The 112,684-nt window shown below is 71.6% G+C and carries 105 protein-coding genes, 1 tRNA gene and 1 pseudogene; 69 read left to right on the forward strand and 38 right to left on the reverse strand.

Annotated features, from left to right (window positions below):
* Window positions 1-118 (forward strand): annotated as a pseudogene (locus ACIOD2_RS08925) (3-oxoacyl-ACP reductase); the annotation flags it as partial.
* A gap of 197 nt (window positions 119-315) precedes the next feature.
* On the opposite strand, the gene ACIOD2_RS08930 reads toward ACIOD2_RS08925, so the two are convergent.
* From ACIOD2_RS08930 to ACIOD2_RS08945, 4 genes are read right to left on the reverse strand one after another with little or no spacing between them, the layout of a single operon-like run.
* Window positions 316-1,500: a PQQ-dependent sugar dehydrogenase gene (locus ACIOD2_RS08930; RefSeq protein WP_400536108.1), complete on the reverse strand. Its 1,185-nt coding sequence runs from the start codon at window positions 1,498-1,500 to the stop codon at window positions 316-318.
* A 17-nt stretch (window positions 1,501-1,517) separates the two neighbouring features.
* Complete coding sequence (locus ACIOD2_RS08935; RefSeq protein ID WP_400536111.1) at window positions 1,518-2,369, reverse strand: alpha/beta fold hydrolase; 852 nt, start codon at window positions 2,367-2,369, stop codon at window positions 1,518-1,520.
* 45 nt (window positions 2,370-2,414) lie between these two features.
* Window positions 2,415-3,071: a response regulator gene (locus ACIOD2_RS08940; protein WP_400536113.1), complete on the reverse strand. Its 657-nt coding sequence runs from the start codon at window positions 3,069-3,071 to the stop codon at window positions 2,415-2,417.
* On the reverse strand, window positions 3,068-4,171 hold the full coding sequence (locus tag ACIOD2_RS08945) for a sensor histidine kinase (RefSeq protein WP_400537961.1): 1,104 nt from the start codon (window positions 4,169-4,171) through the stop codon (window positions 3,068-3,070). The genes ACIOD2_RS08940 and ACIOD2_RS08945 overlap by 4 nt, the downstream gene beginning before the upstream one ends.
* A 146-nt stretch (window positions 4,172-4,317) precedes the next feature.
* Between ACIOD2_RS08945 and ACIOD2_RS08950 the strand changes: the two genes are divergently transcribed.
* Window positions 4,318-4,914, forward strand: a complete 597-nt coding sequence (locus ACIOD2_RS08950) for a class I SAM-dependent methyltransferase (protein WP_400536115.1) — start codon at window positions 4,318-4,320, stop codon at window positions 4,912-4,914.
* Complete coding sequence (locus ACIOD2_RS08955) at window positions 4,886-5,374, forward strand: DedA family protein (protein WP_400536117.1); 489 nt, start codon at window positions 4,886-4,888, stop codon at window positions 5,372-5,374. Before ACIOD2_RS08950 ends, ACIOD2_RS08955 begins: the two co-directional genes overlap by 29 nt.
* Here ACIOD2_RS08955 and ACIOD2_RS08960 read toward each other — a convergent pair.
* A complete protein-coding gene (locus ACIOD2_RS08960; RefSeq protein ID WP_400536119.1) occupies window positions 5,350-6,126 on the reverse strand; it encodes a helix-turn-helix domain-containing protein in 777 nt (258 codons plus the stop codon). The two genes, ACIOD2_RS08955 and ACIOD2_RS08960, sit on opposite strands and share 25 nt — an antisense overlap.
* Before the next feature lie 74 nt (window positions 6,127-6,200).
* On the opposite strand from ACIOD2_RS08960, the gene ACIOD2_RS08965 reads away from it, so the two are divergent.
* Both ACIOD2_RS08965 and mfd read left to right on the forward strand, forming a co-directional pair.
* Window positions 6,201-7,124: an LLM class flavin-dependent oxidoreductase gene (locus ACIOD2_RS08965; RefSeq protein ID WP_400536121.1), complete on the forward strand. Its 924-nt coding sequence runs from the start codon at window positions 6,201-6,203 to the stop codon at window positions 7,122-7,124.
* A gap of 52 nt (window positions 7,125-7,176) precedes the next feature.
* A complete protein-coding gene (gene mfd, locus ACIOD2_RS08970) occupies window positions 7,177-10,734 on the forward strand; it encodes a transcription-repair coupling factor (RefSeq protein WP_400537963.1) in 3,558 nt (1,185 codons plus the stop codon).
* Window positions 10,735-10,787: 53 nt separating this feature from the next.
* Here the strand turns inward: mfd and ACIOD2_RS08975 are convergent, their stop codons facing one another.
* A complete protein-coding gene (locus tag ACIOD2_RS08975; protein ID WP_400536124.1) occupies window positions 10,788-11,195 on the reverse strand; it encodes a hypothetical protein in 408 nt (135 codons plus the stop codon).
* Between the two features lie 86 nt (window positions 11,196-11,281).
* Here ACIOD2_RS08975 and ACIOD2_RS08980 point away from each other — a divergent pair, with 86 nt between their 5' ends.
* The 8 genes from ACIOD2_RS08980 to ACIOD2_RS09015 all read left to right on the forward strand — a co-directional run bounded on the left by ACIOD2_RS08980 (window position 11,282) and on the right by ACIOD2_RS09015 (window position 18,514).
* A complete protein-coding gene (locus ACIOD2_RS08980) occupies window positions 11,282-12,331 on the forward strand; it encodes a hypothetical protein (protein ID WP_400536126.1) in 1,050 nt (349 codons plus the stop codon).
* A complete protein-coding gene (locus tag ACIOD2_RS08985) occupies window positions 12,328-13,260 on the forward strand; it encodes a MazG family protein (protein WP_400536129.1) in 933 nt (310 codons plus the stop codon). The genes ACIOD2_RS08980 and ACIOD2_RS08985 overlap by 4 nt, the downstream gene beginning before the upstream one ends.
* 54 nt (window positions 13,261-13,314) lie before the next feature.
* Window positions 13,315-13,872: an RNA polymerase sigma factor gene (locus ACIOD2_RS08990; protein ID WP_400536131.1), complete on the forward strand. Its 558-nt coding sequence runs from the start codon at window positions 13,315-13,317 to the stop codon at window positions 13,870-13,872.
* Window positions 13,869-14,678, forward strand: a complete 810-nt coding sequence (locus ACIOD2_RS08995; RefSeq protein ID WP_400536133.1) for a zf-HC2 domain-containing protein — start codon at window positions 13,869-13,871, stop codon at window positions 14,676-14,678. Before ACIOD2_RS08990 ends, ACIOD2_RS08995 begins: the two co-directional genes overlap by 4 nt.
* A gap of 10 nt (window positions 14,679-14,688) precedes the next feature.
* The gene (locus tag ACIOD2_RS09000) at window positions 14,689-15,492 is read left to right on the forward strand and encodes an ABC transporter ATP-binding protein (protein WP_400536136.1); all 804 of its coding nucleotides are present in this window, start codon (window positions 14,689-14,691) and stop codon (window positions 15,490-15,492) included.
* The gene (locus ACIOD2_RS09005; protein WP_400537965.1) at window positions 15,492-16,850 is read left to right on the forward strand and encodes a hypothetical protein; all 1,359 of its coding nucleotides are present in this window, start codon (window positions 15,492-15,494) and stop codon (window positions 16,848-16,850) included. Before ACIOD2_RS09000 ends, ACIOD2_RS09005 begins: the two co-directional genes overlap by 1 nt.
* Before the next feature lie 380 nt (window positions 16,851-17,230).
* Entirely contained in the window at window positions 17,231-17,794 is a 564-nt protein-coding gene (locus tag ACIOD2_RS09010) for a hypothetical protein (RefSeq protein ID WP_400536138.1), read from the forward strand.
* 309 nt (window positions 17,795-18,103) lie between these two features.
* Window positions 18,104-18,514, forward strand: coding sequence for a hypothetical protein (locus ACIOD2_RS09015; protein ID WP_400536141.1), 411 nt, complete (start codon window positions 18,104-18,106; stop codon window positions 18,512-18,514).
* 41 nt (window positions 18,515-18,555) lie between these two features.
* Here the strand turns inward: ACIOD2_RS09015 and ACIOD2_RS09020 are convergent, their stop codons facing one another.
* From ACIOD2_RS09020 to efeU, 6 genes are read right to left on the reverse strand one after another with little or no spacing between them, the layout of a single operon-like run.
* A complete protein-coding gene (locus tag ACIOD2_RS09020) occupies window positions 18,556-18,966 on the reverse strand; it encodes a PPOX class F420-dependent oxidoreductase (RefSeq protein ID WP_400536143.1) in 411 nt (136 codons plus the stop codon).
* Window positions 18,967-18,999: 33 nt separating this feature from the next.
* On the reverse strand, window positions 19,000-20,142 hold the full coding sequence (locus ACIOD2_RS09025) for a GDSL-type esterase/lipase family protein (RefSeq protein WP_400536146.1): 1,143 nt from the start codon (window positions 20,140-20,142) through the stop codon (window positions 19,000-19,002).
* A complete protein-coding gene (locus ACIOD2_RS09030) occupies window positions 20,139-20,708 on the reverse strand; it encodes a TetR/AcrR family transcriptional regulator (RefSeq protein WP_400536149.1) in 570 nt (189 codons plus the stop codon). Before ACIOD2_RS09030 ends, ACIOD2_RS09025 begins: the two co-directional genes overlap by 4 nt.
* A gap of 48 nt (window positions 20,709-20,756) precedes the next feature.
* Window positions 20,757-22,013 (reverse strand): iron uptake transporter deferrochelatase/peroxidase subunit, encoded by a 1,257-nt coding sequence (gene efeB, locus ACIOD2_RS09035; RefSeq protein WP_400536152.1) that lies wholly within the window; start codon window positions 22,011-22,013, stop codon window positions 20,757-20,759.
* Complete coding sequence (efeO, locus tag ACIOD2_RS09040) at window positions 22,010-23,170, reverse strand: iron uptake system protein EfeO (RefSeq protein ID WP_400536154.1); 1,161 nt, start codon at window positions 23,168-23,170, stop codon at window positions 22,010-22,012. The genes efeB and efeO overlap by 4 nt, the downstream gene beginning before the upstream one ends.
* Window positions 23,167-24,012 (reverse strand): iron uptake transporter permease EfeU, encoded by an 846-nt coding sequence (gene efeU / locus ACIOD2_RS09045; protein WP_400536157.1) that lies wholly within the window; start codon window positions 24,010-24,012, stop codon window positions 23,167-23,169. Before efeU ends, efeO begins: the two co-directional genes overlap by 4 nt.
* Before the next feature lie 370 nt (window positions 24,013-24,382).
* On the opposite strand from efeU, the gene ACIOD2_RS09050 reads away from it, so the two are divergent.
* The gene (locus tag ACIOD2_RS09050) at window positions 24,383-25,129 is read left to right on the forward strand and encodes a murein transglycosylase (protein WP_400537967.1); all 747 of its coding nucleotides are present in this window, start codon (window positions 24,383-24,385) and stop codon (window positions 25,127-25,129) included.
* A gap of 304 nt (window positions 25,130-25,433) precedes the next feature.
* Here ACIOD2_RS09050 and ACIOD2_RS09055 read toward each other — a convergent pair whose 3' ends face one another.
* Entirely contained in the window at window positions 25,434-25,835 is a 402-nt protein-coding gene (locus ACIOD2_RS09055) for a tetratricopeptide repeat protein (protein ID WP_323323632.1), read from the reverse strand.
* A gap of 72 nt (window positions 25,836-25,907) precedes the next feature.
* Here ACIOD2_RS09055 and ACIOD2_RS09060 point away from each other — a divergent pair, with 72 nt between their 5' ends.
* The gene (locus ACIOD2_RS09060) at window positions 25,908-26,354 is read left to right on the forward strand and encodes a VOC family protein (RefSeq protein ID WP_400536159.1); all 447 of its coding nucleotides are present in this window, start codon (window positions 25,908-25,910) and stop codon (window positions 26,352-26,354) included.
* Window positions 26,355-26,450: 96 nt separating this feature from the next.
* Window positions 26,451-27,737 carry a phosphopyruvate hydratase gene (gene eno, locus ACIOD2_RS09065; RefSeq protein ID WP_323323628.1) on the forward strand — a complete coding sequence of 429 codons (1,287 nt, stop codon included), beginning with the start codon at window positions 26,451-26,453 and terminating at the stop codon, window positions 27,735-27,737.
* On the opposite strand, the gene ACIOD2_RS09070 is transcribed toward eno, so the two are convergent.
* The gene (locus ACIOD2_RS09070) at window positions 27,721-27,945 is read right to left on the reverse strand and encodes a hypothetical protein (protein WP_400536162.1); all 225 of its coding nucleotides are present in this window, start codon (window positions 27,943-27,945) and stop codon (window positions 27,721-27,723) included. The genes eno and ACIOD2_RS09070 overlap by 17 nt on opposite strands.
* Here ACIOD2_RS09070 and ACIOD2_RS09075 point away from each other — a divergent pair.
* From ACIOD2_RS09075 to ACIOD2_RS09140, 14 genes are all read left to right on the forward strand, one after another.
* Entirely contained in the window at window positions 27,944-28,306 is a 363-nt protein-coding gene (locus tag ACIOD2_RS09075) for a septum formation initiator family protein (protein WP_400536165.1), read from the forward strand. The genes ACIOD2_RS09070 and ACIOD2_RS09075 overlap by 2 nt on opposite strands.
* Window positions 28,307-28,359: 53 nt before the next feature.
* Complete coding sequence (locus tag ACIOD2_RS09080; RefSeq protein WP_400536167.1) at window positions 28,360-28,869, forward strand: DUF501 domain-containing protein; 510 nt, start codon at window positions 28,360-28,362, stop codon at window positions 28,867-28,869.
* 151 nt (window positions 28,870-29,020) lie between these two features.
* On the forward strand, window positions 29,021-30,184 hold the full coding sequence (locus ACIOD2_RS09085; protein WP_400536169.1) for a lytic transglycosylase domain-containing protein: 1,164 nt from the start codon (window positions 29,021-29,023) through the stop codon (window positions 30,182-30,184).
* A 27-nt stretch (window positions 30,185-30,211) separates the two neighbouring features.
* On the forward strand, window positions 30,212-31,165 hold the full coding sequence (locus ACIOD2_RS09090; protein ID WP_400536171.1) for an exopolyphosphatase: 954 nt from the start codon (window positions 30,212-30,214) through the stop codon (window positions 31,163-31,165).
* A gap of 398 nt (window positions 31,166-31,563) precedes the next feature.
* Window positions 31,564-33,192, forward strand: coding sequence for an ABC transporter substrate-binding protein (locus ACIOD2_RS09095; protein WP_400536174.1), 1,629 nt, complete (start codon window positions 31,564-31,566; stop codon window positions 33,190-33,192).
* A 91-nt stretch (window positions 33,193-33,283) separates the two neighbouring features.
* Window positions 33,284-34,213, forward strand: a complete 930-nt coding sequence (locus ACIOD2_RS09100) for an ABC transporter permease (RefSeq protein WP_400536176.1) — start codon at window positions 33,284-33,286, stop codon at window positions 34,211-34,213.
* Entirely contained in the window at window positions 34,206-35,159 is a 954-nt protein-coding gene (locus ACIOD2_RS09105; protein WP_400536178.1) for an ABC transporter permease, read from the forward strand. The genes ACIOD2_RS09100 and ACIOD2_RS09105 overlap by 8 nt, the downstream gene beginning before the upstream one ends.
* A gap of 6 nt (window positions 35,160-35,165) precedes the next feature.
* Window positions 35,166-36,170 (forward strand): ABC transporter ATP-binding protein, encoded by a 1,005-nt coding sequence (locus tag ACIOD2_RS09110; RefSeq protein WP_400536180.1) that lies wholly within the window; start codon window positions 35,166-35,168, stop codon window positions 36,168-36,170.
* Window positions 36,157-37,194, forward strand: coding sequence for an ABC transporter ATP-binding protein (locus tag ACIOD2_RS09115; protein ID WP_400536182.1), 1,038 nt, complete (start codon window positions 36,157-36,159; stop codon window positions 37,192-37,194). Before ACIOD2_RS09110 ends, ACIOD2_RS09115 begins: the two co-directional genes overlap by 14 nt.
* A gap of 73 nt (window positions 37,195-37,267) precedes the next feature.
* Window positions 37,268-38,989, forward strand: a complete 1,722-nt coding sequence (locus ACIOD2_RS09120; protein WP_400536185.1) for a S8 family serine peptidase — start codon at window positions 37,268-37,270, stop codon at window positions 38,987-38,989.
* A gap of 102 nt (window positions 38,990-39,091) precedes the next feature.
* Window positions 39,092-39,511, forward strand: a complete 420-nt coding sequence (locus ACIOD2_RS09125; RefSeq protein ID WP_400536188.1) for a hypothetical protein — start codon at window positions 39,092-39,094, stop codon at window positions 39,509-39,511.
* Window positions 39,508-40,326, forward strand: a complete 819-nt coding sequence (locus ACIOD2_RS09130; protein WP_400536191.1) for a hypothetical protein — start codon at window positions 39,508-39,510, stop codon at window positions 40,324-40,326. Before ACIOD2_RS09125 ends, ACIOD2_RS09130 begins: the two co-directional genes overlap by 4 nt.
* Window positions 40,323-41,144 (forward strand): hypothetical protein, encoded by an 822-nt coding sequence (locus ACIOD2_RS09135; protein WP_400536193.1) that lies wholly within the window; start codon window positions 40,323-40,325, stop codon window positions 41,142-41,144. Before ACIOD2_RS09130 ends, ACIOD2_RS09135 begins: the two co-directional genes overlap by 4 nt.
* Before the next feature lie 4 nt (window positions 41,145-41,148).
* Entirely contained in the window at window positions 41,149-41,922 is a 774-nt protein-coding gene (locus ACIOD2_RS09140; RefSeq protein WP_400536196.1) for a hypothetical protein, read from the forward strand.
* Here the strand turns inward: ACIOD2_RS09140 and ACIOD2_RS09145 are convergent.
* A complete protein-coding gene (locus ACIOD2_RS09145; RefSeq protein WP_400536199.1) occupies window positions 41,900-43,399 on the reverse strand; it encodes a S10 family peptidase in 1,500 nt (499 codons plus the stop codon). The genes ACIOD2_RS09140 and ACIOD2_RS09145 overlap by 23 nt on opposite strands.
* Here ACIOD2_RS09145 and ACIOD2_RS09150 point away from each other — a divergent pair.
* The 8 genes from ACIOD2_RS09150 to ACIOD2_RS09185 all read left to right on the forward strand — a co-directional run bounded on the left by ACIOD2_RS09150 (window position 43,398) and on the right by ACIOD2_RS09185 (window position 51,293).
* Complete coding sequence (locus tag ACIOD2_RS09150; RefSeq protein ID WP_400536201.1) at window positions 43,398-44,099, forward strand: endonuclease V; 702 nt, start codon at window positions 43,398-43,400, stop codon at window positions 44,097-44,099. The genes ACIOD2_RS09145 and ACIOD2_RS09150 overlap by 2 nt on opposite strands.
* The gene (locus ACIOD2_RS09155) at window positions 44,096-44,779 is read left to right on the forward strand and encodes a uracil-DNA glycosylase (RefSeq protein WP_400536203.1); all 684 of its coding nucleotides are present in this window, start codon (window positions 44,096-44,098) and stop codon (window positions 44,777-44,779) included. Before ACIOD2_RS09150 ends, ACIOD2_RS09155 begins: the two co-directional genes overlap by 4 nt.
* 84 nt (window positions 44,780-44,863) lie before the next feature.
* Window positions 44,864-46,198: an NAD(P)/FAD-dependent oxidoreductase gene (locus ACIOD2_RS09160; RefSeq protein ID WP_400536206.1), complete on the forward strand. Its 1,335-nt coding sequence runs from the start codon at window positions 44,864-44,866 to the stop codon at window positions 46,196-46,198.
* Between the two features lie 474 nt (window positions 46,199-46,672).
* Entirely contained in the window at window positions 46,673-48,016 is a 1,344-nt protein-coding gene (locus ACIOD2_RS09165; RefSeq protein WP_400536208.1) for a ricin-type beta-trefoil lectin domain protein, read from the forward strand.
* 95 nt (window positions 48,017-48,111) lie between these two features.
* Window positions 48,112-48,188, forward strand: a tRNA-Leu gene (locus ACIOD2_RS09170).
* A 199-nt stretch (window positions 48,189-48,387) separates the two neighbouring features.
* Window positions 48,388-49,320 carry an NAD-dependent epimerase/dehydratase family protein gene (locus tag ACIOD2_RS09175; protein WP_400536211.1) on the forward strand — a complete coding sequence of 311 codons (933 nt, stop codon included), beginning with the start codon at window positions 48,388-48,390 and terminating at the stop codon, window positions 49,318-49,320.
* A gap of 93 nt (window positions 49,321-49,413) precedes the next feature.
* Window positions 49,414-50,292 (forward strand): MBL fold metallo-hydrolase, encoded by an 879-nt coding sequence (locus ACIOD2_RS09180; protein ID WP_400536213.1) that lies wholly within the window; start codon window positions 49,414-49,416, stop codon window positions 50,290-50,292.
* Between the two features lie 128 nt (window positions 50,293-50,420).
* Window positions 50,421-51,293, forward strand: coding sequence for an AraC family transcriptional regulator (locus tag ACIOD2_RS09185; RefSeq protein ID WP_400537969.1), 873 nt, complete (start codon window positions 50,421-50,423; stop codon window positions 51,291-51,293).
* Window positions 51,294-51,299: 6 nt separating this feature from the next.
* Here ACIOD2_RS09185 and ACIOD2_RS09190 read toward each other — a convergent pair whose 3' ends face one another.
* Window positions 51,300-52,343, reverse strand: a complete 1,044-nt coding sequence (locus ACIOD2_RS09190) for an aldo/keto reductase (protein WP_400536215.1) — start codon at window positions 52,341-52,343, stop codon at window positions 51,300-51,302.
* Between the two features lie 74 nt (window positions 52,344-52,417).
* On the opposite strand from ACIOD2_RS09190, the gene ACIOD2_RS09195 reads away from it, so the two are divergent.
* From ACIOD2_RS09195 to ACIOD2_RS09205, 3 genes are all read left to right on the forward strand, one after another.
* Complete coding sequence (locus tag ACIOD2_RS09195) at window positions 52,418-52,975, forward strand: TetR/AcrR family transcriptional regulator (RefSeq protein WP_400536217.1); 558 nt, start codon at window positions 52,418-52,420, stop codon at window positions 52,973-52,975.
* 97 nt (window positions 52,976-53,072) lie between these two features.
* Complete coding sequence (locus tag ACIOD2_RS09200; RefSeq protein WP_400536219.1) at window positions 53,073-53,810, forward strand: hypothetical protein; 738 nt, start codon at window positions 53,073-53,075, stop codon at window positions 53,808-53,810.
* Entirely contained in the window at window positions 53,807-55,159 is a 1,353-nt protein-coding gene (locus tag ACIOD2_RS09205) for a hypothetical protein (RefSeq protein WP_400536221.1), read from the forward strand. Before ACIOD2_RS09200 ends, ACIOD2_RS09205 begins: the two co-directional genes overlap by 4 nt.
* Before the next feature lie 47 nt (window positions 55,160-55,206).
* Here ACIOD2_RS09205 and ACIOD2_RS09210 read toward each other — a convergent pair whose 3' ends face one another.
* The 4 genes from ACIOD2_RS09210 to ACIOD2_RS09225 all read right to left on the reverse strand — a co-directional run bounded on the left by ACIOD2_RS09210 (window position 55,207) and on the right by ACIOD2_RS09225 (window position 58,840).
* Window positions 55,207-55,602: a hypothetical protein gene (locus ACIOD2_RS09210; protein WP_400536224.1), complete on the reverse strand. Its 396-nt coding sequence runs from the start codon at window positions 55,600-55,602 to the stop codon at window positions 55,207-55,209.
* Window position 55,603: 1 nt separating this feature from the next.
* Entirely contained in the window at window positions 55,604-56,389 is a 786-nt protein-coding gene (locus ACIOD2_RS09215; protein ID WP_400536226.1) for a hypothetical protein, read from the reverse strand.
* An 82-nt stretch (window positions 56,390-56,471) separates the two neighbouring features.
* Window positions 56,472-57,125: a winged helix-turn-helix domain-containing protein gene (locus ACIOD2_RS09220; protein WP_400536229.1), complete on the reverse strand. Its 654-nt coding sequence runs from the start codon at window positions 57,123-57,125 to the stop codon at window positions 56,472-56,474.
* 20 nt (window positions 57,126-57,145) lie between these two features.
* Window positions 57,146-58,840, reverse strand: a complete 1,695-nt coding sequence (locus ACIOD2_RS09225) for a BTAD domain-containing putative transcriptional regulator (protein WP_400536232.1) — start codon at window positions 58,838-58,840, stop codon at window positions 57,146-57,148.
* Window positions 58,841-58,865: 25 nt separating this feature from the next.
* On the opposite strand from ACIOD2_RS09225, the gene ACIOD2_RS09230 reads away from it, so the two are divergent.
* Window positions 58,866-59,531 (forward strand): response regulator transcription factor, encoded by a 666-nt coding sequence (locus ACIOD2_RS09230; RefSeq protein ID WP_400536235.1) that lies wholly within the window; start codon window positions 58,866-58,868, stop codon window positions 59,529-59,531.
* Entirely contained in the window at window positions 59,528-60,778 is a 1,251-nt protein-coding gene (locus ACIOD2_RS09235) for a sensor histidine kinase (protein ID WP_400536237.1), read from the forward strand. Before ACIOD2_RS09230 ends, ACIOD2_RS09235 begins: the two co-directional genes overlap by 4 nt.
* On the opposite strand, the gene ACIOD2_RS09240 is transcribed toward ACIOD2_RS09235, so the two are convergent.
* Window positions 60,765-61,205 (reverse strand): hypothetical protein, encoded by a 441-nt coding sequence (locus ACIOD2_RS09240; protein WP_400536240.1) that lies wholly within the window; start codon window positions 61,203-61,205, stop codon window positions 60,765-60,767. The genes ACIOD2_RS09235 and ACIOD2_RS09240 overlap by 14 nt on opposite strands.
* 131 nt (window positions 61,206-61,336) lie before the next feature.
* Between ACIOD2_RS09240 and ACIOD2_RS09245 the strand changes: the two genes are divergently transcribed.
* The 4 genes from ACIOD2_RS09245 to ACIOD2_RS09260 are packed head-to-tail and all read left to right on the forward strand — an operon-like array spanning window position 61,337 to window position 67,243.
* Complete coding sequence (locus tag ACIOD2_RS09245; RefSeq protein ID WP_400536243.1) at window positions 61,337-63,178, forward strand: fibronectin type III domain-containing protein; 1,842 nt, start codon at window positions 61,337-61,339, stop codon at window positions 63,176-63,178.
* Window positions 63,175-64,131 (forward strand): AAA family ATPase, encoded by a 957-nt coding sequence (locus ACIOD2_RS09250; protein WP_400536246.1) that lies wholly within the window; start codon window positions 63,175-63,177, stop codon window positions 64,129-64,131. The genes ACIOD2_RS09245 and ACIOD2_RS09250 overlap by 4 nt, the downstream gene beginning before the upstream one ends.
* On the forward strand, window positions 64,128-65,258 hold the full coding sequence (locus ACIOD2_RS09255) for a DUF58 domain-containing protein (RefSeq protein WP_400536249.1): 1,131 nt from the start codon (window positions 64,128-64,130) through the stop codon (window positions 65,256-65,258). Before ACIOD2_RS09250 ends, ACIOD2_RS09255 begins: the two co-directional genes overlap by 4 nt.
* Window positions 65,255-67,243, forward strand: a complete 1,989-nt coding sequence (locus ACIOD2_RS09260; protein WP_400536251.1) for a transglutaminaseTgpA domain-containing protein — start codon at window positions 65,255-65,257, stop codon at window positions 67,241-67,243. The genes ACIOD2_RS09255 and ACIOD2_RS09260 overlap by 4 nt, the downstream gene beginning before the upstream one ends.
* Here ACIOD2_RS09260 and ACIOD2_RS09265 read toward each other — a convergent pair.
* On the reverse strand, window positions 67,240-68,622 hold the full coding sequence (locus ACIOD2_RS09265; RefSeq protein ID WP_400536254.1) for a serine/threonine protein kinase: 1,383 nt from the start codon (window positions 68,620-68,622) through the stop codon (window positions 67,240-67,242). The genes ACIOD2_RS09260 and ACIOD2_RS09265 overlap by 4 nt on opposite strands.
* 304 nt (window positions 68,623-68,926) lie before the next feature.
* Here ACIOD2_RS09265 and ACIOD2_RS09270 point away from each other — a divergent pair, with 304 nt between their 5' ends.
* The 3 genes from ACIOD2_RS09270 to ACIOD2_RS09280 all read left to right on the forward strand — a co-directional run bounded on the left by ACIOD2_RS09270 (window position 68,927) and on the right by ACIOD2_RS09280 (window position 71,986).
* Window positions 68,927-70,078 carry a thioester domain-containing protein gene (locus ACIOD2_RS09270; RefSeq protein ID WP_400536256.1) on the forward strand — a complete coding sequence of 384 codons (1,152 nt, stop codon included), beginning with the start codon at window positions 68,927-68,929 and terminating at the stop codon, window positions 70,076-70,078.
* Window positions 70,079-70,292: 214 nt separating this feature from the next.
* Window positions 70,293-71,117: a helix-turn-helix domain-containing protein gene (locus ACIOD2_RS09275; protein ID WP_400536259.1), complete on the forward strand. Its 825-nt coding sequence runs from the start codon at window positions 70,293-70,295 to the stop codon at window positions 71,115-71,117.
* Window positions 71,118-71,167: 50 nt separating this feature from the next.
* A complete protein-coding gene (locus ACIOD2_RS09280; RefSeq protein ID WP_400536262.1) occupies window positions 71,168-71,986 on the forward strand; it encodes a carbohydrate-binding protein in 819 nt (272 codons plus the stop codon).
* A gap of 15 nt (window positions 71,987-72,001) precedes the next feature.
* Here the strand turns inward: ACIOD2_RS09280 and ACIOD2_RS09285 are convergent, their stop codons facing one another.
* Window positions 72,002-73,024, reverse strand: a complete 1,023-nt coding sequence (locus ACIOD2_RS09285; protein WP_400536265.1) for a chitinase — start codon at window positions 73,022-73,024, stop codon at window positions 72,002-72,004.
* A gap of 238 nt (window positions 73,025-73,262) precedes the next feature.
* On the opposite strand from ACIOD2_RS09285, the gene ACIOD2_RS09290 reads away from it, so the two are divergent.
* Window positions 73,263-73,967, forward strand: coding sequence for a PP2C family protein-serine/threonine phosphatase (locus ACIOD2_RS09290; protein ID WP_400536268.1), 705 nt, complete (start codon window positions 73,263-73,265; stop codon window positions 73,965-73,967).
* 10 nt (window positions 73,968-73,977) lie between these two features.
* Here the strand turns inward: ACIOD2_RS09290 and ACIOD2_RS09295 are convergent, their stop codons facing one another.
* A complete protein-coding gene (locus ACIOD2_RS09295; RefSeq protein WP_400536271.1) occupies window positions 73,978-74,955 on the reverse strand; it encodes a sigma-70 family RNA polymerase sigma factor in 978 nt (325 codons plus the stop codon).
* Between the two features lie 133 nt (window positions 74,956-75,088).
* Here ACIOD2_RS09295 and ACIOD2_RS09300 point away from each other — a divergent pair, with 133 nt between their 5' ends.
* The gene (locus ACIOD2_RS09300; protein WP_400536273.1) at window positions 75,089-75,667 is read left to right on the forward strand and encodes a dihydrofolate reductase family protein; all 579 of its coding nucleotides are present in this window, start codon (window positions 75,089-75,091) and stop codon (window positions 75,665-75,667) included.
* A gap of 45 nt (window positions 75,668-75,712) precedes the next feature.
* Here the strand turns inward: ACIOD2_RS09300 and ACIOD2_RS09305 are convergent, their stop codons facing one another.
* Window positions 75,713-75,964, reverse strand: coding sequence for a hypothetical protein (locus ACIOD2_RS09305; protein WP_400536276.1), 252 nt, complete (start codon window positions 75,962-75,964; stop codon window positions 75,713-75,715).
* Between the two features lie 313 nt (window positions 75,965-76,277).
* Here ACIOD2_RS09305 and ACIOD2_RS09310 point away from each other — a divergent pair, with 313 nt between their 5' ends.
* Window positions 76,278-76,448, forward strand: a complete 171-nt coding sequence (locus ACIOD2_RS09310) for a zf-HC2 domain-containing protein (RefSeq protein ID WP_323323560.1) — start codon at window positions 76,278-76,280, stop codon at window positions 76,446-76,448.
* 45 nt (window positions 76,449-76,493) lie between these two features.
* Window positions 76,494-77,126: a class I SAM-dependent DNA methyltransferase gene (locus tag ACIOD2_RS09315; RefSeq protein ID WP_400536279.1), complete on the forward strand. Its 633-nt coding sequence runs from the start codon at window positions 76,494-76,496 to the stop codon at window positions 77,124-77,126.
* A 91-nt stretch (window positions 77,127-77,217) separates the two neighbouring features.
* On the opposite strand, the gene ACIOD2_RS09320 is transcribed toward ACIOD2_RS09315, so the two are convergent.
* Window positions 77,218-78,162: an Lrp/AsnC family transcriptional regulator gene (locus tag ACIOD2_RS09320; RefSeq protein WP_400536282.1), complete on the reverse strand. Its 945-nt coding sequence runs from the start codon at window positions 78,160-78,162 to the stop codon at window positions 77,218-77,220.
* Between the two features lie 81 nt (window positions 78,163-78,243).
* On the opposite strand from ACIOD2_RS09320, the gene ACIOD2_RS09325 reads away from it, so the two are divergent.
* Window positions 78,244-79,545, forward strand: a complete 1,302-nt coding sequence (locus ACIOD2_RS09325) for an MFS transporter (RefSeq protein ID WP_400536285.1) — start codon at window positions 78,244-78,246, stop codon at window positions 79,543-79,545.
* Here ACIOD2_RS09325 and ACIOD2_RS09330 read toward each other — a convergent pair.
* From ACIOD2_RS09330 to ACIOD2_RS09340, 3 genes are read right to left on the reverse strand one after another with little or no spacing between them, the layout of a single operon-like run.
* Window positions 79,523-79,930, reverse strand: a complete 408-nt coding sequence (locus ACIOD2_RS09330) for a hypothetical protein (protein WP_400536288.1) — start codon at window positions 79,928-79,930, stop codon at window positions 79,523-79,525. The two genes, ACIOD2_RS09325 and ACIOD2_RS09330, sit on opposite strands and share 23 nt — an antisense overlap.
* On the reverse strand, window positions 79,930-80,799 hold the full coding sequence (locus tag ACIOD2_RS09335; RefSeq protein WP_400536290.1) for an oxidoreductase: 870 nt from the start codon (window positions 80,797-80,799) through the stop codon (window positions 79,930-79,932). Before ACIOD2_RS09335 ends, ACIOD2_RS09330 begins: the two co-directional genes overlap by 1 nt.
* Window positions 80,800-80,847: 48 nt before the next feature.
* Window positions 80,848-82,026, reverse strand: coding sequence for a glycoside hydrolase family 3 N-terminal domain-containing protein (locus tag ACIOD2_RS09340; RefSeq protein WP_400536293.1), 1,179 nt, complete (start codon window positions 82,024-82,026; stop codon window positions 80,848-80,850).
* Between the two features lie 180 nt (window positions 82,027-82,206).
* Between ACIOD2_RS09340 and ACIOD2_RS09345 the strand changes: the two genes are divergently transcribed.
* The 5 genes from ACIOD2_RS09345 to ACIOD2_RS09365 are packed head-to-tail and all read left to right on the forward strand — an operon-like array spanning window position 82,207 to window position 87,157.
* Window positions 82,207-82,785: a LuxR C-terminal-related transcriptional regulator gene (locus tag ACIOD2_RS09345; protein ID WP_323323546.1), complete on the forward strand. Its 579-nt coding sequence runs from the start codon at window positions 82,207-82,209 to the stop codon at window positions 82,783-82,785.
* A gap of 15 nt (window positions 82,786-82,800) precedes the next feature.
* Window positions 82,801-84,057, forward strand: a complete 1,257-nt coding sequence (locus ACIOD2_RS09350) for an extracellular solute-binding protein (RefSeq protein WP_400536296.1) — start codon at window positions 82,801-82,803, stop codon at window positions 84,055-84,057.
* A 6-nt stretch (window positions 84,058-84,063) separates the two neighbouring features.
* On the forward strand, window positions 84,064-84,969 hold the full coding sequence (locus ACIOD2_RS09355; protein ID WP_400536299.1) for a carbohydrate ABC transporter permease: 906 nt from the start codon (window positions 84,064-84,066) through the stop codon (window positions 84,967-84,969).
* Window positions 84,966-85,790 (forward strand): carbohydrate ABC transporter permease, encoded by an 825-nt coding sequence (locus tag ACIOD2_RS09360; protein WP_400536300.1) that lies wholly within the window; start codon window positions 84,966-84,968, stop codon window positions 85,788-85,790. Before ACIOD2_RS09355 ends, ACIOD2_RS09360 begins: the two co-directional genes overlap by 4 nt.
* Complete coding sequence (locus tag ACIOD2_RS09365; protein ID WP_400536303.1) at window positions 85,787-87,157, forward strand: GH1 family beta-glucosidase; 1,371 nt, start codon at window positions 85,787-85,789, stop codon at window positions 87,155-87,157. The genes ACIOD2_RS09360 and ACIOD2_RS09365 overlap by 4 nt, the downstream gene beginning before the upstream one ends.
* Before the next feature lie 294 nt (window positions 87,158-87,451).
* Here ACIOD2_RS09365 and ACIOD2_RS09370 read toward each other — a convergent pair whose 3' ends face one another.
* Together ACIOD2_RS09370 and ACIOD2_RS09375 are read right to left on the reverse strand one after the other, a co-directional pair.
* On the reverse strand, window positions 87,452-91,087 hold the full coding sequence (locus tag ACIOD2_RS09370) for a BTAD domain-containing putative transcriptional regulator (RefSeq protein ID WP_400536306.1): 3,636 nt from the start codon (window positions 91,085-91,087) through the stop codon (window positions 87,452-87,454).
* Window positions 91,088-91,457: 370 nt separating this feature from the next.
* On the reverse strand, window positions 91,458-94,727 hold the full coding sequence (locus ACIOD2_RS09375; RefSeq protein WP_400536309.1) for a BTAD domain-containing putative transcriptional regulator: 3,270 nt from the start codon (window positions 94,725-94,727) through the stop codon (window positions 91,458-91,460).
* A 177-nt stretch (window positions 94,728-94,904) separates the two neighbouring features.
* On the opposite strand from ACIOD2_RS09375, the gene ACIOD2_RS09380 reads away from it, so the two are divergent.
* From ACIOD2_RS09380 to ACIOD2_RS09390, 3 genes are all read left to right on the forward strand, one after another.
* Complete coding sequence (locus ACIOD2_RS09380) at window positions 94,905-95,177, forward strand: WXG100 family type VII secretion target (protein WP_400536312.1); 273 nt, start codon at window positions 94,905-94,907, stop codon at window positions 95,175-95,177.
* A 2-nt stretch (window positions 95,178-95,179) separates the two neighbouring features.
* The gene (locus ACIOD2_RS09385; RefSeq protein WP_400536315.1) at window positions 95,180-95,446 is read left to right on the forward strand and encodes a WXG100 family type VII secretion target; all 267 of its coding nucleotides are present in this window, start codon (window positions 95,180-95,182) and stop codon (window positions 95,444-95,446) included.
* 67 nt (window positions 95,447-95,513) lie between these two features.
* On the forward strand, window positions 95,514-96,116 hold the full coding sequence (locus ACIOD2_RS09390) for a LuxR C-terminal-related transcriptional regulator (RefSeq protein ID WP_400536318.1): 603 nt from the start codon (window positions 95,514-95,516) through the stop codon (window positions 96,114-96,116).
* Here ACIOD2_RS09390 and ACIOD2_RS09395 read toward each other — a convergent pair.
* Window positions 96,089-97,024 carry an NmrA/HSCARG family protein gene (locus ACIOD2_RS09395; protein WP_400536320.1) on the reverse strand — a complete coding sequence of 312 codons (936 nt, stop codon included), beginning with the start codon at window positions 97,022-97,024 and terminating at the stop codon, window positions 96,089-96,091. The genes ACIOD2_RS09390 and ACIOD2_RS09395 overlap by 28 nt on opposite strands.
* A 119-nt stretch (window positions 97,025-97,143) precedes the next feature.
* Window positions 97,144-97,671: a MarR family winged helix-turn-helix transcriptional regulator gene (locus tag ACIOD2_RS09400; RefSeq protein ID WP_400536323.1), complete on the reverse strand. Its 528-nt coding sequence runs from the start codon at window positions 97,669-97,671 to the stop codon at window positions 97,144-97,146.
* 41 nt (window positions 97,672-97,712) lie between these two features.
* Here ACIOD2_RS09400 and ACIOD2_RS09405 point away from each other — a divergent pair, with 41 nt between their 5' ends.
* Complete coding sequence (locus ACIOD2_RS09405) at window positions 97,713-99,032, forward strand: amidase family protein (RefSeq protein WP_400536326.1); 1,320 nt, start codon at window positions 97,713-97,715, stop codon at window positions 99,030-99,032.
* Between the two features lie 75 nt (window positions 99,033-99,107).
* On the opposite strand, the gene ACIOD2_RS09410 is transcribed toward ACIOD2_RS09405, so the two are convergent.
* The 4 genes from ACIOD2_RS09410 to ACIOD2_RS09425 form a co-directional block, all read right to left on the reverse strand.
* Window positions 99,108-100,292 carry a cell division protein DivIVA gene (locus tag ACIOD2_RS09410; protein WP_400536327.1) on the reverse strand — a complete coding sequence of 395 codons (1,185 nt, stop codon included), beginning with the start codon at window positions 100,290-100,292 and terminating at the stop codon, window positions 99,108-99,110.
* Between the two features lie 116 nt (window positions 100,293-100,408).
* On the reverse strand, window positions 100,409-102,400 hold the full coding sequence (locus ACIOD2_RS09415; RefSeq protein WP_400536329.1) for an SDR family oxidoreductase: 1,992 nt from the start codon (window positions 102,398-102,400) through the stop codon (window positions 100,409-100,411).
* Between the two features lie 100 nt (window positions 102,401-102,500).
* Window positions 102,501-103,205 carry a class F sortase gene (locus tag ACIOD2_RS09420; RefSeq protein WP_400536331.1) on the reverse strand — a complete coding sequence of 235 codons (705 nt, stop codon included), beginning with the start codon at window positions 103,203-103,205 and terminating at the stop codon, window positions 102,501-102,503.
* 4 nt (window positions 103,206-103,209) lie between these two features.
* Window positions 103,210-104,673: a SpaA isopeptide-forming pilin-related protein gene (locus ACIOD2_RS09425; RefSeq protein WP_400536333.1), complete on the reverse strand. Its 1,464-nt coding sequence runs from the start codon at window positions 104,671-104,673 to the stop codon at window positions 103,210-103,212.
* A 334-nt stretch (window positions 104,674-105,007) separates the two neighbouring features.
* Between ACIOD2_RS09425 and ACIOD2_RS09430 the strand changes: the two genes are divergently transcribed.
* The 4 genes from ACIOD2_RS09430 (at window position 105,008) to ACIOD2_RS09445 (ending at window position 109,818) form a co-directional block, all read left to right on the forward strand.
* The gene (locus tag ACIOD2_RS09430) at window positions 105,008-105,841 is read left to right on the forward strand and encodes a Bax inhibitor-1/YccA family protein (RefSeq protein ID WP_400536334.1); all 834 of its coding nucleotides are present in this window, start codon (window positions 105,008-105,010) and stop codon (window positions 105,839-105,841) included.
* 156 nt (window positions 105,842-105,997) lie between these two features.
* Window positions 105,998-106,780 carry a hypothetical protein gene (locus ACIOD2_RS09435; protein ID WP_400536336.1) on the forward strand — a complete coding sequence of 261 codons (783 nt, stop codon included), beginning with the start codon at window positions 105,998-106,000 and terminating at the stop codon, window positions 106,778-106,780.
* A gap of 163 nt (window positions 106,781-106,943) precedes the next feature.
* Complete coding sequence (locus tag ACIOD2_RS09440) at window positions 106,944-108,212, forward strand: YeeE/YedE family protein (protein ID WP_400536337.1); 1,269 nt, start codon at window positions 106,944-106,946, stop codon at window positions 108,210-108,212.
* 67 nt (window positions 108,213-108,279) lie between these two features.
* Window positions 108,280-109,818: a DHA2 family efflux MFS transporter permease subunit gene (locus ACIOD2_RS09445; protein ID WP_400536339.1), complete on the forward strand. Its 1,539-nt coding sequence runs from the start codon at window positions 108,280-108,282 to the stop codon at window positions 109,816-109,818.
* A 404-nt stretch (window positions 109,819-110,222) separates the two neighbouring features.
* Here the strand turns inward: ACIOD2_RS09445 and ACIOD2_RS09450 are convergent, their stop codons facing one another.
* The gene (locus tag ACIOD2_RS09450) at window positions 110,223-111,443 is read right to left on the reverse strand and encodes an acetyl-CoA C-acetyltransferase (RefSeq protein ID WP_400536341.1); all 1,221 of its coding nucleotides are present in this window, start codon (window positions 111,441-111,443) and stop codon (window positions 110,223-110,225) included.
* A 116-nt stretch (window positions 111,444-111,559) separates the two neighbouring features.
* On the opposite strand from ACIOD2_RS09450, the gene ACIOD2_RS09455 reads away from it, so the two are divergent.
* Complete coding sequence (locus ACIOD2_RS09455) at window positions 111,560-112,504, forward strand: pentapeptide repeat-containing protein (RefSeq protein WP_400536343.1); 945 nt, start codon at window positions 111,560-111,562, stop codon at window positions 112,502-112,504.
* Window positions 112,505-112,684: the final 180 nt, after the last annotated feature.

A 112,684-nucleotide genomic window follows, 5' to 3' on the forward strand; every position in this document is an offset into this window, starting at 1 on the left:
TCGTGCGCACGTGACCGTTCGCGTCACCGCTGTGGTGACGTTTCTGGCGAGCTCCGCCGCCGGGCACGTCACCGGGCAGGTGGTGCACGTCAACGGCGGGGCTCACCCCGGCAGATAGCTGGAAGCCGGTCCCCGGACGCCAGGTCGGCGGTGGCGTCCGGGGACCGGCGCGGTGCTGCCGCGGGAACGCTTTCTTCGGACCGCGTCCAACACTCGTCGGTGGCGGGCGAAAACTCCTGGTGCACACCATGTTCCGCGCTCGCATCGCGGCACGACAGTGTTCCCGGCACCGACCGGGTGTGTCTTTTGCACGCCTCAGGCGGGCGTGACCTTCAGCAGCTTGTCGTTCGTCCCGTCCGAGGTGGTCACGTACAGCGCGCCGTCCGGGCCACTGCGGACCGCCCGCAACCGGCCGAACTTGTCGTCGAACTCGGGCGGCAGGGAGACGTCGAGGACCTTGCCCGCGGGGTCCAGGTGGAACAGCAGCAGCTTCTGTCCCTTGAGGGCGACGACGACGAGCGCGCCGTCGTTCGGGCCCCACTGGGCGCCGGTCAGGAACGCGTCGCCGCTGATCGCCTCGGTGATCTTGCCGGACGTCCACAGTGGACTCACCGCGTCCGGGAAGCGCTTGAGGTCGGTCATCGGCACGCTCTCGTCGTAGTCCGAGTCCGTGCCGCCCTTCGAGGGGTCCCAGCCGTAGTTCGCGCCCGGCTTCAGCAGGTTGACCTCGTCGTCGAACGTCGGGCCGTGCTCCGCGGTGATCACCTGGCCGCTGCCCGGCCGGATCGCCACGCCCTGCAGGTTGCGGTGCCCGTAGGTGTAGATGAGCTGCTCACGCGGATCCGATGAGGTGATGAACGGGTTGTCCGGCAACGGTTTCCCGGTCTTCGCATCCAGCCGCAGCACCTTGCCGCCCAAGGCGTGACGGTCCTGCGAGACGGTCGACTTCGCCGTGTCGCCGGTGCCGACCAGCAGTGCGCCGTCCGGCGCGAACGTCGGACGGCAGCCGGAGTGCCGGCCGCTCGGGTTGACCGGCAGCCCGGTGAGCAGGTTCTTGACCTTCGCCGCGCTCGCGCCGTCGTCGGCCAGCCTCCAGGTGACCAGCCGGATGTCGACGGCCTTGCCGCCCTCCTGGTGGTCCTGGCAGGTGATGAACTCGCGGCTGGTCGTGAAGTCCGGGCTGATCACCATGCCGAGCAGTCCGCCCTCACCCTGCACGAGGACGTCGGAGAAGTCCGCCTTGACGTCGGTGGCCTTGCCGTCGCGGACCAGCGCGAGCTTGCCGGGCCGCTGCGGCACGAGGTAACCGCCGTCGGGCAGGAAGCCGATGTCCCAGCCGTGCTCGAGGCCTTCGGTGACCGTCTCGACCTTGAACTTCCCGCTGGTCGCCGCGGGTGTGGACGCGGGTGGCGGGACGCTCTGCACCGGGGCGCTCGACGCCCCCGAACAGCCCGCGACCAGCAGGGACACCACACCGATGAGACCCAGCACACACCGCATAACGGCTCATCCTGCCATCAAGCGGTGAAATCGCCGTTCGCTGCGGCGCGCGTGAGGAACTCCAGGTCCGCGTCGCCCGGGAGGTAGTGCCCGGTGCCGGGAACGAGGTCGACGACGGCGTCCGGCGCGACGGCCTCGAGCCGCCGCTTGGTCGTCGCGGAGTCGACCATGACGTCGTCCGCGCCGGCGACGGCGTACACCGGCATGGTCAGCCCGGCCAGCGCGGCGTCGTCGAACGCCGGGAACGGCCCGGTGCGGTAGCGGTAGTTCGCCGACACGAGCAGCTGGTGCTCGACGACCGGCGACGATCCCGCGTCACCGAGCACGCCGGCCACGGACCTGCGGCGCCCCCATTCGCCCAGCATCGCCAGGAGTACGGCCTTGACCAGGAACCCCTTTTTCATCGGGCCTAGGCCGATCGGGGACCGCAGCGCCAGCGCCGTGACGCGCCCGGGCCGCCGGGTCGCGTAGTCGAGCGCGAGCCAGCTGCCGAGCGACGACGTCAGGAAGGCCGCCGACGCGACCCCGAAGTGGTCGAGCACGGCGTCCAGCCAGGTCGCGTACCGGTCCGTGCCGAGCGGCGGGCGCGTCTCGGCGCTCAGTCCCGGCTCGCCGATGACGTCGACGGCGTACACCCGGAACCGCCCGGCCAGCTCCGGGAGCCGGTGGGCCCACTCGCCGGAGTTGCTGCCGGAACCGTGCAGCAGCACGAGGGCCGGGGCGCCGGCCGGGCCGGAGACGAGCACGAACGTCTCGCCCTCGGGGGTCGGCACCCGCACCTGCTCGTGGGGGACGGGCCACGCCTTCAGGACGTCGAGGTAGCGCTCGCGCAGCAGCCGGGCGCCGGCTTCGGACTTGTATATCGTCATGCAAAGTACTCTAACCTTCCCTATCAAGGGGTTAAATAGGGAGTATTAGGTCCCTGGTCGGACGAGGCCAGATTCGTAGGCGAACACCACCGCGTGCACCCGGTCGCGCAGCCGCAGCTTGCCCAGGATCCGCCCGACGTGCGTTTTCACCGTCGTCTCGCCGATGTACAGCTTCGCCGCGATCTCGCCGTTCGACAGCCCGCGCGCGATCAGCCCCAGCACGTCCTTCTCGCGCTCGGTCAGCACGCCGAGCTTCGCCACGTCCACCGGGTCGCGGTCGTCGTCGAGGTAGCGGTCGAGCAGCCGCCGCGTGACCGAGGGCGAGACCATCGCGTCACCGCGCAGCACCCCGCGGACCGCGACGAGCATCTCCTCCGACGGCGCGTCCTTCACCAGGAACCCGCTGGCCCCGGCGCGCAACGCGGCGTAGGCGTACTCGTCGAGGTCGAACGTCGTGATGATCAGGACCCGCACGTCCGGCAACTCGGCGCAGATCCGCCCGGTCGCCGTGACGCCGTCGAGCACCGGCATCCGGACGTCCATCAGGACCAGGTCCGGCCGCAGCTCCCGGGCCTTCTCGACGGCTTCCGCGCCGTTCGCGGCCTCGCCGACGACGGCGAGGTCGTCCTGGCTCTCGACGATCATCCGCAAGCCGACTCGCACCAGCTCCTGGTCGTCGCAGAGCAGCACCCGGACGCTCACGGCCCGACCACCAGGCTCGCGCACACCCGGTAGCCGCCGCCGGGGAGTGGCCCGGTGGCCAGCTCGCCGTGGTACATCTCGACGCGCTGGCGCATCCCTTCCAGCCCCCGGCCGGACGACGGCAGCACCGGCGAAGGTGCCGCTTCACCGCCGGTGTTCGTCACCTCGATCCGGGTCTCGCGGGGCCCGAAGGCGACTTCGACGCGGCCGGTCGCGTCGGCCGGGGCGTGCTTGATCATGTTGGTCAGTGCCTCCTGGACGATCCGGTACGCCTGCAGCGCGGCGCTCGCGGGCAGGCCGCCCGGGTCGCCGGTGACGTCGAGCGTCACCTCGCGCCCGGACTGCCCGACGAGCTGCCGCAGCTCCGCGACCGTCGGCTGCGGGCTGCGCGCGGCCTGGCCGGCGTGCAGGACGTCGAGGAGCCGCCGCAGCTCGGCGAGCGCGTCGCGGCCGGTGCGGCCGATGGTGTCGAGCGTGCGGTCGACGACGGCGGGGTCGCGATGACGGGCCAGCTTCGCGCCCTCGGCGTTCAGCACGATCACGCTCATGCTGTGCGCCAGCACGTCGTGCAGCTCCCGCGCGATCCGCGCGCGTTCCTCGGCGGCGACCGCGCGGGCCTGGGCGTCGGTGCGCTTCTCCTCTTCCGCGGTGAGCTGTTCCTTGGCGTGGAAGAACTCCCCGAGCGCCCAGGCGGCGATGTGCAGCGGGAGGGTCCCGACGATCGTGATGGTCGGGTTGTCGGAGTAGGTGCCCCAGGAGAAGCCCCACAGGAGGTCGAGGGCGACGACGCAGGCGGCGATCAGCGCGCCGAACCGCCGGTCGCCCAGCTTCACGAGGGTGAACAGCACCACGGCCATGCTCAGCTCGGCGCGGCCGCGGTCGAACGCCCAGATCTCGTTCGTGTACCCCACGGTCGCCCCGGCGATGATCAGCACCGCGGCGATCCGCGGGTAGCGGCGGCGCACGAGCAGCGGCAGCAGGAACAGCATCGGGATCGCGCGGGTGCTCCACGGCGCGTCACCGTTCCAGTTGGGTGCCAGGGAGACGAACACGGCGTACAGCGGCAGGTCCACCGTCCACCGGTGCCTCCGCACCCACATCACCAGTCGTTCCACGGACCGAACGTAACGCGGCGGCCGGGCCGGTGGCGTCATTCCTCCGGTCGGACCTTGTCCTCCTTCGGGAGGACAAGGTGGGCCGGACCGGCGGATCCGCGGCCACCCCGGCGGTTCCTAGCGTCGGGATCATGTCGATCACCAGCGAATTCCTTCGCCACCCGATGCTGACGGGCGCGATCGCGGCCAGCTCGCCACGGCTCGCCGTGACGATGACGGCCGGCCTCGGCCTGGAACGCGCGTCGCGCGTCGCCGAGCTGGGTCCGGGCACCGGCGTCTTCACCGAAGCCGTCCTCGCGCTGCTACCCGTCGAAGCGCGCTTCACGGCCGTAGAGATCAACCCGCGTTTCGCGGACGCGCTGCGGGACCGGTTCCCGCGGGCCGACGTCGTGACGGGCTCGGCGGAACACCTTGCGCCCGAACAGTTCGACGTCGTCGTGTCCGGTCTGCCGTGGACCGCCATGACCGCGGACCGGCAACGTTGCATCCTCGACGCGGTCACGGCTTCGCTCGCCGCGAACGGCCGGTTCACGACGTTCGCGTACGCCCACGCGGCCTGGACACCACCCGCGCGACGCTTCGCCGCTTCACTGCGAAGCCGCTTCGCTGTCGTAGAGCGGACTTCGGTCGTCTGGGGGAACCTGCCGCCGGCGTTCGTCTACCGCGCGGCGCTGCCGGTGAGCGTGGGGAGGACCTGGCGTGGACAGCCTGCTGCGGCCTCTGCTTGACGCGCCAGCGGCGGTCGTCTACCTGGTCTGCGGCCTGCTGATCACGGCGGAAACCGCGCTGCTGCCGGGAATCGTGCTGCCGACGCTGTCGGCGTTGCTGCTGATGGGTTTCCTCGCCGAACGCGGCACGCTCCACCTGGGACTCGCGTTCGCGGTGGCCGTGGTGGCGGCCGTGCTGGGGGACCAGCTCGCGTACCTCGAAGGACGGCGGTGGGGACGCCGGTTGGCGCGCCGCGTCGGCCAGGACCGCTGGGACCGCGCGGAATCGGCCGTCGCACGCCACGGCGTCCCGGCGGTGATCGCCGGGCGCTGCCTGGTCGGCGTGCGCACGCTCATGCCGCGGGTGGCGGGGTCGGCGGCGATGCCGTACCGGCGGTTCGCGGCGGGCAGCGTGTGCGCGGCCGTGCTGTGGGCTGGCGCGGAACTGCTGGTGGGTCACTTGACGGCATTGGTCGTCTGAAGCAGGGCTTCTGCGGTTTCCGCGTCCGCGGGCAGGAAGGTCTCCAGCTTCAGCTCCGACACCGTGACGTCCGCCGCGGTCGCGAACGTCGTGATCGCGGTGATCAGCCGCAGCTCACCGACCGAAGTGGACAGTCGGACCGGCACCGCGAAACCCAGGTGGTCCGGGGCCGGCGGGGGTGCCGGCGGCAGGTACGACTCGAGTTCGGCGAGCTGGGCGGCCAGCCGGTCGTCGGGGGTGCGGGCCAGGTCGTTGCGGATGCGCTCGAGGATGTGGCGCGCCCAGTCGTCCAGGTTGCGCACGCGCGGCGCCATGCCCTGCGGGTGCAGCGCGAGCCGCAGCGTGTCCACCGGCTCCTCCAGCAGCTCCGGCGCGACGCCCTCGGTGAGCAGGCCGAACGCGTCGTTGCTCGCGACCAGCACGCCGTAGCGGTCGACGACGATGGCCGGGTAGGGGCGGTGGCCGTCGAGCAGCCGCCGCAGGCCGTCGAGGACCGGCTTGATCGCCGGGTCGTCGAGCTTCGTCTCGGGGTACGACGGTGCGAAACCGGCGGCGTAGAGCAGGCCGTTGCGTTCGCGCAGCGGCAGTTCGAGGGACTCGGCGACGCGCAGCACCATCGCGCGCCCGGGCAGCGAGCGCCCGCTCTCCATGAAGCTCACGTGCCGCTGCGTCGTCCCGGCCCGCAAGGCCAGGTCGAGCTGGCTGATGTGGCGCCGTACGCGCCAGTCCTTGAGCGCCGTTCCGAAGTTCACCCGCCCATCATCTCGGCCCGCGCCATTCCCCGCGAGGAATTGAGCGCATACCCCGCCGCGGCGAGGCTGGCGGCATGACGAACTACGGCCTGGTCGTACCGACCTACCAGCCCATCCTCGACGCCGGGCGGACCGCGCCCGAGCTGGTCGAGACCGCCGTCGAGGCCGAGCGGCTCGGCCTCGACTCGGTGTGGGTGGGCGACACGCTCGCCCGCGCCCCGATCGACGCGCTGGCGATCCTGAGCGCGTTCGCCGCGCGCACCTCCCGCGTCACGCTCGGGACGGCGTCGCTGCTCCCGGCGCTGCGGAACCCGGTTCTCACGGCGAACCAGCTGCTGAGCATCGACCTGCTCAGCGGCGGACGGCTCACCGTGGCGGTCGGCGCCGGGTTCACCGGGCGGAGTGAACCGGAGTTCGCGTTCGCGGGTGTCCCGTGGGCGCGGCGCCGGGCGCGGCTGGACGACATCGTCGCGCTGTGGCGGGCCGCGTGGGGCGGCGCGTCGTCGTTCCACGGGCCGGTCCTGCAGTACGACTCCCTGCCGGTCTTCCCGGCGCCGTCCCGTCCGGGCGGCCCGCCGGTGTGGCTGGCGGCGCACACGCCGACGGCCCTGGAGCGCGCCGGGCGGCTGTACGACGGCTGGCTGCCCTACCCGCCGGACCCGGCGGACTACGTCTCGGGGCTGGCCACGATCCGGTCGACGGCGACCCGCCCGGTGACGCCGGCGCTGTTCGCGACGGTCCTGGTCGAGGACGACGCCGAGCGCGGGAAGGTGCTGCTGGACGAGTACTGCCGGCGGAACTACGGCATGCCGCCGGAGTTCGTCCAGCGGATCCAGATGCAGGTCACGGGCACGGTCGCGGAGGTGGCCGCACAGCTGCGCGAGTACGCCGGGGCGGAGCACGTGCTGCTGCGCATCGCGAGCACCGAGCCGAAGGTCTTCGACGAGCAGCTGCCGCGGCTCGCGGAGCTGGCGGAGCACCTGCGCGCCCAGCGGTGACCGGAAATGTGTCGGGGGTGGCACGTAGGCTGGGACCGTGACCGACGCTTCACTGTCCGGACTCCTCACCGCCACCCTTCCCGACCCGGCCCTGCGCGGAGTGGTCGAGCGCGCCGGCGCGCCGCTGCTCGAACTCCAAGGGCCGATCGCCGCGCGCCAGCTCGTCGCGGCCGCCCTCGCCAGTGACGACGGTGCCGGGAAACCCGTGCTCACCGTGACCGCCACCGGCCGCGAGGCCGACGAGCTGACCGCGTCGCTGGGCGCCCTGCTCGGCAAGGGCCGGGTCGCCGACTTCCCCTCCTGGGAGACGCTGCCCCACGAGCGGCTCTCGCCCCGCGCCGACACCGTCGGGCGGCGGCTGGAGGTGCTCCACCGGCTCAAGACCGGCGACGACGAGCTGCGCGTCGTCGTCGCCACCGTCCGGAGCCTGATCCAGCCGATGGCGCCCGGCCTGGGCTCGCTGGCGCCCGTCGACCTGGTCGTCGGCGAGGAGCAGAGCTTCGACGCCCTGCTCGAACGGCTGGTCGAGCTGGCCTACACCCGCGTCGACATGGTCGAGAAGCGCGGCGAGTTCGCCGTCCGCGGCGGCATCCTCGACCTGTTCGGCCCGACCGCGCAGCACCCGGTCCGGGTCGAGTTCTGGGGCGACGAGGTCAGCGAGATCCGCGCGTTCGCCGTCTCCGACCAGCGGTCGCTGCCCGGCGAGATCCCGCGCGTCACCGCGCCGCCGTGCCGTGAGCTGCTGCTCACCCAGCCGGTCCGGGAGAAGGCCGCGGAGCTGGCGAAGACCTACGAAGCCGACGCCCACCTGGCCGAGATGCTCACCAAGCTGGCCGACGGCATCCCCGTCGAAGGCATGGAGGCGCTCATCCCGGTGCTCTGCGAAGGCGAGCTGGAGCTGCTCACCGACGCGATGCCGGTCGGCACCCACGTGCTGCTCACCGACCCGGAGAAGATCCGCGCCCGCGCCGCCGACCTCGTCCGCACCGGCCAGGAGTTCCTCGAAGCGTCCTGGACGACGGCCGCGGCGGGCGGCCAGGCCCCGATCGACCTCGGCGCGTCCGCCTACCGCGGTCTCGAAGGCATCGCCACCCACGCGCGGGACACCAAGCGCACCTGGTGGACGCTCAGCCAGCTGACCAGCGAAGACCCCGACGTCTACCGCGTCACGGTCGAGTCCGCACCGTCGTACCGCGGCGAACTCGAACGCGCGATGACGGACCTGCGCGCGCACACCGCTGCCGGCGGCACGGCGGTGCTCGTCGTCGCCGGGCACGGCACCGCGTCGCGTGCGGTCGAGCAGCTCTCGAGCGCCGACGTCCCGGCGATCCTGGCCGGTGACGGCGTCACCGGCCCGCTCCGGCCCGGCACGGTCACGGTCACCTGCGGCGCCCTCACCGACGGGTTCGTCGCCCCGGAGCGCGCCCTCGTCGTGCTGTCGGAGGCGGACCTCACCGGCCGCGGGGCCGGCGCCGGAACGTCCACAAAGGACCTCACCACCAAGATGCCGTCCCGGCGGCGCAACGCCGTCGACCCGCTGGCGCTCAAGAATGGCGACTACGTCGTGCACGAGCAGCACGGCATCGGCCGGTTCGTCGAGATGGTGCAGCGCACGGTCGCCGGCGCGACCCGCGAGTACCTGCTGCTGGAGTACGGCTCGTCCAAGCGCGGGCACCCCGGTGACCGCCTGTTCGTGCCGACCGACCAGCTCGACGAGGTGTCCAAGTACGTCGGCGGTGAGCTGCCGACGTTGAACAAGCTCGGCGGCTCCGACTGGAAGAACACCAAGGCGCGGGCCAAGAAGGCGGTCAAGGAGATCGCCGCGGAGCTGGTGCAGCTCTACGCCGCCCGCCAGGCCGCGCCCGGGCACGCGTTCGGCCCGGACACGCCGTGGCAAGGGGAGCTCGAGGACGCCTTCCCGTTCACCGAAACCAACGATCAGCTCGCCGCGATCGACGAGGTCAAGGGCGACATGGAGCGCGGGGTCCCGATGGACCGCGTGATCTGCGGCGACGTCGGGTACGGCAAGACCGAGATCGCCGTGCGCGCGGCCTTCAAGGCGGTGCAGGACGGCAAGCAGGTCGCGGTGCTCGTCCCGACCACGCTGCTCGCCCAGCAGCACCTCAACACCTTCACCGAGCGCATGCACTCCTTCCCGGTGAAGATCCGTGGCCTGTCGCGGTTCTCCGCCAAGAGCGAGACCGACGCGACCCTGGAACAGCTGGCCAGCGGCGAGATCGACATCGTCATCGGCACGCACCGCCTGCTGCAGACAGGCATCCGCTACAAGGACCTGGGTCTCGTGATCGTCGACGAGGAGCAGCGTTTCGGTGTCGAGCACAAGGAACACATCAAGGCGCTGCGCACGCACGTCGACGTCCTGACGATGTCCGCGACGCCGATCCCGCGCACGCTCGAGATGTCGCTGGCCGGCATCCGCGAGATGTCGACGATCCTGACGCCGCCGGAAGACCGGCACCCGATCCTGACCTACGTCGGCTCGTACGACGACAAGCAGGTCGGTGCCGCGATCCGCCGTGAGCTGCTGCGTGACGGCCAGGTCTTCTACGTCCACAACCGCGTTTCGTCGATCGAGAAGGCCGCGCGCCACATCCGGGAGCTGGTGCCGGAGGCGCGGGTCGTCACCGCGCACGGGCAGATGAACGAGGACAAGCTCGAGAAGATCATCCAGGGCTTCTGGGAAAACGAGTACGACGTCCTGGTGTGCACCACGATCGTCGAGACCGGCCTCGACATCTCGAACGCGAACACGCTGCTGGTCGAACGCGGTGACCTGCTGGGTCTCGCGCAGCTGCACCAGCTTCGCGGCCGCGTCGGGCGCGGGCGCGAGCGCGGGTACGCGTACTTCCTGTACCCGCCGGAGGCGCCGCTGACGGAGACGGCCCACGACCGCCTCGCGACGATCGCCCAGAACACCGAGCTGGGCGCGGGCATGGCGGTCGCGATGAAGGACCTGGAGATCCGCGGCGCCGGCAACATCCTGGGCGCGGAGCAGTCCGGCCACATCGCGGGTGTCGGCTTCGACCTGTACGTGCGGCTGGTCGGCGAAGCGGTCGACGCGTTCCGGAGGCACGCGGGCGCCGAGCCGGCGGAGGACGAGGAGATGGCCGACGTCCGCGTCGACCTCCCGATCGACGCCCACCTCCCGCACGACTACGTGCCGGGCGAGCGGCTGCGCCTGGAGGCGTACCGCAAGATCGCGGCGGCGCCGGACACCGCGGGCCTGGACGCGGTGCGCGAGGAGCTGATCGACCGCTACGGCCAGCCGCCGGCACCGGTCAACCGGTTGCTGGCGGTGGCGAGGTTCCGGCACACGTGCCGGGAGGCGGGCGTGACGGAGGTGGCCGTCCAGGGCAACACCGTCCGGTTCGCGCCGCTGCCGTTGCAGGACTCGCAGATGGTGCGGTTGAAGCGGCTGTACCCGAAGGCGATGTTCAAGGCCGTGACGAACACGGTGTCCGTCCCGAAGCCCACGGAAGGTCCCGCGGGCGGCCGGATCGGCGCGCCGACGTTGCGCGACGAAGAACTGCTCGACTGGTGCACGAAACTGCTGACGCAGTTGACGAAGAAGCCCGCGCCGGTTTCGTAGCGGGGCGCGGGAAAAGGGCGGCGTGTCCCTTCCGGGAAACGCCGCCCTGGCGGTCAGCCGACTTCGCTGAACATCGGCGGCATCGGCTCCGCCAGCCCCATCCGCACCTGCTCCATCGGCACCGGAACCGCTCCGGCGCCCGCCATCGGCAGCGGCCGTGGCCTGCGTGGTTTACGCGCCCCCGCGCCACCGCCGCGTCCCGGGTACACGAGCAGTCCGCGCGCCGGGTCCGGTACCGCGTCCAGCGCCGCCGTCACGACCGGCAGCGTCCGGAACGCGTCCCGGCTTTCGTCGGAACGGAATTCGATCTCCAGTACGACGCCCCAGCGGTGTTCGTGCCACACCCACTGCTCGGCGCCGTTCGTCAATGCTGCTTCGGTCAGTGCGTCACCGCGGGCGAGGCGCCACAACGTAGCCGTGGACTCGCCATCGAAGACCTCGATGGTCAGCCAGTGGTCCATGTCATGGACGTTACGCCCGCCGACACCGCACCTGTGTTGCGTTTCGGGTGCGATGGTGTGAGAGGGTATGCGCTGTGATGCGGATCATGGGGCGCCCTCGCGCGCTGGTCGCGGTTGTTGCCGGTGCTCTTCTGCTCGCCGGCTGCGGCACGGGCCCCAGTCAGGTCGGCAGCGCCGCGATCGTCGGCGACACCTCGATTTCCATCGACCAGGTGCAGAACCTGATCGACAAGGCCGTCCGCGAGCACCCGTACGCGCAGAAGCTGGCCTCCGAGCACAAGCTCGACCTGCTCGGCCGGGCGTTCGTCGGCCAGCTCGTGCTGCACGAGCTGCTCCTGAAGGCCGCGCAGCAGGAGGGCATTTCGCCCAACTACGGGCAGATCGACGCCCAGCTGGCGAAGGACCCCCTCGCCGGGGCGGTGCCCGCGAACTCGGCCAACGAGGCCCAGGCGGTCAGCCAGGTGGCCACCCGGGCGCGCGACCACCGCGAGGAGCTGACCGACGCCAACCTCGCGCAGGAGCTGGCCGACAAGACCATGCCGGACCTGGCGGTCACGTTCGACTACACGTCGATCGGTTCCCTCCCGACCGCCGACGGCCAGGAACCGCCCCAGGGTCCCGCCGCGCAGAAGGCGGCCTACGACCTCGGCCGGCAGTTCGCCGCCGACCCCGCGGCCGCGACCAAGCGCATCGGCGGCGACAACCAGTACGAGCAGTCGCTGCGGCAGCAGGCGGCCTCGCAGGGCCAGAACGTCGACTCCATCCCGCCGCTCACCGGCCTCGGCGTGGCGCTGCCGGCGGCGCAGGCCGGGGTGCTCGCCGCGACCCCGCTCTTCGGCTCCGCGGCCGGCACCGTCGCGGTCTTCCCGTACCCGAACCAGCAGGGCACGTGGTTCGTCGCCGTCGTCCGGCAGCGCGCGGACGACAAGCCCGTCGCCACGGAGCAGCCCCAGCCGCTCGACCCCGCCACCAAGGGCGCCATCGGCATGCGGCAGCTGCAGCCGTACTTCGACCGGCTCGGCGTGCGCGTCAACCCGCGGTACGGCGTGTGGGACGTCGTCGGCCTGACCGTCGTGCCGAACCAGGACGCCGCCCAGGGCCTCGTGCTGTCCTCGGGTGCTCCCCAGCAGCAGTGACCACCGGCGTCGTCGTGGTCGTCCGCGGGGCGACCCTGCCCGCCGCGGCGCTGAAGATCCTGCGTGAGTCCACCGCCGTCTACGCGGCCACGGACGTCGATCCCGCGGTGTTCGGGGTCCCGGCCGTGACGACGGCGTCGTCGCTGAAGGACATCGTGCTGCTCGCGACGTCCCGTGACGAGCCGGCTGCGTCCCTGCTCATCGCGACCGGTGCGCGGGTGATCGACACCCCGGTCCCGCCGCTGGTCGAGGCCGCGGACGTGATGGACCGGCTGCGCTCGCCCGGCGGCTGCCCGTGGGACGCCGTCCAGACGCACGAGTCGCTGCGGCAGTACCTGGTCGAGGAGACCTACGAGCTGCTGGACGCGATCGAAGACGGTGACCGCGAGGCCCTGCGCGAGGAGCTCGGCGACGTCCTGCTCCAGGTGCTGTTCCACGCCCGGGTGGCCGCCGAAGACGCCGACGACCCGTTCGGCATCGACGACGTCGCCGCCGCGCTCGTCGAGAAGCTGGTCGGCCGGCACCCGAACGTCTTCGCCGACGCCGACGAGGTGCGCACGGTCGAACACCAGAACCTCAAGTGGGAAGAGCTGAAGCAGCGCGAGAAGCAGCGTCAGTCCATTGTGGACGGTGTGGCGCTCGGCCAGCCCGCGGTCGCGCTGGCGGGCAAGCTCGGGCAGCGCAGCGGCCGTGCGGGCATCCCGCTCGACCTGTTCCCCGAGGGCTCGAACGCCGCCGCCCAGCTGTTCCGCATCGCCGCCACGGCGCGCCGCGCGGGTGTCGACGCCGAAGGCGAGCTGCGGGCGCTGGCGAAGGAGTTCGCGCTCGAGATCCGCGCCGCCGAGCAGGCCGCGCGCGACGCCGGCCTCGAGCCGACGACCCTGGAGGCGGACGGCTGGCGCAAGTTCTGGCCGACCCGCGAGGTGTGACGCAGCACACATTCGGGTGAGAACCGAATCCGATCATCCGGCGTCTTCCCTGGTGTGAGGACGAAGCCACTGGAGGACGCCGACGAGGAGCACCTCGTCCGGCGCACGGCCAAGGGCGACCGCGCGGCGTTCGAGGAGCTCTACCGCCGCACGTCGCCCTGGCTGGCCGTGCGCCTGCGCCGCCGGTGCGCGGACGAGCAGGTCGTCGCCGAGGTCATGCAGGAGACGTACCTGGCGGTCTGGCGCGCGGCGGGGTCGTTCGCGGGCGCCGCGACCGGCGGTTCCGCGGTCGGCTGGGTGTGGACCATCGCGGTGCGGCGGCTGGTCGACGCGTTCCGCCGCCGGGCGCACCACGCGCAGCCGCCACCGGTGATGGCGCTCGACGTCGCGCCGGTGCCGGGTGCCGAGGAAGAGGCGCTGGCGGCGGCGGTCGGCGACGAGGTCGGTGACGCGCTGCGCGACCTCGCGCCCGAGCTGCGGGCCGTGCTGCAGGCGATGGTGCTCGACGGGCTGACCGTCCGGGAGACCGCCGTCCTGCTCGGACTGCCGGAAGGAACCGTCAAGACCCGGGCCCGCCGGGCCCGGATCGCGATGCGGGAGGCACTGTCATGAACCATGCGTCGGACCGGCTCATCACCGGGTACGCGGCGGGTGACGACCTCCCCGGTGACCAGCTCTGGGGCCTCGAAGCGCACCTCGAAGCCTGCGCGCAGTGCCGGGCGCGGCTGGCCGCGCTGACACCGATGCAGCCGGTGGTGGACCTCGTCTGGTCGCGGCTCGCGGTGGACATCGAGCTGCCGAGCGCACCCGCGCACCCGCGCCCGGTCCGGAATCCGAAGCGGCGGCGGTGGCTGTCCACCTGGGTCACCCCGGTGATGGTGCCGTGGCTGGCGATGATCGTGCTGCTCACGCTGCTCGCGGTGGTGTTCGACCAGGTCTGGCGCACGGTGTTCGACACGACGGCGGTGCAATTGTTCGCCCCGGTGCTGCCGGTGCTGGGGGTCGCCGCGTCGTGGGCGCGGGGGCTCGATCCGGCGTACGAGGTCGTCGTCTCGACCCCGCGGGCCGGGCTGTACCTGATCTCGCGGCGGACGGTGGCGGTGCTGCTCGTCGTGCTGCCGGTGCTCGGCGTCGCCGGCTGGCTGACCGGGACCGGTGTCGCGCTCTGGCTGCTGCCGAGCCTGGCCTTCACCACCGGCACGCTCGCGCTGGGCGGGCTGATCGGGGTCACCCGGGCGGCGTACGCGCTGATCGCGGTCTGGGTCGCGCTGGTGGTGCTGCCGTCCGTGGCGGCCCAGCAGCAAACGTTTGCGCTCACCACCGGCGCGTTGCCGGTGTGGGCGGGGGTCTTCGCGCTGACGACGGTGGTGGTCGCCCTGCACAAGGGCGCCTTCACCCGGCTCGGCGTGCGCAACTAGGGAGGAAGACATGCGTGCTGTCGGGGCCGCCGAGATCGCGCCAACGGCCTACGCCTGGGAGATCCAGGCCGAGGGGCTCAAGGTGCGGGTGGGGCGTCGGAAGATGGCGGTGGACGGGGTCGACCTGTCCCTCGGCAAGGGGGTGCACGGCTTGCTCGGGCCGAACGGCGCGGGCAAGACGACGCTGATCCGGGCACTGGCCACGGTGCTCCGGCCGGCGGAAGGAACGCTGTCGTTGCTCGGTGCGCCGGCCGGGGGGCGCACCGGGCAGCGCGGCCTGCGCCGCCGGATCGGCTACCTGCCGCAGAACTTCGGGTACTACAAGCGGTTCACGGTCCGCGAGTTCGTCGAATACCTGGCGTGGCTCAAGGAGATGCCGAAGGCGGGCATCCCGGGCGCGGTGCAGCGCGCGGTGGAGCGGGTCGGGCTGGCCGACCGCGCCGACGACCGGATGAAGACGCTGTCCGGCGGCATGGTGCGGCGCGTCGGGATCGCCCAGGCGATCGTCAACGACCCGGACATCCTGCTGTTCGACGAGCCGACGGCCGGCCTCGACCCGGCGCAGCGCGTCCGGTTCCGCGAGCTCGTCCAGGAGCTGGGGCAGGACTCGTGCGTGCTGATCTCGACCCACCTGGTCGAAGACGTCGCCACGGCCTGCTCCGACGTCGTGCTGTTCGACGCGGGCAAGCTGGTTTTCCAGGGCACCCCCGGCGAACTGGCCGCGGCGGGGACGCCGGACCACGTCGGCGACAGCCCGATCGAGCGCGGCTATTCGGCGCTGCTGAACCACGAACCGGGCAAGGGGGCCTGGTGATGGTCTTCCGCATCGAGCTCCGGCGCTCCATCGCGCCCTGGGCCGGGCTGGCGCTGGTCGTCGTCGCGCTCGGGTTCCTGTTCCTGCTGTCCGGCCCGTGGTGGAAGGTGCCCGCGCCGTGGACGGGGAACACGACGACCACCGCGCTGTGGCTGCGGTTCCTGCTGGTGTTCCTGTGGCCGATCGCCGTCGGCGCCGGGGCGATCCAGGGCATGCGCGACAGCCGCTCCGGCATGGTCGAGCTGCTGTCCACGACATCGCGGCCGGGCTGGCACCGGGCGGTGCGGCTGGCCGGCGCGGTGGGGGCGCTGTGCGCGCTCGGAGTCGTGGTGGTGTTCGGTGTCGGCTTGGCCGAGGTGCTCGGGCACGGCGGGTTCGTCTCCGCGAGCTTCCTGCCGGTCCTCGTGGTCGGCCTGCTCGCCGTCGTGGCGGGCAGCTGGGCCGGCCTGGCGATCGGGCGGCTGCTGCCGCACCCGCTGACCGCGCCGGCGCTGGCCGTGCTGACCCTGGTGGTGTCGGTGCTGGCCTGGACCTCGATCGAGAGGAACGTGGTCCCGTTCTCGTACAGCCGGTTCGAACTGCTGGCGCCTGTTCTCGGGGAGCCACGGGGCGCGCTGGTGACGACGTCGACCGCGGTGGACCTCGGGCAGACGGCGTGGTTCGCGGGGCTCGCGGCGACGGGTTTCCTGCTGCTGGCGGCCGGTTCCACGCGGGCCAGGGTGCTGAGCCTGCTGCCGGTGGTGGTCGGCGCGGCGATCGCCCTGCCGGTCTTCCCGGCTTCCGCCGACGGGCTACTGGCCCCGGACGGCATCGCCGCCCAGAAGCTCTGCGACGGCCCGATCTGCGTCAGCCGGGCGCACGAGGACAGGCTGGCCGCGCTGGCCGGGCCGGGGCGGGAAGCGCTGGCCATGCTGGCGAAGCTGCCCGGCGCGCCCACCCGGATCGAGGAGCGGACGTCACCGGCCTCGGTCACCGACCCGCCCGCTCGTGATCCCGGCGTCGTCTACCTGGACTTCCAGCTCAACGACGTCCTGCTCACGGCGGACGCGAGCACCCTGCGGACGGCGGTGCTGTCCGGGGCCGGGCTGCCCACGTGCGTGCGACCGAGCTACGGCGACCTGGCCGACCTGGGCGGCCGCATGATCGCGGCGGCGTACTTCACCGGCGAGCTGAAGCCACTGCCCGAGTACGGCGGCAGCTGGTTCCGCCGGGAGTCCAGCCCGGTCGAGCAGGCGTGGCAGAAGTTCCGTGCGCTCCCGGCAGAGGTCCAGTTCGCGCGGATCGTCGCGCTGCGGCATGTGCTGCTGACCTGTCAGGGCGACCCGCTGGACACGTTGGTCCCGGGAGCGTTGCGATGAGGTGGGTGAGGCTGTGTGTCCGGTCGCGACAGCTTCCGGTGGAGGTCGGGTTCTCGCGGTTCGTGGCGTTGCGGCGAGTGCTGGTGACTTGCCAGGGTGATCCGTTGGTGCCGGGGGCGTTGCGATGAGGTGGGCGGGGCTGTGTGGTTGGTTGCGTCGCCTTCCGGTGGAGGTCGGGTTCGCGCAGTTCGTGGCGTTGCGGCGCGTGCTGCTGACCTGTCACGGCGATCCGTTGGTGCCGGGGGCGTTGCGATGAGGTGGGCGGGGCGGTGTGTCCGGTTGCGTCATCTTCCGGTGGAGGTCGGGTTCGCGCGGATCGTGGCGTTGCGGCGCGTGCTCCTGAGCTGCCAGGGCGACCCGCTGGTCCCGGGAGCGTTGCGATGAGGTGGGCGACGCTGTACGCCCGGTCGAGACAACTCCCGGCGGCGTTCGCGGCGCTGGTGGTGGCCACGGCCGTGCTGTGGTTCGTGGCTCGCGGCTCGTGGTCGCCCGTGCCGGTCATGCTGACGCTGACGGCCGGGATCGCGGTGGCGGCGATCGGACTCAGTGGCCAGGACCTGGACCTCGACCGCATCGCGGCGCTGCCGTGGCCGGTCCGCCGGCTCGTGCACCTGACGCTGATCGGCCTCGCGGCCGGGGGCGCGGTGCTGGCGGTCCAGGAGCTGGGCATGGCCATTGTCGACTTGTCGCTCATCGCGCGCGACACGGCGGGCCTGCTGGGCCTGGCCGGCCTGGCGGCGACGCTCGCGGGCGGCCAGTTCGGCTGGACCCTCCCGCTGCTCTGGGCGGCGATCACCCCGTTCGTCCAGAACGACGGCTCGACGACCAGCCACATCGTGGGGTGGATGCTGCAACCACCGGGCGCCCCCGCCGCCACGTGGACGGCGGTGGTCGTGGGGGTGGCGGGAGTGGTGGCCTACACGGGCTGGGGTGGTCGCCGCTAGCGAAACGGCTCAACCGAAAGCCGCGGTCGGGCGTGGGTACGGCAGCCGGACGCGGGTGCCGCGTGACCGGTTCCGCCGAGTCATGGGGGACTCCGCCGGAAACGGCTCAACCGAAGGCCGCGGTCGGGCGTGGGTACGGCAGCCGGACGCGGATGCCGCGTGACCGGTTCCGCCGAGTCACGGGGGACTCTGCCGGAAACGGCTCAACCGAAGGCCGCGGTCAGGCGTGGATGCCGTGGCCGGACGCGGACGACACGCGTGACCGGTTCCGCCGAGTCACGGGGAACTCCGCCCCGGAAAGGAACTTCGTTGCGCGTACTCAAATCCTTGCTGGCCGTCGCCGCGGTCGCCGCCGCCCTGCTCACCGGGACCACCGCCGCCCAGGCGGCCGGAACCGGCTGGACCATGACCTACGGCGCCACCCAAACGAAGGGGGCCGTCACCTGGACCGGCGGCCGCACGATCTACATCTCCGGCTCGCTCCACGCGGCGAGCGGCCTGCGCCGGGTCTGCTACTGGGGCGTCAACGGCAATTACGACACCGGCATCTCGAAGTGCCATGCCGCCGTCGCCGGCGAGACCGTCACCTGGCAGGACGACCCGCTCTCCATCAACATCCCGGGTGGCGTCCAGAAGGTCTACGCGGTGCTGTACATCGACGACTACGTCGGCGTCCACCAGGTGTGGTGCACCCGCGCCGCCTGCGGCACCCTGATGTGACCCCGCGGTGCGGGCACCCCCAGTGCCCGCACCGGCGGCCGTCAGACGTTGCGGATGTTCGTTTCCAGCTCCAGCGGTTCCCGGTCCCAGTCCTCGACGCCGAAGGCGAGGATCCGCTCCGGGTGGATGCGGATCACCGCGTCGTCGAAGTGGTTGTCCGGGAGGCTGACGCCGACCAGCGCCTCGGCGCGGCCGCGGATCTCCAGGCAGCGGACGCGCCACGGGTTCGTCGACGGGAGGTCGTCGACGACGAACGCGACCCGGTCGTTCGTCGCGATGTTGCGGAACTTCTTGCTGGTGCGCAGGTTGTGCCCGGTGACGTCGACGGTCTTCTCGTCCGGGTTGTAGCGGAAGCCGACCGGGTTGACCTGGAGTTTGCCGTCGGGCTGGGCCGTCGCCAGGCGGCCCAGGGGCTGGTCAGCGAGGTACGCGAGCTCTGCTTCGGTGAACATGCGCCCAGCATTCAACTTCAAGCGAGCTTGAAGTCAAGAGAAGACGCCGTCCGAGAACACGAGCTTCGTGAACCGCTCGCCGATCCGGCGGTGCGCCGCGGGGTCCGGGTGCAGGTTGTCCGGCAGCGGGAACTCCGCGAAGTCCGCTTCGCCGTACAGCGCGCGGCCGTCGAGGTAGTGCAGGGCCGGATCGCGGCGAGCCGAAACGATCCGCGCCAGCTCGCTCCGGACGACCTCCAGCGTCAGCTTGCCCGCGGCCGTCTCGGCGGGGTCGCCGGTGGCCCGGAACCGCACCTGCCCGGCGGCCAGCGCCTCGTGGTCGAAGTCCCCGGGCCCGGGGGTCTGCTCGTGGATCGGGCAGAGGATCGGCGAGACGACGAGCAGTGGCGTGTCCGGGTGGCCGTCGCGGATGGTGTCGAGGAACCCGTGCACGGCCGGGCCGAACGCGCGCAGGCGCATCAGGTCGGCGTTGACCACGTTGATGCCGAGCTTGACGCTGATCAGGTCGGCCGGGGTGTCCCGCAGCGCGCGGGCGGTGAACGGGTCGAGCAGCGCGTTGCCGCTGAACCCCAGGTTGATCAGGTCTGCGCCCGCGGCCGTCGCGGCGAGCGCGGGCCAGGTCCCCGACGGGGTCGCGGCGTTCGAGCCGTGGCTGATCGAGCTGCCGTGGTGCAGCCACACCCGGCCGAGCGCCGGCGCGGCCTCGACCGGCGCGTCGGTGCGCAGGGCCACCAGCTCGGTGATCTCGTTGTGCGGCAACCAGATCTCGACGTCCTTGAGGTCGGTGCCCAGCCCGGCGAACCGGACGGTGCCGGCCGGGCCGTCGGCCTGCGAGCCGTTGCCGGTGAGCGGGTCGACGGTCAGCGTGCTGCCGCCCTCGACCACGCCCGACTGCGCGAGCCGGCCGTCGACGAGCAGGTCGTAGACGCCGTCCGGGCGTGGCGGGGTGCCCGCGTAGACCAGTTTCGTGGGCCGGGTTTCCAGCTCGACGACGTCGGCCCGGGTCCGGAACCGCAGCCGGACGCCCGCGGGCTGCGCCTCGGCCATCGCGAGGCGCGGGTCGGTGTTCTGCTCCCGGGCCCGCGCGGGCAGCCGGTGCGGCATCAAGCCCAACTCGGTGGGCTCGAGTTCGAGGGCGCCGCGAACCAAAGATGCGGTGATAGGTGTGGTGATCATGTCTGAGGCCAATCGCGAAGAAGGGTGTCGAGCACGGCGAGGATCCGGGTCCAGGACTCCTGCGAGGCGGGGGAGCTGTGGTCGAAGCCGCCCTGGGACTCCAGGTCGACGTACCCGTGGAAGACGCTGCCCAGCAGCCGGACGGCGTGCGTCTCGTCCGGCCCGGCGAGGTCGTAACCCCGCAGGATCGCGCGCATCATCCGCGAGTGCCGGACCCCGGCACTCGCGGCGGCGGTCTCCGGGTCGAGCCGGAACCGCGCGGCGGCGTACCGCCCGGGGTGTTCCCGGGCGTAGTCGCGGTAGACGTCGGCGAAGGCCACGAGCGCGTCGCGCCCCGCCCGCCCGGCCAGCGCGGCGGCGGCCCGGTCGGCGAGCTCCTCCAGCGCGAGCAGGGCGATCTTCGTCTTCAGGTCGTGCGCGTTCTTGACGTGCGAATAGAGGCTCGCGACCTTGACGTCGAACCGCCGCGCCAGCTCCGACGGCGTCACCTGGTCGAAGCCGGCCTTATCGGCCAGCTCCGCCCCGGCGCGCACGACGCGTTCCGTGGTCAGACCGGCTCGAACCATAACTACACTCCCTTTTGCCTAAAGCGAGTGTAGATCAACCTAAAGGCTTTAGGCAAACAGGGCGTCGCCCCAGGAGCCGGTCGGCGAGACGCCCGGCGGCACCGCGAAGTGCGCCGAACCCGTGTGCTGGACGTACTCCATCATCGCGTCCTTCGCGGACAGCGCCTGCTGCATCGGGACGTACTGCTTGCGGGTGTCCCGGTTGAACGCCAGGAAGAACAGCCCGGCTTCGAGGTGCCCGACACCGTCCGAGCCGTCGACGAAGTTGTACCCGCGGCGCAGGATGCGCGTTCCGTTCAACGCTTGGTGCGACGCGAGCCGGATGTGGGCGTCCTCCGCGATCAGCTTCTCGCCGCCCGCGCCGCCGACGTCCAGGTCGATTTCGTCGAACTCGTTCTGCTGGCCCAGAGCCGCGCCGACGCCCTTGGTGCGGCCGATGATCTGCTGCTGGCCGTCGAGCGTCTCGCGGTCCCACGTCTCGATGTGCATCCGGATCCGGCGCGCCACCAGGTAGCTGCCGCCGGCCATCCAGGCCTGCCCGTCGGCGGGCGTGGCCCACACCTGGTCGCGCAGGTAGTCCGTGTCCTCGGACTTGATGTTGTTCGTGCCGTCCTTGAAACCGAACAGGTTCCGCGGAGTCTGCTGCGCCCGCGACGTCGACGAGCTGCGGCCGAAGCCGAGCTGCGACCAGCGGACCTCGGTGACGCCGAAGCCGAGCCGCACCAGGTTGCGCACCGCGTGCACGGCGACCTGCGGGTCGTCCGCGCACGCCTGGATGCACAGGTCGCCGCCGCTGCGGGCCGGGTCGAGCTTGTCCTTCGGGAACAGCGGGAGGTCGATCAGCTGCGGCGGCCGCTTCGACGCGAGGCCGAAGCGGCCGTCGAACAGCGACGGCCCGAAGCCGATCGTCAGCGTCAGGTGCGACGCCGGCAGGTCGAGTGCCTCGCCGGTGTCGCCCGGCGGGGCGAACTCGCCGCCGCCGACTGCGCCGTTCGGGACGACCTCCTGGCCCGCCGTCATCCGGCGGGCCGCGTCGGTCCACGTCTTGAGCAGCTGCCGCAGCTTCTCGCGGTCGGTGGTCGTCACGTCCAAGGCGGCGAAGTGCAGGTTCGCCTGGGCCGGCGTGACGATCCCGGCCTGGTGCTCGCCGTGGAAGTCGACGGTGGTCACCGACGCCTCGGCGCTGCCGCCGGTCGCCTTGTCGATCCCGATGCCCGCCGCGGCCCCGGCCCCGGCGAGCGCGACACCCGCTCCCGCCAGGCCGAAGAGCTTCCGGCGGGAGACGCGGGTGCCGTCTTCGGTCACTTGGAAACAACCTCCGCAACCTTGCTCAGCGGCTCGCTCAGTGCGTCGACGGCACTGGCGAACGCCTTGATCTCGTCCTGGGACAGCTGGTTGTAGAACTTGTAGCCGTCACCCACGCGCGTCTTGTCGAGCAGGCCCTGCACGTTCGCGAACTCCTTGTCCAAAGTGGACACGAGGGCGGCGTCACGCTCCTGCAGCAGCGGCCGCAGCGAGGCGATCGCGCCCTTCGAGCCGTCCACGTTGGCCTGGAAGTCCCACAGGTCGGTGTGCGAGAAGGTCTCCTCCTCGCCGGTGATCTTGCCGGTGGCGACCTCGTCGAGCAGGCCCTTCGCGCCGTTCGCCAGGTCGAGCGCGGTCAGCTCGAGGGTCTTGGTCTTCGAGACCAGGTCCTTGACGTCGGTGAGCAGCTTGTCCGCGATCTGCGAGCTGTCCGGCTTGAGGCCGGTCACGTAGAGGTCCTTCTCCAGCCGGTGGAACCCGGTGAACTGCTGGTTCGGCTCGAGGTCGGCCTCGCGCACGTCGATGGCCGGGTCCAGGTCGCCGAACTTCTCGGCCACCGGCTCGATGCGCTCGTAGTAGATGCGGGTGGTCGCGTACGCGGCCTTCGCCTCGTCGACCTTGCCGGCCTTGACGAGGTCGACGAACTTGCCCGTCTGCTCGTCCAGCGCGGCGGTGTTGTTCGCGACGTAGTCGGCGTAGCTCTTGGTGGCCGCGGCCTTCTGCGCGTTGGCGTCGGCCTGCTTCGGCGCGCCACCGGTGATGGTGAAGTCGCCGCGGATGCCGTTGCCTGCCATGCCCGGCTTGCACGCGGTCTGGTACTTGCCCGCGTCGGAGGCCTCGACGATCAGCCGCCGGTTGAGGCCCGGGGCGATGTTCTCGACCTCGCCCAGGATCCGGTCGCCCTCGGCGTAGAGGTAGAACTCGGTGACCTTGCTGCCCTTGTTGGTGATCTCGAAGGTCACGTTGCCCGCGGCGGCGGTGTTGACCGAGACGTTGCACGCGGTGTCCGAGGCTTCGACCTTGATCGGGCCGCCGGCGGCGCCCGTTTCGGTGCCGGAGCCGGTGCTGCCCTGGCCGTCGCACGCGGCCAGCGTCACCAGCGCGGCGGCACCGGCCACCAGGGCCAGCGGGGTTCTGTGGGTCTTGCGCACGGTCACTCCTTCGGGGCGGCCGCGGCGGCGGGCGCCGGCGCGGTCTTCTTGCTGGGCTTGAGGAAAAGGGGCAGCACGATGACGACGTAGGCGACCCACGCGATGGCCTGCAGCACGGTCGTCTGCTGCGAGTAGTTGAGGATGCCCTTGAGCAGGGCGCCGTACCAGGACGTCTCCGGCAGCACGTTCGAAGCGTCGAAGGCGAGGGTGTTGATGCCGGGCAGGAACGCGGCCTCCTGCAGGTCGTGCAGGCCGTAACCGAGCACGCCGGCGGCGACGAACACCAGCAGCACGCCGGTGATCGTGAAGAACTTCGACAGGTTGAACCGGACGGCGCCGCGGTAGAGCAGCCAGGCCAGCACGACCGCGGCGAGGATGCCGACGGCGAACCCGATCAGCGGCTGCACGGTGTCGGACTGAGCGGTCTGCACGGCGGAGTAGAAGAACACCGCGGTCTCGAGACCTTCGCGGCCGACCGCGAGGAAGGACAGCAGCAGCACGGCCATCGGGCCGACGTCGAGCGCGTCGTCCATCTTCCCGCGCAGCTCGGCGGCGATGCTCTTGGACGCCTTGCGCATCCAGAAGATCATCGCCGTGACGAACACGACGGCGACGATCGAGAGGCTCCCGCCGAGCAGCTCCTGGTGCTCGAACGACAGCTGGGCGGTCGTGTAGGTGAGCACGGCGCCGACGGCGACCGACAGCAGCACCGCGGCGCCGACGCCGGGCCACACCCAGCGCAGCGCGTGGCGCCGGTCGGTCTTGACCAGGAAGGCCACGAGAATGCTGACGACCAGCGCGGCCTCCAGGCCTTCACGCAGTCCGATCAGCGCGCTCGAGAACAACAACGGTCCGCCTCCTGTTTTCGTCCGCCCCCGTGAAGTTTTTAGGTAAGGCTCACCTGTAAGTCCAGCGAGGGTACGTCCGGGAGAGACGGCGGAACCGGGCAAAACGGACCGGAAAGCGAAGTTAGGTTAGGGTAACCGCAGGTCAGCGTGCTGCGCGTCGACTCGATAACAAAATCTGTGACGTCGCTGGCAGCGGACCTGTTTTAACCGTGCGTTTGCCTGGTCAGGCGATCGGGGTCCCTCTTGAGTGGCTCCGTAACCTGTTCGGGTGGCCGATACCGCTCAGCCGACCGTCACACCTCCGGACTCGCCGCCCTCGGGCGGTCCACCGAGGCGCTATCTCAGCCGGGCGGCTCTCGCGGTGGTCCTCGTGGTCGCCGGGGTGGTCCTGGTGCTCACCATCGGTGTCCGGAACCCGAAAGCGCCGGCGGCGCCACCGCCGGTCCAGCCGGCGCTGGCCATCCCGCAGCAGCGCCCGCAGCCCGGTGCGGAGTCACCACGGGCCGGGCTCGCCGCACCGGTCGACCGGCCCGCGGTCTCCGACCAGGCCGAGCTCGACGCGTGGGCGGCCAGGGTCGCGGGCAAGACGCACATCCCGGCACGCGTGGTTTCGGCGTACGGCCGGGCGGAGATGTGGATGCAGCGGCAGAAGCCGTCGTGCCACCTCTCGTGGGCGACGCTCGCCGGCATCGGCCGGGTCGAGGCCGAGCGCGGGAAGTTCGACCTCTCGGCGATCCGGCCGGACGGGCGGCTGGTGATGCCGGTCGTCGGGCCGCCGCTGGACGGCTCGCCCGGCGTCCCGGCGGTGCACGACACCGACGGCGGCAAGCTCGACGGCGACAAGTCGTGGGACCACCTGATCGGCCCGCTGCAGTTCCAGCCGTCGACGTGGAAGAAGTACCAGGAGCGCGCCAACGGCGACGGCGGCACGCCCGACCCCCAGAACGTCGACGACGCGGCCTTCACGGCGGCGCGCTACCTGTGTTCGGGCGGCGACGACCTGGGCACGCCGGCGGGCTGGTGGCGCGCGGTGCTGTTCTACAACCCGGCCGTGACGTACGGCCAGGACATCTTCAGCGCGGCGGACGCCTACGCGGAGGCGAGCGTCGCACCCTGACGCGAAGGCTCCGCGGCGTCGTCGACGGGCATGCGGCCAAGACGTGCCCGGCGCCCGACGCGGCGGAAGCTCGCGTCGATCACAGCTCGCGGTCGGCGAACAGCGGCGTCACGGCCATCAGCACCAGCAGCAACAGCCCGGCGTACGCACCCAATGTGGCGAAGATCGACATTTCCGGTTCCTCCCTGTTCGGTCTGGAACCAGCTTCTCCCGGAACGGGGTGCGCGCGGATCGGCCGAGGGGCCCGCGAACATCAGCCGAAAGTACGGTCGTCCGGCCCTGGTCGTCGTCCTTCCGGAGGACTTCAGTCCCGGAGGGCGATGTGCGCCTTGACCTCGCTGATCGCTTCCAGGTACTCCGGCACCGGGTTCATCGCCGAAGCGATCTTCAGCTGCGCCAGCGCCTCGACGAACCGGCCGAGGCGCTGCAGGGTGCGGCCGAGCAGGAACCGGGCGTAGTGGTCCGTCGGATCCAGCTCGAGCACCCGGGTCAGCGCCTGCTCCGCCCGGCGCAGCTGCGCCGAGTGGAAGTACGCGCGGCCGGCCAGCAGGTGCACCGATGGCTTGTCCGTTTCGGATTCCAGGAGCGGTTGCAACGCCTTCAGCGCGTCGAGCGGGCGACGGCGGCCGACGAGCTCTTCGGCCTGGCGGAAGGCATGGAACCGCGACTCCTCGGGAGGCTGCGAAGCAGCTGCGGCGTCCGTCATGGTCACTCCGACTTTACCTCGGGAGAGGGCCTAACACACGTCCGTGAACGGGACGTGATGGACTCTGGCGCCATGAGCAGCGGGTACCGGGGCCTGGCGCCCTACCTCTACTACGCCGACGCCACCGCGGCGCTGGCCTGGCTGACCAGGGTCTTCGGGTTCACCGAGGAGGTCCGCTTCTGCGACGCCGCGGGCGAGGTCTTCCAGGCGACGCTCCGCGCGGGCGAAGCGCGGATCCAGCTCGCGGGCGTCGGCCCGGACTACTGGCAGGCCAAGGGCGTCGACAGCCCGGTCGGGCAGCTCAACATCCTGTACGTGGACGACGTCGACGCCTGCTACCGGCGGGTCGAGGCGGCGCTCGGCGAGGAGGGCGAGCTCGAACCGCCGCAGGACCAGCCCTACGGCGCGCGGGTGTTCACCGTCGCCGATCTCGGCGGCAACAGCTGGACGTTCTGGCAGCAGACGTCCGACACGGTCGAGCTGCCGCCGGGCTGGCAGGCGGTCCGCGCGGAGGACTGAGAGCCGCCCGCTACCGGCCGTGCCTCCAACGGGTGAACCGCGGTCACGGCTAGGCTGGCCTCGTTATCGCAGGCACGACGCACCGAGGAGCATGGCGTGGCTCTCATCGAGCAGGTAGGCGCGCGCGAGATTCTGGACTCGCGCGGCAACCCGACCGTCGAGGTGGAGGTGGCTCTCGACGACGGCACCCTGGCGCGGGCCGCGGTCCCGTCGGGTGCGTCCACCGGCGAACACGAAGCGGTCGAGCTCCGTGACGGCGACACCGGCCGCTACAACGGCAAGGGCGTCGAGCGCGCGGTCGCCGCGGTGCTCGACGAGATCGGCCCGGAGATGGTCGGCATCGAAGCCGTCGACCAGCGGATCGTGGACCAGAAGCTGGTCGACCTCGACGGCACGCCGTCGAAGTCCCGCCTCGGCGCGAACGCGATCCTCGGCGTCTCGCTGGCCGTCGCGAAGGCCGCCGCCGAGTCGGCCGAGCTGGAGCTCTTCCGCTACCTGGGCGGGCCGAACGCGCACGTGCTGCCGGTCCCGATGCTGAACATCCTCAACGGCGGTTCGCACGCGGACAGCAACGTCGACGTCCAGGAGTTCATGATCGCGCCGATCGGCGCGGAGACCTTCCGCGAGGCCCTGCGCTGGGGCGCCGAGGTCTACCACTCGCTGAAGTCGGTGCTGAAGGGCCGCGGCCTTTCGACCGGTCTGGGCGACGAAGGCGGCTTCGCGCCGAACCTGGCGAACAACCGCGAGGCGCTCGACCTGATCCTGCAGGCCATCGAGAAGGCCGGGTACGCACCGGGCCGCGACGTCGCGCTCGCGCTCGACGTCGCCGCGACGGAGTTCTTCGCCGACGGCGCGTACACCTTCGAGGGCAGCAAGAAGAGCGCCGAGCAGATGTCGGCCTACTACGCCGAGCTGATCCGCGACTACCCGATGGTCTCCATCGAAGACCCGCTGAGCGAGGACGACTGGGACGGCTGGGTCACCCTGACCGCCGAGGTCGGCGAGAAGGTCCAGATCGTCGGCGACGACCTGTTCGTCACCAACCCGGACCGGCTCGAGGAGGGCATCACCCGCCGCGCCGCGAACGCGCTGCTGGTGAAGGTCAACCAGATCGGCACCCTGTCCGAGACGCTCGACGCGATCTCGCTGGCCACGTCGTTCGGCTACAAGTCGATGATGAGCCACCGCTCCGGGGAGACCGAGGACACCTTCATCGCGGACCTGGCGGTCGCCACCGGCGTCGGCCAGATCAAGACCGGTGCCCCGGCCCGCGGCGAGCGGATCGCCAAGTACAACCAGCTGCTGCGCATCGAGGAGACCCTCGGTGACGCCGCCCGGTACGCCGGCGAGCTGGCCTTCCCGCGGTTCAGCGCCGAGGGCTGAGCATGGCGGACCGGGGGAGGGCACCACGCAGCCGGGGCGGCAGCCGCGCCGCCGGTGGCGGTGCCACGCGGGTCGGCGGGTCTTCACGGGCTCGCCGCCCCGAGGCGGCACGGGCCCGCCGCACCGGCGACGCGGAGACGACCAGGGCCCGGCTGCGCCGGGGCTTGGCGCAGAAGCGCGCGTCGGGTGCGGCGAAGGTGCTCGGCATGTCCACCACCCGCCGCGCGGCGGTGGTGGCGATCGTGGTGTGCGCGCTGGCGTTCACCATCGCCGTCCCGCTGCGCACGTACCTCTCCCAGCGGACCGAGATCCGCCAGCAGCAGGCCCAGCAGGCGCTGCTGCAGCAGACGGTCGCTCAGCTCCAGGGCCGCAAGGCCGAGCTGAGCGACCCGGCGCAGATCGAGGCGGAGGCCCGCCGGCGGCTCCGGTACGTCAAGCCGGGCGAGACGCCGTACATCGTCCAGCTGCCGGAGGACAAGGCGCCGGACGCGGTCCCGCAGTCGGGACAGCAGCAGATCCCGGACGGCTCCTGGTACGACAACCTCTGGAACCAGGTCTCGGGCGGCTAGCCGCGCTCGGGGCCCGGCTCGGGTGGTGAGCCTCACGCACTAACCTTGAGCGCGTGAACAGCACGCAGCAGCACCGGTTCGAGCCCGTCACCGACGCCGACCGCGAGATCATCGCGGAGCAGCTCGGGCGGCCGCCGCGGGCGCTGCGGGCCGTCGCCGCGCGGTGCCCGAGCGGGCACCCCTCCGTGGTGCAGACCAGCCCGCGGCTGGAGAACGGCACGCCGTTCCCGACCCTCTACTACCTCACGTGCCCGAAGCTGAATTCGATGATCGGCACGATCGAGGCGTCCGGGATCATGAAGGAGATGACCGAGCGGCTCTCCACCGATCCGGAGCTGGCCGCGCTGTACCAGCGCACCCACGAGACGTACCTCGCCGAGCGGGACGCGATCGAGCCGCTCGGCCACCAGGTCACCGCCGGTGGCATGCCGGGCCGCGTCAAGTGCCTGCACGTGCACGTGGCCCACTCGCTCGCGGTCGGTCCCGGGGTGAATCCGTTCGGTGACGAGACGCTGGCGCTCCTTAAGGCGAACGGGTGGCCCACGGGAGAGTGTGCCGAGTAACGAACGCGGGCTGTGAAGAGATAACTGGGCTGGGTGAGCTAAATCCCCGGTTCGGGAAGATCCCGACTCCCGAAGGGGTGAAACCGCGCCCCGGGTACGGCAGGCTGTCACCCGAGGGTGGGGACCGGTCCGGCCAGGAGGGTTTCGAGTTATGCGCGTGCGGCGACTGCCTGACGCAGTCGGCAGCTACACCCGAAGATTCGGGATCCGCCACCGCAGCGCGTACCCGCTGATCACCGGTGTCCTCGCGGTGATCCCGGCGCTGGTGGCCGGAGCGGTCACGCTCGGCTGGCTCGGCGGGAGCGGTGACCACACCCGCGACGCCGCGCTCGGCCAGGGTTACGACCCCGGACACGCCGCCCTCCAGCAGATCGCCGTCGACGGCACCCTCCCCGGCGCGCCCATCCCGCTGCCGCTGCCGGCCTACGAGCTGCCCGACGGCCCCCTCGGCATCCCGGCCACCGCGCTCGCCGCGTACCACAACGCCGCCGACATCCTCGGCCGCGAGCAGCCCGCGTGCCACATCGACTGGGCCCTGATCGCCAGCATCGGCCGCATCGAGTCCAACCACGCCCGCGGCGGGTACGTCGACGCGAACGGCACCACCCGCGAGCCGATCCTCGGCCCGGAGCTCAACGGCCAGGGCGGCTTCGCCGCGATCCCGGACACCGACCACGGCCTGCTCGACACGGACCCGGTGTGGGACCGCGCGGTCGGCCCGACCCAGTTCATCCCGGGGACCTGGCGCGGTTACGCCTCCGACGGCAACGGCGACGGCAAGTCCGACCCGAACAACATCTTCGACGCGGCCCTGGGCACCGGCCGCTACCTCTGCTCGGGCGGCTTCGACCTGACGAACCCGGACCAGCTGCGCGGCGCGATCTACCGCTACAACAATTCCGACACGTACGTGAACACGGTGATCCTCTGGGCCGACGCCTACCGCAGCGGCATCATGCAGATCCCGGACAGCACGGTCCCGATCGGCGCGCCCAACGCGGCGCTGGGGCCCCCGCCGCCGTCGGTCCCGCCCCCGCCGGTCCCCACGACGACGCCGACCGCCCCGCCGACGTCCACCACCACGCCGCCGCCGGGCACCACGTCGACACCGCCGTGCGCTTCGCCGACGACGACGGTGACCACGACGACCGAAACGTCGACCACGACCGTTCCGTCGACCACACCGAGCGGCCCGAGCACCGAGCCGCCGGCTTCCTCGTCGCCGACGCCCCCACCCCCGACGTGCGGCGAGACGGTCACCTCGGTGACCACGACGACCACCCCGACCACGACCACGGTGACACCCACCAGCTGAGGAGCCCGTGACAGCTAGGGTGATCTCATGCCTCGTGTTGCCGCGATCGACTGTGGGACCAACTCCATCCGCCTGCTCGTCGCCGAGCTGACCCCGCGCCACGACGGCACGGTGGACCTGCGCGACCTGCACCGCGAGATGCGGATCGTCCGGCTCGGCCAGGGTGTCGACGCCACCGGCAAGCTCGCTCCGGAAGCCCTGGAGCGGACGAGGGCCGCGCTCGCCGACTACACGATCGCGGCCCGCCGCAAGGGGGCCGAGAAGGTGCGCATGGTCGCCACCTCCGCGACCCGCGACGCGAGCAACCGCGACGAGTTCTTCCGCATGACCCGCGAGACCCTCGGCACCGAGGCCGAGGTGATCAGCGGCGACGAGGAGGCCCGGCTGTCGTTCACCGGCGCCGTCGGGGAGCAGGACCCGGACGACGGCCCGTTCGTCGTGGTCGACGTCGGGGGCGGCTCGACCGAGCTCGTCCTCGGCACCTGGGACGGCCGCAAGGCCGAGGTGCTCGCCGCGAAGTCCGTCGACATCGGGTGCGTCCGGATCACCGAGCGCGCCCTCAAGAGCGACCCGCCGACCGCCGAGGAGATCACCACCGCGCGCGAGCTGGCCGGGAAGGTGCTGACCGAGGCCTTCGACGTCGTCGACGTCTCGCGCGCCCGCACGTGGGTGGGCGTCGCGGGCACGGTGACCACGCTCTCGGCCATCGCGCTCGGGCTGCCGGAGTACGACAGCGAGCGCGTCCACCTGTCGAAGCTCGGCCCCGCGGACATCGACCGGCTCGCCTCGGAGCTGCTCGCCGCGGACCACGCCACCCGCGCGGCCAACCCGGTGATCCACCCGGGCCGGGTCGACGTGATCGGCGGCGGCGCCGTGGTGGTCCAGACCCTCGCCGAGCAGCTCGCGGCCCGCGGCGGCCCGACCGAGCTGGTGATCAGCGAGCACGACATCCTCGACGGCATCGCGCTGTCACTCGCCTGATCCGGTAGCCGCCGAAGGGCGGCGCTCCCGCTCCTGCCACGCGCGAACCGCCGACGCGGTTTAGGTGGTGGCCCGCTCTTTCGCTCGTCCAGACCAGTCACAGCCAGTGCCTTCGACGTTACGCGTCCGCGGCGGTGGTCCAGGCCACCGCCGTCCCGTTCGCGTGCCCGAAAGGGCTTGTGCCACAACGGAATTCGCGGCCAACCCTCGGTGAGCGCCCGATGACCCGGCGTCCGCGCTGGGCCGTCCGGAGTATCCGAATTCCAACCTTTGTTGTGCTCCAACCAGGTGGTCCTGACGGTCGTCACACATTTGCAACACCGCAGTCCTGTGATCGGCTTCGCCGCCCCCGATAGCGTGCGTCCCATCTTTCGGACAGCCGGATAGTGGAGGGGATCATGCGTCGTTCGCGCAGGCTCTGGGGAAGTTCCGCGGTGGTGACCACGCTGGCATTGGTGCTCGCCGCCTGTGGCGGCGGGTCATCGGGTGACTCCGCGGGCGCGGGCGGGACGGACCCGGACGGCACGGTGAGCGTCTACGGCACCGAACCGCAGAACTCGCTGGTCCCCACCAACACCAACGAGCTGGGCGGCACCAAGGCGATCCAGCCGATGTTCGCCACCCTGGTCGGCTTCAAGGGAGCGGACGCACAGCCGTTCAACCTGATGGCCGACTCGATCACGACGACCGACTCCAAGGTCTACGACATCAAGATCAAGCAGGGCTGGAAGTTCCACGACGGCACCGAGGTGAAGGCGCACAACTTCATCGACGCCTGGAACTACGGCGCCTACGCCCCCAACGGGCAGCTCAACACCGACTTCTTCTCGAACATCGCGGGGTACAAGGACGTCCACCCCGCCGACGAGAACGCCAAGCCGGCCACGGACAAGATGTCCGGTTTGGTCGCCAAGGGCGACTACGAGTTCCAGGTGACGCTGGACGCGCCGTTCTCAGTGTTCTCGATCAAGGTCGGGTACACCGCCTTCGCGCCGCTGCCCGACTCGTTCTTCAAGGACCCCAAGGGCTTCGAGGCGCACCCGATCGGCAACGGCCCGATGAAGTTCGTCTCGCGGTCGCCGAACCAGAGCATCAAGCTCACCCGCTTCGACGACTACAAGGGTGAGGACAAGGTCCACTTCAAGGACCTCGACATCAAGATCTACGCCAGCCAGGAGACGGCCTACCAGGACCTCCTGAGCGGTCGCCTCGACTTCATGGAGGCGCTGCCGCCGTCGGCCGTCGCGGGCGGCAAGTACAAGGCCGACCTCGGCGACCGCCTGGTCACCGGCCACCTGCTGGGCATCAGCACCATCGCCGTGCCGTACTACGTCCCGGGTTACGACAACCTCGAACTGCGCAAGGCGATCTCGATGGCGATCGACCGGGCGCAGATCACCAAGACCGTCATGAACGACACCTACGTGCCGGCCGACGGCTACATCTCGCAGGGCATCGCCGGCGCTCGCGCGGGTGTCTGCCAGTTCTGCAAGTTCGACCCGGCCGCGGCGAAGGAAGCCTTCGCGAAGTCCGGCTTCAAGGGCAAGCTGACCATCGCCTCCAACGCGGACGGCGGCCGCAAGGAACCGCTGGTCGCGGCGTGCAACAGCATCAAGAACACCCTCGGCGTCGAGTGCGACTTCGTGCCGGCCACCGACTTCGGCCAGTGGCGCAGCATCGTGACCGGCAAGAAGCTGACGGGCATGGGCCGGTCGGACTGGTCCGCGGACTACCCGTCCATCGAGGACTTCCTCAACCCGATCTACAAGACCGGCGGGTCCTCGAACGACTCCGACTACTCGAACCCGCAGGTCGACGCGGCCCTCGCGCAGGCCGACGGCACGGCCGACAAGGACGCCGCCGTCAAGCTGTACCAGCAGGCCGAGGACCTGATCGCCAAGGACCTGCCCTCGATCCCGGTGTGGGACGAGAAGGGTGTCGCGGCGAAGTCGAAGAACCTCAAGTCGGCGGCCCTGGACTTCCGCCGCATGCCGGACTACCCGTCCATCGAGGTCCTGAAGAAGTAGTGCCGCGCTGATCTGCCGCAACCACCACCACGGCGTCGTGGGCGGGAGCACCTTCCCGCCCACGGCGCCCGGCGCGCACTAGGAACTCGTCATGATCCGTTATGTCCTTCGACGGCTGCTCCAGCTGATCCCGGTCTTCTTCGGCACCACGTTCCTGATCTACGTGCTGGTCTGGGCCGTGCCCGGCGACCCGTTCGCCGGCAAGTGCGGGCAGACGGCCTGCCCCGCGGCGTACGTCGCCCAGATGACCGAAAAGTTCCACCTGAACGACAACCTGTTCGTCCAGTACTTCAAGTACCTCGGAAGCCTGTTCACCGGCGAGTGGGGCGAAACCTTCAACGGCACCTCGGTCGGCGAGCTCATCGCGACGTCGTACCCGATCACCCTGCGCCTGGCCGTGGTCGCGGTCGTCATCGAAGCCGTGATCGGCCTCGCCGCCGGCGTGCTGACCGGCCTGCGCGGCAAGGGTTTCCTCGACAACCTGGTGCTGGTCTCGACCACCTTCCTGATCTCGCTGCCGGTGTTCGTCACCGCGATCGTGCTGCAGCTGGTCCTGGGCACCAACGGCCTCGGCCTGATCGAGGCCAGCGTGTCGGACAACCCCAGCGTCGGCGAGCTGATCGTGCCCGGCATCGCGCTCGGCAGCCTGTCCATGGCCTACGTCGCCCGGCTGTCGAGAACGAGCATCGCCGAAAACCGCCGCGCCGACTACGTCCGGACGGCGATCGCGAAGGGCCAGCCCACCCGCCGCGTCGTCGGCGTCCACCTGCTGCGCAACTCGGTGATCCCGGTGCTGACGTTCCTCGGCACCGACCTCGGCGCCCTGATGGGCGGCGCGATCGTCACCGAAGGCGTGTTCAACATCAACGGCCTGGGCGGGCTCATCTTCCGCGGCATCCAGAACCGGGAGAGCGCCACCGTCGTCGGCGTGGTCGTCCTGCTGGTGCTGGTGTACCTGCTGATGAGCCTGATCGTCGACCTGCTCTACGCCGTTCTCGACCCGAGGATCCGCTATGACTGACCCGAACCTGGTGGGCGGCGGCGGGGCCGACGCGGCCGAGCTGTCCCGTGTCGACGACTCCGCCACCGGCCAGCAGAAACCCCGCAGCCTGTGGGCCGACGCCTGGCGCCAGCTGCGCCGCAAGCCGGCGTTCGTCGCGTCGGCGGTGATCATCCTGGTCATCGTGCTGATCGCGATCGCGCCGGGCCTGTTCAGCTCGCGCGACGCGGGCTTCAGCGATCTGGCGCACGCCAACGAAGGACCGTCCGGGGACGCCTGGTTCGGCTACGACAACCAGGGTGCCGACGTCTACGCCCGCACGATCTACGGCACCCGCGCGTCGCTGCTGGTCGGGGTGTTCTCGACGCTGCTGACCGTCCTGTTCGGCTCGCTCGTCGGCATCCTCGCCGGCTACTACGGGCGGTTCGTGGACAGCCTGCTGTCGCGGTTCGGCGACATCTTCGCCGGCCTGCCGTTCGTGCTCGGCGCGATCGTCATCCTGACGACGTTCAACGCGCCCGGCACGAACCCGGGCGCGGTCACGATCATCGTCCAGGTGGTCTGCTCGATCGCGGTGCTGAGCTGGCCGGTGGCCATGCGCATCATGCGGTCGGCGACGCTGGTGGCCAAGCAGCTCGACTACGTCAAGGCCGCGCGCGGCCTCGGCGCGAGCACGCCGCGGATCATCTTCCGCCACCTGCTGCCGAACACGCTCGCGCCGGTGCTGGTGTACGCCACCATCGCGCTCGGCGCGTTCATCGGCGCCGAGGCGACGCTGGCCTACCTCGGCATCGGCGTGCGCGCGCCGGTGATCTCGTGGGGCGTGATGATCAGCGACTCGCGGGACTACTTCCGCAGTGACCCGCACATGCTGCTGTTCCCCGGTGCCTTCGTCACCCTGACCGTGCTGGCCTTCGTGATGCTGGGTGACGGCATCCGCGACGCGCTCGATCCGAAGTCGAGGTAGATCCCCTTGTCCGACAACGAACTCCTGCTCGAAGTAGAGGATCTGCACGTCGAGTTCCGGACGTCCGACGGTGTGGCGAACGTGCTCAACGGCGTCGGCTACTCCGTGCACGCCGGGGAGACGCTGGCGGTGCTCGGCGAGTCCGGCTCCGGCAAGAGCGTCACCGCGCAGACCGTGATGGGCATCCTCGACATGCCGCCCGGCGTGATCACCGGCGGTGCCGTGCGCTGGCGCGGCGAGGACCTGCTGACGGCGTCCGAAGACCGCCGCCGGGAGGTGCGCGGCAGCGAGATCGCGATGATCTTCCAGGACGCGCTCTCCGCGCTGAACCCGGTGTTCACCGTGGGGTTCCAGATCGAGGAGCAGCTGCGCGTGCGGCTCGGGATGTCCAAGAAGGACGCCCGCAAGCGCGCGATCGAGCTGCTGGACATCGTCCGCATCCCGGCCGCCGACCGGCGGATCAAGGACTACCCGCACCAGTTCTCCGGCGGGATGCGCCAGCGCGCGATGATCGCGATGTCGCTGGCGCTGGACCCGGACCTGCTCATCGCCGACGAGCCGACCACCGCGCTCGACGTCACCGTGCAGGCCCAGATCATGGACCTGCTGGGCGAGATCCAGGCGGAACGGCAGATGGGGCTCGTCCTCATCACGCACGACCTCGGTGTGGTCGCCGAGGTCGCGGACCGGATCGCGGTGATGTACGCGGGCCGGATCGTGGAGCAGGCCGACGTCGTCGAGCTGTTCCGCGCGCCGGCCCACCCCTACACCGCCGCGCTGATGGACTCCCTGCCCCGCCTCGACCTCAAGGGACAGACGCTGGAGACCATCAAGGGCCTGCCGCCGAGCCTGCTCGACGTCCCGCCCGGCTGTCCGTTCCACCCGCGGTGCAAGCGGGCCGAAGACCGGTGTTCGTCGGAAGTCCCGCCCTCGCGCGGGATCGGCTTCGGCCGGACGAGCGCGTGTCACTTCGCCGATGATGTGGTGGTGAACTCCCGTGGCAGTGTCTGATTCCGCCTCCGCTGAGAAGCGCACGTCGGCGGACCCGATCCTCTCGGTCAGTGACCTGACGAAGTACTTCCCGGTCCGCACCGGAATCCTGTTCAAGCGCACGGTCGGCCAGGTCAAGGCGGTCGACGGCGTCTCGTTCGACCTGCTGCCCGGCGAGACCCTCGGGGTCGTCGGCGAGTCCGGCTGCGGGAAGTCGACGCTGGCGCAGGTCCTGATGCGCCTGGAGGAGCCGACCGGCGGCACCGCGAAGTTCGAAGGGCGCGACATCTTTTCGATGCGCGGCAACGAGCTGCGCAAGCTGCGGCGCGAGATCCAGATCGTGCTGCAGGACCCGTACACGTCGCTGAACCCGCGGATGACCGTCGGCGACATCGTCGGCGAGCCGTTCGAGATCCACACCGACGTCGCACCGAAGGGCTCGCGGGCGAAGAAGGTGCAGGAGCTGCTGGAGGTGGTCGGGCTCAACCCCGAGCACCTCAACCGCTACCCGCACCAGTTCTCCGGCGGGCAGCGCCAGCGCATCGGCATCGCGCGGGCGCTGGCGCTGCGGCCCAAGGTGATCATCTGCGACGAGCCCGTGTCCGCGTTGGACGTCTCGATCCAGGCCCAGGTGATGAACCTGCTGGGCGACCTGCAGGACGAGTTCGGGCTGTCGTACGTCTTCATCGCGCACGACCTTTCGGTGGTGCGGCACCTGTCCAACCGGGTCGCGGTGATGTACCTCGGCAAGATCGTCGAGATCGGCACGGACGAGGAGATCTACGAGCGACCGTCCCACCCGTACACCCAGGCGCTGCTTTCCGCGGTACCGGTGGCGGACCCGTCGGTGCGCGGGCAGCGGCAGATCATCCGGCTCGAGGGTGACGTCCCGAGCCCGCTGGATCCCCCGTCCGGCTGCCGGTTCCGGACGCGGTGCTGGAAGGCGCAGGACCGCTGCGCCGAGGAGGTCCCGGAGCTGGTGCCCCGGACGGACGGTCACTTGTCAGCATGTCACTTCGCCGAACAGAAGTCGGTTGTTCCGTAACGTACGTTTGGCCGTTGTAACCACAATGTCCGATCTATACGGTGCAGGAAACCGCTTTCCGAGGAGGAGAAACGTGAAGAGACCCAGGCTTCTCGCCGCGGTGCTGGTCGTCCCGTTGTTCGGGGCGATCAGCGCGGTGGCGGTCCCGGTCGCGTCGGCGCAGCCCGCGCTGGCCGGCCCGGCGACCGAGTTCACCGTGCTCGCCAAGGACGTCCAGAGCGTCGCGAGCGCGCAGAAGGCGATCCGCGACGCGGGTGGCACGGTGCTGGAGACCAACTCCGCGGTCGGCCTGATCAAGGCCAGCGCCCCGGCGTCCGGCTTCACCGAGCGCGTCTCGGCGAACCGGTCCGTGTTCGGCGCGGCCAAGGCGCAGGTCATCGGCTCGGTGCCGAAGGACGGCAAGAAGGCCAAGAACAACAACGTCGAGAAGGAAGGCCGCGGCACGGCGAAGGGGAACGCCGCCGCGAAGAAGGCCGTCGGGATGGACCCGCTGGACGACCAGCTCTGGGGCCTCAAGTCCGTCCGGTCGGACCTTTCGCGCACCAAGCAGCCGGGCAGCAAGCAGGTCAAGGTCGGCATCATCGACACCGGCGTCGACGGCACGCACCCGGACATCGCGCCGAACTTCGACGAGACCGACTCGCGCAACTTCGTCAAGGACATCCCGTTCGACGTCAACGGCGTCGAGGTCGACGGCCCGTGCGAGTTCCGCGGCTGCGTCGACCCGGTCAACCACGACGACGGCGCGCACGGCACGCACGTCGCCGGCACCATCGCCGCCGCGGCCAACGGCTTCGGCGTCTCGGGTGTCGCGCCGAACGTGTCGCTGGTCAACATCCGCGCCGGCCAGGACTCGGGGTACTTCTTCCTGCAGCCGACCGTCGACGCGCTGACCTACGCCGGCGACGCCGGCATCGACGTGGTCAACATGTCGTTCTACACCGACCCGTGGCTGTACAACTGCACGGCGAACCCGGCCGACTCGGCCGCGGAACAGGCCGAGCAGCGCACGATCATCGAGGCGACGCAGCGCGCGCTCAACTACGCGCACCGCAAGGGCGTCACCATGGTGGTCGCGCTGGGCAACCAGCACACCGACCTCGGTGCGCCGCAGCCCGACACCACCAGCCCGGACTACCCGGCCAACACGACGCACCCGCGTCAGGTCGACAACGCCAGCTGCCTGAGCCTGCCGGTCGAGGGCAACCACACGATCGGCGTGAGCGCGTTCGGGCCGTCGCAGGCGAAGGCGGACTACTCGAACTACGGCACCGAGCAGATCTCGGTTTCCGCGCCGGGCGGCTACTACCGCGACGGTTTCGGCACGCCGTGGTTCAGCACGGTCCAGAACGAGATCCTCTCGACGTACCCGAAGAACGTCGCCCTCGCCGACGGCAACATCGACGCGGCGGGCAACCTGACGCCGGCCGGTATCGCGGCGGGTGTCGAGAAGGCGACCGCGCCGGACGGCCGGGTCGGCTACTACCAGTGGCTGCAGGGCACGTCGATGGCGACGCCGCACGCGACGGGTGTCGCGGCGCTGATCGTCTCGCAGTACGGCAAGAAGTCGGGCGCCGGTTTCGGCCTGGACCCGGACAAGGTCCAGCGGGTCATCGAGGGCACGGCGTCGAAGATCGCCTGCCCGGTGCCGCGGACGGTCGACTACCTGAAGGAAGGCCGCGACGCCACGTTCACCGCGACGTGCGCGGGTGACCCGTCGTTCAACGGCTTCTACGGCCACGGCGCCGTCGACGCCTACACGGCGGTGACCCACGGGTCGCAGTACCTGAAGTAGTCCTCACGCGAACGGCCCGCTTCCCGGTTGGGAGGCGGGCCGTTTTCGCGTCAACCTTCCGGCGCGTTCGCGCGTGTACTCCCCGAGGCGAGGGGAGCGGGGATGGACTACGCGGGATCGACGGAGGCCGAGGTCAAGGCGGCCAGGAAGCGGCTGCCGGTGCGGGGAGCCGACCGGCGGGCCGTGGCCCACCTGGCGGGCCGGGGGATCTACCGGCCGCGGCCCTCTTGGCGAGCGTCCCTGAACGGGCGGAACGCGGCTTCGGCGCTGATCACCTTCGGCGGTGGTGCCGTGCTCGCCGTCGTGATGGCCGTGACGGCGTCGAAGCCGATCTGGGCGCTGAGCTGGCTCGGCCTCCTGACGCTCGGCGCGGTCGTGGTGGCGGTGTACCTGAGTGGTGTGCTCGGGCGGCCGGTCATCTTCGCCCTCGCCATGGCGACCATGCTCATCGGCCTCTGCACGCAGTACCGGCGCCGGAAGCTCCCGGCGGGCGACCACGGCACCTTGGCGGTGGCCCGATGATCATCGTGACGGCCAGGGAGCAGGACGAAGCCCGGCGCTGGCTGGCCAGGCGCGGGCACCCGGTCGGACGGCCGACGCCGCTCATCGCCGCGCTGATCGGGACGAGACAGGCGTTCCGCGGCCGCGGGATGGTCCGCTACTTCGTCTATATGTTGCTCGCCTACGGCGCCGGGGTGGGTTACGCAGCGCTGTTCGGCTCGGGGATCACCCAGAGCTGGTTCGTGTACTTCCTCTTCTTCGCGTTGTCCCTTTCGAGCTGGGACACCGTGCGCCTGCGTGAGCGGGACTTCCGCGACGACGTCGCGGCCCCGCACCCGCCGGATCCGTGGTGGCGCGTCCTGGGTGGCTGGTACCTCGTCTCCCTCGTGCTCGTGTTCGGCGGCGGGTTCGCGCTCGCCGGCGCGATCTACTTCGGCACGACGGCCCGGACGTACGCGGTGAGCTGGCTCGTGCTGCTCGTCCTGAGCGGGCTCGTCATCGGCTGGGTTCTGGCCCGGTTGCTCCGGAGCCCGCTCCTGGCCGAAGACACCGCGTCCCTGGCGGTCGCCCGCGCACTGCGCGCGGAGGCGCTGTACACCGCGTCGCCGGCGATGGTCGTCACCCCGCTGGTGCTGGACTTCCTGCTGCACAGCGTGCCGCCGGGCTTCACCCCGTGGCTGGGCGTGTACTTCGCGGCGGGCGCGCTGCTCCAGATCATCGGTTACGCCGTGCACTGGAGCCGGCACCGCACCCTGCCACCGGGCCACTACGGCACCCCGCCGGTGCCGGATCCGGGCACCCCGGCCGACTGGTCACCACCCCAGGAGGCCCGATGATCGACGTGACGTCGTCCGAGGAGGGGGCCGCGCTGCGGTGGCTGGCCAAGCGGGGGCAGCGGGTCGGGCGGCCGACGCCCCTGCTGACCGCGCTGATCGCGACCAGGCAGCCGCTGCTCGACCGCGGATTCTGGCGCTACTTCGCGATCGTGGTGGGCGTCAGCGTCATCGGTGGTGGATATCCGCTGTTGTTCGGTCCTGGAGCGACCCAGAGCGGCGTCGGGTACTCCATCTTCTTCGGGATCCAGCTCGGGTTGTGGGACAGCATCCGGCGGCGTGAGCGGGGACTGCGCGCGTCGGTTCCGTCGCGCAGCCCGGTGGAGCCCTGGTGGCGGGTCCTGGGCGGCTGGTACATCGTGTCCCTCGTGGTCGCGTTCGCCGGCGGGATCGCGCTCGCGGTCACGATGTACTTCACGACGGCGGCCCGGACGTACGCGGTGAGCTGGCTGGGCCTGCTCGTCCTGAGCGCGCTCTGTTCCGGCGTGATCCTGACGAGTGTCCTCCGCGGCCGGATCTTCGGCGAGGATCCGGAATCTCTGGCCGTCCAGCGGGCGTTGCGCACCGAACGGATCTACCTCGCGATGCCGGTGTTCGTGATCTTCCCGATCATCATGGAGCTGCTGATGCTGTCGGGCAGCCGGCCGCCCGCGGAGTCGATGCCGTGGCTGGTCCGCTACATCGTGGCGGTGGTGGTCCTCCAGGCGATCAGCGGCACCTTGCACTGGCGCCGGCAGCGGAGGCTGCCACCGGGCGACTACGGCAGGCCGCTGCAGCCGGATCCGGGCACGCCCGTCGACTGGTCGCCACCGGCATACTGAACCGGTGATCGAAGACTTCCTGGTGGCGCTGCGGGCCGAGGGCCGTTCCCGGGTCCAGTCGATCCGGGCGCTGCGGGAGCGTGAAGGATGCTCGCTCGCGGAGGCGAAGGAGATCGTCCACACGAGCCGCGCCTGGGCCGACCTCCGTGAGGACACCGACCGGTTCCACGCTTCCCTGGAGCGAACCCTGGTCCGCGACGCCGTGCTCCGCGCTTTGCACGCGGCGTGGTCCCCGGTGGCGGCGGACGACCTGGCGATGGTCGTCTCGTTGGTCGGCGGGCCCGCGGCCGGCGAAGCGACGCTCGCGGAACTGGCGGCCGAGGACCGGGCGGCCTACTTCGCCGGGGAGGAGCGGCCGGTCTGGATCTGCCCGGCGCTGGAGTACCCGAACGGCGAGCCGAACGACGAGTTCTTCACGCGGTCCGACTGGCCGAGCCGCGGCCGAACGGTCCGGGAGGTGCTTTCCGAGACCCAGGAACTGTGGCTGTTGAGGGTGTTCTGCGGCTTCGCGATGGGTGCGGACCCGATCCCGCCGCGGCTGGCCGAGCGCATCGACGACCTGACGATCCACCTCCCCGCGGGGCGGCTGGCCGAGCACGCCGCCGGGCGCGGCGAGACCGTCCCGAGCTTCGAGGCCCACCGGGAAGTCGCCGCGGATCGGTTCGGCGTGCTGGTGGGCCAGGAACGCGTGGCCCACCAGCACGTCTACGAAGCTCTTGATGCCCTGCCGGAAGCGGAACGGCTGTTCGGCAGGCCTAGCGGTTCGACGCCTTCTTGACGAACTTCGCCAGGTCCTTCGCCTGCTGCACCCGGCTCGGCTCGTGGACGTACATCATGTGCCCGGCCGGGTAGTACGCCGTGTCGATGTTGTCACGCAGCTCCTCCGGGATCTGCAGGTGTGCCAGCACGTGCTCGGACGCGAAGTACGCCGTCGCGCCGTCGTAGTGGCCGAACGCCACGTGGACCTGCAGGTGCGGGTTGGCGCGCATCGCCGCGCTCACCGAGTCGACCACCGAGACCGAGCGGCCCTCGAACTCCTTGTACGACCACGCCTTGAACGTGTCCTCGTGGATCAGCTCGTACGGCAGGTCGTTCTCGTACCCGAGCTCGGCCCGCACGTAGTGGTTGAACGCCGCCGCGTACGCGCCGATGATCCGGGAGATCGACGGGTCGTCGCTCATGTGCTCGCGGCCGCCGTCCGGCTCCCACGTGGTGAACCGGCCGTCCATCCGGCCGACCGTCAGGCCGCGGTCGCGCAGCAGCTCGGTGAAGAACCGGACGTGCTCGATCCGCAGGTTCACCCGGTCCACATAGGACTCGGTCAGCCCGGTCAGCGACGCCAGCGTGGCCACCGCGTCGGCCCGGTCCTGAGTGGACAGCCGGGCCCCGCGCGCCAGCGCCCACGGCAGGTCCTTCGCCGCGAAGTCCTCGGCGTCGGCTAGTACGTCGTCGAGCGGGCGCTCGCCGTGCAGGCCGTGGTAGTGCGCGATCGCCGCGTACGTCGGCACGTACAGCGTGTACGGCAGGTCGTTGCCCTCGGTGAACTGCAGCGTGCCCAGGTCCAGCACCGAGGAGATGAGCAGCAGGCCGTTCAGGTAGAGGCCGTGGCGGTCCTGCAGGTGCGCGGCCAGCCCGGCGGCGCGCAGCGTGCCGTACGACTCGCCGGCCAGGAACTTCGGCGACAGCCAGCGCTCGTGGCGCGACACCCAGAGCCGGATGATCTCGCCGACCGACTCGATGTCGCCCTTGAAGCCGTGGAAGTCCTTCGTCTCGCCGCCTTCGGCCGCGCGCGAGTAGCCGGTCGACACCGGGTCGATGAACACCAGGTCGCTGTGCACCAGCAGGGTCTCGGGGTTGTCGTCCAGCCCGTACGGCGGCGGCACCAGGTCGTCGACGTCACCCGAGAGCACGCGCCGCGGCCCGAGCAGCCCCATGTGCAGCCAGATGCTCGACGAGCCGGGCCCGCCGTTGAAGGCGAAGGTCACCGGCCGCGAGCCGGGGTCGGCGTCGTCGAGGGTGTAGGAGGTGATGAAGACCTCCGCCTTCGGCTTGACCCCCTCGGACTTGCCGTCCTTCACGATCTCCTTGCGGAGGACGATCCGCCCGGCTTTCGCCGTGTAGGCCAGCTTCTTCCGCTTCACGGTCAGCGTGTGCTGGGTCGTGACGATGTCGTCGGCCGGTTCGGCCGGGAGCTCCTTGGTGTCCGGAGCCGTCGTCGTCTTCTCGGGAGCCTCTTCGGGGGTCGTGTCCGCCATGGACTCCAACTTAGCCTTGCCGCTGTGGCAGGGTGACTTGGTGCACACCGAGGACTGGCCGACGACCATCGCCGACGCGCTCGCCGTGCAGGAACGGCTGCGCGGCCTGGTCGACGTCACCGACGACTGCCCCGAGCTGCCGCCGACGGTGACCGGGCTCGACGTCGCCTACGACGCCGCCGACGGGATCGCCGCCGCCGTCGTCACGCTGGAGACCGCCGGGCTGACCGTGGTGGAGGAGCGGACGGTCCGCGCGAAGGCCGTCTTCCCGTACGAGCCGGGGCTGTTCGCCTTCCGCGAGCTGCCGCCGCTGCTGGACGCGCTCGATCGGCTGGACCACGAGCCCGACGTCCTGGTCTGCGACGGTCACGGCCTCGCCCACCCCCGGCGGTTCGGCCTCGCCTGCCACCTGGGCGTGCTGACCGGGCGGCCCGCGTTCGGCGTCGGCAAGACCCGGTTCGTCGGCACGCACGATGCGCCCGCGGCGTCCCGGGGTGCTTCGGTGCCGCTGGTCGACGCCGGGGAAGAGGTCGGCGCGGTGCTGCGCACCCAGGACGGCGTCAAGCCGGTGTACGTCTCGGCCGGGCACCGCATCGACCTGGCCCACGCCTGCCGGCTGACCCTGGCGCTCGCCCCGCGCTACCGGCTGCCCGAGACGACCCGGCAAGCCGACCGGCTGTCCCGGGTGGCGCTGCGATGAGGACGCTGCCCGAGCTGGACGCCGCCGTGGCCGGCTGCCGCGCCTGCCCGCGGCTGGTCGAGTGGCGCGAGGGCGTCGCGGGCACGAAGGCGGCGTTCCGCGGCGAGGAGTACTGGGCGCGGCCGGTGCCCGGCTTCGGGCCGGCGGACGCCACGCTCGCCGTGGTCGGGCTGGCGCCGTCGGCGCACGGCGCGAACCGCACCGGCCGGATGTTCACCGGTGACCCGTCGGGCGACTTCCTCTTCCGGGTGCTGCACGAAGTGGGTCTCGCGTCGCAGCCGACGTCCACCGCGATCGGCGACGGCCTCGAGCTGTACGGCACCCGGCTCGTCTCGCCGGTGCGCTGCGCCCCGCCGGAGAACAAGCCGACGCCGGCCGAGCGCGACACGTGCCGGGCGTGGCTCGCGGAGGAGCTGACGCTGTTACGTCCGACACTGCGCTCGATCGTGGTGCTCGGCGCGTTCGGCTGGCAGGCGTTACTGCCCGTGCTCGCCGCGGCCGGCTGGCCGGTGCCGTCACCGCGTCCCGCGTTCGGACACGGCACGGTCCTGAAGCTCGGGGACCTGCGTATTTTCGGCTGTTATCACGTCTCACCACGCAATGTCCAGACCGGGCTCCTGACCCACACGATGGTGGCGGACGTCTTCCGCGCCGCGACCTCGGTGACGGCCTCGGACTGAATCGTTACGGAAGGTGCAGCGACGCTGGTCACAGCCGGATGGGGTCCCCGCGCAAGGTCCGTGTGAAGGTGCCACTATGAGGTCATGGCTGCTGCGAAGTCGAAGTCGGAACCGACTCGGATCCTCGTCCTCGGTGGTGGGTACGTCGGGCTCTACACGGCGTACGGCCTCCAGAAGATGCTCCGGGCCAACGAGGCCTCCGTGACCGTCGTTGACCCGCAGCCCCACATGACCTACGCGCCGTTCCTCCCGGAGGCCGCGGCCGGCGCGATCGAGCCGAGGCACGTGGTCGTGCCGCTGCGCCGCGTGCTGAAGCGCTGCCACGTGCTGACCGCGCGCGTCACCAAGATCGAGAACGACAAGAAGTCCGTGACGGTCGAAGCCGCCGACGGCCACATCGAGCAGCTCGGCTACGACGTCCTCGTGGTCGCGCTCGGCGCCGTCGCCCGCATCCTGCCGATCCCGGGCCTGGTCGAGCAGGGCATCGCCTTCAAGACCATCGGCGAGGCGATCTACCTCCGCAACCACATCATGACCAAGCTCGACGAGGCGGCCAGCACGCTCGACCCCGAGCTGCGCAAGCGCCTGCTGACGTTCACCGTCGTCGGCGGCGGGTTCGCCGGCATCGAGGCGCTGGCCGAGCTCGAGGACATGACCCGGTTCGCGGTCGAGAACTACTACCCGAACATCCAGCCGGCCGACGTCCGCTGGGTGCTCGTCGAGGCCGCCGGCCGCATCCTCCCCGAGGTCCGCGAGACGCTCGGGGTGTACACGGTCGAGCAGCTGGAGAAGCGCGGCATCGAGGTCTACCTGTCGACCGCGGCGAAGTCGTTCGAGAACGGCCACGTCGTGCTTTCGGACGGCACGGAGTTCGACACCGACACGCTCATCTGGACCGCGGGCGTGAAGGCCAACCCGGTGCTGGCCAACTCGGACCTGCCGCTGGACAAGCGCGGCCGCGTCGAGGGCACGGCGGCCATGCAGGTCGTGGGCCACCCGGACGTCTGGACCGCGGGCGACAACGCGGCCATCCCGGACCTCTCGCGCACCGAAGAGGACCCGACGGCCACCTGCCCGCCGAACGCCCAGCACGCGGTCCGCCAGGCGACGCTGCTGGCGAAGAACATCATCAAGGTGATCCGCGGCGGCAAGCCGAAGGACTACTACCACAAGAACCTCGGCGCGGTCGCCAGCCTCGGCCTGCACAAGGGCGTCGCCGACGCGCTGAACCTGAAGATCAAGGGCTTCCCGGCCTGGCTCTTCCACCGCGCGTACCACCTCAAGGCGATGCCGACCTGGAACCGCAAGATCCGCATCCTGTTCGACTGGATCCTGGGCGGCCTGTTCCGGCGCGAGGTCATCTCGCTGGGCCAGATCAACAACCCGAAGGACGAGTTCGCGCGCGTCTCGAAGTCCTGAGTCTTCGGTCTCCGGTAGGAAGAGCCCCTGTCCGCTTCGGCGGGCAGGGGCTCTTTTCGTTTGACGGCGACGCCGCCATCGGATCAGGCCGCCCGACGCGACCACCAGGCCGGGCTCGAGTGGTCGATCGTGAAGCCTCGCCACGCACCGCGGCGGCGCCGTAGGCCTCCGTGGTGAGCGCACGGAAGCCGGTCATCCGCGCGAAACTCGACGAATTCCGGCGAATCCGGGACCTCGCCGACTGGGGTATCGCCGGAGCGCGGAGAAGCGCCGCAAACCCGACTGTTAAGGGCCTTTTGGGGCAGTTGACAGGAAATGACCGACTGTGTGCCGGTGAGCGACATGGTCTGGACAACTGGGCCAGTGAGCGGGTATCCCTTTCTTCACTACGAAGAATAAGTCGGCGAACCTCCCCCTCGCCGACAGCGATCCGACCACTCCGTACCGCCCGTCCCCACGGTCCCAGGAGCTCCCATGCGCTTTTCCCGCACCAAAGCGGCACTCATAGCGGCGTTGCCCGCCGTGCTGAGCGTCGCCGTCCTCGCCGGCACGCCCGGCACCGCGGCCGCGGCCGGTGGTGCCTTCCCCGCCCACTACTCCGCTCCGTACCTGCAGATCAGCGACTCCGACGCCGGCCAGATGTCCGCCGACATGAACGCCACCGGCACCAAGTTCTTCACGCTCGCGTTCCTCACCCCGCAGTCCGGCTGCACGCCGGTCTGGGAGGCGAACGGCACCGGCGTCGGCTCGTTCAAGACGCAGATCAGCGCGCTGCAGGCCGCGGGCGGCAACGTCATCCCGTCGTTCGGCGGCGCCGAAGGCGGCGAGCTGGCCCAGACCTGCACGAACACCGCCAGCCTGACCGCGGCGTACGCGAACGTGGTCAACACCTACGGCACCCCGCGCCTGGACTTCGACATCGAGGGCGGCGTCCTCGGCGACACGGGGTCCAACCAGCGCCGCAACTCCGCGCTGGCCGCGCTCCAGCAGCAGAACGGGGCGGTCCAGGTCGACTACACGCTGGCCGTCGACCCGTCGGGCATCCCGGGCAACGAGCTCGACCTGCTGCGCGACGCGAAGAACAAGGGCGTCAAGGTCAGCGTCGTCAACCTGATGGTGATGGACTTCTACGACGGCCAGGCGGTCCTGGGCGACGCCCTGTCCGCGGCGCGCGCGTCGGCGTCCCAGCTGGCGAGCCTGTACGGGATCTCGACGTCGGCGGCCTACGCGATGATGGGCCTGACCCCGATCGCCGGCCGCAACGACGACGGCGCCCAGTTCAGCCAGTCCGACGCCCAGCAGCTGGAGACGTTCGCGGCGCAGAACGGCGTCGCGGAGCTGTCGTTCTGGGAGCTCCAGGACTACGACCGCGCGACGGGTTACGCGTACTCGCGGATCTTCAACGCGATCACCGGCGGCGGCACCACGACCCCGCCCCCGGCGGGCGGCGGCACGATCACCGGCTACGGCGGCAAGTGCGTCGACGTGGCGGGCGCGTCCTCGACGAACGGCACGACGGTCGACCTGTACACCTGCAACGGCACGACGGCCCAGCAGTGGTCGTCGACGTCGGGAACGCTCCGGGCGCTGGGCAAGTGCCTGGACGTCAACGCGGCGGGCACGGCGAACGGCGCGAAGGTCCAGCTGTACGACTGCAACGGAACGGGCGCCCAGCAGTGGACCCACACGGGCAACCAGCTGGTGAACCCGGCCTCGGGCAAGTGCCTGGACGCCACCGGCCCCAGCTCGGCGGACGGCACCCCGCTGCAGATCTGGACGTGCACGAACGCGGCGAACCAGTCCTGGACGCTGAACTGACTCCTGTGAGTCCTCAGTGGACACGAGGCCGGATCCGGTTCGCCGGATCCGGCCTCGTGGCTTGAGCGGGGCGCGGATCGCCTAGAGTGTGCGGTGCCCCCGTAGCCCAACTGGCAGAGGCAGTCGACTTAAAATCGACAAAGTGCGGGTTCGAACCCCGTCGGGGGCACCACGCAGACCATCATCGCCCTGAGCGGCCCCGGATGACCGGCACGCTGGTCATCGGCTGGGTGGAAGTCGGTCCAGTCCTGCGCCGGGTTGCGCATAGCGGATATTTGCCTGCGTTATGCGGACAATCACGGTGAATTGATGCGTGATTTGGTTACTGTGCACGGGTCGGCATTCGGCCTATTCGGCGCTTGGGGTAATGCATGTCTCTGCACGTCATTGTCGGAGCCGGACCGGTTGGCTCGGCCACCGCGCGGTTGCTCGCCCGGGAAGGCGAGCAGGTCCGGCTGATCACCCGTCGCGGCGGCGGGCCGGACGAAGCCGGCATCGAACACGTCGCGTGCGACGCCTCCGACGCCGACGCCCTGGCCCGGTACGCCGAGGGCGCGGTCGCTCTCTACAGTTGCGCCGGCCCCGCCTACCACCGCTGGGTCATCGACTGGCCACCGATGGGAGCCGCGCTGATTCACGCGGCGGAGAAGAGCGGGGCGGTGCTCGTCACCACCGGCAACCTCTACGGCTACGGACGAGTCGACGCCCCCATGACCGAAGACCTCCCGCCGCGGCCCAACTCGGTCAAGGGTGAGGTCCGGGTCAGGCTGTGGGCCGACGCGTTGGCCGCGCACAACGCCGGCCGGATCCGCACCGCCGAGGTCCGCGGCTCGGACTACCTGGGCGCGGGCACGATGTCCCCGTTCAGTGTCATGGTGCTGCCCAAGATCATTGCCGGCCGCCGCTGTTCGGTGCCGGCGGACCTCGACGCCCCGCACAGTTGGACCTGCACCGGCGACATGGCTCGCACCCTCGTCGCGGTCGCCGCCGACGAGACCGCGTGGGGCCGCCCCTGGCACGCGCCGACCGCGCCACCCCTGTCCATCCGCGCTCTCGCCACCCGCGCCGCCGACCTCGCGGGAGCGCCCGCCGCCCGGCTGTCGACGATGTCCGGTATCGCTCTCCGGGCCGCCGGGCTCTTCACCCCCGCCGCCAAGGAAATGCTCGAAATCCAATACCAGCTGCGACGCCCTTTCGTGCTCGATTCCACGGCGGCCACCACCGCTTTCGAAATCGAGCCGACACCGACCGATGACGCACTGCGGCAAACAATCGAACACCTCCGCGCGCCGGCCTTCCCGTGAAGACATCAGGTATAGTCGCCGAAAGTCAATCGGAAGAGAAGCGAGAAGTTCGTGGATTCACCGACGGTGGGGGTACTGACCGACCAATCGCCCGTGCGGACGATCGAACTCGGTGACACCCGGCTGACCTACGTCGTCGACGGCGCGATGGCGTTCGCCCCGGCCTACTTCTTCCCGACGGTGCCGCGCGACGTCTGGACGGCCGGCTCCCTGCTCGACGCGGGCGGAATGGTGCCGATGACCGCGGGTGGCCTGCTGGTCGAGAAGAGCGGCCGGCGGTTGCTCGTCGACGCCGGGCTCGGCCTCGTCGAGAACAGCCGGGCGGAGGGAGCCGCGAACAGCGGCTCGCTGCCGGACACCCTCGCGCTGCTCGGTCTCGACCCCGCCGACATCGACGTGCTCGCGCTGACCCACCTGCACCTCGACCACGTCGGCTGGGCGGCACGACGCGACGGCGACGGCCCGTACCGCAAGACGTTCGCCAACGCCCGCTACGTTGTGGCCGCCGCGGAGTGGGCCGCATACCCGCCCGGCGGCGGAACGCAGCCCCTGCCGGTCGCCGCCGACGCCCTCGAGTCGTTCAAGGACGCGCTCGAACTCGTGGAGGACGGCGACGAGGTCTTCCCCGGCGTGCACGCGATCGTCACACCCGGGCACAGTCCCGGGCACACCTCGTACGCGATCGACACCGGCGCCGAGCGGATCATCGCCTTCGGTGACGCGTTCCACCATCCCGTGCAGCTCGCCCACCCCGAATGGGGTTCGGGGCCGGACTCCGACAGCGACGCGGTCCCGGCCGCGCGCGAACGTCTCATCGGGGAGCTCACCCGGCCGGGCACCTTCGCGTTCGCCACCCACTTCGGCGACCAGGTCTTCGGCCGGGTCACCACCGGTGACGGCGGCCGCGCCGCCTGGACGCCCGTCCCCAGCACGGTGCTCTCCCCGCATCCCAGGCCACTCGACCGGACGTAGTCACCCCCTGCCGGCCGACCTGCTCGAAACCGGCCCGCGGCAGCCGTGATCACTGTGGAGGGAAGGTGCGGGAACCCGTGGATCGAGTGACCAGCGTCCGAGGTCCGACAATCGAATCGACGTTCTCGATGGGTGATCACCTTCCCGTGACCGCGCAGTTCGCCCAATTCGGCGCAGTCACCGTCGGGGACATCAAGTTCCTGGGCGCATCCACAGTGGAGGCTGAGGACGTAGGGGCGAGTTATTGTGTGCAGCTCCCCCTCTCGGGCCGACTGGAGGTCCGGCATCGCGGTGTCGAGGTGACCTCGACCCGGGAGCTCGCGACGGTCTTCCAGCCGGAGGGCGGGGCGTGTCACTGCCGATTTCCGGCTGACTGCCGAGTGCTTTGTGTCGTGCTGGACCGGACTTCGGTCAACGCGGCGCTGACCAAGTTGCTCGATGACGAGCCGGGTTCACAGCTCGGTTTCACCCAGGTTCTCGATGTGGGCCACAGGGTCATGAGCACCTGGCTGGCCACGGTGATCTCCTTGAGCCGCCAGGCGGCCGTAGCGGGCGGTGTGCTGTCGCACCCGATGGTCGCCGGCCCACTTGCCGAAGGCCTGGTGAACGGTTTCCTGGTGGCGACACAGCACAAGTACTCCGAAGCCCTGGCCGACTCGGCCGCTCCGGCGCGGCCGGCAGCCGTACGGGCCGCGATCGAACTCGTCGAAACCGAACCCCGGCGCCCGTGGACGACTTCGGCAATTGCGGAGCACTGCGGGATCCCGGTGCGGACGTTGCAGCACGGATTTCGGCAGCACCTGGGCATGTCGCCGATGGCGTACCTGCGAGAAGTCCGGCTACGACGAGTACACGCCGAACTGCGAGCCGCGGACCCGCACGTCCACAGTGTTGCCGACATCGCCCGGCGATGGGGTTTTGTGCACCTGGGTCGATTCGCCGCCACGTACAACGCCAAATACGGCAGGACGCCCTCGGCAACGCTGCGTTCCCTCCGGTAGCTCCCGCTACCCCGCGACGGAGTTCGTGAGCTGGCCGGCGCGCTCGACGAGCGGGCGGCGGCGCAGGCTCGCATTCTGCAAGGCCGGCGGTACGAAGTCCTGGTCCAAAGCGCTCACGTTGGTGCCCGGCGGAACGATTTCGTCGATGCGGTCCAGGATCTCGTCCGGCAGCACGACCTCCAGGCCGGCCAGCAGGTCGTCCAGGTGGGCCATCGTGCGGGGGCCGATGATCGCGCTCGTCACTCCGGGGTGGGAGATGGCGAACGCCATCGCCAGGTGGGTCAACGGCATGCCCGCCGACTCCGCCAGCGGGATCAGCTGCTCCACGACGTCGATGCGGCGTGCATCGTTCAGGTGCTTCAGCAAACCCGCTCGGCGCAAGGTGTTCTCCTGGCCTCGGCGGACGCGGCCGGTGAGCATTCCCTGCCCCAGCGGGCCCCAGACGAGGGTGCCGATTCCGTGGCGTTGCGCGGACGGGAGGACTTCACGCTCGATGCCCCGGCTCAGGATCGAGTACGGCGGCTGCTCCGTGTGGAAGCGCTCGAAGTTGCGGCGGGACGCGGCCCACTGGGCCTCGACGATGTCCGACACCGGCATCGCCGACGTGCCGATCGCGCGGACCTTGCCGCTGTGGATCAGGTCGTTCAGCGCCGAGAGCGTTTCCTCGATGTCCGTCGACGGGTCCGGGCGGTGGATTTGGTACAGGTCGATGTGGTCGGTCTGCAGGCGGCGCAACGAGTTCTCGACCGCGGTCATGATCCAGCGGCGTGAGGTGCCCTGGTGGTTGGGGTCGTCGCCGGTCGGGCGGCTGAACTTGGTCGCCAGGACCACGTTGTCGCGGCGGCCCTTCAGGGCCTGGCCCACCACGTCTTCGGAGTCGCCGTAGGCGTCGGCCGTGTCGACGAAGTTGATGCCCGCGTCCAGGGCCTTGTGGATGACGCGGATCGAGTCCGCGGGGTCGGGGCTGCCGATGGACGTCGCGAACATCAGGGTGCCCAGCGCGTAGGGGCTGACCTTGATGCCGGTGCGGCCGAGGGTGCGGTACTGCATGGGAGGCGCTCCTGGAGGTAGTCTGGACGTAAGCGGAAAGCTCTTCCGCTACTATACGGAAAGGCTTTCCGGTTATGCAACCGCGCAAGCTGCGCGCCGACGCCCAGCGCAACGTCGACGCCCTGCTCGAAGCCGCGAAAACCGTCTTCGCCACCTCGGGTGTGGACGCGCCGGCGAAGGAGATCACCGACCTGGCGGGCGTCGGCGTCGGGACGCTCTACCGGCACTTCCCGCAGCGCGCCGACCTGGTCGTGGCGGTGCTGCACCGGGGGATCGACACCTGCGCCGCCGCCGGGCCGGCGCTCAGCGCCGAGCACGAACCGGACGTGGCGCTCGCGGAGTGGCTTCGCCGGTACACCGAGTTCGTCGGGACCAAACGCGGCCTCGCGACGGCCCTGCACTCGGGTGATCCGGCCTTCGACGGCCTGCCCGGGTACTTCATGGAACGGCTCGAACCGGTGCTCGCGGCGCTGCTCGACGCCGCCGTCGCGACGGGGCGGATCCGCGCGGACGTCAGCGCGAAGGACCTGATGCACGCCATCGCGCTGTTGTGCCAGCCGGTGCGCGGCGAGGAGATCGAGTACAACCAGCGGATGGTCGCCGTGCTCGTCGACGGGCTCCGGCGCGCCTGAACCCCGATGTACGCCGGGTGTACCCGCCCTGGACCTTCCCCGCCCACGCTGCACGGAAACCCGCATTCCGCGAGGTCATCCGTACGGGGAGAGCAGCATGACAACATCCAGCAAGGTGGGCCGCGCGGCCGTGTACGGCGTCGCCGGACTCGCCACCGCGGCGGTCGGGGCGACCGCCGCCGGGGCCTTCGCCTCCGATGACGTGACGCCGGTCGCCGCGGCCACCGGACGGCCCGCCGTCGCGCCGGCCGCCGTCGCGCCCGTCAAGGTGGCGCCGCTCGCGGCACCGGCGCCGGCCGCGAAGGTCGCCCAGCCCGCCAAACCGGCGAAGCACGTGCCGGCCAAGCACACTCCGGCCAAGAAGACGGTGGCCAAGCCGGTGTCCCACAAGAAGCCTGCTCAGCGGCCGGCCGTGAAGCACCAGACCGTGCAGCCCGGGCAGGCGAACCACATCTCGCTGCCGCACCTCGTCGCCAAGCCCGTGGAACTGCCGAAGCCCGCGAAGCCGTCCGCGCTCGACCAGGCGACCGCCGAGGTGGGGGCGGCGAAGAAGGCCGTCGACGCCGCCGACCAGGCACTGCACCAGGCGAAGGACCACCTGTCCAAGGCCGAGGCCCACCTCGCGGACCTCAAGCACCACACCCAGCACCGCAAGTCGCCCGCGAAGCCGACGCGCGACTCCGACCAGAAGCTGCTGGAGCAGGCCGGGTTCTCGCCCGCCGTGGCGAAGAAGATCGCCGACCACGAGCACGGCACCGTGACGACGACCACCGCGAAGTCCACTTCGGACACCGGGCCGTCGTCGTGGTCGTCCTCGACGGTGGTGCACCGATGAGCGCCCGCCGGGCGCTGCTCTACACCGCTTCCGGCGGCTTCGTCGCCCTCGGGTTCGGGCTGCTCAGCGCGGGCGCGGCGGAGGCGAAGTCGACGCCGAACCCGTGCGCGTGCACGATTCCGGGGGCCAGCGGGAGCACGGGCGGGAAGCTGATTCCCAGCGGCCCCGGCGGGGCGCTGCGCGACGACGGCCCGCTGAAGAAGCTCGACGCCGAGACCAAGGGGCAGCCGGTGAAGCCGCCGCCGGCGGCGAAGAAGGATCCCGCGCCCAAGCAGCAGGCTCCGAAGAAGCCGGCGCCGAAACCGGAGAAACCGGCGCCGAAGCAGGAGAAGGCGAAGAAGCCGGAGCCGGAACCGCGCAAGCAGCCGCAGGACGACAACAAGAAGAACAGCGACCACGAGGACCAGCCGAAGCAGCGCGACCGGCAGCAGGACAACGACGACCGGAAGAACGACGACGACCGGAAGAACGACGACCGCCAGGACAAGAAGAACCGGGACGAAGACCGGAAGCAGGGAGACGACAAACAGGACCGCGACGACCAGCGGAAGCAGGACTCGCCGAAGCAAGACAAGTCGAAGCAAAACAAGCAGCAGCAGGGCAAGCAGTCCCAGCGGAAGCAGGAAAAGCAGCCCGACTACCGGCAGGTCCGCAAGCAGGACGCCATCCCCGCCGGCTACCGCCACCAGGCCGACGACAACGACGACCCGTGGCCGCAGCCGAACGCCGGTGACCCGTACCCCGAGGACCCGATTCCGATCACCCCCGCCTGCACCCAAGGGGACTGCCTGCGCACCCAGGGCATCCTCCGGCGGTACGTGCAGGACGCGATGGACCGGCTCGACCAGCTCGGCGTGAAGGTCCAGTCACAGGGCACGGACAGCGGCGCCGAGATCACGGGGCCGGACAAGAAGGGCGGGATCGTCCACGCCGAGGCGTACTACGACTTCGACCACGGCACCTGGTCCGCCCTCGACGGCGGGGTCCAGAACGGCGAGTACGCGCTGACGGCCAAAGCGGAAGGCGGGGTCGAGGTCGGCAAGGACGGCGTCAGCGCCAAAGCCGAAGCCAAGGCCGGGCTCGACGTGAAACTGCCGCAGGTGTCGAGCGGCCCCGGCCCGGTCACGGTGTCCGCCCAGCCCGGGCTGATGATCGGCCCGGGGGTCACCGCCGAGGCGACGCTGGGCAAGGACGAGGACGGCAAGTACCGCGTGCACGTCAAGGCCGGCTTCTCGCCGCTGGTCGGCGGGTCGATGGGCCTCGACCTGGAGGTCGATCCGAAGGCCATCGAGGACGGCGTGCTCAGCAGCGACGTCTTCAAGGACTTCGTCTCCGCGGTCGCGGGCTGAAACGCTGAAAAACAGAACGGGGCGGGTGCCGGTCGGCACCCGCCCCGTCAGTTTTCGTGACGGCGTTCGTACAGCTCGCCGGCCAGTTCACGGCCCATCAGCCCGCCGAACAACCCGGCCGCGACGCCGGCGACGATCCCGCCCGGCGCGCCGATCAGCATCCCCGGCAGGATTCCGGCCGCGATCGCGGCCAGCACCCCGCCGGTCGCGCTCGCCGCGGCCTGGCCCATCGGCGTCCGGACCGGGTGCTGGTAGTAGTACTCCTCCGCCGGCGCGTCGTCGGGCGGGTACTCGTCGTCCTCCGCCACGGCCGCCCGCTGCCCCAGCCAGACCTGCGCGGGCACGACGATGTAGCGCGGCGCGCGCGGCCGCCGCAGCAGGCCGGCGCGGACCAGGGCGGACTGGACCGACAGCCGCGGCCGCTCGGCGACGGTGGTGCCCACGTCAGCCCACCTTCACGGTGCCGTTGCCGCACACCGAAGCCGTCGACGCGCTGTGCCCGTCGGCCGACACCTTCCGGACGGTCTTGCACGGCCCGATGTCCCGCTGCTGCCCCGTCTTCAGCGTCGCGAGGTCCGCCCGCGCCCGCGTCAGCTCGGCCTGCAGGTCCTTGACGCGCTGCTCGGCCTGGGCGACGCTCGGCCGGGTCGCGGCCTGCACGACGAACTTCTTCTTCGGCGCCGCCTTCGTGTGCTGAGCCGCAGGCTTGACCGCCTGGTGCCGCACGCCGGTGACCTGGTGCGCGGCGGGGGCGGCGAGGTGCACCTTCGGCGCGGCCTTGTGGGTCGAAGCGGCCTGCCGCACCACCGGTTTCGCGGCAGGCTTCGAGATGGGCTTCGAGACGGTCTTGGCCATCGGCTTCGCAACGGGCTTGGCGACGGGCGCGGCGACCGGCTTGGCGACCGGCTTGGCCTCGGGCGCCTTGACCGTCGGGGCCTTCACGTCGGGCGCCTTCACTTCGGGTGCCTTGACGGCCGGAGCCTTGGCCTCGGGCGCCTTGACCGTTGGCGCTTTCACCTCGGGCGTCTTCACAGCCGGCGCCGCGTGCGGCGAGACGACTGGCGCCGCGGGTGCCTGGGTCATCGGGGCCTGGACCGCCGCGGCCTGGGGAGCCGCCACGGTGTCGCTCTCGGCCGCCATGGCGTTCGCCGCGGTCGCGCCGATCGCGGCCGTCGCCAGGCCGGCGACGCCGTACACCGCCGCCCGGCCGATCCGGTTCGGTTTGCTCATCACAGTGCTCCCGGGAATCGAAGAAAGTCCTACCCGGAAATGGTGCGCGACGGCCGTCCAACCGCGATACAGCGCGGATACATCAGGAAAGCGCGAAACCGGTTCCCCGCACGGTCCGCACCACCGGCGGCGGGCCCAGTTTGCGCCGCAGCTGCGCGATCACGACGTCGAGCACGTTGGACGACGGCGCGACCAGTTCGTCCCACGCCGCCGCCTCCAGTTCGCGACGCGTGACCGTGTTCCCGGCCGCCTCCAGCAACCGCCGCAAGACCGCGAACTCCTTTGCGGTCAACAAAAGCAAAGAACCGGCGCGATGGGCTTCGTGCCGGGAAACGTCCAGGGAAAGGTCTCCGTGACGCAGGATTTCCGGCCCTGACGCGACGGCCCGGCGGCACAGGTTCCGCACCCGCGCGATCAGCTCGGCGACGGCGAACGGCTTGCCGAGGTAATCGTCACCTTCGGCCAGCCCGGCGACCCGATCGGCGACGCTGTCGTGCCCGGTCAGGAACAGCACGGGAACCGTCCAGCCGGATTCCCGGTGCCCGCGGACAAAACCGAGGGAATCGCCGTCCGGCAGTTTCCGGTCGAACACCGCGCAGTCGTAGGAATTGACGAACAACGCCTCGTCCGCGGCCGCCAGGTCGGGGGCCGTGTCGACGGCGAACCCGGCGTCACGCAACGCCAGCTCGACGGCGAGACGGATGTCCTCGTCGTCCTCGGTGACCAGTACCCGCACGGGTACCGACCCTAACCGGGTCATGCCACGTGCACCCCTTGGTCACCGAGGGCGGTCACCAAAGCGCGATAGCGGCCGGGACCGGGTGCGGCGAGCAGGTGGACGTCGACCAGCCGCTCCAGCAGCCGCCGGGCCTCGGCCTGGCTCACCCGCAGCCGCCGCGCGACCAGCGGGACGCCGACCTCGCCCGGCCGCGCGGCGAACGCGCGGAACGCCGTCCGTTCCGCCGGCGCCAGCCGCTGCACGGACGCGTCGAGCCGAGCCGGGGAGACCTCCGCGGCGAGCCACGCGACGACGTCGGCGATCCGCCAGTGCGGCCGCGCGGCGAGCCGGTCACCGGCCGCACGCAGCAGGTCCGGCAGTCCGCCGCAGAAGGCGAGCAGTTCGCCGAGCGGCCGGGTGTCGCCGGTGCACGCGTGGACCAGGGCGGCGGCGGTCTTGTCGTCCAGCGGTTCGAGGGTCACTCGACGCGCGCCGGGGACGTGCCAGCCGCCGTCGCGGGTCGTGATCAGGGTGCGTGCCGGGCCCGCGCCCGGCAGCAGCGGCGCGACCTGGCGCGCGCTCACGGCGTCGTCGAGAACCAGCAGGATCCGGCGGCCGGCGATCTCGGACCGCCAGAGCGCCGCGCGCTCACCGAGGTCGGCCGGCAGCGCGTCGACGCCGATCGCGCGCAGCAGCCGGGCGAGCACCGCGCCGGGGTCGCCGTCGGCACCCAGCTCGACGTGGAACTGGCCGTCCGGGAACCGGTCGGCCAGCTCGTGCGCGAGGCGCACCGCGAGCGCGGACTTCCCTGCGCCCGGCATGCCTTCGAGCAGCACGATCGGCTCGGGCGCGTCCCGCAGCAGCGCGAGTTCGGTGTCGCGGCCGGTGAAGCCGGGGACGTCCCGGGGGAGTTCGCGACGCGCCGGAGCGGGCCCGGACAGCGCCCGCCGGTAGGCCGCGGCGAGGCCGGCACCGGGCTCGACGCCGAGCTCCGCGGCCAGCACCCGCCGCGCGTCGCAGTACGCCGAGAGCGCCTCACCCCGGCGGCCGGCCGCGGTGAGGGCGTCGACCAGAAGGGTCCACGCACCTTCGCGCAGCGGGTCTTCGGTGACCAGTTCCCGAAGCAGCACAACGGCTTCCCCCGCGCGCCCGGCCGCTTGCCGGGCGCGGGCCAGCAGTTCCCGCAGCTCCCAGCGCAGCTCGCCGAGCCGGACCGCCGCCGCGACCGGCGTTTTCCCGGCCACCCCCTCGAACGGCCGCCCGCGCCACAGCGCGAGTCCCCGTCCCGCCAGTGCGGCGGCGGTCTCGTGCGCCCCCTCGGCCAGCGCGGCTCCCGCCCGCGCGGCCAGGTCGGCGGCCAGGTCCGCGTCGAGCTCTCCCGGCTCGACGCGGATCCGGTAGGCCCCGGGCCGGTGCTCGATGCGCCCGCCGTCCGCCGGTGACGGCAGAACCCGCCGCAGGCGCCAGATGTAGGTCTTGAGGTTGGCCTCGGCCGACGCGGGCGGGCGGCGGTCCGCCCAGGTCGCGTCGACCAGCTCGTCCACGCTCACCCAGGCGCCCGCGTGCCGCAGCAGCGTCGCCAGCACGGTGACCGGCTTGCCCGGTCCCAGCTCGAGCGCCGCGCCGTCGCGGCCGCGGGCCGTCACCGGCCCCAGCACCTGGAAGAGCACCGTTTCCTCCTCGCGGTCCGGGCCGTCCGGCCCGTCGTCGCACCACCGTGCCGCGGCCCGCATGAGGTTTCGATGACATGATCGGCTCGTGAGCCGGGTGCTGGTGGTGGAGGACGACGAGGACCTGCGCACGGCCGTCGTGGTCGAGCTGCGGGCGGCCGGGTTCGACGTCGACGAGGCCGGCGACGTCGCGAGCGCCGACACGGCGTTCGCCCGGGGCGCCTACGACTGCGCGGTCGTCGACCGGAAGCTGCCCGACGGCGACTCGATCGGCTACGTCGCCGGGCGACGGCGGACCGGCTGGACGGTCCCGGTGCTGTTCCTGACCGGCCACGCCGAAGTCGCGGACCGCGTCGCCGGGTTCGAGAGCGGTGCCGACGACTACCTCGGCAAGCCGTTCGCGGTCGCCGAGCTGACCGCCCGCGTGCACGCGCTCTGCCGCCGCCCGGCCACCCGGCCGCCGGTGCTGCGGGTGGCCGACCTCGAGGTCGACACCGCCCGCCACGAAGCCCGCCGCGGGGGCACGCCGCTGGCGTTGAGCGCGCGGGAGTTCGCCGTCCTGGAGTTCCTGATCTCGCGGCCCGGCCGGGCGGTGGCCCGCGCCGACCTGGTCGAACACTGCTGGGACGCCGCGGCCGACCCGATGTCCAACGTCGTCGACGTCGTCATCCGCCGGATCCGCCGCAAGCTCGGCGAGCCGGACCTCGTGCACGCCGTCCGCGGGCTCGGCTACCGGCTCGGGGCCCCGGCGTGAGCGTGACGTCCGCGGCCCGGCTGCGCCGCCTGCGCTGGCTGCTCGTCTGGCTGTTCACCGGGCTCAACGCGGTCGGCCTCATCCTCTACTGCTGGCTGCTGGTCCGCGACGACGGCCGCAGCCGCGACCTCGCGCTGGACGCCCAGCTCCAGCGTGTCACCTCGACCGTGACGCGGCTGATCCACTACGACGGCGCGATCGTCACCGCCGACGTCGCCCGCGACCCGATGAACGCCGGCTGCCCGCAGTTCGCCGTGCTGCCCGGCGCCGACGTCCGGTTCACCGGTTACCAGTCGGCCCGCACCTGCGTGGCGGTCGACAACGCGACGCTGACCGGGCTCGCGCGGCAGGCGACCGCGTCCGGGACGCTGCTGAGCGGCACGGTCCAGGGTGGTGGCGGGCTGGTCCGGGTGGCCGCGCAGCCGTTCCGCGTCCAGCAGGACGGCCCGTACGTCGGCGCGGTCGTGGCCACGCTCGACGCCCAGGAACCGGCCGACGCGCACAACGAACGCGTGCTCCTGCTCATCGGCGGCTGCGTGCTGCTCGTCGGCGTCGCGGGAGTCGCCGGCTACCTGATCGCCGGGCGGGCCCTGCGGCCGGCCACGGAAGCGCTGGCCCAGCAGGAAGTCCTGATCGCCGAGACCGCGCACGACCTGCGCACGCCGGTCGCGGCCCTGCGCGCGCTGGCCGAGACGGCGGTGCGCAACCCCGCGCACAGCGCCGACCTGCTGCCGCGCACCGTCCGGCTGGCCGGGCGGATGGGCGAGATCATCGACGGCCTGCTCGTGCGCGCCCGGCTGTCGGCCGGCGCCGACCAGCTCGCCGTCCGGCGCGTCCGGCTCGACGAGCTCGTCGCCGGCGTCGTGCGCGAAACCCCGGCCGCGGGGGCCGAAGTCACGCTCACCGCGGCCCCCACCGAGATCGACGCCGACCCCGTCCTCGTGCAGCGGGCGATCGCGAACCTGCTCGACAACGCCCTGCGCTACGGCCACGAGCCCGGGGCGCGAGCGGTTGTGCACATCACCGTGGCCGGCGGCCGGGTCATCGTCGCCGACCACGGCCCCGGCGTCGACGCGGCCCGCGCGGAAGCGGCCTTCGAGCAGTTCACCGGCGAGGGCTCGTCCAGCGGGCTCGGGCTGTCGATCGTGCGGTGGGTCGCCCAGGCCCACAACGGCGAACTGCGCGTCTACAACGCCGAACAGGGTGGCGCGATCTTCGAGCTGGTGCTGCCGCTCAGCGCACCGTGAACGGCGCCCACGGCGGCAGGCTCAGCGGGCCGTCGCCGGTGTCGTAGGCCAGGTAGGCGAAGTAGCGGCCGGGGGCCGGAAACGTCGTGGTGACGGCGAAATCGGCGGCCGACTGCGTCAGCGGGAAGTCCGGGCGGGCCGGGAAGTCGTGGAACGCGCCGCGGTCGTCGCGGACCTTCACGACGAGCGTCCGCAGCCGGACCGAGCGATCGCCCGCGACGCGCACGCGGGCGGTGACCGGCTGCCCGGCGGCGGGCGTGGCCGGCTCGAGCGTCACCGATCCGACGACCGTCAGCGGGCCGGCCGCGGCGGCCACGGGCAGGACCGGATCGTCGGCGGCGCGGGCGAGCGCGAAGGTCAGCAGGCCGGTCAGCACCGGTACGGCCAGCAGCCCGGCCACCGCCGTGACCGGCCGGTTCGCCGCCATCCGGACCCCCTCGGTGTACGCGGAATGGACCCGGACTGTATCGGATGGCTTACGCTGAGCGGGTGCAGGGAAGTGGCGTGAAGGGTGGCGCGCCGCGGGGGGCCGGCCGTGGTTTGCGGTCGAGACTGCCCGTGGCGCTGGTCGCTGTCGGCGGGGTCGCGGTCGTGACGCTGGCGCTCACGGGAGCCGTGAGCCCGACCCCCGGCCTGTCGTTTTCGCCGTCCGGGCACTGGGTGGTCAACCCCGGGCTCGGGCTCGTGCTGCACGTCAACGGTTCCTCGCGCGGCGTCGACGCGAAGGCCGCCGTGCCGGGTCTCGCGCCCGGGGATTCGGTGGTGCAGGGGGATTCCAGCGGGTACGTCGTCGGGCCGTCGCAGGTGACCGAGTTCGGCAAGTCCGACCTCGCGGTCACCGGCAGCACCCCGACACCGGTCGTTGGCGAACGCCCCGTGCTGCTCGAAACCGACGGCGGCCCCTACCTCGTCTACCGCGACGCCGGCAGCGTCGTGCGGCTCGGCCCGGCGATGACCGTCGTCCCCGCGGGCGGGAAGCTCGGCGATCCGGTGGCCGCCAAGGACGGCACGGTGTGGGTCAACCGCGTCGACACCGGCTCGGTCTGCGACCTGCCGAAGGCGGCCGACCAGCTCGTCTGCCCCGCCGCGGCCCCGCCCGGGCACGCCGGGGCCCTCACCCTGGTGGGGGAAAAACCGGTCTTCGTCGACACCACCGCCGACACGTTCAGCGTGGTCGGCCCCAGCGGGCTCGAACCGGCCGTCGCCCTCGGCGTCGACGTCCCGCCCGGCGCGCGCGTCGCGGGCTCGGACGCGCAGGGCCGCGTCGCGATCTTCGACCCGTCGGCCAGCCGGCTGCACCTGATCGACACGGCCGCGCTGACCCGCGACCGGCCGGGCGTCCCGCCGATCACCGTCGACGTCCCGCCCGGCGACTACGCGACCCCGGCCGCCACCGGCGACACCGTCGCGCTGCTCGACACGCACGGCCGGACGCTGCGCACCTACGGCGCCGACGGCCGCGGCCGCGCCGTGACGCCGATCCCGGCCGAGCCGGGCGATCCGCGCCTGAGCAAGGGCGAGGACCAGCGGCTCTACATCGACGGCGACGCCGGCAAGCACGTCGTGGTCGTCGACCCGGACGGCTCGGCCGTCGACGTCCCGGTCGTCGCGGACCCGCCGAAGGAGACACCGCCCGTCGCGCCACCGCCGGTCACTCCGGTGCCGCCTCCGTCGCAAGGCCGGCCGGACCCGCCGCGGCCGCCCGCTTCCACGGTGCCGCCCAAGCCGACCTCCAACCGGCCCGCGCCGCCTTCGCGGACCGTGCCACCCGTACCGCCCGCGCCCCCGCCGGTGGTCGCCGCGCCCGCGACGCCGCCGGGTGTGCCGGGCGGGCTGTCCGCCACGGTCAGCGGGTCGGCCGCGCAGGTCCGCTGGTCGGCCGCGGCCCCGAACGGCGCCGCCGTCACGGCCTACCACGTCAACTGGTCCCGCACGGACGGCTCCGGCGCGGGCTCGCTCGACACCGCCGGCGGCGGCCGGTCCGCGTCGATCCCGGGCCTGGTGGCGGGGGCGGCCTACCGCGTCCAGGTCGCGGCGCAGAACAGCGCCGGACGGGGTGCGGCGGCGGCCACGACCTTCACCCGGCCGGCGCCGAAACCCTCGATCAAGCTCAGTCAGGGGACCCGTCCCCAAGGTGCTGACCGAAACTGTGGCCGGGACGAAGAGACCCCGGACTGCGCGTGGATGCACGTCGTGCTGACCGGGTTCGCCCCGAACACGAGCTACCACGTCCAGCCGCACGCGAACAACAGCGGTTACAGCAACCCAGGTGTCACCGAGAGCACGGACGAAAACGGATCCATGACCTTGAACGCGTTCTACTACTACGGCGTCGGCAACACGGTGTGGGTGACGGTCGGCTCGTACACCTCGGCGCGCCTCGTCTGGCGGGCGTCGTGAGCACTCGCGCCGCCGAGGTCTACCGCGCGATCGCCGACAACGTCAGCCAGGTCGTGCGCGGCAAGCCGGAGCTGATCCGGCTGACCGTCGCCGCGTTGTTCGCCGAGGGGCACCTGCTGCTGGAGGACGTTCCCGGCGTCGGCAAGACGACGCTGGCGCAGTGCCTCGCGCGCAGCGTCGGCGGCACCTGGCACCGGATCCAGTTCACGCCCGACCTGATGCCCGGCGACATCACCGGCGTCACGGTCTACCGGCAGAAGGACGAGGACTTCGTCTTCCACCCCGGCGGGGTGTTCGCGAACGTCGTCGTCGCCGACGAGATCAACCGCGGCACGCCGAAGACGCAGTCGGCGCTGCTCGAGGTGATGAGCGAGCAGCGGGTGACCGTCGACGCCGTCGGGCACGACGTGCCACGCCCGTTCCTCGTGGTGGCGACGCAGAACCCGATCGAGATGGAGGGCACCTACCGGCTGCCCGAGGCCCAGCTCGACCGGTTCCTGATGCGGCTGACCGTCGGCTACCCCGACCTGGCGGCCGAGGTGCTGGTGATCATGAGCGAGGCGGCCGGGGTCAGCCCGCGCGACCTGCCCGCGGTCGTCGACCTGCCGACCGTGACGGCGGCGATCGCCGAGGTCCGGGCGTCCCATGTGGACCGTGGGGTGTGCGAGTACGCGGCCCGCCTGGCGGCCGCCACCCGCGTCCACCCGGCCGTGCGGTTCGGGGCCAGCCCGCGCGGCAGCATCGCGCTGGTGCGGGCGGGGCAGGGGCTGGCGGCCACCGCCGGCCGCGCGTTCGTCACCCCGGACGACGTCAAGGACGTCGCGATCCCGGTGCTCGCGCACCGGCTGGTGCTGACCGCCGAAGCCGAGCTCGGCCGGCGCGGCGCCGACGAGATCGTCCGCGAGGTGCTCGACGCCGTCCCGGCACCCGGCCCGCTGCCCGCCGCGCGGTGAACGTGCGGCTGACGCCGCGCGGCGTGGCCTTCCTCGTCGTCTCGGTGCTGCTCTTCGCCGGTGGCCAGGGGGGTGGGTACCCGCTGCTGCGGGCGCTCGGCGCGGCTGGCCTCGGTGCGGTCGCCGCCGCGATCGCGCTGACCGCCCGGCGCGTGCGGGTCGAGGTGACGCGGGCGGTGCACCCGGACCGCGTCGAGCGGGGCGAGCCCGCGCTGGCCCGGTTGACCGCAACGGCTCCCGCCCGGCGGCAGAGCGCTTTCTTCGCGACCGACCGGTCCGGCCGGTTCCGGCGGACCGTGCGGATCCCGCCGCTGCACCCCGGCGTGAGCCGGACGCTGCACTACGAGCTGCCGACGTCGGTGCGCGGGCGCCAGACCGTCGGCCCGCTGAGCCTGCACCGCGCGGACCCGTTCGGGCTGGCGCGCAACCGCGTGCCGACCGGCGAAACCGCGACGCTGTGGGTGCACCCGCGCCGGTACGCGGCCAAGGCGCCGTCCGCGGGCCATCCGCGGCACCACCACGAGGGCGTCACCTCCGACGACTCCCTGCGCGGCTCGACCGACCTGCAGGAGATCCGCGAGTACCAGCCGGGTGACGAGGTGCGGCACCTGTACTGGAAGGCCACCGCGCGCACCGGCCGGCTGATGGTGCGCGACTACGCCGACCCGGAGCAGCCGCGGTTCACGCTGCTGCTCGACACCCGCCGGGACGTCTTCCCGCCGGCGCTGTTCGAGGAAGCGGTCGACCTCGCGGCGTCACTTCTCGTGGCCGCCGCCCGGGCCGGCCGGCACACCCGGCTCGTCACGCCCGGCGGCACGGATCGGCCGTCCGCGGGCGGGATGGCCGCGGTACTGCCCTTGCTGGACGAACTCTGCGAGCTCCGTCAGTCCGAAGTGGACACGGCACTGGTGCCGGCCGAGCTGCTGCACGGCTCGGGCGGTGGCTGTCTCGCCGTGGTGACGGCGACGGCGGACCCGGCGACCCTCGCCGAGCTGCGGCCGCGTTACCGCGCGGCGTACGTCCTCGAACTCGGGCCGCCCGCCCCGCCGCGCGCGGGGTCCGGCGTCCTGGTGCTGCGCGCGGGACAGGCTCGCGAGGCCGTCGCGCGGTGGAACGAGGTCGCGTGACCGCCCGGCTCGCCGTGGTCGCGGCCATCGCCGTCGCGGGCCTGTTGTTCGGGCCGGTGTTCGGCTGGACGCCGGTGCTGCTGCCGGTGCTCGTCACGGCGGCCGTGCTGTTCGGCGTCGCGCAGCTGTGCGAGCTGCGGCCGGGCCTGGCGACCTGGCGCCCGGTGCTGCTGGTCGTCGCTGGCTTGCTCGCGGTCGTCGGGACGACGCTGGTCCCGATGTCCGTTGTGGACATTCCGGCCGCGCTCGGCACCGGCGTCACGCGGTCGTGGCGGCTGGTCCTGCAGTCGACGTGGCCCGCGCGGCCCGACCCCGCGCTGCTGGTGTTCGTGCCGTTGCTGGTGGTGCTGGCCGGGACCGCGGCACTGGAGCTGCTCTCGCGCCTGCGCCGTCCGCTGGCCGCGCTCGCGCCGAGCGTCGTGGTCCTCGTGCTCAGCCAGCTGTACTCGGCGGCGTCCGGGCTGACGGCGCTGGTCGCCGCGGTCGCCTACTTCGCGTGTGTGCTCGCCGCGTGCGTCACCGCGCGGGTGTTCACCGCGGCGGTCCCGCTGACGGCGTTGGTGGCGGTCGTGCTGGCCGGGACGCTGCCTTCGGCGGCGGCGTACTCACTCCAGGAGCAGGAGGCGCCGCGCGTCGACGTCCGCACGGCCAGCCCGCTCGACGAGATCGCCGCCCGGCTCGCGCGGCCGGACGTGCCGGTGTTCGACGTGCGCGGCACGAGCCCGGACCGCTGGCCGCTGGTGGTGCTGGACGACTTCGACGGTGTCGAGTGGACGGCCGGCCACGACTACCGCCGGCTGGGCCGGGAGCTGCTGCCGCCGCCCGCGGTGCCGGTGCGGCGGGACAGCGCGGAGATCAGCGTCCGGCCCGGACAGGGCCCGTGGCTGCCGTCGCAACCGCTACCCGCGGCCGTGACCGGCGCCGATCCGCTGGTGGAGGAGACCGAGGGGTCGCTGCTCGCGCCGGTGCCGGACGCGCCCACGACGTACTCGCTGAGCTGGTGGACACCGGAAGTCTCCGCCGCGACCCGGCTGGACGGCTCCGCGCCGGGCGGCCTGGCCGACGTCGGCGCGGTCCCGGACGGCATCCCGGAGCTGGCCGCCCAGGCGGTGCACGGCCTGCGCCCGACGTTCGAAAGCGCGCTGGTGCTGGAGCGTTTCTTCCGCGACGGTTATCGCCGGGCGACGGGCACCGCTCTCCCCGCCGGTCACGGCTGGCCGCAATTGCGAGATTTCCTGCTGGTGACCAAACGCGGAACAAGTGAACAATTCGCGGCGGCGTACGTCGCGTTGGCCCGCATCGTCGGCATCCCGGCCCGGCTGGTGGTCGGCTACCGGCCGCCGCCGGGGGCGACGACGGTGCGCAACGGCGACGTCCTGGCGTGGCCGGAGGTGGCGGTGACGGGCGTGGGCTGGGTGCCGCTCGACCCCAGCGGCTCGGCGTCGTCCTCGTCCGGCTTGGCCGGCCTGACCGACCGGGCGCGGGCCGCGTTGCCGCCGTCGCAGGAGCTGAAGGACCCACCGGTGGCCCCGCCGACGGCGCCGGTTTCCCCGGCCGCGGCTTCGGGTTCGTTCTCGTTCCCCTTCGGGGTCGTACTGGTGGTGCTGGGCCTCCTACTGGTGCTGTGGCTGGTGGGGGTGCCGTCGGCGAAGACCCTCCGGGCGTGGCGACGGCGATCGCGTGCCGGAGCCGGCGCGGTACGGGGAGCGTGCGAAGAGGTGCGAGACCGGCTGCGGGACCGGCGCGTACCCCTGCGCCCGGGGATGACGCTCCGGGACTACGCGGGGCTGGTCCCGTCCGCCGGGGGCGGCCTGGCGGAGCTGAGCTCCGTTGTGGACAGTGCACTGTGGTCCGGCCGCCCGGCGGGCGACGAAGCCGGCCGGGCCTGGGCGGCGGTGCGTGCGGTGCGTGCCGGACTGCGCGGCGGTGTCGTGGCCCGGGTGCGGGGTGCGCTGAACCCGAGGTCGCTGTTCACCCGCGGCTAGTGGCCGCAGGTGGCGCCGCGGATCGGCTGGGGCCGGCTTTCCACGGGGTGGATCCCGTCGGTGGCCTGGACCAGGAAGCAGTACTTGCGCGCGGGGTCCACCGGGACCCGCATCGTGCGGTTCCGGTCGGCGTACCGGGTCTTCGCCGGTTCGCCCTCGGCCGCCACGATGACCGCGAACTCCAGCGTGCCCGTCGCGTGCCAGGTCAGGTCGACGTAGCTGCCGCCGTCGGCCGGGGGATCGAGCACCAGCGCCGGGCCGCTCGCGGTGCCGGTGGGCGCCGGACCGGACGCGGGCCCCGGCGCCGCCGGGGGCGGGGTGAGCGGGGCCGGATCGTCCCGCAGCAGCACCACGGCCACCACGACGACCACCGCGACCAGCGCGGGGATGCCGAGCAGCACGCCGAGCCGTCCGGTGCGCCGGGGCCGCGCGGCCGGCCCGGAGACCGCGACCAGCGAACGGGCCTGCCCGGTTCGGTCTCCGGCGGGCGGGGGAGCGGATTCGGCCCGGTCGCCGATGAACGGACCGGTGGGTTCGCCGGCGGGCGCCTGATCCGAAGCGGCGGGCGAGTGGGCGGACGCTCGATCCCCGGCACCCGGGCGCCGGGGAGCACCGGCCTGGTCCGCGGCCAGCTCCGCCAGGCGCCCGGCCACGTACGCGGCGTCGATCGGCCGGTGCGCCGGATCGGCCGACAGCAGCGCCGCCACCAGGTTTTCCAGGCCCGGCGGCAGGTCCGGCCGCCCGGTCCCGGCCAGCGCTCCGTGCAGGATCCGCAGCACGTGCTCGGCCCCGCCGTCGCCGGGATACGGCGGTCGCCCGGTCGCCGCGAAGTACAGCAGCGCGCCCAAGCCGTACAGATCCGCCCGCTCGTCGGTGACCGCGTCGCGGACCGTCTCCGGGGCACGGAACCCCAGCTCCGACGTCTCGCCGCCGAACGCCGTCCGCAGGACCGAGCCCGCGTCCGTCAGCACGGGTTCGCCGTCCGGGCGGAAGAGGACGTTGCCCGGCGTGAGACCGCCGTGGACGACGCCCGCCGCGTGGATCGCCGCCAAGGCCGTCGCCAGTGCTTCGCCCAGGGCGATCGTGTCGGACGCGTCCAGGGGGCCCGCGTCGGCGAGGAGATCCGCCAGGGACTGCGAACACAACGGCAGCCGCAACACCGCGCGGCCATCGGGTAACGAGTCGATCTCCGGCAGGAGAACAGGAGCACCCCGCAACCGGGCCTGCTCGCGCTCCAGGGCGCTGCGCGTCGGGCGGTCCAGCGGGCCGGGGAAGATCTTCAGCGCGAACGCCGTGTCGGCCTCGACACCCGCGTACACCTGGGCGACCGGCCCGGCCCCGACCAGCACCAGGTCGTCGAACGGCGTGTCGATCGTCATCGCTGGCGCGGTCCCCCCGGTCGTGCGAACGGTTCAGGCCGATTCTCCCACGGCGACCGCCGCGTATTTCCGGGGTGGCAATCTGCACTTTTCCGGCTTCTTCTTGCCCTTCTGAACAACACATTCGAGTTAACGGGGGCGTCAGATGTGGACCCTGTGAGGTCCATGTATGCTCCGGTGTCGCTTGACCGGGTGATAACTCACTCGAATCGGTGGCCGTCGTGATCGGGGCTTGGTCTCACGCGGTCCCCCACGTCGTGGTTCGGGCTCGGATAGGAGATTTATGCAGGTCAGGTCAGCTTTCGTGCGTGGTGGGATCGCGGCTCTCGCCGCGGCCGCCGCGGTCATGGTCGGGTCCCCGGCCGCTCTCGCCGACGACGGCGCCGCGCGCGGCCGGGTCATCGAGGTCAAGGACGCGAACGGCAAGACCGTTCCCAAGGCCACCGTCGGTTACCGGCTCAACCTCGGCCAGGGCGGCGACTACATCGCCGAACTGTTCGAAATGAAGCTGTCCAACGGCAGCACGCTGAAGCTCTACTGCGTGCAGATCACCGTCGGCCTGCGCACCGACGTCGACATGGTCGAGCGCCCGTGGAACAAGTACCCGGCCAAGGGTCCGTTCAACGCGAACAGCGCGAAGATCAACTGGGTGCTGCACCACGGTTACCCGGGCACCGGCCTCGACGCCATCGGCTCCGCCCTGAAGAAGGCCGGTGTCACGGTCCACGACGGCGTCTCCGAGCGTGAGGCCATCGCCGCCACGCAGGCCGCGGTCTGGCACTTCAGCGACGGCGTGAACCTCGACGCCAAGAAGCCGCTGGCCGAGGAAGACGACGCCAGCGCGAACGCCGACGTCGCCGCCCTCTACGCCTACTTCACCGGTGACCAGAACAAGGGCCTCGACGCGCAGCCGAAGCCGACCCTGAACATCGCCGCGGACAAGACCGAGGGCACCGCGGGCAGCAAGATCGGCCCGTTCTCGGTCGCGACCTCCGGTGACATCACCGCGCTGACCAGCCAGCTGCCCGACGGCGTCAAGCTCACCGACGCCGACGGCAAGGAGCTGAAGGCCGCGGACGTCAAGGACGGCACCAAGCTCTACGTCGACGTCCCCGCCGGCACCAAGGCGGGCAAGGGCGGCTTCGAGCTCAAGGCCAGCGGCGAGCTGGACACCGGCCGCCTGTTCGTCTCCGAGAACTACGCGCGGCAGCCGGCCCAGTCGCTGATCGTCGCCGACTCGGAGAAGACCGAGGTGACCGCGAACGCGGCCGCCAGCTGGACCGAGGTCGCTCCGGCCACCACCCCGGCGCCGACCACGCCGGCCGGTTCGAACGGCGGTGGCGGCGAGCTCGCCAACACCGGTGTCGACGCGGCCGTGCCGTTCACCGTCGGCGGCCTGCTGCTCGGTGGCGGCGCGCTGATGCTGCTGGTGAACCGTCGCCGCAGCCGTGCGTGACTGAACTGAGTTAACCCGGAACGGGGCCGGTCCACTGTGGACCGGCCCCGTTTTCGTACCCGACGAACGGATTGCGATCTTCGGGGCGAAACCGGCGAACCGTGCACGCAGTGGTCTAGACTTTTCCGCCGACCGGCGAAGGGACCAGACCATGCGTGGTACGACCGTTCCGCCCGGGACGCCTTGCCTCCCGCCAGGGGCGGGGGAGCTGCCGGTGCACCGGCTGGAGCTGCCGGCGCCGGGCGCGGTGCCTTTCGCCGTCGGGACGTTCGACACGATCGGGCCGCTGTCGCGCGCGGAGTTCCCGCACCGGCACACGTTCCACGAGCTCGTCCACGTCACCGGCGGCACCGGCAAGCACGTCGTCGACCTGGCGCGCTGGCCGCTGCGGCCGCCGCACCTCGGGGTGATCACCGCGGGTCAGGTGCACCACTGGGCCGGCGTGCGCGGCCTGACCGGGCACGTCGTGCTGTTCACCGACGACTTCCTGCTCGACCACCCGGCCGACCGCGACCGGCTGCGACGGCTGGGCGAGCGGCCGTGGCTGGAGCTGGACGCCCGCGCCGACGCCGACGTCACGCGGCTCGTCACCGAGCTGGAGGCGGAGTACCGGCGCGGCGCGGACTCGGTCGTGCGGGCTCTGCTGCACGTCCTGGTCGTGCGCGTCGGACGGCTGCCGGGGACGCCGGAAGCGCCACCCGCCCGGGCCGGCGCGGTGGCGGCGGAGTTCGCCCGGCTCACCGGGCGCGCCGACCTGGGCCTGTGGTCGGTGCGCGCGCACGCCGAACGCATCGGCGTCACGCCGGAGCACCTCACCGACGCCGTCAAGGCCGCGACCGGCCGCACGGCCGCGCAACTGGTGCGCGAGGCGCGGATCCGGGAGGCCCAACGGTTCCTGCTCCGCACGGACCTGACGGTCCGGCAGGTGGCGAGCCGGGTCGGGTTCGCCGATCCGGCGTACTTCTGCCGGTTCTTCCGCCGCGAAACGGGCTCGAGTCCCGGCGATTTCCGGCGGGCCGGGGAGAAGCACCACGACTGACCGTTCCCGTCCATCGCCCGCGACCCGGTGCGCTGCTTACCGTCGAGGGCATGGACGAAGAGACGAAGCTGAGCCGCAAAACGGTGCTGCGGGCCGCTCTGGCCGCCGGCGTCGCGGCACCCGTCGCGCTGCTCGGCGGCCCCGCGCTCGCCCGTACGGCTGCCACGAGCGGCCAGGTCCCGGCGCTGACACCGTCGTGCCACGACGACGACGATCCGACGCCCGAGCAGATCGAAGGGCCGTACTTCAAGCCGAACTCGCCGGAACGGACCTCGCTCGTCACGCCGGGCACCCAGGGCACGCGGCTGACCTTGACGGGTTACGTCTTCGGGCTCGCCTGCCTGCCGGTCGACCGCGCGCTGCTGGACTTCTGGCAGGCGGACGTCAACGGCGCCTACGACAACACCGGTTACACCTTCCGCGGCCACCAGTACACCAACGCCCAGGGCGCGTTCACGCTGTCGACGATCGTGCCCGGCCTCTACCCGGGGCGCACCCGGCACATCCACGTGAAGGTCCAGGCGCCGGGCCGGCCGATCCTGACCACACAGCTCTACTTCCCGAACGAGCCGCGCAACAACACCGACTCGATCTTCGACGCGCGGCTGCTGATGACCGTGCGGGACAATGGAAGCGCCAAGGAGGCCGCGTTCGACTTCGTGCTGAACGTGCCGCAGAACCCGCCGTCGACGACCGGGACACCACCGACGTCCACCCCGCCCGGCGGCACGACCTGGGCGGCGGGCACCGCCTACACGGCCGGTGCCCGCGTCACCTACAGCGGCCGGGACTACGTGTGCTTGCAGGGGCACACGGCCCAGCCGGGCTGGGAGCCTCCGAACGTCCCCGCGCTGTGGCGGACGGCCTGAGGCTCCCAGCGGGGGTCAGCAGGAGAGGTTGGCGCCGGGGTCGACACCGAGGATGGACGTGATCTGGCGGTACTTGTCGACGCGGCTCTGCACCTGCGCCGGGTTGCCGCCGTTGCACTCGATCGAGCCGTTGATGCTGCGGATCGTCTCGCCGAAGCCGCGGCTGTTGACCATCGCGTTGTGCGGGGTCATCGTGCCGGGGCCGCTCTGGGTGTTCCAGTACCAGAGGCCGGTCTTCCACGCGACGGCCGAGTTCTGCTCGACCTGCCACGGGTTGCCGAGCAGGTCGATGCCGAGCGCGTCACCGGCGGCCTTGTAGTTGAAGTTCCAGCTGAGCTGGATCGGGCCACGGCCGTAGTACGCCGCCTGGCCTGCCGGGCAGCCGTAGGACTGGCTCCAGTCGCAGTAGTGCGGGTAGTTGGCCGTGTTCTGTTCGACGATGTAGACGAGGCCGCCGGTCTCGTGGTTGACGTTCGCGAGGAACGCGGCCGCTTCCTGCTTCTTCACCGTGTCACTGCCGGTGTTCGCGAAGCCGGGGTAGGCCGACAGCGCCGCGGTCAGGCCGCTGTAGCTGTAGAAGCCGTTGCGGCCCGGGAAGATCTGGTTGAACTGGGCCTCACTGACGACGAACGAACCCGGGTTGCCGGGGGGCGTGCCGCCGCCGTCGCAGCTGTAGGGCTCCCAGTACCAGGTGCTGATGATCGGGTCGTAGCCCGGGTTCGCGTTCTTGGCGCGGTAGTAGCCGCCGTTGGTGTACTTGACGACCGCGCCGACGTCGTACCACTGGCCGGCGACCCAGTTGGGCGCGTTGCAGGTCGTCCCGCCACCGCCGCCGTCACAGCTGTAGGGCTCCCAGTACCAGGTGCTGATGATCGGGTCGTAGCCCGGGTTCGCGTTCTTGGCGCGGTAGTAACTGCCGTTGGTGTACTTGACGACCGCGCCGACGTCGTACCACTGGCCCGCGACCCAGTTGGGCCCGCTGCACGCCGCGGCGGCGGCCTGCGGGGCGGCGGTGGACAACGCGGGGACACCGAGCACGAGGGCGGCTGCGGCCGCAAAGGCCGAAAATACCGCGACAAGACGTCTTCTCAAGGCTCGCTCACTCCTTCGGCCACGACAGGTTCCGGACGTGGGGGGCGTCCGGTTGTCGAAGAGGGGTGCTCATCCGGCCGGAAGAACGTGACACCAGTCACTAGAGCAGATTGGTCTAGTCCAGTCAAGAAACCTGACAATGCGGGCAACGGGTCTGCGCGTTCGGCCCTGGCATGATGCGTCCATGACCGGACTTGTCACGCGTGCCGCCGCGGGCAGCGAAACGGGGCGGCGCTACGCCGCCAACTTCGATGTCGTGCACCTGACCGAAGATCCGTTGCTGGCGGTGGTCGCCGACGGCATGGGTGACGGTGAAGGCAGCCGGATGGCCGGACGGACCGCGGTCGACGTCTTCGTCGCGCGGGCGGGCGAATCCGCGGACTCGTTGCGGGAGGCGGTCGCCGCGGCGCAACGCGAGGTGAACGAGGCCGGCAGGCGGATCGGCGGGCTGGCCGGGTGCACGCTCACCGCGCTCGTCGCGTCCGCCGGCGGGCACTGGCTCGTCCAGATCGGCGACTCGCGTGCCTACCGGCTGCGCGACGGCCTGCTCGAACTGCTGACGACCGACCACACGATGGCCTGGCTCGGCGCGGTCAACGGCTGGTACGCCTTCGACTCGCCCCAGGCGTCGGCCGCGCGGTACCAGCTGACGCGCTACGTCGGGCACCCCGCGCACCCGGAGCCGGACGTGCTCAGCCTCGCGCTCCGCCCGGGCGACGTCCTCCTGCTGTGCAGTGACGGCGTCGCCGAGCAGGTGCCCTACGAGCGGATCCGCGAGATCCTCGGGCGCCCCGACGAGCCGGGTGAGCAGGTCCGGCAGCTGCTGGCCGTCGCCGAGGCGGCGGGCGGCCAGGACAACGCGACGGCCGTCGTCGTCCAGGCGTCCTAGCTCCCCCTCGTCACAGCGATCGCGGTAAGCCGAACGACGGCAGCACGGTGTTCTCGAAGCGGGTCATGGCGCAGATCCGGTCGCCCGCGAGCGTGAGGACGTACAGGCCGGTCCCGTGGCGGACGCCGGTGGGGGCGACCAGGTAGGACCCGAACGCCGGCTGGCCGTTGGCCCGGGTCGGCACGAGCCGGAACCGCCGTCCCGCGCCGAAGAGGTCGGCGCAGAAGCGGGCCACGACGTCCCGGCCCTGGTATTCGAGCGGCAGCGGTGGCATGGACATGAACACGTCGTCGGTCAGCAGGGACACCAGCGCGCCGACGTCGGCGGCCTCCCAGGCGTGGACGAACTCCGCCAGGATCGTGTTCTCGGCGGGGGAACCGGCGGCGGGCGGCGGGTCGTCGAGGGCCGGCCGGTGGCGCCGCAGTCCGGCACGCGCTCGCTTGAGCGCGCTCTTGACCGAGTCCACGGTCGTGTCCAGCAGGTCGGCGACCTCGGTCTCGGGGAACCCGAGGACGTCGCGCAGGACGAGCACGGCGAGCTGGCGCGGCGGCAGGACCTGGAGCGCGGTCACGAAGGCCAGCGACACGGATTCCGCCTGCTCGTAACGAGCTTCCGGGTCGAGGAGGACGTCGGGATACGGCTCGAGCCAGACGACCTCGCCGAGCCGGGTCGGTTCCGGCGGCTCGACGCCGGGGATGTCCCATTCCTTGGCCGGGCGCCTGCTGGCCGCGCGAAGCGTGCTCAGGCACCGGTTGGTGGCGATCCGGTAGAGCCAGGTGCGCAGCGACGCGCGGCCGTCGAAGCCGCCGAGCCCCCGCCAGGCGGCCAGCAGGGTGTCCTGGAGTGCGTCTTCGGCGTCCTGGAACGACCCGAGCATCCGGTAGCAGTGCACCTGCAGCTCCCGGCGGTGCGGCTCGGTCAGGGCCCGGAACGCGTCGCCGTCGCCGGCCCGCGCCCTGCTGATCTGGTCGGTGCTCGCCGGTTCCACCCTCGCCACCCTTCGCCTGGTCGCCCGTTCATCTTGTACGGACGCCGCCCGAGGACTGAAGGGGGCGGCCGCCCCTTCCCGCGTTTTCGCGGCGTCTCTCCGGTGGCCGGCAACACGAAGAAGGAGATCCGCCATGGGAAAGATCGTCATCAGCGAGAACGTGTCGCTCGACGGGGTCGTGCAGGACCCGGTCGGCGCGGAGGGCTTCCGGTTCGCCGGCTGGTTCGACCGGCTGGAGCGCAAGGACCGCGAAGCGTGGGCCGGGGTCGAGTTCGAGGAGGCGCTGACCACCGACGCGCTGCTGCTGGGCCGGCGGACCTACGAGTGGTTCGTCGCGCAGGGGTGGGCGACCCGCGACGGTGGCTGGGCGGACCGGCTGCGTGCCGTGCCCAAGTACGTCGTGTCCTCGACTCTCACGGACCTCGAATGGAACTCGACGGTCCTCAAGGGCGACCTCGTGGACGAGGTCTCGCGGCTGAAGCAGGAGGTGGCCGGCGACGTCGTGCTCTACGGCAGCGGCCGGGTCGCGCACGCGCTGATCGAGCACGACCTGGCCGACGAGCTGCGGCTGATGGTCTGCCCGTTCGCGCTCGGGGAGGGCGAGCGCCTGTTCGGCCGGACCGATGCCTTGAAGGCGTTGCGGCTGGTCGAGCACCGCGCCGTCGGCGACAGCATCGTCCGCCTCACCTACCGGCCGCTTCGCGACGCTTAGGCCGGTTGCCGGACACGCCGTCGGGCGTGTCCGGCACGTGCGGGGTCATCGGGCCTGCGGGATCCGCACCCTCGTGACCGGGGCGACCTGCAGGATCCGCTGCAACCGGGCCCGGCCGAGCCGGTGGAGCATCTCCCCGAGCTCCTCCGGCGCGATGCTGTTCTCCAGGTCGATGCGCGTCACCTTGATGACGCGGTCGATCTCCGTGGCGGGGAGCCGGGCCCCGAACTCCCCGGCCAGCCACACCCCGACCTCGTCGACGACGTTCTCCGCCTGGTGGTGGCTCCGTACGGTCATCGCTCTCCTCGTTTCGGGTCGCCTTGTGCCCAGGTCGAGGCCGGAAAATGCCGGCCTGACGCGGGTTCGACGACCGAGCGCGGGAGCCATGACGCCGAACGGCGAAATTCTTCGCGAGAAAGCTTTGCGTGGTCGGGCGGGTGAAATCCGTGACGAAGGCCGTCACTCACATGGGCGGAAACGCGACCCCTGGTGTCGGCCGATCGGGTGGAAAACGGGGGAACGTCGCCGATCGGCCGTACGTCCCAGGACTCTGGAGACGTCTGGTGGTGCGGGTGTTCCCCAGCGGGACGCGGAAACGGAGACGCGATCGATGGGCCGGTACGACCGGACCGACCTCGGGGCCTACAGCCTGGGCCTGCTCGACGACGCCGAAACGGCGCGGGTGGAGCGGCACCTGGCGGCGTGCTCGGACTGCCGCCAGGAGGTCCGGGAGTTCGAGGCCGTCCGCATGATGCTGGACAACCTCGAAAAGTCCACTTAGGACTTCCGGCGGAAACTGTCGGTGCCCGCCGCTAGCTTGCCGGGCGTGACCGATGACCTGTTCCTGAACCCGACCCGGGCCACGTACGCGACCGTTGCGGAGAGTTACAACGACTTCGTGCCACCGATTCGCGACGACATCGAAGACCGCGCGCTGCTGACGGCGTTCGCCGACCTGGTCCGCGGCGGCCCGGTCGCCGACCTCGGCTGCGGTACGGGCCTGGTGACGGCGTTCCTGGCGTCGCTCGGCCTCGACGTCTCCGGCATCGACCTCACGCCGGAGATGCTCGCGGTCGCCCGCCGGAACTATCCCGAGCTGCGGTTTTCCGAGGGTTCGTTGCTCGCGCTCGACCTCCCGGACGGCGGTCTCGCCGGGGCGGTGGCGTGGTATTCGATCATCCACACCCCGCTGTCGAGCCTCCCGGTGGTCGCGGCGGAGCTGTTCCGGGTGCTGCGCCCGGGCGGTCACCTGCAGCTGGGCTTCCACGTCGGCGACGAGCTTGCTCATCGAACGAAGGGCTACGGGCACGAGGGCTTTTCGCTGGACATCTACTGGCTCCCGGTCGACCGCGTCGCCGACCTGATGAGCGACGCCGGTTTCGAGATCCTGACCAAGGTGCTCCGCAACCCGTCGGCCCGGGTACCGCAGGGGCGGGTGCTGGCTCGGAAACCCGCCTGACGCGCCCTCGCAACAAGTCCGTGAATGGCCCATTGAGGGACTTCAAGTCCCTCAATGGGCCATTCACGGACCTTGACCAAAGCAGCGCGGGTCAGTGGGTGGCGGCGGCTTTGAGGGTGCGCAGGACCGGTGCCGTCTCCAACGTGCGGATCTCCTCCAGCGACCCGAGACGCTCGGTCAGGTAGCGGTGCAGCGCCGCCGCGTCGGGGCAGAGGGCGTGGGCCACCAGGTTCGCCGGGCCCGTCGTGGCCAGGACGACCGCCAGCTCCGGGTGGGTCGCCAGCGCCTTCCCGACCCGGTCGACGTGGGCCGGTGACACCGACATCCACAGCAGCGCCTGCGTTGTCGCGCCGAGGACCGCCGGGCTGATCTCCAGGTCGAAGAACATCGTGCCGCCGGCTTGGAGGTCGGCCAGGCGGCGGGCGACCGTGGCCGGGGACCAGCCCGTTGCCGTGGCCAGCTCGGCCAGGCCCGTCCGGCCGTCCTGCTGCAACGCCGCCATCAGGGCGTCGTCGTCCGGCGTCAACGGGCGGCCGCCACCCGCGTGGACCGGTGTCAGCAAAGCGATCTGGGACGGGGACAGCGAAGACGTCCGGCCGGTCCACGCCGTCGGGCCGCCGAAATAACGGTGCAGCACCTGGTGTGCCGACACCGCCGTGATGCTCGCCGTGCGCGGGATGTCCCGCAGCAGCAGGGAATGCCCGCCCACCGGCGCCTGGACGTTCACGCAGATCTCCGTCCCGCCGGAGGTCAGCTTGATCCACGCCGTGTCGCCGCGCCGCGCGAGCTGGTGGGCGAGGTCCTGCGCGGCGTGCGGGGTCGCCGTCAGCCGGACCATCCACTCCGTGTGCCCGCTCCGGTGCGGGTCCGGCAGGCCGACCACACGAAGCGACGCCTCGGCGCGAAGACGGCGATAGCGCCGGGCCACGGTCTGGGCCGAGACGCCGAGGACGTCGCCGATCTTCGTGAACGGCGCCCGGCCGTCGAGCTGCAGCGCGTGCACCAGCGCCCGGTCGACATCGTCCATATTTCTCATTCAAGCGCACTCGATGGAAGAAATCAGCCAACTCGAACCAGTACATGGAACCAACCGGCGCCAGTCCGCACAGTGGGCGGCATGCTGACCAAGACCCGCTGGGCCGCACTCGCCGTGCTGCTCACCGCCGAGGCGATGAACCTGCTCGACGCGACGATCGTCCAGGTCGCCGGCCCGGTGATCCACACCCACCTGCCCGGCCCGGCCGCCGACGTCCCGTGGTTCAGCGCGGCCTACACCCTGCCGTTCGCGGTCTTCCTCATCACCGGCGGCCGCCTCGGTGACGTCCTCGGCCGCGCCAGGGTGTTCAGGATCGGCGTGACGGCCTTCGTGCTCGCCTCCCTCGCCTGCGCGGCCGCGCCCGAAGCAGGCCTGCTCATCGGTGCCCGTGTGGTGCAGGGCGCGGCGGCGGCGCTGATCATCCCGCAGACCATCGGCCTGATCCGCGCGCTCTTCGACGGCGACGAGCTCGCGAAGGCCCTCGGCACCATCGGCCCGGTGATGGGCCTGTCCGCCGTCTCCGGCCCGCTGCTCGGCGGCCTGCTGACGCAGGCGGTGTCGTGGCGGGCGGTGTTCCTGGTGAACGTTCCGCTCGGCCTCGCCGTCCTCCTGGCCAGCGGGCTCCTCCGCGAGGACCGCGCCGAAACCCGGCCGAAGCTCGACGTCGTCGGCACCGTGCTCGTCGTCGCGGGCACCGGGTTGCTGGTGTACCCGCTGATCCAGCCCGGTGAGACGCCGTTGCTGGCCGCGGGCGCCGCGATCCTCGGGGTCTTCGCCGTCCACCAGCGCCGGACGCGCGCGCCGCTGGTCGAGCCGAGCCTGTTCGCCCACCGCGGGTTCCCGGCGGCGCTCGCCGGGTCACTGCTGTTCTTCGCCGTGATGACCGGGCTGATGCAGGTGGTGCCGATGCAGCTGCAGCTCGGCCTCGGCGTGGACGTCCGCACCGCCGGCCTGACGCTGCTGCCGCTGTCGGCCGGGCTGGCCGTCTCGTCGTGGTTCGCCGGGACGTGGCTGGTGCCGCGGTTCGGCGCGCGCGTGATGTACGCCGGTCTCGCGCTGCTGCTGGCCGGCCTGCTCGTCGCGCTCGGCGGCTACCCGTGGCCGCTGCTCGGCGCGATGGCGTTGTGCGGCCTGGGGATGGGGACGTTCACCGTGCCGTTCTTCAGCACGGCGCTGCACCGCGTCCGGCCGCACGAGACGGGCTCGGCGGCCGGGCTGCTCAACGCCGTGCAGCAGCTCGGCGGCACGCTCGGGGTCGCGTTGCTCGGCGGGCTCTACCTGAGCAGCGGGACGGCGACCGCGGCGCTCGGCCTCGCGGCCGGTCTCACCATCGCGGCCGCGGTCGCCGTAACCCCGATGCTCAGTAGTCGTCCCGCCCGGTGAACTGCTGCTCCAGCAGCTCGGCCGCGCCCGCGACCAGCTCCAGCGGATCGATGAACTCGTTGATGTCCAGGTTGACCAGCGGGAGCGAGTGCCGCAGCACGATGTGGTCGCCCATCACCGCGAGCCCGCCGACGACGGTCGACTCGCCGACCTCGATCAGCACATCGAGGAGGTCGACCTCGTCGTGCCGGGCGAACGGCGTCGCGATCTGCACCCAGTCCTCGCGCTTGTCGAGGATCTCGCGCGCGATCACGACGATCTGGGCCCGCTGCTCGGTGTCCGGGTCGTCGCCGTACACCAGCCGGATGCGGATCTCGTCGGGCTCGTCGCGCACCACCCGGTACGCCTGCCTGATGTAGGCGACCAGATCGCCCCAGTCCGCCATCAGATGACTCCGATCCGGTCGAGGTCGGCCAGCACGTCGGCCGGCAGCTCCAGGTCGGCCGCGGCGAGGTTCTGCCGCAGGTGCTCCAGCGAGGACGTGCCCGGGATGAGCAGCATCGACGTCGACCGCTGCAGCAGCCACGCGAGCGCGACCTGCATCGGCGTCGCGCCGAGGCGGGCCGCACAGTCGTCGAGGATCCCGGACTGCAGCGGGCTGAAGCCGCCGAGCGGGAAGTACGGCACGAAGGCGATGCCCTCGGCGGCGCACCGGTCGACGAGCGCGTCGTTCTCCCGGTGCGCCAGGTTGTACTGGTTCTGCACGCACACGACCGGCGCGATCGCCTGCGCCTCGGCGAGCTGCTCGGCGGTCACGTGACTGACGCCGAGGTGCCGGATCAGCCCCTTCTCCCGCAGCTCCGCGAGCACCCCGAACGGCTCGGCGAGCGACATCGCCACCGGGTAGCCGCCGGTCTCGTCGCTCAGCCGCAGGTTGACGACGTCGAGCGCGTCGACGCCCAGGCTCCGCAGGTTGTCGTGCACCGCCTGGGTGAGCTCGTCGGCCGACAGCGCGGGCGGCCACCCCTTGTCCTCGCTGCGGCGCGCCCCGACCTTCGTCACCAGGTGGACGTCTTCGGGGTACGGGTGCAGGGCTTCCTTGATCACGGCGTTCACCGTGTGCGGGCCGTAGTAGTCGCTGGTGTCGATGTGCGTGACGCCCGCTTCGACGGCCTCGCGCAGCACGGCGACCGCGGTGCCGTGGTCCTTCGGCGGTCCCCACACGCCGGGCCCGGCCAGCTGCATCGCGCCGTACCCCATGCGGGTCACGGGAAGTTCTCCCCCGAGGGAGAAAGTACCGCCGAGATCGGACATGTCACTCCTTGCCGTAGGTGCCGCGAAGGAGTCTAGGGAGGATCCGGCTCAGCCGCAGACACCCTTGCCGCGCAGCACCCGCGTCACCGACTCCTGGACGCGGGTCTTCGGCAGCTCGCCGGAGGCGACGGCCTTCTCCAGCCGGTCCAGCACCTCGTTGACACGGCCGCCCGACGACCACAGCGCCTGGTCCGCGCCGGCTTCCAGGGCCTTCAGGACCGCGTCCGGCAGCGAATACTGCGCCGTGATCGCCTTCATCGCGCCCAGGTCGTCGGTCAGGATCGGCCCGGTGAAGCGGAATTCGCCGCGCAGCAACTGGTACGCGGGCGGCGAAAGTGACGCCGGGACGCCGTTCGTCAAGTCCGGCACGTCCAGGTGGCCGACCATCACTGCGACCGGGCCGTAGTCGGCGATGTTCCGGTAGGGCGCGAGGTCGACCGCGCGCAGCTGCGCGAGCGGTGGCGTGACGACGGTGCCCTTGTGGGAATCACCCGATCCGTGGCCGTGGCCGGGGAAGTGCTTCAGCACCGGCTGGACACCCGCGTCGCGGAGGCCCTCCGCGAACGCCGTGGCGTACGTCTTCACGCGGGCCGGGTCGGGGCTGAAGGACCGGTCGCCGATCACGTCGTCGTCCGGCGCGTCCGTGACGTCCGTGTCGGGCGCGAAGTCCACGGTGACGCCGCGGGCCTTGAGCTGACGGCCGCGGTCGGCGGCGATGCCGCGGACCTGGTCCGGCGTCTTGGTCCTGGCCAGCTCCCGCGCGGAGGGCATGTCCCCGTCGAGATCGTCGATGCGCTGGACGCGGCCGCCCTCTTCGTCGACCGAAACGGCCACCGGGAGCTTCGCGACGCCCTGTACCGCGTCAAGTGAGTGATCTTTCAACAACGCTGTTGCGTTACCCCCGATGAAGATCCCGCCGACCTGGTTGTCACGCACCAGTGAGACCGTCGAGGCCGGGTTGTCCCCGGTCACGCCGACGACGACCAGCTGCGCGACCTGACGGCGGACGTCAAGGCTCTTCACGAGCGATGCGCAGTCGCCGGGACGCGCGAGACCCGAGGTCGGCGCGGGTGCGGGTGATGCCGCGGGCACGGGCGTGGGTGACGGAAGGGGCATCCGCGGGACCGCCAAACCGGACACGATCCGCGGCTGCAGGCCGATGACCAGCAGGCTCACGACCACGATGCAAAGGACGGCCCCCACAGCGGCCAGACGTCGGCGGTTCATCGGTCCCTTCAGTCGTCGGAGTGCCCCATGACGGTAGTCGACGGCCCGGCTTCACCGTGTGAAGAGGGACCGTGAAGACGATCGTGAAGAAGGGGCACTGCGCCATTAGAGAATTCGTGAAGGCGGTCTCACCAGACTGGGCGGCGTCAGGAAAATCGATGACGGTTACCAGGAGGCACGATGGACCAGGTGCGCGTGGCGGCGTGGGCGTCCGACCCGATCGCCCTCACCGGGCTGATCAACCACCTGCGGTCCCGTCCCGAGCTGCTGGTCCTGCCACGCGCCCGCCGCGGGGAAGCCGCTGTGCTGGTGTTCGCCGCGAACCAGGTCGACCGTGACGTCATCACCGCGCTGCGGGCCGCCGCCGCCGAGTCGCCCGCCGCGATCGTGCTGGTGGCCGGGCACGTCGATCCGGCGCACCTGGGCCTGCTGGCCGACTGCCACGTCTCCGCCGTGCTGCCGCGGACCGCGCTCGACCGGCTCACCGACAGCGTGCTGTCCGCCGCGCGGGGGCGGACGACGTCGCTGCGCGACCAGGTCGAGGCCCTGGCGCACGACGGAACCGGGGCGTCGCTGACGCCGCGCGAGGTGGATGTGCTTCGCTTGATGGCGGAAGGCTGGGACACTGCCGAGATCGCGGGCAAGCTGTGCTACTCCGAGCGGACCGTGAAGAACGTCATCTACGCCATGACCAACCGGCTCAACCTGCGCAACCGGCCGCACGCGGTCGCGTACGCCGTGCGCGCGGGTGTGATCTGAGGGAAGCTCACCCACGTGGGAACGATCATCCGCCGTGCTGCCGCGGCGGCTGCCGCGCTGGCCCTGCTCGCCGCCTGCAGCCCGAGCGACGCCGGGGGCAAGACCAAGCTCACCATCGCGACCTTCGGTGAGTTCGGCTACGAGCCCCTGATCGCCGAGTACCAGAAGCTGCACCCGGACATCGAGGTGCAGAACCGCGTCACCGACTTCGACACCCACCACAAAGGCCTCGCGACGCAGCTCGCGACCGGCCACGGTGCCGCCGACGTCGTCGCGATCGAAGAGCAGTACATCCCGCAGTACCTGAAGGCCAAGGACAAGTTCGCCGACCTCGCCTCCTTCGGCGCGCGGGACCTGGAAAACCAGTGGGCGCCCTGGAAGTGGGCGCAGGGCACCGACGGCGATTTCGTGCTGGGCCTCGGTACCGACATGGGCAGCCTCGCCCTCTGCTACCGGCGCGACCTGTTCGCGGCGGCCGGGCTGCCGACCGACCGTGACGCCGTCGCGAAGCTGATCCCCGACTGGAACGCCTACGCCACCACGGCCCAGCGGTTCACCGCAAAGACACCGGACGTCAAGTTCGCGGACTCCGCGGGCACCGTCTACACGGCGATGCTGAACCAGTCGCCAGAGAACTACTTCGCGGCGAAGGACGACGCCTTCATCGGCGGCACGAACCCGACGGTGCGCAACGCCTTCTTCCTGTCGGGCGGGATCGCCGAGAAGGGCCAGACGGCGGCCGCGACCACCTTCACGCAGGCCTGGAACGTGGCCATCAAGCAGGGTTCGTTCGCCACGATCGCGTGTCCCGCGTGGATGCTCAGCCAGATCAAGCAGGCGGGCGGTGACGGCAACAGCGGCAAGTGGGACGTCACGACCGTGCCCGGCGCCAGCGGCAACCAGGGCGGCTCGTTCCTGACCGTGCCCAAGCAGAGCGAGCACCCGCAGCAGGCGTACGACCTGGCCCGCTGGCTGACGGCGCCGGAGCAGCAGAAGAAGCTGTTCCTCTCCGACGGCATCCTGCCCAGCGAACCCGCCGTCTACAAGGATCCGCAGGTCGTCGCGCACACCGACCCGTACTTCGGGGACGCGCCGATCGGGAAGATCTTCGCCGCGTCGGCGGACTCCCTGCGTCCCAACTACCGGGGCCTGCACGACGCCGACGTCCGGCCGGAGTTCGGCCGCGCGCTGGGGCGGATCGAGGACAAGACCGAAAACGTCGACCAGGCCTGGGCGGACGCCGTCCAGCAGGCTCAAGCAGCACTGAAGTAGCTCCGAGTGCAGCACCGGCTCGCCCGTTTCGACCGCAAGGTCACGCCGTTGCTGCTCATCGCGCCCTTCTTCGGGTTGTTCGTGGTGTTCGGCGCGTTCCCGCTGCTCTACACGATCTGGGTGTCACTGCACGACTGGAACCTGCTCGACGGCGACCAGGGCTACCTCGGGCTCGCCAACTACGGCGAGCTGCTGACCGATCCGCGGTTCTACAACGCGCTGGCCAACACGGTCGGCATCTTCCTGCTCGCCGCCGTCCCGGAGTTCCTGCTGGCGCTGGGGATCGCCGCGCTGCTCGACCGGCCGCTGCGGGGCGCGACCTGGTGGCGCACCGGGATCCTGCTGCCGAACGTCGTGTCCGTCGTCGCGATCGGGCTCGTGTTCGGGCAGCTGTTCAGCCGCGACTACGGCGTGGTCAACGAAGTGCTCGGCTGGTTCGGCGTCGCGCCGGTCAACTGGCAGGCGACGACCTGGTCGTCCCACGTCGCGGTGGCGTCGATGGTGCTCTGGCGGTGGACCGGCTACAACGCGCTGATCTACCTGTCCGCGATGCAGGCCGTGCCGGCCGATCTGTACGAGGCCGCGGCGCTCGACGGCGCGTCGCGGTGGCGGACGTTCTGGTCGATCACCGTCCCGGGCATCCGGCCCGCGCTGGCCTTCACCGCCATCGCGGGCACCGTCAACGGCCTGCAGCTGTTCGCCGAGCCGCAGCTGTTCGACGCCGGCGGTTCCGGCGGGACCGGCGGCAACGACCGGCAGTTCCAGACGCTCACGATGTACTTGTACGAGAAGGGGTTCACCCATTTCGACGCCGGTTACGCGGCCGCGCTGACCTGGGTGCTGTTCGTCATCTGCGCGCTGTTCGCGCTGGTCAACTACCGGCTCGTGCGCCGGTTCGTGAGGTCGGCGTGAGGGCCCGGCAGCGCCCGGGCGCCTGGGTGTACGCGGTGCTGGTCGGGGTGCTCGGCGCGTCGATCTTCCCGCTGTACTGGTCGTTCGTGGTGTCCACAAGGGACAACTCGGCGATCGGGGAGACGTCGCCGCTGCTGCTGCCGGGCGGGCACCTGTTCGAGAACGTGCGGCGGGTGTTCGACACCGTCGACTTCTGGCTCGCGATCGGCAACTCGCTGATCGTCTCGGGCACGGTGATGGTGTCCAATGTGGTCTTGGCCAGCCTGGCCGGGTTCGCCTTCGCCCGGCTGCGGTTCCGGGGGCGCAACACGCTGTTCCTGCTCGTCGTCGGGTCGGCGATGGTGCCGGCGCAGCTCGGCGTCATCCCGCTCTACCTCGTTGTCGGTGACCTCGGCTGGTACGGCCGGCTCGAAGCGGTGATCGTGCCCGCGCTGGTCAGCGCGTTCAGCGTGTTCTGGATGCGGCAGGCGTGCGAGAACGCGATCAGCGCCGACCTCGTCGACGCCGCGACCGTCGACGGCTGTTCGATCCTGCGCACCTACTGGCACGTGGCGGTGCCGTCGCTGCGCCCGCAGGCCGCGGTGCTCGCGATGCTGACGTTCATGGCGACGTGGAACGACTACTTCTGGCCGCTGGTGGTACTCGACCCGAACGAGACGCCGACGGTGCAGGTCGCGTTGTCGCAGCTGGCCAGCGGCTACTTCACCGACTACGCGCTGATGCTGACCGGGGCGACCGTGGGAGTGCTGCCCGTCATCGTCCTGTTCCTGCTGCTCGGCCGCTACATCGTCCGGGGGATCCTGAGAGGGGCGCCAGTATGACCGAGTTTCCGGCGGGTTTCCTGTGGGGCGCGGCGACCGCGTCGTACCAGGTCGAGGGCGGCGTCACCGAAGGCGGCCGAGGACCGTCCATCTGGGACACTTTTTCGGCGACCAAGGGCAAGGTCCTCGACGGCGCGTCCGGCGAGGTCGCCTGCGACCACTACCACCGCTACCCCGAGGACGTCGGCCTGCTGGCCGGCCTGGGCCTCGGCGCCTACCGGTTCTCGGTGGCGTGGCCGCGGGTGATGCCGGACGGGCGGACCCCGTCGTCGTCCGGGCTGGCGTTCTACGACCGGCTGGTCGACGAGCTGCTGAGCCGCGACGTCGTCCCGGTGCTGACGCTGTACCACTGGGACCTGCCGCAGGTGCTGGAGGACGCGGGCGGCTGGCCGTCGCGGGACACGGCGTTCCGGTTCGCCGAGTACGCGGCGGTGGTCCACGACGCGCTGGGCGACCGCGTCAACCAGTGGACGACGATCAACGAGCCGTTCTGCGCGGCCTTCCTGGGCTACGGCAGCGGGGTGCACGCGCCGGGCGTCCAGGACTACGACACGGCGCTGGTCGCGGCGCACCACCTGCTGCTCGGCCACGGCCTGGCCACGCGCGCCCTGACGGAGCAGGCACGGCCGGGCCACGAGTTCTCGCTGGCGCTGAACTTCGCCCCGGCCATCGCGGACGGCTCGTCACCGGCGCATGCGGAGGCGGCCCGGAAGTTCGACGGCATCCACAACCGGTTCTTCCTGGACCCGGTGCTGGGCAAGGGTTACCCCGCCGACGTCATGGCGGACGTCGCCCACCACGGCGGCCGCTTCGCCGCGTCGGTCCAGGACGGTGACACGGACATCATCGCGTCGGCCATCGACTGGCTGGGCGTGAACTACTACGCCCCGGCCCGAGTGACCCCTCTCGCGGATCCCTTGGCGCCGAGCAACTGCCCCCTGCCGGGCCTGCGGGGCCTGGACGTGCTCCCGGCCGTCCCGCCACTGACGGCGTTCGGCTGGGAGCAGACACCGGCGTCCCTGACTTCGCTCCTGGGTTGGATTTCCACCCGATCCGGCGGGCTCCCGCTGGTGGTGGCCGAGAACGGCGCGTCCTTTGTGGACGAGGTCGTCGACGGCCGGGTCCACGACACCGACCGCATCGCCTACCTGGACTCCCACGTCCGAGCAGTCCACGACGCGATCCGCGCCGGCGCGGACGTCCGCGGCTACTTCGCGTGGTCCCTGCTGGACAACTTCGAGTGGGCGATGGGTTATTCACAACGCTTCGGCCTGGTCCACGTCGACTTCGACACCCAGATCCGCACAGTCAAGGACTCCGGCCACTTCCTGGGCCGCATCGCCAAGTCCAACGCCCTCCCGACCTAACCGACCCCCCGGCACGCGACCCGACCCTCCGGGTACGCGTGTCGACCCTCCAATCACGCGTGTCGACCTTCCAATCACGCGTGTCGACCCTCTGATCACGTCGCCCACGGGGCCAAGACCCGGCCGCGCGGGCTCGAAGGGTCGACACGTGTGATTGCCGAGCCGACACGTGTGATTGGCGGGTCGACACGGCGTCGGTCGCCGTACCGGAACGGTCGGCTCGCGTACCTGGAGGGACGACTCGCGTACCCAGGCGGACGACTCGCGTACCTGGGTGGACGACACGGCGTCGGGTCAGGTGCGCTGGCGGAAGGCGTCGGCGACGCCGGAGCGGGACGGGGTTTCCAGCTTGCCCAGCAAGCGGGCCACGTGGGCCTGCACCGTGCGGCGCGGCAGGGAAAGCTCCGCCGCGATGTCCGGGTTCGAGCGGCCTTCCGCGACCAGGCTGGCGATGCGGACCTCGATGGGCGTGAGGGACTCCCAGCCGTGGCCCGGGCGGATCGGGGAGAACAGCGCGCCGCGGCGGACGCCCAGCCTGCGCAGGCGCGTCTCCGCGCGGCGCAGGTCCCAGCGGGCCGACAAGGCCGTGTACAGCTCGGCCGCTTCCTCGAACGCCGCTTGCGCCGCGTCCAGGCGGCCGGCGCGGGCCAGCAGGACCGCGCCGTCCTCCAGGGCCGATGCCAGTTCCGGACGACGGCCAACCGTGCGGAAGTGCTCGGCCGTGTCCAGCACCGGTCGCGGGTCCTCCTCGATCAGGCCGCGGCACCACGAGACCGCCGCGTGCGCCCGCGCCGGGCGGCGTTCCTTCGCCGCCTCCTCCTCGCAGACGTCCAGGGCCCGCAACGCGCGATCGCGGTCGTCCTGCTCCATCGCCAGCCGGACGAACGCCGGGAGCCACTGGTGCCGCAGCATCATCTGGGCGTACGTCGGGTTCAGGATCGGCTCGAGCACCTCCAGTGCCTTCGCCCGGTCGCCGCGCTGCTCGGCCGCGAGGGCGTCGGCGACCAGCAGGAAGTCGAAGCTCTCCCGCTCGGCGCCGGTCGCCGGGGCGTACTCCTCCGCCGCGTCCAGGTGCGCCGCCGCCTGTGCGCGGTCGTCGCGGCGGCCGGCGATCAGGGCCGCGACGCCGTGCAGCAGCAACGCCGCCGGGCCGGGCTCACGCAGGCCGTAGAACGTGATCGCCGGGCCGTCCTCGGTGACGGTGTCCAGCTCGACCAGTGCCTCGTCCCAGCGCCCCTCCCAGTACCGGTGCACCGCGACGGACACCTGCAGCCCGACCGGCATCGCGTGCCGGGCCGCGACCTCGCCCGCCGTGCGCAGCGCTTCGCCCGCCTCGGCGAGCCGGTCGAGGTTCTGCAGCGTGAAGACGCGGTTGTCGAGCAGGTCCAGGTGCAGGTCGGCCAGTTCGTGCTCGTCACCGACGGCGTCGATCGCCGCGTCGATGTGCTCGAGCGCGCTGTCGTGCTCGCGGCGCACCGAGTCGACCAGCCACAACGACTGCAGCGCGTGCGCGGTCAGGTAACGGTCGCCGCCGGACTGCGCCTTCGTCTCGCGCGCCGCCTTCTCCGCGGTGTCCAAATCGGACAGATCGCCGCGGCGGAAGTTCGCCAGCAGCTGCCGGTGCCGGACGCGCCACAGTTCCGGCACCGCCGGGTCGTCGGCGGACGCGCCGAGCGTCGCGACCGCACCTTCGGTGTCACCGCGGCGGTGCCGCAGCGCCGCGAGCACGTGCCGCATCTCCTCGACGGCGTCCGGCTCGGTGGCGACCTCGAGTGCTTGCTGCGCCAGGTTTTCCGGGTTGCGCTCCAGCCGGAACAACACCTTGACCAGCGCGACGAGCAGGACCTCCCGGCGCGGGTCGTCGCTCGCGCCGGCGGCCAGCGCGCGTTCGAGCAGTTCGACGGCGATCAGCGGCGCCCGGTTCGACACGGCCGCGTGGTGCCCGGCCAGCCAGTCGAGCACCCATTCGTCCACTGTGGCCGGTGCGGCCACGAGCTGCTCGGCGACGCGCTTGACCGGGGCGCCGATCCGGGCCAGCGCCTCGGCCGCCTGCCGGTGCAGCGCCGCCCGCGTCCCGGGCAGCAGCCGGTTGTACAACGCCTGGCGCAGCAGGGGATGCCGGAACGCGAGCTGCGTGCCGGTGTCGATGAGGACGTTCGCCGCGACGGCCTCTTCGAGCGGCTCCAGCAGGTCCGACGGCCGGGAGCCGAGCACCGCGGCGATGTCGCCGACGGCGAACTCCATGCCCAGCAACGCGCCCCAGCGCAGCACCTCCTGCGTCCGCGCGGGCAGGAAGTCGAGCCGCCGGTCGACCGCGGCGACCAGCGACTGCGGCGCCTCGAACTCCTCGGGATCGTCGACGTCGGCCTCGCCGCCGGTCACCTCGACCGCGCCCGCGCGCAGCAGGACGTCGACCATCTCCTTGACGTACAACGGGTTTCCGGCACCACGGGCGGCCAGCTCGCGCAGGCCGGGCCCGGGTGCCGCGCCGATCTGGTCTTCGATGAGCCGCCCGACGTCGTCGCCGCTCAACGGCGTGAGGTCGAGCACGACGCCGTCGCGCGCTTGGACACCGCGACGCAGCTGCGCGAGCTCGGCGCGGTCCGGCGCGGGCCGGGTCGCGGCCACCAGCAGCAGGGGCAGCTGCCGGGTCGCCGCGCAGAGCCGGTGCCACACCAGCACGGACGCCTCGTCGGCCCACTGCAGGTCGTCGACCACCAGCACCTGCGGGGTCTGCGCGCAGAGTTCGTCGACCAGGGCGAGCAGGCGGTCGACGGCGCCGAGCACCGGGTCGGCCGGGCCCCAGCTGCGGCGCACCGGACCCTCACCCGCGAGCTCCTTCGCAACCCGCGCGCGCCGCGGGTCGGCCGAGTGCGCGTCGATCTCCAGGCACTCCAGCATCACCTGCAGCGGGAAGCGGGTGCTCAGCTCGTCGGCGGCCGCCCAGAGCAGCTGGAAACCGGGGCCGGCGGCCAGGGCGCTGGTGAGCAGCTCGGACTTGCCGATCCCGGCCTCACCCTCGATCCACACGGCCCGGCCGCGCCCGGCCCGGACGTCCGCGACGAGCTCCGCGAGCCGCGAGGTTTCTGTCTCCCGACCGAAAAGCCGGTGCCGCGGCACCTGGACCGGCGCGACCGCCGCGGGTGCGTCGAGCGCCGGATCCTGGGCGAGGATCTGCTGCTGGAGCCGCTGCAACGCCGGTCCGGGCTCGACGCCCAGCTCGCCGATCAGCGTCGTGCGGGCGTCGCGGAAGACGTCGAGGGCGTCGGCGTGCCGGCCGCTGCGGTAGAGGGCCAGCATGAGCGACTCGCGCAGCGATTCCCGCAGCGGGTGCTCCCCGGCGAGCACGGCGAGCTCGGGCGCCAGGTCGAGGTGACCGCCGAGGGCGAGCAGCGCCTCGGCCCGCCGCTCCAGCGTGCCCAGCCGCAGCTCGGCGAGGTATTCGCGGTGCCGCTCGGCGAAGCCGCCCGGGACCCCGGAAAGCGCTTCGCCTTGCCAAAGGGCCAGCGCCGCGTCCAGCTCGGTGACGGCGGCCCGCGGGTCACCCCGGTCGAGGTGCTGCTGGGCGAGTTCGCGGTGCCGTTCGAAGAGGGCCGAGTCCAGCGCGTCTTCGTCGAGCAGCAGGGAGTACCCGGCGGTCTCCGACACGAGCAGGCTCGACGCCGACCAGCGCGACCGGTCCGGTTCCAGCGCCCGCCGCAGGCCCGAGACGTAGGTGTGGACGCTGCCTTCGACGCTCGCGGGCGCGGAGTCGCCCCAGACACCGGCGATCAGCTCGGCGCGCGGGACGGGACGGCCGGCGTTGACCGCGAGCACCGCGAAGATCGCGCGCTGACGAGCGGGGCCGAGGCCGATTTCGGCCTCCCCGCGCCAGGCCCGCAGCGGGCCGAGCACGCCCACCCGCAGACCGGTGTCCGCTTCCCCTGGCATGTCGTTCCGTTCTCGGTACCGACTACTCCGCCGAGCTTACTGTGCCGTTCGGTACCAATCCGACCACAGTCACGGCCGAATGGCCCTCCTGGCAACGGTTACCTGTCGCTCAAGGGCGGCCTCCTTTTGGCCGGATTGGTACCCATCTGGCAACACCCGATCGGGTTCACTCTCGGAGGGGAGCTTACTGATCCGGCAAGCCCGGGATCAGCCCCGGCGGCCGGAATCGCGGGGTATTCGTGCGAATCGGCGTCGACGGCGTATGCCCTGGTAGACGGCCCAGGTCAGGGCCTCGGAACGACCATGCCCGACGGGGCGGTTCGGGTGTTGAGAAGGGCGGATCCGTTGTGGGACACCGAAGGCGTCGGTGTCACTCGCCGGCGGCGCGAGAGCGGACCGAGTTCGCCCGCCGGATCCCGAAGGGCTGCATCCGGGACTCCGCGCGCCGGACGTCCCAGACCGCGCCGATGCTCGTGTACGCCGTCAGTGCCGCGCGGAACGCCGTCCTCGCGTCGTCGAGGCGGCCGGACTCGGCCAGCAGGATCGCCGCGTCCTCGGTCGCCTTGGCCTGCTTGAGCAGCCGGCCCGCCGCGCGGTAGTGCTCGGCCGCCGTCAGCACCGGCTCCGGGTCGCCGGTGACCAGGCCCCGGCAGTGCGCGGCCGCGGCCGCGTGGGCCGGCGGCACGTCACCCTCGGGTTCGAGCAGCCGCAACGCCTGGTGCGCGTGCTGCTGGTCGCCGAGCTGCCCGGCGAGCCGGACCAGGTCGGGCAGCCACTGGTGCCGCGCGGCCGGCGGGTAGTTCTCCTCCAGCAGCGGCAAAAGGGCCGCCAGCGCGGCCTCGGGCCGGCCGTCCTGCTCGGCCAGCAACGACTGCGCCGCGAGCAGGAAGTCCCCGCCGTCGGGCTCGAGCCCCTTCGGCCACTGCTGCCGGCCGGCCGCGTCGATATGGGTCCTGGCCTGCTCCGGCTCGCCGCGGTGGCCGGCGATCAGCGCGCCGACGCCGTGCACGAGCAACGCCGAACCCGGGCTGCGCAGGACGTAGGAAGCGGTTTCCGCGCCGTCGCGGATCACCGCGTCGAGCTCGGCCAGCGCCTCCGGCCAGCGGCCCAGCCAGTAGTAGTGCACCGCGCCGGCCAGGTGCATCTCGCCCGGCACCGCGCGGGTCGCGGCGAGGCGGCGGGCGGCGTCGAGGGGCTCGGCGGCTTCGTCGAGGCTGTCGAGGTTCGGCACGGACAGCGCGGCGTCGTCCAGCGGGTGCAGCCCGGCGGGCACCAGGACCGCGCCCGGGTCGTCGCCCAGCCGCTCCAGCGTGGTCAGCAGCGACTCGTGCCGCCCGCGCCACATCTCGGGGACGTCGACGTCGTCGAGGGTCCGTTTCACCTCGGCCGTCGCCTCGGCGAAGTCGCCGCGCCGGTAGTAGATGTAGGCCAGGATCCAGCGCATCTCGGCCGCGCGCCTGCTGTCCGACGTCCGCGCGACGACCGAGCGCGCCTCGGCCTCGGGCTCGCGGCCGAGCCAGAACAGCAGCCGCGCCAGGGTCGCGGTGAGCGTTTCCCGCGCCTCCGGCTGCAGCGCGCCCTGCGTGACGGCGTGGCGCAGCAGATCGACCGCGATGCGCGGGGTTTCGGTGGCGACCGTGCCGATGTTCTCCAGCAGCCAGGTGACGACCCACGGGTCGACCTGGGCCGGTGCCGCCGCGAGCTGCTCGGCGACGCGGTCCGCGGGCGCGCCCGCCGTCGCGAAGGCCTCGGCCAGCTGCCGGTGCAGCGCGACGCGCATCGCCGCGGGCGTCTTTTCGTAGAGCACCCGGCGCAGCAACGGGTGCCGGAACGCCACCCGGTCGCCGGACTCGACGAGCACGCCGGAGGTGATCGCCTCGTCGACCGCGCCCACCAGTGACGTCGGCGTCCGTTCCGTCGCGACCGCGATGTCGGACAAGGAGAACTCGCGGCCCAGCAAGGCGGCCCAGCGCAACGTGTCGCGGGTGCCGCTGGAGAGGAAGCTCAGGTACAGCGTGATCCGCGAGCCCAGCGGGGACGGGATGTTCTGGCACGAGTTGCCGTCCAGGTGCGCGTGCACGCCGTCGAGCACGATCATCGACTGCGCCAGCAGCGTTTCGACGACTTCCCGGACGTAGCGCGGGTTTCCGGCCGCGTAGGACACCAGCAGCTGCAGTCCCGGCCCCGGCGGCGCGCCCACCAGCTCGGTGGCCAGCTCCCGCACGGCGCTCTCGGCCAGCGGCGGCAGCGCGAGCACGGTGGTGCCGTCGGCGTCCAGCTCGCCGCGCAGGTCGTCCAGCGCCGACAGCCGCGGCACCGGGCGGCACGCGCCGACGAGCAGCAGCGGCAGGTCCCGCGTCTCCCGGCTCAGGTACCGCCAGACGCGCAACGTCGTGTCGTCGGCCCACTGCAGGTCGTCGACCGCGAGCACGAGCGGGCCTTCCGCGCACAGCTCGCGGACCAGCCCGAGCAGCCCGTCGACCGGGTCCTCGCCGGGGTGCTCGGTGAGCCGGACGGCGAGGTCGGCCCGGCGTTCGTCGGTGGCCCGCGGGTGCACGCCCAGCGCGTCGAGCAGCGGCCGCAGCGTGAACCGCTGGTCCAGCGCGTCCGCGACGGCGAAGGCGGGTTTCACGTCGGCGTCCTGCGCCGCGGCGAGCACCTCGGCCAGCAGGGCGGTGCGGCCGCTGCCCGGTTCGCCCTCCAGCCACAGCGACCGGCCGGTGCCGTCGGCCAGGCCGGCGACGGCCTCGCGCAGCAGCGCCAGCTCGGCGTCCCGGCCGACGAAGACGTCCGTGCGTTCCGGAAGTGACGTGACGGGGAACCGTGTCACGCGGGCGGGCGCCGCCGGTTTCCGCGCCGGCGGCTCGGCCGGCTTCTCCAGCAGCTGCTCGTACAGCCGCCGCAGCGCCGGGCCCGGCTCGGTGCCCGACGACTCGACGAGCTTGTCCCGGACGTCGGTGTAGACGGCGATCGCCTCGGTCCGCCGGTCGGACCGGGCCAGCGCGCGCATCAGCAGGCCGCGCAGCGTCTCGCGGAAGGGGTGCTCGCGTGTCAACGCTGTCAATTCGGCCACGAGCTCGTGGTGCCCGCCGGATTCCAGCACGATCTCGGCCCGGCGTTCGATCGTCGCCAGCCGCACCTCGCCGAGCCGCGCGCGCTGGGCGGCGGCGAACGGCCCGGGCAGGCCGGACAGCGGGACGCCCTGCCACAGGCTCAAGGCCTCGTCGAGGGTTTCGCGCGCGCCGCGCAGGTCGCCGGCCGACTGCAACCGCTGCGCCTGCTCACGCAGGGATTCGAACCGGTGGACGTCGATCGCCTCGGCGTCCAGGCAGAGCGAGTAGCCGGACCCGATCGACGCGAGCAGCTGCGGGCCCGCACCCTTGGCGCGGCCGGGCTCGAGCGCCCGCCGCAGCCCGGAGACGTACGTGTAGATCGAACCCTGTGCGCTCTGCGGGGGTGCCTCGCCCCAGACGGCGTCGATCAGCTCCTCGCGCGAGACCGTGCGGTTCGGGTTCATCGCCAGCGCGGCGAGGACCGTGCGACGGTGCGCGGAGCCGAGATCGAGCTCCGTTTCGCCTTGCCAGGCCTGCACAGGGCCGAGCAAGCGGAGTCTCGGTGCGGCGCTGTCCGCAGCCGACATCGGTCTCCCTTCGTGCGCTGACGGATCGTCACGCGCCGGATGCCTCAGGTGAGCATACGCGGCGGTCGTGAACCCCCAGGCAAGGATGGCGGACATTCGGGCAACGGCCGTCGGGCGGGGTTTCGTTCGGCTGCCCGGTACGCCACTCTCGGATGCCGGACACGTGAGGAGCCACGAATGAGTTCAGCCGCGCCGACGGACGACATGAAGCGCGCCGCCGTGCGTTTCGCGTCCGCCATCGAGGCCGCGAACTCCCAGCTCCGCGACGTCAACAGCGAGATGGCGACGCTGCAGGCGGCGTGGCGCGGCGAGGCTTCGGTGCGGTTCGGCCAGGCGATGAACGACTGGGAGCAGGAGTTCGACGTGATCCTCACCCGGCTCGCGTGGCTGCTGGAGGCCACCGGCGGCCGGGTGCCGCGGCAGCGGTCCGGCGGGCCGGGCGGGACGTGACGGTGTCCCGCCAGCGGTTCGACTTCACCCTCGCCGATCTCGTGCTCGACCGGATGGGGTCGATCACCGGCGGCATCGGCGAGCTGCTCGCCGAGCTGGAGTCCACTGTGGAGCCGGGGCTGGCGGGCTGGACGGACGAGGCGCGGGAGCGGTACCTGCAGGCCAAGCGCGACTGGGTCAAGGCCGCGGAGCGGATGCCGGACTGCCTCGACCGCGCGCGGGACGCGTTCGGCGAGCTGGCCCGCGGCTACGACGAGCCGGGTTCCTGAAGCGTCTTCAGCCGCGCGTGAAGACGGAATAGGGAGGGCGTGAAGACACGCCGTCCACACTGCTTCCATGAAGCCCGTCGAAGTGACCGTCCTCGCCTCGGACCCGATCACGCACGCCGGCGCGGTGAGCCTCCTGGAGTCCCATCCGGATCTCCGGATCACCGACCTGGTGCCCGACGTGCTGCTGGTGATGGAGGAGCACGTCACCGAGGCGGTGCTGGGCGAGATCCGCGCGGCGAAGGCGTCCCACGTCGTGCTGGTCGTCGAGCACTTCCGCGAGAGCGACCTGATGGCGGTGCTGGAGAGCGGCGTCGTGGCGATCCTGCCGCGCCGCGAGACGGGCGGGGCCGAGCTGGTCACGGCGGTGCTGGCGGCGGGCGACGGCACGGCGAACCTGCCGCCGCGGCTGCAGGGGGCGCTGCTGTCGCAGGTCCAGCGGATGCGCCGGGACGTCCTCGAGCCGAACGGGCTGACTCTGTCCGGGCTCGCCGCGCGCGAGTGCGACGTGCTGCGGCTGGTCGCCGAGGGTTTCGGGACCGAGGAGATCGCCGCGAAGCTGTGCTACTCCGAGCGGACCGTGAAGAACGTCCTCTACGGCCTGATGACCCGCTGCGGCCTCAACAACCGCGCCCACGCCGTCGCCTACGCGCTGCGAGCGGGCGCGATCTGAGCCTTTCGGGGGGCCGGAGCATCAGGAACGGACCCGGTCCGCGGGCGCGGTCCAGCCGGTGGAGCGGATCCACCCGGCCAGATCCCGGTCGGCTCGATCGCCTTCACCGCTGCGAGGTCCGACGGGTGTTCGGACGCCTTGGCGAACTGGCGGAACATCGCCCTGTCGAGGTCGTTGCCGAGGACGCTCAGCGGCAGGGCCTCGTAGCGTGACGGCAGCCCGGCGCGCGCGCCGAACGCGGCGGCGATCTCAGGGCCCGTCGGCTCGTCGCCGATGACCTCGATGGCTCCGCCGGGCACGTCCGCGGTGCCGAGCAGGATCGCGGCGGCGACCTGGCCGATGTCCTTGATCGAGATCATCTTCAGGGCGACGTCGTCCGGCAGCGGCAGCCTCAGCACGATCGTCCCGTCCTCCAGGCTCGGCGCCATCACGGTCGCGAAGTTCTCCATGAAGGCGGTCGGGCGAACCATCGTGGCCCTCAGGCCGGAACGCTTCAGGTACTCCTCGATCCGGTGCTTCGAGTCGTGGTGCGGCACGCCCGTTTCGCGATCCGCTCCGAAGACCGAGTTGAACACGACGTGCGGCACACGCGCCGCGGCCGCCGCGTCGACGAGGGCGGTGCCCACCCGGACCTCCTCCTCGATCTCCTCGAGGCTGTTCGCCTCCGGGGTCATGAAGGAGAACGCGTCGACCGCCTCCAGCGCGGCGACCGTCGACGCCGGGTCGTCGATCCGGACGGTCGCCAGCTCGACGCCGCGGGCGGCCAGCGCCCGCGCTCGATCGGACTCGGGGGTGCGGACGAGGGCCCGCACCCGCGCTCCCCGGGCCAGCAGCGCGTCGACGACCGCGCCGCCCTGCTGTCCCGTCGCACCGAAGACCGCGATCGCACCGTTTTCCCGCGTGCTCATGTCGTCACCTCTCGCTGGGGCAGGCCGTGAACCCGGACTGGTTCACGGCATGAACAATACTAGTTCATGCCGTGAACTAACGCCAGGCGCGAGGGTGCCCAGGAGGACTGCGCGGTGTGTCAGGACGAGGTGGACGCCGAGACGCCCGACGCGTCCACGATGGCGGTGGCCAGGCGTTCGAGGTCGCGCTGGCCGTCGGCGCCGAGGTTCTCCGCGACGTCGGGCAGGCGCTTGGTGGTCTCGGCGAACACCGCCTCGGCGAGGACCTTCCCCGTGGGCGTCACGCCGAGCATGATGACCCGCCGGTCCTGCTCCGAGCTCGCCCGGCTGACCAGGTGGCGCCGCTCGGTGCGATCGACGAGCTGGCTCAGCGCGTTCTTGGTCATGCCGAGCGCGGTGGCGAGGTACGCCATCTGCCGCGGCTCGTCCTTGACCGCGCACAGCAGCGTGGCCTGCAAGGAGGTCAGGTCGTGTTCGGCGCAGATCTGCGCGTACCGCCGCTGGATCAGGACCGAGAGCCAGAAGAGCTTGTCGCCGTAGTCCACGCCCGCCGCCCCTCGTCCGGTGCCGAACGCCCAGTCTACCGACGGCGACCGGCTTGCCCGGCCGTTCCAGCTGCCCGTGAAGTCCGCCTTGCCTGGCTTCACTCGCTACAACGATCCACGGCTGGAGTACTAGGGTCGCGATCATGGTGTCGACCGCCGCAGAGATCGCAGCCTCCGTCCGGGCCGGGACGCTCGATCCGGTGCAGGTGACCAAGGAAGCCCTCGCCCGGATCGCGGCCGCCGACAGCGGCGCGTTCCGCCGGGTGCGCGCCGAGGAGGCGCTGGCGGAAGCCGCCGAAGTCGCCGCACGGCCCGATCTGGCGTCGCTGCCGCTGGCCGGGGTGCCCGTCGCGGTCAAGGACGTCACGGCGATCGCCGGGGAGTTCGCGTCGCACGGCTCGGTGGCGGGACCGTCCACGCCGTTCGGTGAGGACGGCGAGATCGCCGCCCGGCTGCGCGCGGCCGGCGCGGTGCTCGTCGGGCTGACGCGCGTGCCCGAGCTGTGCATCTGGCCGATGAGCGACACCCCGGACGGCATCGCCCGCAACCCCTGGGAGCCGACGTACGTCTCGGGCGGCTCGTCCGGCGGCAGCGCGGCGGCGGTGGCGGCCGGGCTGGTCCCGCTGGCCCACGGCACCGACGGCCTCGGCTCGATCCGGCTGCCGGCGGCGATGTGCGGGCTGGTCGGGCTGAAGCCGGGCGCGGACCGGCTGGCCGAAGGCGGCTGGTTCGGCATGTCGGTGCACGGGCCGCTGGCCACGACGGTCGCCGACGCGGCCGTGCTGCTCTCGGTGCTGGCTTCGGATCCTTCGCTGGCGACCGTGCCGTCGCCTTCGGGGGTGCGCATCGGGACGTCCACGACGGTGCCGGTGCTGCACTCGCCCGTCCCGCGCGAGCTGGTCGCGGCGGTGACGCAGGCGGCGGACCTGCTGACGGCGGCCGGGCACACGGTCGCGCCGGGTGCGCCCAAGTACCCCGTGTCGGCGATCCTGGGCATCTCGGCCCGCTGGTGCGCGGGCCCGGCCGAGCAGGCCCGCGACTTCGACTTCTCCCGGCTGCAGCGCCGGACCCGCACGCACGTCCGTCTGGGGCAGCTGTTCGAGAAGGCCGGCTTCATCCGCGAACGCACCCGGCAGCGCTGGCTCGCGCGGGCGGAGGAGTTCTTCGCGGACCACGACGTCCTGATGACGCCGACGCTCTCGCACTGGCCGGCGAAGGCGGGCCGGTGGCACGAGCGCCGGTGGCCGTCGAACGTGGTGCCGTCGCTGCGCCTGGCGGGCTTCACGGGCCTGTGGAACCTCGCGGGCTACCCGGCGATCTCGGTCCCGGTGAGCCGGGCTCCTTCGTCAGGCTTGCCGACGTCCGTCCAGCTGATCACGAAACCCGGCGGCGAATCGCTGCTGCTGGGCCTGGCGGCCCAGCTGGAGTCCGCGAACCCCTGGCCCCGCACCGCACGCGCGTAGCACCCCGGAAAGCCGTGAAGGCCACCTTGAGGGACTTAGAGTCCCTCAAGGTGGCCTTCACGGCACATCAAACGATCAGGAGCCGGGCTTGCCCGCCGCGGGGGACAGCGGCTTGGCGCCGTTGCCGTTCCCGTTCGCCGGGCGGGTCGCCGGGCCGTGCTGCTTCGCCGGGGCGTTGTTGCCCGGCTTCGCGGCCGGGGGCGCCTGCTTCACGGGAACCGCGGCCTTCGTCGCCCCCGAGGGCACCGGAGTCTTGGCCGGGATCGACGGCTGGACCACCGGGACCACCGGCGCGGCCGGGGTCGTCGGGGACTCGCCGCGCTCGTCGCCGCCCACCAGCTTCGACGCCTGCGGGATGACGGCTTCCTCGGGCAGCGTGGCCAGCTGCGTCTCGCTGCGGTTGAGGATGTCCTCGGCGGCCGCCAGGCTCTTGCGGGCCTGCTCGCGGATCTCCGCCAGGCGCTCGACCTTGCGGTTCGCCGCCGTCGTGCGCTGGGCCGCCTGGGTCGTCGCCTCGTCGAGCCGGCGCTTGGCCTCGCCGGTGGCTTCGTCGAGCCGGCGCTTCGCCTCGGTGGTCGCCTCCGCGAGGCGGCGCTCGGCCTGGTTCTTGCTCGCCGTGCGCTGGTCGGCGACGTGCTTCTCCAGCGCCGCCTTCTGGGCCGCCTGGGACGCCTCGAACTCGCGCTCGAGCTTCCGGCGCTTGCGCTCCGCCTCGTTGTCGAGCAGTTCCCGCCGCTGGGCCGCCTCGACGGTGAGCCGCTGCACCTCCGCGCGTGTTTCGGAAAGCGCGTTCTCGTGCTCCGAATGGAGCAGGTCGGCCTGCTTGTCGAGTTCCGTGACGAGCCGCGTGTAGCGCTCACGCAGCTTCGTCGACGCCTCGGTCGAGCCGGCCCACGTCTTCTCCGCGGCGGCTTCGGCGCGCTTGACGATCTCGTCCGCGCGGGCCTGCGCGAGCGTCACCGTGCGCTGCATCCGCTCGTCGAGGTCCTCGAGCCGCTCCGGCGGTTTCTTGAGCTCCTCGACGCGCGCCTCCAGCTGCGCGACCTGCCCGCGGACGGACTCCAGCTCGCGCGCGACCGCGGCGGTCTGCGCCACCGCGGCGTCACGGTCGCTGACCACGCGGCGCAGCTGTGCCTCGACGTGGTCGAGGTACTGGCGCACCTCGTTCCGGTCGAAGCCGTGCCAGGCCTGGGTGTACTCGCGACGGAGGGGGAGCAGGCCGTTGAGGGCGCTTGCGGCATTCTCGCGCTCAGGAACCATGGGCCCGACCGTACCCGGGCACGCTGCGCTTCCGCCGTCCGGCTTAACAAATCACCAACACGTGTCGCGGACGTGGCGGCGCGTCGCCGGAACGGCCGTACCCGGAAAACTCTGAGTTACCAGTGGAAGCCGCGGGACAGCCGCGCGAGCGCCATCGCCGCGCGCGAGAGGTGTTTCTCGCCACGTCCGATCTTGAGCTGGCCCGAACCGCCCGCCGCGGTCGAATCCGGGAAGATCCGGAAACCCTGGTACGCGACGGCGTCGGTGAGGCCCGGCGTGAGCGTGTAGGCCAGCCCGATCGCCTGCCCGGCGGGCGTGCCGATGTGCTTGGGACGTTCGAGCAGCGCCTTCATCACCATGTCCGCGGCCTGCTCCGGCGACTTCGTCGGGAACGCGTCGTAGATCTTCGTCGGCCGGATCATCGGCGTCCGCACCAGCGGCATGTGGATCGTGGTGAAGGTGATCCCGTCGCCGTGCGTCTCGGTCGCCGCGATCCGCGAGAAGTAGTCCAGCGCCGCCTTCGACGCCGCGTACGCCGAGAAGCGCGGCGCGATGCCCTGCACGCCGATCGACGAGACGTTCACGATGTGCCCGAACTTCCGCTCGGACATGTGCGGCAGCACCGCGAGGATCAGCCGGACCGCGCCGAAGTAGTTGATCGCCATCGCGCGCTCGTAGTCGTGCATCCGGTCGTACGACAGCTTGATCGACCGGCGGATCGACCGGCCGGCGTTGTTGACCAGCATGTCGATCCGGCCGTGCTCGGCGAGCATCGCGTCGACGGCCTTGTGCACCGAGTCCTCGTCGGTCAGGTCGGCCGGGTACACCGACGCCGTGCCGCCGGCCGCGATGATCTCGTCGCGCACCTCTTCGAGCTCGTGCTGCCGGCGCGCCACGAGCAGCGGGACCCCGCCCGCCGCCGCGACCTTCAGCGCGGTCGCCCGGCCGATGCCCGACGACGCGCCGGTGATGATCACGCGACGGCCGTCCAGCTCGCCCCGCGGGCCGTGCTTGCGCGCGCGGAACGGGTCGAGGTGCTCGCGCCAGTACCGCCACAGCGTCGCCGCGTAGTCCTCCAGCCGCGGCACCTCGACGTTGCCGGCGAGCGCCTTGCGCGTCGCGGTCGAGGAGAACACCGACGGGAACGCCATCGTCTCCAGCAGCACCGGCGGGATGCCGAGGCGCTCGAAGACGGCGTCGCGCGCGATGGTGAAGCCGGGGATGTGCTCGGACAGCTTGACCAGCCCGACGATGCCCTTCGAGAACCGCTCGTTGAGCTGCACGGTGATCGTCGGGGCGCCCGCGGCCTTCGCGAAGGCGTTGTACACCGAGACGACCGGCTGGGGCTCCGGGTTGACCAGGTGGAAGGTCTGGCCGTCGTGGCCGGGCTTGGTCACCAGCTCCAGCAGCGCCTTGGCGACGTAGTCGACCGGGACGACGTTGGTGTCGCCCAGGCCGGGCCCGACGATCGGCAGGTCCGGCAGGCCGGCGAGCCTGCTGATGGCCGGGAAGAGGTAGTACGGGCCGTCGACCTTGTCCATCTCGCCGGTCACGGAGTCCCCGACGACGACGGCGGGCCGGTACACCCGCCACGGCACCCCGGTCTGCTCGCGGACGATCTTCTCGGCCTCGAACTTGGTCCGGTGGTACGGCGTGATCAGCCGCTGCCCGGCGTCGAACATCTCCTCGGTGAAGACGCCGTCGTGATCGCCCGCGACCGCCACCGAAGAGACGTGGTGCAGGCAGCCGGCGCGCAGGTCGGCGGCCAGGTCGACGACGCTGCGCGTGCCGTCCACATTGGCCTTGACGCTGGCCTCGTCGTCGGCGGTGATGTCGTAGAGCGCGGCCAGGTGCACGATGTGGTCGACGTGCCCGCGCAGGTCCTCGCGGTCCTTCTCGGACACGCCGAGCAGCGGCTCGCCGAGGTCGCCGGTGACCAGCGTGACGCGGTCGGAGTGCGGCCACTGGTCGACCAGCGCGGCCAGCTTGGCCTTGCTCGACGCGCGCACCAGCAGCGCGACGCGGTCGTCGTCGGGGCGGGAGAGCAGCCGCCGGGTGAACTGGCGCCCGATCAGTCCGGTCGCCCCGGTCACCAAGAACGTCGCCATCGTCGCCTCACCTCTCGCAGCCCTGCCTGACCCTGGGCATTCTGCTGCATCCGGGCGTCACTGACCACCGTGGCGCCACGTGATGTTACCCACGAGTAACTTAGACGGGGTCCGCGATGACGACGCGGTTCTCCTCGTAACCGTCCGAACCGCCGACCCAGCGGCCCCCGCAGGTCACCAGGACCACCCGGTGCGGGCCGGACTGGCCGAACAGGTCGGCGGCCCGCGCGGGCAGGTCGTTCTTGTGCACGGTGACCAGCTGGGAGACGCGGTAGCGCCAGGCCTTGCCGGTGCTGTCCACAATGGACACGTCGCCGCCGATGCGGTCGGTCCACAGCTCGGCGAACGGCCCGGTCGCGCCCCGCCAGTTCACGTGGCCGGCGAACACGCTCGCCCCGCCTGCGGCGTCCAGCTCGGCACCCCACCAGGTCGCCTGGCCGAGGTCGGCGGGGATCGGCAGCTCGGCGTTCGGCCCGAGTTCCTTGCGCACCAGCGTCGCCGTGCCGCCGCCGGGCAGCCGGACGGTGCCGGGCTCCTGCGGCGCGGACGCCCTCGGGGTCTCCGCCGCCGGCGCCGCCGCGGTCGTCGAAGCCGGTGGAGGCGCGGACGACGGAGGCGGAGACGAAGGGGCCGCCGAGGACGGTGCCCCGCCCGGCGCCCGCCCGGCCACGGGCACCGGCTGCGCGACTCCCGCGACGACGGTGGTCGCCGGCGGCGCGTCGACCACCCCGGTGGCGACCTCGACGGCCAGCACGGTCACGACGCCCACCGCGAAACCGCCGAGCAGCTTGCCTCTTCCGGTCACGGCGTTACCTGCGCGAGGCGCGCCGCGCGGCGAGACCGACCAACGCGGACCCCACCAGGGCGAGCAGGCCGAGCCCGGCGACACCGGCCGTCGAGTAGCTGGTTTCGACCGCGCCCTGGGCCAGCACGGTCGGCGGGCCGCCCGCCGGGATGGCGTGCGGGACCTCGTTCGGCTTGTTCGACACCGTCAGCGCCAGCGTCTTGCCGGATTCGATCTTCCCGCAGGCCGACGGCGGGTTCTTCGGGTCGAACGCGTTCGTGTAGCCCGGCGGCGCGCTGACCTCGACCACGCAGACGTCCTGCGGGGCCCGCAGGTTCTCGACGGTGACGGCGCCGGTCTTGCCGTCGGTGGTGACGACGGCGGGCTTGCCGTCGGCGCCGTTCAGCGGCTTGCCGTCCTGGTCGAGCGCGGCCGTCGTCTTGTCCGCGCCGGTGATCCGCAGGACCGCCCCGCCGACGCCCTTGCCGCTGTCCGCGTCCACCTTGCTCACCTGCACCGCGCCCGGTTTCGCGACGGCGACGACGCCCTCGGCGGTCAGTTCCTTCTCGCCGCCGGTCGACACGACCCGCTGGACACCGGTGTTCACCGGCGCCCGCACGTACGGCCGGTCGGCGGGCGCGGTGAGCGACGCGGCCAGCGCCGGCTTGTCGCCGGTCGGCGTCAGCGAGACCTTCACCGTGCCGTCCGCGCTGGTCTTGAGGGTGACGTCCTTCGCCGCGGCCTGCGGGCTCGAGTTGCCCGCGTCCGCCGTGGTGTCCGTGCCCTCGGCGAGGGTGGCAGCGGTTGCCGTCAGCTTCACGTCGACGTCGGCGACGCCCTTGCCCTTGGCGTTCTTGACCGTCACCGTCCACTCGCCGGGCGTGCCGACGTGCTGGTCGTCCTTCGGCGCGGTGACCGACGCGGTCCACGGGCCGCGGTTCGTCTCGGCCTCGGTCGTCAGCCGGTCCACGGCGGCCTTCGCGTCCGCGGGCAGCTTGCCCAGGTGGAAGTCCGCGTCGTAGCCGATCTTGTCGGCGGTCAGCGACGGGTCGAGGTCGGCGGCCGAGCGCGGTGCGGCCGTCCAGGAGTGCAGCAGGTGCGCGAGCGCCGCGGCCTCCTCGGGCTTCTTCGTGTCGCCGTAGCGCAGCAGCAGGTAGGAGATGTTCGCCGCCTGGTCGGCGGGCAGCTTCGTGCCCCACTTCGTCAGCAGCTCGTCACCCGGCTTGTACTCCTCGTCGGTGTTCGGGGCCTTGAGCTGGAAGCTCACGCAGAACACCTGCTGCCCGCCGACGATGTAGGAGCCCAGCCAGTTGCGGCTCGGTGTCGGGTTCATCGGCTGGCCCGGCTTGACCTCGTAGCCGATGCCCTCCTGTGACGCCGCCGACGCCGCCGGGGCGCCGACGGTCACCGAGAGCGCACCCAGCAGGGCCACGGCGATCAGGCTGGTGAGCGCGCGACGACCCGCGCGGGGGTTCGGGGACCACACCATGGTGTGTCGGCTCCTTCGCTGGTCCGCGCCGACGTCGGGGGCGTCGTCGCAGGTCACACGTTTGATCACAACCCAGGCACGCTTTCGGTGAAGAACCGACCACGTGAGGTGAGCGTCTCGCCGCAGGGTCCAGAATGTCTAGCGTCCATCGGGTGCCTGTCGGTGAACGGTCGTGGCGTCCGTCGCATACGGTGTGCGCGAAGACCGCTGATCAGACGTCGAGTAAAGTTGTCTTTACTCGACGGGAACCGCGCGTCCCCGGCGGTCGTTGGACCCTATGCAGCCTTGATTCACGCAGCGTTGATTCACAGAGCAGCAGATCCAGGAGGATCAGGTGCGTTCCAGTAGCAACCCGGCGTTCCGCAACCTGCCAAAGGGCGGAACTCAGACTTACGGCCAGTACGGCCCCCCGGTGGGCTTCAACCAGCCCCAGGGTGGCGTGCCCGGGTACGGCCCGGGACAGGTCTCCGCCAACGAGGGCGACCGCCCCATGACCGTCGACGACGTCGTCGTCAAGACGGGCATCAGCCTCGGCGTGACGCTGCTCGTCGGGATCGTCACCGCGATCTGGGCGCAGAACCAGCTGGCCGACACCGGCCGGCTGCCCGGCGCGCTCATCGGGGCGATGCTCGGCGGCCTGGTCGTCGGGCTCGTGATCTCGCTGGTGATCATTTTCAAACAGAAGGCGAGCGCGCCGCTGACGCTCGTCTACTCGGCCGCCGAAGGTCTTTTCCTCGGCGCGGTGAGCGGCGTGTTCGAAGTGATCTACCCGGGTATCGCGCTGCAGGCGATCATCGGCACGATGGGTGTCTTCATCGGCATGCTGGTGGTCTACAAGACCGGCGCCGTGAAGGTCACCCCGAAGCTGACCAAGTGGATCGTCGGCGCCGTCGTCGGTGTCGCGATCCTCATGCTGTTCAACCTGATCAGCGCGGTGGCCTTCGGCTTCAACCCGCTGCGTGACGGCGGCCCGATCGCCATCATCTTCAGCATCGTCTGCATCGGCATCGCGGCGTTCAGCTTCCTGCTCGACTTCGACCAGGCGGACCGGATGATCCGCGAGGGCGTGCCGTCGAAGTGGGCCTGGTACGTCGCCTTCGGCCTGATGACGACCCTGGTCTGGCTGTACCTGGAGATCCTGCGGCTGCTGTCGTACCTCCGCGAGTAATCTGGCTCACAGTTCCGCATTGAGGGCGCTCCGTAATCAACGGGGCGCCCTTTCTGTCGGTTAATGCCCCATACGTGGACCCCGCTGCGGATGCTGATCACACTGCGTGTTTGATGTGCCGGTCGGTTCTCTTATTTCACATGTGTGAGGTTCACAGTGAGCGTTCCCCCTCCGGCCCCCGGGGGCCAGCAGCCGGTGGGTCAGCCCGATCCCTACGGGCCGCCTCCCGGCGGCCAGCCGCAGCAGCAGTATGGCCAGCCGCAGTACGGCACGCCGCCGCAGGGCCAGCCGCAGCCGCAGTACGGCACGCCGCCCCAGGGCCAGCCGGTCCAGGGGCAGCCGGGCCAGTACGGGCCGCCGCCCGGGCAGCCCGGCCAGTTCGGCCAGCCCGGTTACCCGCCCGCGCCGCCCGTCGCGCCGAAGAAGTCGAAGGCACTCTGGATCCGCCTCGCGATCGTCGCGGTGATCGTGGTCGTCGGCGGCACGCTGGCGATCATCAACTTCGCCAAGTCGCCGGGCAGCTCCGCCGTCGGCGACTGCCTGACGATCACCCAGTTCACCACGGGCGGCGACGACCCGGTCAAGGCCGACTGCGCCGACGTGAACGCGAACGTGAAGATCGGCGCCAAGCTCGACAGCGCGAGCGACGAGTGCCCGGGTGGCATCGAGTCGCCGTACGACACCTACTCCGTCACGGGCCGCAGCTCCTACAAGCTGTGCCTGATGGTCAACGCCAAGCAGGGGGACTGCCTGGCGAACCTGACCTCCAAGACCGAGGGCTACAAGAAGGTGCCGTGCAGCGACCCGAGCGGTGAAGCCGAGGTCGTGAAGGTCGTCGAAGGCCAGGCCGACAAGAACGCCTGCGGTGACAGCCAGGACGTCATCGCCGTGGCGTACCCGCAGCCCGCACTGACGATGTGCTTCAAGGCGAAGAAGTAGATAGTTCTCAGCCCGTCGAAGGCCTCCTCGCGTGCCCGCGAGGGGGCCTTCGGCGTAACCGTGGTTGATCCGTTCGTCCCACACTGTGCGACGAGCTGCGGCGGACCCGGCACCGGACCTAACTTTGATCGTCCTGCTCCGCCGACCCAAGCCTGGAGTACTGGTGGCGACGACCGAATCCCCGGCCGGTGACAAGAAGTTCCTCGAGTTCCCCACCTCCTGCGCCGCACCCGTGCCGCAGCCGGAAGAGCCCGTCCGCGCGGTGCCGCTGGCCGTCGCCGGCGTGCTGGCGGTGGGCCTGACCTGGTACGTCTGGGCGAGCTACGGCGCCAAGTTCGGCGTCCTCCTGCTGCTCGGCCTGGGCCTCGGGCTCGCGCTGTTCCACTCGCGCTTCGGCTTCACCTCGGCGTGGCGGCAGCTGATCGCGGTCGGCAACGGCCAGGGCCTGCGGGCCCACACCGTGCTGCTCGGCACCGCCGCGACGCTCATCGCGCTGATCGCCGGCACCGGCACCGGGCTGTTCGGCAGCAAACCCGCGCCGACGGCGAGCCCGCTCGGGCTCGCCCTCTTCGTCGGCGCGACGCTCTTCGCGATCGGCATGCAGCTCGGCGGCGCGTGCGCGTCCGGCACGCTGTTCGCGGTCGGCTCCGGGCAGTCGACGATCGTGCTGACGCTGGGCGGGTTCATCACCGGGTCGGTGCTCTACACCTGGGCGTACCCGGTGCTCAGCGGCTGGCCCGAGCTCAAGGGCGTGCTGCTGGCCGACCACGTCGGCTGGTTCGGCTCGTGGGCGATCACGATCGCCGTGCTCGCCGGGATCGTGCTGGTCACCCGCGCGGTGCAGCGCCGCCGCACACCGCCGCCCGCCGACGTCGTGCCGACCGCGCGCGGCTTCGCGCGGGTCTTCCGCGGCTCGTGGCCGATGCTGGTCGGCGCGGTCGTGCTGGGCGTGCTCGCCGGTGCGGTGTTCCTCGTCTCGGGCGGGATCTGGGGCGTCACCAGCGCGTTCTCGCTGTGGGGCGCGAAGATCCTGCAGGTGTTCGGGCTGCACCCGGAGAGCTGGGAGTTCTGGCAGCAGAAGTCCAATGCGACATCGCTGGCCAACCCGATCTGGAAGGACAAGAACAGCCTCACCGACATCGGGATCATGATCGGCGCCGCGGTGGCCGCCGCGGCCGCGGGCGCGTGGAAGATCCACAGCTCGATCCCGTGGCGCACGGCCGTCGCGGCGGTGCTCGGCGGGATCATGATGGGCGTCGGCGCGCGGATGGCCGGCGGCTGCAACATCGGCGCGTACCTCGGCGGCATCTCCACCGGCAGCCTGCACGGCTGGCTGTGGGGCGTCTTCGCGCTCGGCGGCACCTGGATCGGGCTGAAGCTGCGGCCGCTGTTCGGGCTGTCCAACCCCGTCCCGACGGACAGCATCTGCTGAGACGTTTTTTGTCGGTGGCCCCCGGTACCCTCGCGCAGGAAACCACCAACTGGGGGAATTGTTCCTTATGTCAACGGAAAGTACGGCCACCGCGCCGCAGGGTGACGCGCTCGACGCCGGGGTGCTGAAGATCGCCTCCGTGGTGGTCCTCGGCGCCATCATGGCGATCCTGGACACCACGGTCGTCAACGTCGCGCTGCAGAAGCTCACCATCGAGTTCTCGACGTCGTTCGACGTCATCCAGTGGGTCTCCACGGGGTACCTGCTCGCGCTCGCCACCGTGATCCCGGTCACCGGCTGGGCGTCCGACCGGTTCGGCACCAAGCGGCTCTACATGATCGCGATCGTGCTGTTCCTGGCGGGCTCGATGCTCGCGGGCGTGGCGTGGAACATCGAAACGCTGATCCTGTTCCGCGTCCTGCAGGGCTTCGGCGGCGGCATGCTGATGCCGTGCGGCATGACGATCATGACCCGCGCGGCGGGCCCGCAGCGGATCGGGCGCGTGATGGCGGTGCTCGGCGTGCCGATGCTGCTGGGCCCGATCGGCGGCCCGATCCTCGGCGGCTGGCTGGTCGACGCGGTGAGCTGGCGCTGGATCTTCTTCATCAACGTGCCGATCGGCGTCGTCACGCTGCTGCTGTCGTGGCGGCTGCTGCCGAAGGACGCCCCGGAGCCGTCCGGCCGCTTCGACTTCGTCGGCATGCTGATGGTCTCGCCCGGCCTGGCGGCGCTGATCTTCGGTGTCTCGAAGATCCCGTCCGCGGGCGGGATCGGCGCCGTCGAGGTGTGGCTGCCGGCGCTGGCCGGGCTGGTGCTGCTGGCCGGGTTCGTGGTGCGCGCGCTGAAGGTGCCGAACCCGCTGGTGGACCTGCGGCTGTTCAAGAACCGCACGTTCACGGTCGCGATGGTGACGATGTCGCTGTTCTTCGTCGCGTTCCTCGGCGGGATGATGCTGCTGCCGACGTACTTCCTGCTGGTGCGCGGCGAAACCACGCTGCACGCCGGGCTGCTGCTGGCCCCGCAGGGCTTCGGCGCGATGATCATGATGCCGATCACCGGGCGGCTGGCCGACAAGGTCGGGGCGCGGAAGATCGTGCTGCCGGGCCTGGTGCTGATCGTCGGCTCGATGGCGATGCTGACCCAGGTCACCGCGACCACGCCGTACCCGGTCCTGCTGTCGGCGCTGTTCGTGATGGGCCTCGGCATGGGCTGCACGATGATGCCGATCACGACGTCGGCGCTGCAGACGCTGCAGCCAAAGGACATGGCCCGCGCGTCCACGGCGACGAACATCGTCCAGCAGACCGCGGGCGCGATCGGCTCGGCGGTGATGGCGACGATCCTCGCGGCCCTGCTGGCGGGCAAGTTCGGCGTCCCGACGGCCCAGGGCCAGCTGGCGGCCACGGCGGCCATCCTGAGCCCGCAGTCCCACACCGCGGCAACAGGCCTGGCGGCGGACGCCTTCTCGACGACGTTCGTGTGGTCCCTGGTCTTGGTGTCGCTGTGCCTGATCCCGGCGTTCTTCCTCCCGAAGTCCCGCCCGGCCCTCCCGACAGCCCCGTCGGAAGACGGCGACGAGATCACCCCACCGGTGATGGTCCACTAGCCGACCGCCCAGACACGCGAGCCGACCCTCCGGATCACCTCCGCGACGTGATCAGCGGGTCGGCACGCGTGATTGGCGAGCCGACACGGCTCCGCGGACCGGGATTCGCCGTGTCGACCCTTCAATCACGCGAGCCGACCCTTCAGGCACGCGAGCCGACCGCCCAGGCACGCGAGCCGACCCTCCGGATCACCTTCGCGACGTGATCAGCGGGTCGGCACGCGTGATTGGCGAGCCGACACGCGTGATCAGAGGGTCGACACGGCTCCGCCGGCCAGGATTCGCCGTGTCGACCCTTCAATCACGCGTGTCGACCTCTGAATCACGCGTGTCGACCCTCCGGACACGGCGAAGGCCACCACCGGACTTCCGGTGGTGGCCTTCGCCGTCGAAGGGTCAGCGGGTCAGGAGAGGCGCTCGATGATCATCGCCATGCCCTGGCCGCCGCCCACGCACATCGTCTCCAGGCCGAACTGCTTGTCGTGGTGCTGCAGGGAGTTGATCAGCGTCGACGTGATGCGCGCGCCCGTCATGCCGAACGGGTGGCCGACCGCGATCGCGCCGCCGTTGACGTTCAGGCGGTCGACGTCGATGCCCAGGTCGCGGTACGACGGGATGACCTGCGCCGCGAACGCCTCGTTGATCTCCACCAGGTCGATGTCGCCGATCGACAGGCCGGCGCGGGACAGCGCCTGGTTCGACGCGTCCACCGGGCCGTACCCCATGATCTCCGGCGAAAGACCCGTGACGCCCGTCGAGACGATGCGCGCCAGCGGCGTCAGGCCCAGCTCGCGCGCCTTCGTGTCGGACATGACGACCAGCGCCGCCGCGCCGTCGTTCAGTGCGCAGCAGTTGCCCGCCGTGACGCGGCCGTCCGGGCGGAACACCGGCTTCAGGCCCGAGACGCCTTCGACGGTGACGCCCGCGCGGGGGCCGTCGTCCTTCGAGACGACTGTGCCGTCCGGGAGCGTCACCGGGGTGATGTCCTTGGCCCAGAAGCCGTCCGCGATGGCCTTCTCGGCCAGGTTCTGCGAGCGGACGCCGAACTCGTCCATGTCCTCGCGCGTGACGCCCTTCAGCCGCGCCAGGTTCTCGGCGGTCTGGCCCATCGCGATGTAGACGTCGGGGACGTCGCCGGCGGAACGCGGGTCGGTCCAGGAGTCGGTGCCGGACTCGGCGGTCGCCACCGTCCGGTGCTCGGCGTCGGCGAACAGCGGGTTGTGGGTGTCCGGCCAGGAGTCCGAGCTGCCCTTCGAGAACCGCGACACGGTCTCGACGCCGGCCGAGATGAAGACGTCGCCCTCGCCGGCCTTGATCGCGTGGAACGCCATCCGGGTGGTCTGCAGGCTCGACGAGCAGTAGCGCGTGATGGTGCAGCCGGGCAGGTGGTCGTAACCGAGCTCGACGGCGACTGCGCGGCCCATGTTGAACCCGGACTCGCCGCCCGGCAGGCCGCAGCCCAGCATCAGGTCGTCGATGTCGGCGGGGTCGAGCTGCGGCACCTTGGCCAGTGCCGCCTGGATCATCTGCACGGTCAGGTCGTCGGGTCGCATGCTGACCAGCGAGCCCTTGTTGGCCCGCCCGATCGGCGAGCGCGCGGTGGAGACGATGACGGCTTCAGGCATGACGTGACACATCCTCGTATCGCGAGCTAAGCGGTTGCTCACCATAGTGCCGCCTGTGGCCCCGGTCGCAAAGCCGAACGCGACCAAGGCAACACGACGCCTGGCAGGATCACCCCGTGGGGACCGAGACGCGGGTGCTGGGCACGAGGACGATCCTGCTCTGGGGAGCCGGGCTGCTGGTCGTGGCGGGCGTCGCCGCGACGCTGCTGCTCACCCTGCTCGGCGGCGGCCGCCCCGAGGACTCCGCGCGGCTGGAGGCCCTGAAGACCGCCGCCAACATCGTCGTCGGGACCGGGGGCGCCGCCGCCCTGCTGCTCGCCGCGCGGCGCCAGCGGTCGGCGGAGCTGGATCTCGTGCAGAAGGACCACGACGCCACCGAACGCCGGGTCACCGAGATCTACAGCAAGGCCGCCGACCAGCTCGGCAGCGACAAGGCGCCGGTCCGGCTCGCCGGGCTGTACTCGCTCGAACGGCTCGCCGGCGGTTACCCGCCGCACCGGCAGACCATCGTCAACGTCCTCTGCGCGTACCTGCGGATGCCCTACGACGCCGAGGGGGAAGACATCGAGGAGCTGCAGGTCCGCAAGACCGCGCAGCGCATCCTGATGCTGCACCTGCGGACCGGATCCGTCGAACAACCGAACGAAGGTTTCTGGCCGGACGTCGACCTGGACTTCTCCGGGGCGACGCTGGTCGGGCTGACCCTCTCGCACTGTTCGATCCGGTCGATCGTGTGCTTCGGCGCGAAGTTTTACGAGCTCACGTCCTTCCGCGGCACCGAATTCGGCACCAAAGCCGACTTCAACCAAGCGGAGTTCATCGGCCTTCTCGATTTTCGCGGCACGGTTTTCGGTGGGAGGAAGGACTCGTTCAACGGTGCCGTTTTCGCTGGTCCGGTCGATTTCGGCACGAAGACCGTGGCGCGGCTCGCCGGGGCCGAGGCGGTGCCCGGGCCCGCCAGGACCTGGCCCCAGGACTGGGAAGAGCGCCCGATCGACGGCAATCCGGACCGGACCCGGTTGACTCGAAAGGGTGAACCGCGTGATCCCGGCGCCCGATAGAATCGGCCCCGGAAAGAGCTTCGTCATTCCGGAACGGGGGAGGTGAACCGGTGAACGCCGAACGTCGACGCACTTGCTGGGCCTTCCTGACTCCGATGGGTTTCCGCACCGCGCGCAGCGCCGGGCGGGATCTCCGGGACGGGATGACGGCTCAGCGTGCAGCGACCCTCGGGTCCGGGA

The sequence above is a fragment of the Amycolatopsis sp. NPDC088138 genome, assembly GCF_044741685.1.
Taxonomy (GTDB): domain Bacteria; phylum Actinomycetota; class Actinomycetes; order Mycobacteriales; family Pseudonocardiaceae; genus Amycolatopsis.

Excerpts from the sequence above, each read along its gene's own strand:
- ACIOD2_RS08930 (WP_400536108.1), bottom strand. The coding sequence starts at position 1,500 with ATGCGGTGTGTGCTGGGTCTCATCGGTGTGGTGTCCCTGCTGGTCGCG.
- ACIOD2_RS08935 (WP_400536111.1), bottom strand. The coding sequence starts at position 2,369 with ATGACGATATACAAGTCCGAAGCCGGCGCCCGGCTGCTGCGCGAGCGC.
- ACIOD2_RS08945 (WP_400537961.1), bottom strand. The coding sequence starts at position 4,171 with ATGTGGGTGCGGAGGCACCGGTGGACGGTGGACCTGCCGCTGTACGCC.
- ACIOD2_RS08950 (WP_400536115.1), top strand. The coding sequence starts at position 4,318 with ATGTCGATCACCAGCGAATTCCTTCGCCACCCGATGCTGACGGGCGCG.
- ACIOD2_RS08965 (WP_400536121.1), top strand. The coding sequence starts at position 6,201 with ATGACGAACTACGGCCTGGTCGTACCGACCTACCAGCCCATCCTCGAC.
- ACIOD2_RS08975 (WP_400536124.1), bottom strand. The coding sequence starts at position 11,195 with ATGGACCACTGGCTGACCATCGAGGTCTTCGATGGCGAGTCCACGGCT.
- ACIOD2_RS08980 (WP_400536126.1), top strand. The coding sequence starts at position 11,282 with ATGGGGCGCCCTCGCGCGCTGGTCGCGGTTGTTGCCGGTGCTCTTCTG.
- ACIOD2_RS08995 (WP_400536133.1), top strand. The coding sequence starts at position 13,869 with ATGAACCATGCGTCGGACCGGCTCATCACCGGGTACGCGGCGGGTGAC.
- ACIOD2_RS09000 (WP_400536136.1), top strand. The coding sequence starts at position 14,689 with ATGCGTGCTGTCGGGGCCGCCGAGATCGCGCCAACGGCCTACGCCTGG.
- ACIOD2_RS09005 (WP_400537965.1), top strand. The coding sequence starts at position 15,492 with ATGGTCTTCCGCATCGAGCTCCGGCGCTCCATCGCGCCCTGGGCCGGG.
- ACIOD2_RS09010 (WP_400536138.1), top strand. The coding sequence starts at position 17,231 with ATGAGGTGGGCGACGCTGTACGCCCGGTCGAGACAACTCCCGGCGGCG.
- ACIOD2_RS09020 (WP_400536143.1), bottom strand. The coding sequence starts at position 18,966 with ATGTTCACCGAAGCAGAGCTCGCGTACCTCGCTGACCAGCCCCTGGGC.
- ACIOD2_RS09025 (WP_400536146.1), bottom strand. The coding sequence starts at position 20,142 with ATGATCACCACACCTATCACCGCATCTTTGGTTCGCGGCGCCCTCGAA.
- ACIOD2_RS09030 (WP_400536149.1), bottom strand. The coding sequence starts at position 20,708 with ATGGTTCGAGCCGGTCTGACCACGGAACGCGTCGTGCGCGCCGGGGCG.
- ACIOD2_RS09055 (WP_323323632.1), bottom strand. The coding sequence starts at position 25,835 with ATGACGGACGCCGCAGCTGCTTCGCAGCCTCCCGAGGAGTCGCGGTTC.
- ACIOD2_RS09060 (WP_400536159.1), top strand. The coding sequence starts at position 25,908 with ATGAGCAGCGGGTACCGGGGCCTGGCGCCCTACCTCTACTACGCCGAC.
- ACIOD2_RS09075 (WP_400536165.1), top strand. The coding sequence starts at position 27,944 with ATGTCCACCACCCGCCGCGCGGCGGTGGTGGCGATCGTGGTGTGCGCG.
- ACIOD2_RS09070 (WP_400536162.1), bottom strand. The coding sequence starts at position 27,945 with ATGCCGAGCACCTTCGCCGCACCCGACGCGCGCTTCTGCGCCAAGCCC.
- ACIOD2_RS09085 (WP_400536169.1), top strand. The coding sequence starts at position 29,021 with ATGCGCGTGCGGCGACTGCCTGACGCAGTCGGCAGCTACACCCGAAGA.
- ACIOD2_RS09090 (WP_400536171.1), top strand. The coding sequence starts at position 30,212 with ATGCCTCGTGTTGCCGCGATCGACTGTGGGACCAACTCCATCCGCCTG.
- ACIOD2_RS09095 (WP_400536174.1), top strand. The coding sequence starts at position 31,564 with ATGCGTCGTTCGCGCAGGCTCTGGGGAAGTTCCGCGGTGGTGACCACG.
- ACIOD2_RS09100 (WP_400536176.1), top strand. The coding sequence starts at position 33,284 with ATGATCCGTTATGTCCTTCGACGGCTGCTCCAGCTGATCCCGGTCTTC.
- ACIOD2_RS09105 (WP_400536178.1), top strand. The coding sequence starts at position 34,206 with ATGACTGACCCGAACCTGGTGGGCGGCGGCGGGGCCGACGCGGCCGAG.
- ACIOD2_RS09125 (WP_400536188.1), top strand. The coding sequence starts at position 39,092 with ATGGACTACGCGGGATCGACGGAGGCCGAGGTCAAGGCGGCCAGGAAG.
- ACIOD2_RS09130 (WP_400536191.1), top strand. The coding sequence starts at position 39,508 with ATGATCATCGTGACGGCCAGGGAGCAGGACGAAGCCCGGCGCTGGCTG.
- ACIOD2_RS09135 (WP_400536193.1), top strand. The coding sequence starts at position 40,323 with ATGATCGACGTGACGTCGTCCGAGGAGGGGGCCGCGCTGCGGTGGCTG.
- ACIOD2_RS09150 (WP_400536201.1), top strand. The coding sequence starts at position 43,398 with ATGGACTCCAACTTAGCCTTGCCGCTGTGGCAGGGTGACTTGGTGCAC.
- ACIOD2_RS09145 (WP_400536199.1), bottom strand. The coding sequence starts at position 43,399 with ATGGCGGACACGACCCCCGAAGAGGCTCCCGAGAAGACGACGACGGCT.
- ACIOD2_RS09155 (WP_400536203.1), top strand. The coding sequence starts at position 44,096 with ATGAGGACGCTGCCCGAGCTGGACGCCGCCGTGGCCGGCTGCCGCGCC.
- ACIOD2_RS09160 (WP_400536206.1), top strand. The coding sequence starts at position 44,864 with ATGGCTGCTGCGAAGTCGAAGTCGGAACCGACTCGGATCCTCGTCCTC.
- ACIOD2_RS09165 (WP_400536208.1), top strand. The coding sequence starts at position 46,673 with ATGCGCTTTTCCCGCACCAAAGCGGCACTCATAGCGGCGTTGCCCGCC.
- ACIOD2_RS09175 (WP_400536211.1), top strand. The coding sequence starts at position 48,388 with ATGTCTCTGCACGTCATTGTCGGAGCCGGACCGGTTGGCTCGGCCACC.
- ACIOD2_RS09185 (WP_400537969.1), top strand. The coding sequence starts at position 50,421 with ATGGGTGATCACCTTCCCGTGACCGCGCAGTTCGCCCAATTCGGCGCA.
- ACIOD2_RS09190 (WP_400536215.1), bottom strand. The coding sequence starts at position 52,343 with ATGCAGTACCGCACCCTCGGCCGCACCGGCATCAAGGTCAGCCCCTAC.
- ACIOD2_RS09195 (WP_400536217.1), top strand. The coding sequence starts at position 52,418 with ATGCAACCGCGCAAGCTGCGCGCCGACGCCCAGCGCAACGTCGACGCC.
- ACIOD2_RS09200 (WP_400536219.1), top strand. The coding sequence starts at position 53,073 with ATGACAACATCCAGCAAGGTGGGCCGCGCGGCCGTGTACGGCGTCGCC.
- ACIOD2_RS09205 (WP_400536221.1), top strand. The coding sequence starts at position 53,807 with ATGAGCGCCCGCCGGGCGCTGCTCTACACCGCTTCCGGCGGCTTCGTC.
- ACIOD2_RS09215 (WP_400536226.1), bottom strand. The coding sequence starts at position 56,389 with ATGAGCAAACCGAACCGGATCGGCCGGGCGGCGGTGTACGGCGTCGCC.
- ACIOD2_RS09225 (WP_400536232.1), bottom strand. The coding sequence starts at position 58,840 with ATGCGGGCCGCGGCACGGTGGTGCGACGACGGGCCGGACGGCCCGGAC.
- ACIOD2_RS09240 (WP_400536240.1), bottom strand. The coding sequence starts at position 61,205 with ATGGCGGCGAACCGGCCGGTCACGGCGGTGGCCGGGCTGCTGGCCGTA.
- ACIOD2_RS09265 (WP_400536254.1), bottom strand. The coding sequence starts at position 68,622 with ATGACGATCGACACGCCGTTCGACGACCTGGTGCTGGTCGGGGCCGGG.
- ACIOD2_RS09280 (WP_400536262.1), top strand. The coding sequence starts at position 71,168 with ATGGACGAAGAGACGAAGCTGAGCCGCAAAACGGTGCTGCGGGCCGCT.
- ACIOD2_RS09290 (WP_400536268.1), top strand. The coding sequence starts at position 73,263 with ATGACCGGACTTGTCACGCGTGCCGCCGCGGGCAGCGAAACGGGGCGG.
- ACIOD2_RS09300 (WP_400536273.1), top strand. The coding sequence starts at position 75,089 with ATGGGAAAGATCGTCATCAGCGAGAACGTGTCGCTCGACGGGGTCGTG.
- ACIOD2_RS09305 (WP_400536276.1), bottom strand. The coding sequence starts at position 75,964 with ATGACCGTACGGAGCCACCACCAGGCGGAGAACGTCGTCGACGAGGTC.
- ACIOD2_RS09310 (WP_323323560.1), top strand. The coding sequence starts at position 76,278 with ATGGGCCGGTACGACCGGACCGACCTCGGGGCCTACAGCCTGGGCCTG.
- ACIOD2_RS09320 (WP_400536282.1), bottom strand. The coding sequence starts at position 78,162 with ATGAGAAATATGGACGATGTCGACCGGGCGCTGGTGCACGCGCTGCAG.
- ACIOD2_RS09325 (WP_400536285.1), top strand. The coding sequence starts at position 78,244 with ATGCTGACCAAGACCCGCTGGGCCGCACTCGCCGTGCTGCTCACCGCC.
- ACIOD2_RS09330 (WP_400536288.1), bottom strand. The coding sequence starts at position 79,930 with ATGGCGGACTGGGGCGATCTGGTCGCCTACATCAGGCAGGCGTACCGG.
- ACIOD2_RS09335 (WP_400536290.1), bottom strand. The coding sequence starts at position 80,799 with ATGTCCGATCTCGGCGGTACTTTCTCCCTCGGGGGAGAACTTCCCGTG.
- ACIOD2_RS09340 (WP_400536293.1), bottom strand. The coding sequence starts at position 82,026 with ATGAACCGCCGACGTCTGGCCGCTGTGGGGGCCGTCCTTTGCATCGTG.
- ACIOD2_RS09345 (WP_323323546.1), top strand. The coding sequence starts at position 82,207 with ATGGACCAGGTGCGCGTGGCGGCGTGGGCGTCCGACCCGATCGCCCTC.
- ACIOD2_RS09365 (WP_400536303.1), top strand. The coding sequence starts at position 85,787 with ATGACCGAGTTTCCGGCGGGTTTCCTGTGGGGCGCGGCGACCGCGTCG.
- ACIOD2_RS09370 (WP_400536306.1), bottom strand. The coding sequence starts at position 91,087 with ATGCCAGGGGAAGCGGACACCGGTCTGCGGGTGGGCGTGCTCGGCCCG.
- ACIOD2_RS09375 (WP_400536309.1), bottom strand. The coding sequence starts at position 94,727 with ATGTCGGCTGCGGACAGCGCCGCACCGAGACTCCGCTTGCTCGGCCCT.
- ACIOD2_RS09380 (WP_400536312.1), top strand. The coding sequence starts at position 94,905 with ATGAGTTCAGCCGCGCCGACGGACGACATGAAGCGCGCCGCCGTGCGT.
- ACIOD2_RS09390 (WP_400536318.1), top strand. The coding sequence starts at position 95,514 with ATGAAGCCCGTCGAAGTGACCGTCCTCGCCTCGGACCCGATCACGCAC.
- ACIOD2_RS09395 (WP_400536320.1), bottom strand. The coding sequence starts at position 97,024 with ATGAGCACGCGGGAAAACGGTGCGATCGCGGTCTTCGGTGCGACGGGA.
- ACIOD2_RS09405 (WP_400536326.1), top strand. The coding sequence starts at position 97,713 with ATGGTGTCGACCGCCGCAGAGATCGCAGCCTCCGTCCGGGCCGGGACG.
- ACIOD2_RS09410 (WP_400536327.1), bottom strand. The coding sequence starts at position 100,292 with ATGGTTCCTGAGCGCGAGAATGCCGCAAGCGCCCTCAACGGCCTGCTC.
- ACIOD2_RS09415 (WP_400536329.1), bottom strand. The coding sequence starts at position 102,400 with ATGGCGACGTTCTTGGTGACCGGGGCGACCGGACTGATCGGGCGCCAG.
- ACIOD2_RS09425 (WP_400536333.1), bottom strand. The coding sequence starts at position 104,673 with ATGGTGTGGTCCCCGAACCCCCGCGCGGGTCGTCGCGCGCTCACCAGC.
- ACIOD2_RS09445 (WP_400536339.1), top strand. The coding sequence starts at position 108,280 with ATGTCAACGGAAAGTACGGCCACCGCGCCGCAGGGTGACGCGCTCGAC.
- ACIOD2_RS09450 (WP_400536341.1), bottom strand. The coding sequence starts at position 111,443 with ATGCCTGAAGCCGTCATCGTCTCCACCGCGCGCTCGCCGATCGGGCGG.